This window comes from Bacillus cereus group sp. BceL291 (assembly GCF_051776705.1).
Taxonomy (GTDB): Bacteria; Bacillota; Bacilli; order Bacillales; family Bacillaceae_G; genus Bacillus_A; species Bacillus_A cereus.
In genome coordinates this window covers 1-115,343 of sequence record NZ_JBPWAP010000006.1, presented here as the reverse complement: position 1 = coordinate 115,343, position 115,343 = coordinate 1, and the positions used below count along the sequence as shown (strand labels likewise).

Genomic DNA, 115,343 nt, shown 5'->3' with positions numbered 1-115,343 from the left:
CCATAATAGTGTCGAATGACACGTTTAAATCAACAATTGGAGTCGTTTCATATTCAGTTCTTCTTTGGACATCACTTTGAATTCTTTGTAAAAGATCTGAAACAGTCATTCTCCCATCAGCACTTACACGAAGTGGTGGTGTATTTATAAATAAACCTACCATTTCACTCAGACCGTGCATTGGAATTGAACGCCCGGATACTGTTGTACCGAATATTACGTCCTCTGAATTTTTGTACCTTTGTAATAATAGACCCCAGGCTGTATAAAATAATGTAGCCAATGTTACACCTTGATTACTTGCAAAACTTCGAAATCTATCACTTCGCTCTTTATCTATCTCTTTTACATATGTTTTTGCTTTTTTTAGTTGATTAGAATTTTTATTGGATAAATTTATTTGTTCAGTTAATTCATTTAAATATTGTTCCCAAAAAAGCTTTTGTTTTGATTTATCTTGTTTTTGTTGCCATAGTATATATTCTTTAAATTTCTTTTTATTTATAGATGATGGTACATCTCCCTTTATTAACTCTCGATATACCTTAATAAACTCTTGTAAAATAATACTATTACTCCAACCATCAAACAAAATATGATGATGACGTAAAACCATTTCATATTCGCCTTCGTTCAAGTGGCATAGTTCAATAGAAAAGGGAACTGTTTGTAAATCAAAGCTTTCTATATCATTAGAGACTTTACCATCACTATATATAATGTTCGGAGTATGCTCTTTTAGTATAAGTTGTACAGGTTGTTTAACTTTTTCCCATCGAAAAATTGTACGCAGCATTTCATTTTCCCGCGTTACATAATTCCACGCCTCTTCAAACTTTGGAATATTAATTTTTCCAGTTAAGCAAAGTCGAAGTTCTTCATGATATAACTTTCCTTCGGGTTCTTTCAAATAATGATAAAGAATACCTTCCTGCACTGGTGTAAGGGCGATTACATCTTCAATATCTTCTTTATGAATCTTTACTGCTTTCCTCATTAACAGAACCTCCTACAAGTGTGGTATGGTGGGAATATTTATCGGAACCTAATAAGGCAAGTACTTTTCTATCTATCTTTCCGCTATCCGTTAATGGCATTTCATTTACACGTACAAAACTGTTAGGTATCATATAATCTGGTAAAAATAAGCGTAGATATTTTTTTAACCTCTCTAACTCAATATCATTTTCTGACTCATAGAAAGCTATTAACTTAACTACCATCTCAGATTCTTGTCTTACAATTACCGCACATTGTAAAACTCCTTCACAAGACATTAAACACGATTCTATTTCCCCTAACTCAATACGAAGCCCATTAACTTTAACTTGAAAATCAATTCTTCCATGAAACTCAATATTTCCATCCGATCTTATTAAAGCTAAGTCACCGGTTTTATATATACGGGTATCAAGGGAATATTGTACAAACTTTTCTGCCGTTAATTGCGGCCTATTTACATATCCACGTGCTAATCCTATACCTGAGATACATAATTCTCCTATATGGCCTTCCGGAAGTTTATTACCATATTTATCAACAACAAACATCTCAATATTCTTAATTGGTCGCCCTATTGGAACGCTCCCTTCTGTAATCTCATGTGTCGGACAATCATAAGCAGTCACATCAATGGTTGCTTCAGTAGGTCCGTACAGATTAGTAAGAAGTGTACCATTAGAGAAATTTAGCAGCTTGTTAAAACGGTTTATATGTTGAGACAGTAGTGCCTCACCACTAACAAATACTTGTTTCAACGATTTTATTCGGTTAGTTTCACCTGTCACATCAAGATAGTGTAAAAATGCACTTAACATAGATGGTACAAAATGCATGATTGTCACGTCATTACTTTCAGTTGTCTCAATAATAGCCTGTGGAAACTTCTCCATCCCCGGCGCAAGAATACATACTTTGGCTCCAACTATGGCCCACCAGAACATCTCCCATACGGATACATCAAATGTATAAGGGGTCTTTTGTAATATAGTATCCTTTGAACTAATTGGATAAGCCTCTTGCATCCACTCAATTCGATTTATTAAGGCCGAATGCTCAATCATAACACCCTTAGGTTTCCCGGTTGAACCGGAAGTGTATATTACGTACACAAGATCAGAGGGTTTGTTAATACACTCTAGATTTTGACTCTTTCCTTCATAGGAAATCGAATCTAAAGCCAACATATCAGCTTTCAAACTATCTTGAAAACGATGTAGGATTTGCTTTTGCGTAAGTATTAATTTAGCACCGCTATCTTCTATAATGAATTGTAATCGTGATGATGGATGATTCGGGGAAAGCGGAAGATATGCTCCGCCCGCTTTCAATATCCCGAAAATTCCGACAACCATTTCGATAGATCGCTCTACCATAATACCTACAACTGTATCTGGACCAACTCCACCTTCACGTAAAAGACGAGCTAATTGGTTACTTTTTTCATTTAATTCCTTATAGGTTAATGTTTCTTTTTTAAAGATAACAGCAACCTCATCTGGCGTACGGACTACTTGTTCTTCAAACAGCTTTTGTATACATGTACTCATCCGGGTTGTATCACTCCTTTAGTTACAGGTATTTTTTCAATGGCACGTTTCGCTTTTTTAGCAAATCCCTTACCAAGTAATAGCTGATGAATCTGATTACTCCCCTCAACGATCTCCATTGTTTTAGAATCTCTAAAGCACCTTGATATTGAATAATTATCATTACAACCAAGTGCTCCCATAATCTGTACAGCATTCGTTGAATGCCTTGTACCTGAGCGCGATGCAAAATATTTTGCAATCATAATCTTTTCAGTAGCATCAGCTCGATGTTCATTTTTGGCCTTACAAGCTTCTAAACTAAGGAGTATAGAAGCTTCTAAATCTACTCCCATATCCGTAACCATATGTGAAATCATGCCATGATCAATTAGGGCGTTACCAAATGCGCTTCTATGTAATACATGATTCCCACAGATTTCTAAACAAGTACGTAATACACCAAGAGCAGCAAAGGCAATTGAAATACGCCCAAATTCTAAAGCATACGGTGCAAGGTAAGTAAAAGCAAATCCTGGTCTACCAATGATATTTTCTAAAGGTATTTCTACATTATTGAATTCAATTTCTGCCAAATATGCAGCTTTAAATCCAAGCATGTCTCTTAAATGAGTAACATTTACACCCACACTATCTTTTGGTACTAAACAGGCAATTGGTTGTTCACCATTTAGTTTTCCAAATACCAAAAACACATCAGCAGCTGCACCAAAAGTGATCCACTTCTTCACTCCATTAAGAATTAATTTATCCCCGTGTTGATCGAAGTTCGTTTTAATCATATTTAAATCTGATCCTGCTCCAGGTTCAGTAAGAGCTAATGCAGCTATTTGATTACCAGATGCAAGTAATGGTAACCACTGATTTTTTTGATTTTCTGTTCCCCATTTTAAAATCGTTTCTGTTACCATCGTATGGACATTAAATAATCCCGAAAGAGAGACACTACCTCTTGCTATCGCTTCAGTAAATAACCCATACGTTACATAATCCCATTCTAATCCACCATACTCCGCTGGAAGTGTTCCACCTAAATAACCATTTTTAGCACAAGTCTTTATTATGTCTGATGGAATGCCTTGTTCAATCTCCCAACTATTAGCATGAGGTTCTATATATTCACAAACAAAATCCGAAAAATTCTGATACATTTTATATTGAGATGGCTCTAAGTATTGTTTCATGTCCATTACCGAACCATTTGCTTATTTCTTATAAAATTACTAATAGAATTTACAGACTTATAGTTATCCATATCTAAGTCATCCATAGTTACCTTTATGGCAAATTCTTTTTCAAGAAAAGTCATCAATTGGATTGCAAATAAAGAATTAACTAATCCTTCTTCAAAAATCTCAGTGTCATCATTAAATTCAATACCTACATGATCTTGAATATACATATGAATAATTTGTTCTAAATTTTTATCTTGCATTTTATACACCCCTATTTATAATTTTTAATTTTTAATAAGCGTAAAAACCTTTACCACTCTTCCTACCACATTCACCAGCATCCACCATCTTTTTAAGTAACGGACAGCATCTAAACTTTGGATCTTGATATTCCTCATAAAGTACATTCAAAGAATGTAATACTGTATCTAATCCAATTAAATCTGCTGTTTCTAATGGACCCATTGTATGTCCAAAGCATTTTTTAAATATATCGTCTACCTGTTTAGGCGTTGCTACACCATCCATTACAACCCAAGCTGATTCATTCATGAATAAGTGGGAGATACGGTTAGAAACAAACCCAGTCTGATCATTAACCACAATTGCATCTTTATCTAATTGTTTGAGGAAAGATTGAGCTTTCTCGACCGTTTCATCTGAAGTTAAATACCCTCTAATAACTTCTATAGATGGTTTCATATATACCGGATTCATAAAATGCATTCCTATTATTTTATCTGGACGCTTTGTTACTCCTCCTACTTTTGTTATTGAGATACAAGACGTATTGACTCCGAAAATTGTATCCTTTTTACATATCTCATCTAATCTTCTATAGATCGGCTCTTTAATTTGCCAGTTTTCTGGAACATTTTCTACTATATAATCACATTCAGCCACTTCATCAAGATTAGTAGAGCTACTTATTAACGAAAGTACTTCTTCCTTATGCATTCTAGGAAATGCTTTATTAATTAGAGGAGCAAAGCGAACTGTCTCTAATATTTTCTCTTCCGCTATTTCTAACTGCTCTTCTGTAACATCAATTAATACCGTTTCTAGACCATGCAGCACTAAATCTACTGCCATGCCGATCCCCATTGTTCCAGCACCTACAATACCAATTTTCTTGAACATTTATCCATCATCGCTCCCTTAATATATTTATAATTTATATCTAAAAACTTTTACATTGAAGAACTCTTTGCAGGTAACGTTTTTGTTCTCTCTCTTTAATCTGTTTTTCAGTAAGTGCTGTTTTCATCATTTGGATTGCTTCTTCTACATCACTTTTCTCCACTGAATACCCCGAATTAATTTTTTCTTCCAATTGACTTTGGACCTTTTGAAATGGGAGTACTACCTTTTTCTGATAATCACTTAAATCTGTATTATAATTTTTTGTACTTACAACTACAGTTAAACACCCTGATATAACTTCTTCATAATCAGATTCTTGTAATGTAAAAGAATTTTTTGTATTTAGGATATCTTTCTCCCTTTCATAATTACATGTCGATATAGCAGGGTTAATAGCTTGCAGAAGATACTTCAAGACTTCCTTTGGTCCCATTTCAATAGCTTTCATAGACCCTTGATTCATTAGATAGTGAATCATGTCCAACCATTTCACAGGCTTTATTAATTGTAAGTAAAGGTTTTCTCTTATATTTTCTATACCTTTATACATTGAACTATCATGATTCGCTATGACAGGTACTAATGGCTGTTTCATATCTATATTTTCTAGTACACTCTTATATTTTTTAGCAGCAGGTTGCATCATAGGAGAATGAAATGGTCCACTTAATTTAAGGGGGATTGCAATTCCCCCATGCTCTACTACCATTTCACAAGCTAACTGAACCGCAGAGTTTGTACCAGAAATTGATGTTTTATTTGGAGTGTCATAAGCCGATATATATACTTCCTGTCCCTTGGTTAACAATTCTGAACAAATACCTTCAACAATTTCTGGAGCAAGATTGTTAACCCATGCCATAGTTCCATCTATAGTCAATGCATAGCTACTCAAAATCGTACTACGTTCTTGTACTAATTTTAAGGTATCTGAAAATGCAATTGCTCCAGAAGCACATAGAGCTGTATATTCTCCCAAAGAATATCCAATCATTGCCTCTGGTTTATTGCCTATTTCCTGTTCAAAAACTCGAAAAGCTGCCATGCTAGTTGTTACTAAAGCAGTCTGTGAATTTTGTAATTTTTCAAGCTCAGCTTTGTATGTCTTCTCCATACAAAGGGAAGCCATGTCTATTTTTAGAGTGTCACTTGCTTCTTCAAATATCTCACGTGCTACAGGGAAGTTTTCATAAAGGTACTTACCCATTCCAGAATAATGGGATCCTACGCCAGGAAACATAAATACAATATTCATCTTTTTATCTCCCTTATTTTCATCTTAAGCTATCTTCAACTCTATCTAATAAAGCTCGTCCCTCTTCAGTTTTTCTTAAATTGACTAAATCAACTACATAGCGAATATCTGATACATCATTCCATCCTAGATCTAGTGCAAGATTCATATGCTTTAACGAAAGATCGATTCTATCAATTAATGAATAACCACATGAAAGTAAAAAGTGATGCCATGCATTTAAATCTCCTATAGTACGAGCTTTTTGTACAAACTCACTAGCTTCATTAAAATCTGAATAGTATCTTAGTTGATGGTATGCGGTAAAAACGAAATTATCTAATTCGTTATAAGGAAACACATAAGCTGTATAGGTTTGAAGATTTGTGAATCCAACTTTTCCCGCTAGTTTAATAGATGGAATACGAAAATCCTCTGTCTTCCAATGTGGTGTTCTTCCTTGTTTTAAACAGTCATCCAAGAATGCTCTTGCAGCCAACCAAGCATACCCTTTACCTCGCTGGAATAAATCATAAGTATTAATTCCAATTTCCACATCAGTATCTGTTGCAAAAACCGATAAGCAACTAGTTACAACTTGTTCATGTACCATTACTACATAACCAAATCCATTTCGGATGAAATCCTGAGTTGACTCCCAAAAATCAACAATATCATCCCGTACCATTGCGAACTTTTTATCTGATAACATGTCGATTGTAATACGTTCCACCGTTACCTCATCAGGCATATTAGGTTTAGATAACTTATTATAAGACTCCGGATCAAAAGTAAATGTTACTCGAGTGTAAGGTTTAGGAATAAACATTTGCAATTGTTCCTCGACAACCTGTTTCCATTTTGATTCGGGTAATAATTCAACCTGAAAAAAGTCATCCCCTATCTGCTGAGCCTCAGGTGCAATTACTTCTTTAATAAAAGTTGGTAGCCTTGAAACAAAATTACTTGTAGGATCACCTAATAAATAAAAAATTTCTTGTTCTGCCCATACGAGTGCACATCTAGGGTTATTAGGATTATCCACATAAATATGTCCCTTATTGTAACCATGAGCTATACCATTAAGTATTGGATGGTTCTTATAATCAACGAGAAGTGGTGATATTTGTTTGAATTCATCCTTTTCTTTTACCAATTCATAAATCATATTCTTAAAAGTCCTCCCTTTTGAGAACAAGTGTGAAGTGCATGCTGCGCAATAATTGGCTGAAGTACCTGCGAGGTACCTTCAATAATTTCTAAAACCTTTGCTTCCCTAAATAAACGCTCAACAGGATATTCTCTTGAAAACCCGTTTCCACCAAACACTTGGACAGCGTCTGTGGCTACCTTCATAGCCATCTTTGAGGCAAAATATTTTGCAATGGTTGTTTCAATTACAGCATCAGTATGTCTATCCTGACGCTTTTTCCCAGCCTCTTGGCATAACGAACGAGCTGCTTTTATATTTACACTTGCTTCTGCTAAAATTGTTTGAATTGCTTCATATTCACATATATATTTATTTCCTTGTTTTCTTCTTCTTGAATAAGCTACCATTGCTTCTAGTGCTTCTTGAGCAATAGCTACTCCCGCCCAGGCAATACTATATCTACCATGATCAAGAGCTGTGTTAACTACATAACTCCATCCACCCCCAATTGGTCCTAACAAATTTTCAGCTGGTACCTTTACATCTTGCAAATGAATCTCAGCTATATGCGAGGAATTACTTGCTAACAGTTTACTCATTTTATTTGTAGAAACACCCGTCATTGACCGTTCAACAATAAAAGCGCTAACTTTTCCCTCACTAGACGCAAAAACTAAAAAACAATCCGCAATGTCAGCAAAAGAAATCCATTTTTTGTGCCCATTAAGAATAAAATGATCATTAACTTGTTTATAAGAAGTTCCAACAGCTTTTGCATCAGAACCAACCTCTGGCTCAGTTAGGGCAAATGAAAATAATAGGTTCCCCTTTGCCATCTCAGGCAACCATTTTCTCTTTTGCTCTTCAGTCCCCCACCTTTTAATTGACTCCCCTACTAAAGATACATGAACTGTAAGTAATTCACGAACCGAATTACAAGCTTTACCAATGATTTCAGTAAGACGACCATAATCTAAAGAATCAAGAGAAAGCCCACCATATTCTTTTGGTATCGTTGCACCCAATACACCATAACTTGAGATTTCTTGTATCACATCATAGGGAAGCTCTTCATTACTTTCAAACTCACTTGCTCGAGGCCGAAGCTTCTTTTCCGCAAACTCATCAACTACTCCCAGAATCTCTTCTGCATTACTCATACTGTGAAATTCCCATTCTTCTTTTTGTTAATTAGATCAACCATATTATTAATAGTAGAAAAGTTAATAATATCAAGTTCATCATTATCTACTACTATATCAAACTCCGTTTCTATGAAATTTAACATTTGCATAGCAAAGAGCGAATTTACATAACCTTTTTCAAATATGTTGTCATCATTAGCAACAATAGTTTCCTCTGCATTAAAAATAATAAGATTTTTTTTAATGTATTGACGTATTTTTTCATGATTATCCATGTAATTACTCCTTCTGAGACCTGGGAAATCAATTAACCTATATCCCAATTAAAATCAGTCTCTATTTTTATTTTTTCTTTCTTCTGAGTCGCAGATAAAACAAGTTCTTTTTCCTCACTTGTTAACATTTGAATATCTTTTAGACTAACATTAGGATGAGTTGTTATTTCTTCTAATAGAAGGTTAAATCGCCGTCCAAATTCTACTATTGTTGATTTATCAAATAAAGATGTAGCATATTCAAAAGTGAATTCATATATATCTTTATTTTCTTCAGCAATAAGAGTTAAATCAAACTTACTTGTTAGTGTATCTGTGTTTGTTTCCGTGCTAATTTCTAATCCATCCACAACTGTATGTTTTTCATCAGAATTTTGTAATACAAACATGACATCAAATAAAGCACTTCGGCTTAAGTCTCTAGAAAGATCTAATTTTTCCACTAATTGATCAAATGGATACACCTGATGTTCGAAAGCTTCTAACGTATCGTTTTTCACTTTTTTCAAGTGATTAATAAAAGATTGATCTGGATTTATTTGATAACGTAATGCAATTGTATTTACAAATAGCCCCATAAGAGGTAATAAATCAGCATGCGGCCTACCTGCAACTGGTGATCCTATAATGACATCCTTTTGTTCCCCATGCTTGTACAGAAAAATAGTGAAGGTAGCCATAAGTAACATAAAAGGTGTCGTATCAGTTTCTAGTGCTATTTTTTTTATTTTCCGAGTAATTTCCTTGTTTACTTGGAAATTATATTGTTCACCCTCAAAACTCTTTACAGGTGGCCGACCTCGATCATATGGTAATTCAAGAACTGGTATATCCCCTGAGAATAATTCTTCCCAGTATTTCTCATGGATATCAAATTCTTTAGAAGATAATAATTTTTGTTCCCACACAGCATAATCTTTATATTGCAAACGATTTTCCGGCAATGTTTCCCCAGCATATAGGGCCTTAAAATCATGCATAAAGATACTTAAAGACACGCCATCTGTTATGATGTGATGAAGGTCAATTACAAGTAAATAACTATGATCTTTTAGCTCCTTTAGTCCAGCCCGTATTAACGGAACCTTAGAAAGATTAAATGGTTGCAACCATTCTTTATACTCTCCCTTTATCATTTCTAGCTCAAATGTTACCTGTTCTAATACTCTCTGTACTAATTGATCCCCCTGCCACTCAAACTGTGTTCTGAGTATTTCATGGCGTTTAATAAGCTTTTCAAAGACTAATTCTATCCTTTTCCGGTCCACCGTTCCTTTAAGAATAAAACAACTTGGTACATTGTATGTCATCTGTACCCCATCCATCTCTTGTAATAACATCATTCTTTTTTGAGTCGATGAAACCGGGTATACCTCAGATTCCGGTACTATTTCTATCTCTTGCAACCTATTTTCTTTTGAATTTTTAATAAAATGACTTAAAGTTCTTATTGTTGGATACTCAAAAAGATTTGCTAATGATAATTGCACATTAAATTCTTTCCATATTTTAGCGTTGATTACAGTAGCATGAAGGGAATGACCACCAAGTGCGAAAAAATTATCTTCCACACCAATACAAGGATTACCTATAACTTCTTTCCATATATCAACTAGCTTTCTTTCCATATTATCGAGTGGTTTTACATAATTAGTAGTCTCTTCTATCGATGGAGAAGAATCTATGATTACATTCTTTGTATTACCTTCTATAACAGAAATAAGAAATGTCATTATTTGTTCAGCTAAATTTTGCTCGTATTCTGCAGCATGGTGAATTTTATCTGAAATGTTTACTATTCCTTCTCTAGTTACTGATTTTGTTAAGTGCATTTTTATCAATGATCCACGAATTACTCCCCAATTGGCAGCTGCTGTCTTCATAGATTCAGCGATAGTTTGGAAGTCCGAGTGATAACGCTCACCAAGAAACGAAAGCATTTTTGAAAACTTCACTCGGCCATCTACAACTTGACCTAAATGTGAGAATAACGGAACATCATTAAAGTCTGAATATCCATCTGTCTCTTTATTTAAATCAAACCTACTTATTAGTTTCGTAGCAAAAAGGTGCATTTGTGAAAAAATATGTTTTTCATCTTTAATATGTTTTATCCAATTTGACAAATCGGTTGTAATCGATTGTATGTCTGTGATTTCATCTTCAGTAACTTTTAAAGTACTTACTTTTTGATAACCCTTATGAAAAAGTTCTGTTGAAAGTTGTGCATTTTTAACCATAAAATATGGATCGGTAATAATTAAACAGTCTTCTTCGGGCTCATATCCTACAATAACAAATGAATGAACAATATGATTTTTTAGATAATTTTCATCCCAAGGAAGCCAGTATGCATTCATGGTTACCACCACAGGAAATCCCGAGTATAATTGTTCTAATATAATTTCAAATCCTTCATCGGATGAATCTGTATCAAATATAGTACTTTTTATACCATGATATTTTTCTAAATCACTTACAAAATAACCAGACTCTGTATATAAACCATCCCCTAGATTTCCATTATCGACAGGAGAAAAACCAAAATCCCATAATCTAGCGTACATTAAATAATGTTTACGCTTAAACCAATTAGCTAACGTAGCAATTACATCATCAATACAATTCTGTTCAGAACTTTTACAAGGCTCAACATCATATAAGATTGAAGAAGTATAATTTCCCATTTACTCACCTCTATATTTTTACCAGCAGGAAAAACTATTGTAATTTGGTTATTTCTCTATACTAAGTTGACAGAGATATGTATATCTTCTTTAAAAAGCTATCAATTATTATTAATGCATTTCATATAAATAATCTTATTTCTCGAATCACTTTTTTATTTTAATCATTCTATAATAGGGAGGAGAATTCCCTAACTCATAGTCACCAGAATAAACACTAACATTCCCGAAAGCTAAGAGGGAAAGCTCCTTTAATCCCACAGTATAGCAAGTGTAAATTTAAACTCTTAAAAGTCGTGTTTACAATATGAAGTAATACTAATTATTTTTCTTTTCTGCTATATAAGCAGCTAGTTGTTTAATATTTCGCTTTGTATATGCGACTAAGTCGTCCGTATTAAGATTCTCGTTTTCTAAAGCAAGATCAAGCTCAATAGCTAGTAGAGAATTTCCTCCTAAGTCAAAGAAATCATCCTCTACACCGACAGCTTCAATCTTCAATATACTTTTCCATATTTCAACCAAACGAGATTCTAACTCATTACTAGGAGACATCATACTCTCCTCCTCATTCTTAGGTAAAGATCTAGGTGAAGGTAAGGAATGTCGATCAACCTTTCCACTTGGTGTTAATGGTATGTTTTCAACTTCAACAAAGAAAGTAGGTATCATATAACTCGGAACTAATTTCGCAAGATGCAATTTCAAATCAGAAATGGATACAGGTGATTTTGCTACGAAATAAGCTACAAGTTTTTTCTGCCCATCTTCATCTTGAATGTCTACTATCACTGCTTCTTTAATTGCATGATGTGAAGATAAAGCATCTAAAATTTCCCCTGGCTCAATTCGATATCCTCTAATTTTTAATTGTTCATCATTTCTACCGAGGAATTCTATATTCCCATCAGGTAACCAGCGTGAAAGATCTCCTGTCCTGTACATTTTCTCCCCTTTTACAAATGGGTCTGGTAAAAACTTTTCTTCAGTTAATCTCATTTGATTTACATATCCTCTTGCAAGCCCTTCTCCCGCAATATACAGCTCTCCTACCGCGCCAATAGGCTGAAGTCTCTGTTTTTGATTAAGTATATAAAGCCTTACATTCGGAATAGGCTTTCCAATAGGAATAGTATTATAGTTTTCACTTTCTTGAAGTGAAAATGTACTTGCGATAACCGTCGCCTCAGTAGGACCATACATATTTTCTATTTGAGTCGATAGTCGATGCTTTTTAAATTTATTAACCACCTCATGTGTCAAAGCTTCACCCGCAAGTAATATATACTTTACTTTATTTAAAACCTGGCAATTTTCATTATTAAGTGTATTTACGAATGCCCTAAACATAGACGGTACAAAATTTAATAATTTTACATCATATTTATCTATAGTTCTTAAAATTGCCCTTGGGTTTCGATGTTCCCCATTTTCCATTATTACTAATTTACTACCTACTATGGTCCACCCAAACAACTCTAAAACAGATACATCAAATATATAAGGCGTCTTCAGTAAATACGTATCTGATTCATCCATAGGATATAAATGAGTCATTGAAAATAAGAAATTCACAATACTACAATGTTCAATCATGACTCCTTTTGGTCTACCTGTAGAACCTGAGGTATATAAAATATAAGCTAAGTTTCTTGGTTTTCCAGTAACCTCCAGGTTACTTGTATCACCAACGTACAAATTTTCTTGCTTTAAATCAATAATCTCTCCTACAAATGGAATTTCACCTACGTATTTAGATTCTGTAAGTACAAATTGAGGATTACAATCCCCTAAAATATGTTCCATTCGACGCTTTGGATATTCAGGATCAATTGGTACATATGCAGCTCCAGATTTTAGCGCAGCAAATATAGCTATAATCATTTCTACGGATCTTTCCACAACGATACCAATTTTAGTTTCCTGATCTACACCTTTTTGTCTAAGAATACGAGCAAGCTGATTTGCTCGATTATTGATATACGAATAACTGTACGGTATATCATTTGAAATAACTGCGATTTCTTCTGGTTTATTTTCAACCTGATCCTCAAAAAATTGATGAACTAATTTACCCTGAGTAAAATCTAATTTTGTATTATTAAGTTCATTTAACATCCTTGTGGATTCACTTTTACTTAAAACATTAACGTCTTCAATTTTCGCTTCAGGATTAGCTACCATCCACTCTAGCGTATTTATAAAATGCATCATAAACCGCTCTATAGTTTGCGGATAATATAGTCCTGTCGCGTATTCCAATTCTAATTGTAGACCCTCTTCTTCCGGAAATACTTCTATACTCATATCTACCTTTGAAGCTTGATGCTTAATTTCGTAAGATTTAAATGTAATATCTTTTATTTTTTCTGATGTTCTTCCTATATTCTGCATCACTAACATGACATCAAATACAGGATTCCGGTTAGAATGATAAGCCATGTCTAACTTATTTACTAACTCATCAAATGGGTATTCTTGATATTGAAATGCTTCTAGCGCATTTTCTTTTACTTCATTTAAGAATTGAATTATCGTCTTTTCCGCTTTAGGATGATTTCTCATAGGTAGAGTATTTACAAACATACCTATGAGAGGCTCAAGATCATGATGAATTCTTCCTGCAATTGGAGAACCTACTATAATATCTTCCTGTTGCGTATACACATGCAATACTATATTTAGTGACGAAAGAAGTACCATATATAAAGTAGCTTCTCTTTCATCCGCAAAGGATTTTAATTTATTAGAAAGTTCAGGTGTTAAATGGAATACTAATCTATCACCTTCAAAAGTTTGATTTAGCCCACGTGGCTTATCGGTTGGGAACATAAGAATTGGTAACTCACCTTTAAACTTCTCTACCCAATACTCTTCAATTTCTTTCAGCCCTTCATCATGTAAACGGTTGGTTTGCCAATTGGCATAATCTTTGTATTGTATTTTAATAGGCTCTAAGGTTTTGCCTGAATATAAATCTATAAACTCTTTTTCTAACTTCGCTAAAGATACTCCATCTGCTATTATGTGATGAAGATCAAATAGTAACAGATATTGATTGAATTCTAATTTCATTAAACCGACGCGCATAAGTGGAGCCCTATCTAACTGAAAAGGACAAACAAATTCCTGTATTAGCTCTTCAATTGTTGATCTATCAGATTTATATAAATGTTCAATTCTAATATCTAAACTATCATGAATAAATTGAACTGGTTCACCTTTAATAAATTGGAATGAAGTTCTTAATGATTCATGACGTTCTACTAATTCTTTGACACATTGTTCTGCCTTTATAAAATCAAACTCACCTTCTATTAACATTGCACCTGGTATATTGTAGGCAGTTCCTATTCCAGCAAAGCGGTTTAATATATATAATCTTTTTTGTGAAGAAGAAGCTTGATAAAATTCTCTATCAGGTACGATCTCAATTTGAGAATAATTTTTCTTCCCCTCATATTTCTCTATATACTCCGCTAATAGCATAATTGTAGGCCTTTGAAACATTTCACGTATAGGTACATCTACACCTAAACGTTTATATATGTGTGAAACAACCGAAGTAATTTGTAATGAATTACCTCCTAATTCGAAAAAGTTATCATTCACACCTATTTTCTCTATTCCAAGTACTACTTTCCATATCTCAGAGAGCATTTGTTCAATTTCATTACGTGGTTCAATAAATAAAGCTGTGGATTGCTCCCAAATTGGATCTGGAAGAGCTTTCCGATCTATTTTACCGTTTGATGAGATTGGAAACTGCTCAATCGGGATGATGTATGCAGGAATCATATAAAAAGGTAAATACTCTCTAAGGAATTGGCGTACCTCTTCTACTTTAGCTGAAGAATTCATAACAACATATGCACATAAAACCGGAGCATCTTCTCCCTCTTTTTTACGTGTAATTACAATAGCTTCACCAATTTCAGGATAACGTAATAGTTGCTTTTCTATTTCTCCTAATTCAATTCGTAATCCACGAATTTTGACTTGATCATCCATACGGCCTAAATATTCAAGGTTTCCATCTGGTAACCAGCGAGCCAAGTCTCCAGTACGATATACCTTGTCATCTATAATAGAAGAACCTGTTTTGGTGATTTGTATAGGAACAAATTTGTCCATAGTTAACTTAGGTTGATTTAAATACCCTCTTGCTAGCCCTTCTCCTGAAATACACAACTCCCCAGGAATTCCAACGGGTTGTAATTGTTGATTATCACCCATAATATAAACTTTTTGATTAGCTAGAGGTCTTCCTATTGGTAATTGATTCATAAATTCTAACTCAGCGTGCTGAACATGATAGCATGTAGAATCTACAGTTGTCTCTGTAGGCCCATAAGCATTTGTTAAATCTGGTCGGCAGTTTTCATTAAATAAACCAAGGAATTTCCGTGCTAATTTCGGTGGTAATTCCTCTCCAGCAATAATAAAATGTTTAAATGAATATTCTACCTCTCCATCTATAAAATTAGTTAATAATCGAAGATGCATCGGCGTTCCATCCGCGATATTTATTTGCTTTTCTTGATAAAAATTAATTAGCTTCTGCCCATCAGTTCTTGCTTCCTCAGGTACTATAAATAAACTATTTCCTAATAGAAGCGCACCAAACATGTTTTGTACTGAAGCGTCAAACTCAAAAGGTGATACTAACCCGATTCGCATAGAGGAACTATATTTATCATATATTTCATTTTTTAACCCGAAAATTAAATTTATAACACTACGATTTTCAATCATAATTCCTTTAGGATTACCTGTTGTTCCAGAAGTAAAAATAACATATGCCAAATCATAAGGTGTACTTACTGAAGGGAAACTAACCAATTCTGTTTCAAGTAGTTCATTAAAACTCACCATACTACAATCTTGGATTTCCCTTGTAAAATCTTCACTAATAATTTCTGGTTTTACTATACAAAGTGGAGATTTACATTCTTGTAGCATTGCCTCTATCCGTTTATGTGGCAAATATATGTTAATAGGTAAATAAGCAGCCCCACTTTTTAAAATACCTATCAATGCAATTACTGCATCAATTGATCGATCCATCATAAGGCCAACAATGTGTCCTTTTCCAATTCCTTTTTTATGTAGAGAACTGGCAACCAGATCTACCTTTTCTTTTAATTGAGCGTATGTTATTTCTCTTTTTTCATCAGAAACAGCAATCTTATTTGGATTATGCATGACTTGTTCTTCAAATAACTGTATCACCGTTAAATGATGCGGGTAATCTAACCCAGTTTGATTAAATGTAATTAACTCTCTTACATCATTATCACTAACCCAATCTAACTCCATATGCGGTGTATTCGGTTGTAGTAAAGCTTGCTCTAACAAGTCTATAAAATGATGACCAAATCGCGTAACAGTAGATGTTTTGTATAGATGCTCATTAAAATACATATCAACTTCTATACACCCATTTACTTGACGGAAAGAGAATATAATCTCAGCATTGCTCTCACTTAAATAATTTAAATCTTGAATTTCCTCTAGCAAAATTGCAGTACGGAATGGATAATTACGTCCCTCTGGAAGGTAGTTACTCAAAACTGGTTGTAAACTTTCCAATGGGAAATTTTGATGTTCTAAAGCATTAACCATTACTGTACTAACATGCTGGAGAATTTGTCTAAATGTCATATGTTCCTCAAGACCATGTCTTAAAACTAACAAAGTATTAATAAGGTTAATATCACTGTCTTGTTTTAAAACAGGTGTACCAATGCATATATCTTGCAATCTAGTATATTTATTTAACAGCAAAGTAAGTCCCGCAGCAAGAATCATGTGCAATTGAAGATCTGATCCATTTGCTAACTTTAAAATCTTCTCGGACAATTCCTCTTTTAGTTTTATGCTAATATTTGATAAATTCACCTGTTTGTTTGAGGTCCGGTAATCATAAGGGAAATGGCAGTCAGCCAGTTCCCCTGATAAGTTTTCTAACCAAAATTCTCTTTCCTTTATTCGTTCATTTGCGGCAATTACTTTATCTTTATTCGCTATTCGTTCAACCATAGTTACTCACTCCTGACAATAATCAATTAAAAGTTAAAATCCCCAAAATCTACTGATACCTTAACTGGTTGCAGTTCTTGAATTTCTTGTTTAAATGAAATATCTTTTAATAAAATTTCAGGATGATCTACAATTTGTTCAAAAATCTCAACATAACGCTCACATAACTTTTGAACCGTGTCCCTAGTATATAAAGAGGTTGCATATTCCATAGTCAGTTCAATTGTATCTTCCAATTCAACCACTCTTAGCAATAAATCCATTTGCGCGCGCTTAAAGTCGTGATCATATGTCTTTAATTCTAAACCATCGATAAACATATGATCTTCATCCATATTTTGCATAACAAATGAAACATCGAAAAGTGGGTTCCTATTATACGTTCCTTGAAGTCCTAATTGATTAACCAGGTCCTCATATTGACATTTTTGATGTTCAAACGCTTGTAAAACCTGTTCTTTTACTTCAAATAGGAATTGAGTAAACCTTTGTTCAGCTCTTGGATAGTTCCTTATCCCTAACATGTTTACAAATACTCCTATAATATCTTGTAAATCCGCATGTGGACGACCAGTAATTGGTGAACCAATAACAACATCCTCTTGGCCAGTATATTTACCTAGCAAAATATTATATACAGAGAGCATTAGCGTATATAATGTAGTTTCTTCTTTTGCTAATAAACGCTTAATTTTCTTGGTAACTTTTGAATCAATAGTAAAGGATATTTTACTACCTTTCAGATCTATTATTTCAGGTCTTGTATAATCAGTAGACATATTCAAGACAGGTACACCATCTTTAAATTGCTCTAGCCAATACTGTTCATGTTTGAGAGCAATTTCTTTTTCTTTTTCACTCTGCTGCCATTCTGAGTAATCCTTATACTGTATTTTTAAGTTTGGTAATTTCTCTCCTGAGTAAAGCGCAAATAGATCTCTAACAAAAATATCATAGGAAACTCCATCGGTTACTATATGATGTAAATCAATAATTAAAATATGTTTTTGTTCTTCCAATCTAATTAACCCTACACGGAAATATGGAGCATTATTAAAATTAAATGGGCGAATAAATTCATTAATTATTTGTTCCACTTCAGATTCAAAGCCCTCAATTTGAGTAATATGGAAATCAGCATGATCATGAATAATTTGTACCGGTTTATCATTTTTCATTTCAATAGTAGTTCTAAATATTTCATGACGCTTAATTAATTGAGTGAACGCCTTTTCTAAACGTTCAATGTTTAATTTTCCATTCAAAAGAATAACGGAAGTATCATTATAAGCTGTACTTTCTGGATACAATCGGTGTAATACATAAAATCTCTTCTGAGCTGAAGAAAGCTGATAATGAGATTTAGGTTCAGCTGGAACAATAACATCAAATTCACTCTTATCTGCCCTTGAAATATAATTTGCTAGTTTCTCAATATTTGATAGAGTAAAGAGTTCTTTAATAGGAACTTCAACATTAAACTCTTTATGAATTTTTGAAACAATAGTAATAGCCTTAAGTGAATCTCCACCTAGTTCCAGAAGATCATCATGAACACCAACTTCTGAAACTTTAAATATATTTCTCCAAATTTTTGAAAGCTTTTCTTCTACCTCATTACGAGGTGCTACATATTCAGTCAAGAGTTGTGGTCTAGAATGGTATAACGTAGAATCTAATTCTTCTTCCTTCTCATCATTGAAAGAATTTAATAACACCCATTGATCAATACGCGCTTGCAGTTCTCCTGGAGAATGAATCAGTACTTCCCCTTGTTTCCATGACAGTGCTATATTAAAAGCCTGAACTCCTTCTTCAGGTGTCATAGATAATTCATGTACACTTGCACCTATCTGCATATCTTTTTCTTCATCTTCCCAGTATTTCCAATCACTCCAATTGACACTTATCCAAGGCAGGTTGGAATAACGATTTATATATTGTGCAAAAACATCCATGTATATATTTGAAGCAGCATATGATACATAACCTAATCCACCTAAGACCGCTGAAATTGAAGACATTAGAACACAAAAATCTAAATCTTTATTTCGTAAGCACTCTTCTAAATTGAGAAGACCATAAATTTTTGCAGAAAATTGTTCCTCACAGTCCTCTTTTTCAAGTTCCTGAATTAAATTAAAAGTCTTTCCACCAAGAATACCTGCACCATGAATTACACCATTAATCTTTCCAAATTCTTGTTCTGCCTTATGAATTGCTTCGTATAGTTGTGATTGATCTGTAACATCAGCAGCAAGTACATAAACTTTAGATCCCGTTTCTTCTATCTCTAAAACTTTACGAATTCTGTCCGAATACATCGTATTTTCCTTCAAATGCATATCCCACTCATCACGATTTGGCAGACCTGTACGTGTAAGAAGAACTAAGTTGGCTTGTACAGTTTGAGCCAAGTGTTTCGCAAGAATTGTACCAATACCTCCGAGTCCTCCTGTAATAAGGTAAACTCCATTTTTTCGTAACGGCAGTTTCTCTTTAGCTGGCTGTTCTAGTTGTAAAGGCTCGTAAGTTTGAACAAATCTTTTATTTCCTCGATAAGCAATCATCTTATCATTCGTATTTGAAAGACATTCTTCTACTAATTGATTTATTAACCTGCTCTTCCATTCTTTGTTTAGAGGTAAAACAACATCAACACTTGAACAAGAAAGATAAGAATACTCTTGTGGAACAACTAATGACGTTCCAAGTACAGTTGATTTTTCTGGAATTAATTCTTCATCACCAATCACTTGTTGAACACCATTTGTAATAATTCGAATTGAGATTGAATCAGAGATATTCTTGTCTCCTAGTGCCTGAGTTAAGTAAAAAATTGAATAGAATCCTAAGTTTTGTTTACAATTTACATATTCAATTGAGGCTTGTCTTTCCTCATCCGTAATTCCCCACATATGAACTATTCTTGTAGGTAAACCACATATTTCCTGTACTTCATCCAATAACTTAACGTAATCTGTACGTTCTTCAGGATTTATAATGAAACGATCGTTATTCTCCTTATTAAAAGCAAAGCCAGGTTCTACTGTAACTACTCTCTCCCCTTTATTTAATAAGTCCTTAACTAGTTCATTACCTAATCCTTCTTGATCCACAAAAACAATCCATGTCTCATTCACATCATGATTTGATTCAAACAATGTAGAACTTTTCCATTGCGGTGTATAGAACCATTCAGAAATGTTGTTATTCTTACTAATTTTAGATTGCTTACTATTAAGCTTTTGACCTAAATCATACGGATTACCTTGTAATTTATAAGATATTTTATTGAAAGAATACATTGGTAATGGGATACGTCTTCTCTTCTCATCTTTATAAAATTGTTCCCAATCTATAGAAATACCTGTTACCCACATTCGAGTGATGTGACTAAATAAGAAATACATATCTGATACATCTTGTTGAACAGATCGAACCGTATTAAATATTCTTTCATTACCATTTTCATAGTCTAAAAGGCGACTAGTAAGCCTACTAAGGTCATTTCCAGGACCAATCTCTATGAATAGACTTGTATTGTCGCTATTCAACTCTTGAATTCCATCAGAGAATCGAACAGTTCCACGCATATGTTTTACCCAATAAACTGGGTTTGTTGCTTCTTCAGGTCGTATCCAAGTACCAGTCAAGTTTGATAAATAAGGTATTTTAGGTTCTCTAAGTGTCAATGTACTAACATAGGAAGCATACTCGTCCAGAATTGAATCCAGTTCGTGTGAATGTGCTGCTCCTTCTATTGTTACTCGCATACACATTAAACGCTTTTTCTTTAATTCATTTTCAAAATCTACAATTGCTTCTTCTGTCCCAGAAACTATACAAGCTGGACCATTAACTACCGCTAAAGAAATGGTATGTTGATATTCTTTTTCAAAAGAATTAATTAAATGAATTAATTCCTCTTCTGGAAGCGGAACACTAAGCATTACCCCTGCAGGGAGACTACTCATTAGCTGACCTCTTTTTACAACTAATTTAAATGCATCTTCCAAAGTAAATACTTCTGCTAAACAAGCAGCTACATATTCACCAAAAGAATATCCAATCATTGCTTCAGGTTTAATTCCCCAACCCATTAATAGTTTCGCAACTGCGTATTCAAACGCGAAAAGAATTGGTTGACTAAATTCCATTCTTTTTAATTTTTCCGTGGCCTCATCAATACTGAAAGTAGTTGGGTATAACACTTCTTTCATGTTTACATTCGTAACAGATTGAAGAATTGCAAAGCATTCATCCATAGCTTCACGGAAAATTGCCTCTTGTTCGTATAATTCTAACCCCATGTTTACATATTGCGATCCGTTCCCAGAAAACAGGAAGTTAATTTTAGGATGTTCCTCTTTTACATTTGCATATTGTACTCTTCTTCCTTCTGGCTGGTTTAATTGTTCAATTCCCTCTTGGGTACTGGAACAAACTAAAGCTCTCCTATGCTTGAATTCCTTACGTCCAATTTGCAATGTATAACTAGCGTCTGCCAAATTCACATGAGGATTCTCTTCAAGGTGATTTCCTAAATTCAAAGTCATACGATCCAAAGCATCTTTCGATTTTGCCGAAATCATTAACATCTGGTATGGTCTACTATTTGAGGTTGCTTCAAGCTTTGGTGCCTCCTCCAAAATAATATGTGCATTTGTACCACCAATACCAAATGAACTAACACCTGCACGTAATGGTTTATTATCCTCTTTCCACTCATTTAATTGTTGATTTACATAAAAAGGTGTCTTTTCAAATCCAATTTGCGTGTTTGGTTTTGTGAAATTCACACTTGGCGGAAGAACCTGATCTTTCATCGCAAAGACCGTTTTAATTAGACCAGCAACACCAGACGCTGCATTTAGATGGCCGACATTTGCTTTAACAGATCCAATTGGTACAGATTGTTTTTCATTAGAGTTAAACACTTCACTAAGCGCCTTGATCTCAATGGTATCTCCTAGTTTAGTAGCAGTTCCGTGTGTTTCAATATAGGAAATGGACTCAGGTTCTACATTTGCTTCATGTTGCGCCATTTTAATAACTTCTACTTGACCCTCTACACTAGGTGCAGTGTAACCAATTTTCCGATTCCCATCATTATTAATCGCCGTTCCTTTTATTACTGCATGTATAGTATCCCCATCATTTATAGCTTCCTGTAAAAGCTTCAGAACAACAATCCCAACACCGTCTCCAAAAAGCATTCCATTTGCATTTTCATCAAAAGGACGACAATGACCATCTGAAGAAAATAGCATTCCTTCTTGGTAGGTATAACCTGCTTTTTCAGGTTGAGTTAATGTAATTCCTCCAGCTATAGCAATATCACAATGCCCCTGTAATAATGCTTGGCTTGCATTATGAATAGCCACCAATGATGTTGAACATCCCGTAAAGATATTCATACTTGGTCCTTTAAGGTTAAATTTGTAAGAAATTTGAGTACTAAGCGAGTCTTTGTCGTTAAGTAATGAAATTAAAAATTGCCCAGCTGGTTCATTTGCCTCTGATAGAGTAGATAACACTTGCCAATATAAGTTAGGAGATGCCCCACTATATACACCAATTAGGCCCGGGTAGGTCTCAATATTATATCCAGCATGTTCAAGGGCAGACCACGCACATTCATGGAATACTCGTAGTTGTGGATCCATTAATGATGCATCTTGAGGTGTATAATCAAAGAATGGAGCATCAAAATTATCAGTACCCTCCAAATACCCTTTCGCTTTAACATAATTAGGGCTTTTTACTTCCATAGGATTCACACCAGATTCAATTAACTCTTCATCTGTAAAAAATTGAATAGACTCTGTACCAGACTTTATATTATTCCAAAATTCATTTACATTCTGTGCTCCAGGAAAACGTCCATCTATTCCTATAATTGCAATATCGTTATCTTCTTTCGTTTTTCGATTAAAACGTTTTGTATGTTTAACTTGATTCTTTTGCTTATCTCCACTTAAGTATCTCGCTAAAGAACGAATACTTGGATACTCAAACATAACTCCAATTGAAATCTGTTTTTCTAATCTATTAATTAATCTCTCATGAATTTGAATTATATGAAGTGAAGTTGCACCAAGATCAAAGAAATTTTCATTTACATTTACAGTATCAACACTGTAAAACTCTTTCCAAATTCCTATAATTATTTCCTCTACTTCATCTTGAGTTCTGAACTTATCTCTCATTTTCGTTTGAGTTTCCAATTCAGAAATTCGTTTACGAGAATTCAGATTAATCCATTGATCAAAACGTTTATTTAAATCTCCTGAAGAAATAATTACCTGATTTAAACCACTTAAACCAAGCACACATTGGAATGTTTTTTGTCCTTCCTCAGATGTCATTTCAAGTGCTTCTATACTTTGAGCATTGAATATTTTATTAACCTGTTGAGCTCCCGTATACTGCCAATCTCCCCAGTTAATACTGGTCCATCGATTATTAGATGTATTACTCACTTTGTCTGAAAAACTATCTAAGTAAAGGTTTGCTGCTGAATAGGCTACAAAACCTAATCCACCCAAAATAGGTGAAAGTGATGAAACAAGATAACAAAAATCAAGATCATAATTACTCAATAACTTATCAAGAACTAGTACACCATGTACTTTAGGAAGAAATTGCTCTTCACATTCAATCCTACTTATCTTTTCCATTGGACACTGAGCTGATTTAACACGTAAGACACCTGCTGCATGAATTACCCCATTTATGTGACCAAAATTAGCCTCGGCCTGATGAATCACGTTTCTCATCTGCTCTTCATCAGCAACATCAGCAACAGCTGTCATTACTTTTGCTCCCAATGACTCCAACTTCTGAATATGGTTAATACGTTGACATAATTGTTCATTTTCAATCTGATCGTGAAGAATCTGATCCCATTCTTCACGATCAGGAAGAGCTGTTCTACTAACTAATATTAGTTTAGCCTTTACTGTACGCGCCAAATATTCTGCTAATTTAAGGCCTACTCCTCCCATTCCACCAGTAATTAAATAAACCCCTTCCGATCGAACATTCGGAATTTTTGAAGCTAATTCATTTTCATTTATTACTAGCATTTCACTTACTTTTTCATCAGGTATAGGCTCATAGATTCGAATGTAACGAGTGTTATTTCGAATTGCTATTACAGTGTCAATAATGTCCGTTTGAATTTCAGAATATAAGTTTGATATTAATGCTTCTTCATTATCAGACAACATAAAATCTACACTACGGCATCTAATATTTGGATACTCTTGCGGAAATACTTTTATAGGAGCCAAAAGAGTAGATTTTTCTGCAATAATAGACTCGTCTCCTACTACCTTTTGCATATTATTCGTCATAACATTTATATTGATAGGATAAAGTAAATTAAATTTACTAATTGTCTTTGCAAGTGATATTAATGAATAGAATCCAGTATCTAAGGTCTCGATACCTAAATCCTTATTATCCACATTCCATAGGTGAATAATCTCCTCTGGTAAACACTCTTGTTTTTGTAGCTCATTAAATAACTGATAATAATCTTCTTGTTCAGTAGGGCATATTGTAAATTCATTTAAACTAATCTTTTTATATGAAGGACCCAGACCGACTGTTATAACACGATGTCCATCTCTTTCAAGCTTTTCTTTAAGAGCTAAGCCTATATGCTCATTGTCTAAAAATAACAACCAACTTTTAGTAGATTCTTTAGTTACATCTACAATTTCTTTTTCCATCCAACCTGGAGTATAGAACCACTCAGCTATATTAGAACGTTTCTTTATCGATGTTTCTTCACTATTAGTTATATTTTGCTGTTCAGCTGGATCTATCCAATATCGTTTTTTCTCAAAAGGATAAGTTGGTAAGGCAATACGTAATCTATATTCCTCTTCATACAGTTTACTCCAATTAATTTCTACCCCTAACTCCCACGCTTGTCCCAATACCTCTAACAAGTCGTTTCGTAAAATAATCTGATTATTATTAATTTCAGAATTTAACAACTCTCCAATATGTACAATCACAGAATTAGGATCTACATCCTTAACTTGTGTTAGAAGTTCTACTTTTTCTCCATGCGTCCATTCTGTCTGTAACTCTGTATAGTTCTCAACTAATTGATTCAGGACATCTTCTGGCTTAAGAGATTTATTATAAATATCTGAAACCATTCCAGCTAGGCCTGTACCAATAACGTTAGAAGGACGTACATCACATTCAATTAATACATCAATAATCGATTGCAAGCAGACGAAGAAGGTTAAATCTTCAACCAAGCTATCATCTGTTCCTTTAAAGAATGCTTCTTTCAATGCTTTTCCAGTATACATTTGGGCATCAGTCATATTACGCTCAAATACTTGTAAGAATAATGGTTCCTTTTGGTATAGTTCTTTTACATTCTCAATAATTGATGAGTATTCGCTAGGTAACACAAATATCAAATCTGGATTTTCTTGCGTTTTTACGTGAAAATCTTTAACTGTTTTTAAATTGTCTATGGCGCTATCTATATCCTTACATAAGACCGCTCTTCTATACGGAAATGGTCGACGGCCAGTTTGCAATGTGTATGCTACATCTGCTAATTCAACATCTTTATTAGATTCCAGATATTGAACCATATTTACTGTAGCATTATTTAAAGCTTCTTTTGATCTAGCAGAAAGAACCATTAACTTTTTTTCTCTAGTAGAAGCAGAACTTTTAACTTTAGGCGCTTCTTCTAATACAATATGAACGTTAGTTCCACCATATCCGAAAGCACTCACACCTGCTCGAAGAAGATCATTATCTTCACTTTGCCAATTCACCAAATCAGTATTGATATAGAATGGGCTATCTATAAAATCAATTTTCGAGTTAGGGCGCTTCACATTTAAAGTTGGCGGGAGTTGTTTATGTCTCATAGATAAAACTGTCTTTATAAGTCCCGTTACCCCTGCAGCTGTATCTAAATGACCTACATTACTCTTTACAGAACCAATTGCACAAAAAGATTTCTTGTCCACATCTTGAAACGCTCTCTTTAGAGCCTCTACTTCGATAGAATCCCCTAATGGCGTTGCCGTTCCATGCGTTTCTATATAACTAATTGTAGAAGGATCAACTTCAGCAAAACTATGAGCTGCTTGAATTACTTCAGCCTGTCCCTCAACACTCGGAGCAGTATAGCCTACTTTTCGACCACCATCATTATTTGCTGCTGATCCCTTAATTACACCATAGATTGTATCCCCATCAGCAATCGCATCTTCTAATCTCTTTAGTATTACCATACCTACACCATCACTAAAAACTGCACCCTGGGCTTCTGCATCAAAAGTACGTACTTTGCCATCCGGTGAACTTGTCATTCCTTCATGGTATTTATAACCATTCTTTTTAGGATACGTTATAGATACTCCACCTGCAGCTGCAATAGAGCATTCTCCAGTTAACAATGATCTACATGCAAGATGAATGCTCAAAAGAGATGTAGAGCATGCTGTATATAATGTAAAACTCGGTCCCTTAAGTCCCAGCTTATAGGATGTAAGCGTTGAAATTGCATCTTTATAGGAAAGAGTACCTGCCTCTGAAAACTCAACCACACTATCACTGTTTAATAATGGCGTGTGCTTCATCCAATTAAAATTAGTAGATGCTCCTACATATAACCCTATTAATCCTTCATAATCAAATGGATTATAGCCTGCCATCTCTAATGCTTCCCATGTCGTTTCCTGTAACATACGGATCTGAGGATCCATTATTTTCGCTTCTCTAGGTGTATAAGCAAAAAAGGATTCATCAAAATATTCTACTTCCTCCAAATACCCTTTTGCTTTCACAAAATTAGGATGTTGTAAAACCTCTAAATTAACACCTTCTTTAATTAACTCGTCTTCAGTAAATGTAGAAATTGAATCAACACCATTTTTTAGGTTATCCCAGAATTGGTTTATTTCATTTGCACCTGGAAATTTACCTGCCATTCCAATAATCGCTATTTCCAAACCAGTTTTACTATCATCTTGATGCTTCATTTTCACTTTCCTCCTATTTTGTTTAATTCGGATTTTCTATGCTTTACATACTCTTAGCTACAATACTTAGAGCTAATACTCCTATTTCATAAATTTAAGCAAAAGAAAAAACACATGAAATTACCCATAAAGTAGCTAAAGTGATTTACATACCTGACAGAAAACAAAAAATTTTAATTACGATTTCTATTCCTGGATTTCAATGATATTTTGAGCATTCATTTTTCATTCTAAAAACCTAATACTTTGGTAATAATTCTGTTAATATTACACTTTATGTAGTTAGTAACATATTCACAAGAAGTTTTCTTTAAGAAATTAATTTGTAGAGTAATAATTTTGTAGGGGATTTATGTTATAAAATTAAGCATACTTTTTCCAATATCATATAGAAAAAAACAAAAAAGTGACATACAGTGAATATTGAGAAATAAAATTCATTTATTCCATATCTAACCAAAATAGAACGAATTCTCAATTTTAAACTAGATTTTCTTGCATTTATAATTGCATTCTCTATAAATCATCTATGGTGAGCTTTTAAACTTTAAACATAAATGAAATTATATGTGAAATCTTTTAATTTAGATGAGGATCTATACGTGAATCCATTCCAGAGGAATTACATATGCTACAGATTTAATATTCTTCATAAAGTTATATACATAAACTAAATTCCTTCAAACGTTTTAAAAAAATATTGAGTATGAACATCGTTAGTGGAACGCTTCCTACCGAAGGCAAACTTATTTCTAGGATTGCTGACTTACAATTATGCATTGTACGACTCCTAAGACAGACCAAATAAGTTTCATATGCTACAGTACTGTTTATCCTTCCGTTATGTTTCGCTATGCACATACAATATTTTCATCTTATACCCATAACTATTGTCCTGCAGACGCTTTATATTATCTTCAAACCCACTATTTCACTAAACTGTAAAATTAAAACCACCAAATTTCCGAATAAACTGAAAACTAATGAGAAATTGACAAGAAATCTCAATAAGATCTTTTCAATATATCTTAACTTCAATCTCATGGAATCAGGACTCAATAATGATGATATACAGGGGAGTATTCTATTAAGTAGAATTACAGAAACGATTCTGCTTATGCAGGATAAATTAAAAATTTTCCATTTGATCCTTTAACCTTTGTAAAAATCAGGTATTTAAATGTTATAAACAAAAAACGTAGGAATATTTAATTCCTACGTTTTTCATAAATAAATTTAATTTATTTATACAATTCCTCAAATTCGTCAATCTCAGCTTTACGCTTTAAAAATAGTTCCATATCTTTATTTTCTCTTTCTATTAACCCCAGAGCATGTGAATCATCCAAGGTTAGCTCTTTATATCCCCATATATAATCTATAGTTGTATCTTTAACCTGTTTGTGTTCTGCACAATACCATTCTAAAGGTTGTAACGCATCGGATATTTTAAATAATTCTGCTGGATACCATGATGGCATATTTTCACGTTCTCCTAAGATTAAATATGTTAACTCATCACTTTGTAATTTACATATTCCATAAACAATATACTCTTTTTCAATGGTTAAATTAAATGTTTCCTCTGTTGCCTTTGTTAGATAATCTCCAGTGTTGTACAAACAAGTTACTTTCATAATAAATGCCCCTTATTTATTTTTTATCATTAAATTTAAAATCATCAAATTCACCAGTTTTTGTATTTTTAACATAATGTATTTCCACACCATTTACATTATGGGCCATTTTGACCCATCCGTCTTCCTGAGGCCATCTAGGATCTGTCATAGTTACCCGTATTTCCTAATACTTTCAGGTGATTAAATTTTTACTTAACACTAAACAAACGTAGGAATCAATGATCCTACGTTTGTTTATAAAAAACTATTTATTTAATAATATTTTTTACGTCTCCAATACGAATATCACCATCATGATGATATTCAATAACAAACCCTATATCTGGTGAGTATATCCATGTATCAAAACTAACAGCTGTAACATCATATATTACTTCCAAAACTTGATGCAATTCTGTCTTAATTACTGGTAATGTCGCGTCATCCCAAATAAGATATACCATATGAGAATATGTTCCAAAACAATTCTGTAAATATGCTTTTATTTCATCCTCATTGTATAGCTCAACATATTTTTGAATATTTTCCCAATCAATTCTTCCCCAAAATGTGATAGGAAATGTATTTTCAAATTTTCTTATTATTGTTCTTCCTTGTGTTTCTTCTAAAATCTCAATATTTACTCCTAATGCCTCTATACATTCTTCTAATAATGTTGCCATTTTATCACCTGATTAATTATTTAAATGTTTTAATAATGCTTTAAAAGTTTCTTCATTTCCTTCAAAAGGAATTGCATATTTTATTGCTTGCTCTTTCTTTCCATTTCTAAAATCTTCTACATTGATATGCATTCCTTTATTAGGATCATAGTCTAAACGCCATCTAGCTTTATTATCGGCTGTTTTTCTACCAACAATTTTACCATAACCAGCGCTTTTTTCCATTGTTCCTATAAATGGTTGTGAATCAGCCCCTAAATCTCCCAATAAACTCATTGCTTTATTTCTTGCTTGTTCATATGTTTGAACCTTATCCAGAACAATCTCTCCAGAACGACCACCTTTAGCAGCTGCTTCAAGTGCTTTTCCTTTCTTTTCAAGATCGCCAATCTTCCCTACAACTTTACCAACAACTCGTGTTGTACCACCAGATACGACGGCCAATGTGCCCCATGCATAATCGTCTGGACCGTATTTTTGACCTGTTACTAAGTCTTCACCTTTGATAAGTTGTCCAATTTCTTTTCCTGTACCAATTATTGGTGTAATACCCAATACGAATGATAAATCCCCATCATTCGCACGATTATAAATACGAGATGGATCTCCACCCAAATCATACAATGCACTACTTAAATCAATATTACCAATATTTCTAGCTGCAGCAGATACATCAACTTTATGACTTGCTATTTTATTAGCCGAGTCCATAAAGATATTTGCAAGATCTATTCCCATATTGAAATCTGTGAAGAATCCTGGGACTTTCGCATCCAATGCTTGTAAGTCTTTCGCAATGATTGGAGCGTTTTTTCGTGTTACTTGTACAAGTTCCTCCATCCCAGGTTTTGCCTCATCAATGGAATGTTTCAGATTAATGGAGCTATTTACAACTGGTCCTAAATCTTTAACTACACCAGATAACCCTTTCGATAACTCTTGCATATTCAATGTGATTTGATGAATATCTTTATTAATCTCATTTTGACATTCAATCGCTTTGGCCGCAACCACATCTAATGCCTGATAATAACCAACATAGGCCTCAATAAGTGATTCATAGTACTGGAGTATAAAACTATATGTCTCTACACCAAAATCTAATAATTCTTTTCCATCAGCTCCAAGTAATTTTACAAGTTCTTTCCTTTGGGTAACGGTTAAATTTTTTATGTCACCTTTCATTGCATTTACAAGTTCTTGTAACTTACCATGTGCATCTTTCATCACTTGTACTTTATACTGTACATCTTGCTTTGCGTTGTTTACGTTCCTTGAAATACTCTCCCAGTTCTCTGCATCATCTAACAAACGTTGTTCTTCTTTTTCTAAAATTCCAATTGTGTTATTTATGACTGTTTCGTCACTTTTTAAATAATCTAATACACCTTCAAATATCTTTACTTTTCCATCAAGCAAAGTAAGTGGACTTTTAGCTTCCTGATCAAAGATAATAGCATCATGAATACGTACGTATCCTTTTTCTCCCTGATAATTCACCTCGTACCAAGAGCCAATTTTTCCAGTAACTTCTATCACTTCGCCATTATTCACACGTTTTGCACGCAATACTTTTCTTAAATCTGGTTCTGGATATACTTTTTTAACAAGGGATTCTAAAGTAATCCAACCTTTAACCATTTCTCCGTCTTGATTAAAGGAGAATTTCTTGTCTTTATAGGTAAAATCTCCTGTTTGTAATGCACCTGAAGGCTGTAGTAAGTACCAACTAAACTCTTGCTTCATCCAACCATTTTTTGATTCATGAGAAGCATCAAAATAATAAGGTTTCCCCTCAACATTTGTAAATCCTGACTGTACAGAACCTAACGGACTAAAGTAATAGATTTTCCCGTCAATATGTTGGACTCCTGTTTGCATCACACCATCGGTTCCCAGATAATAATCTGATCCATTTGTATGTAACCATCCCGTTTGCATAAAACCATCAGTACCAAAATAATAACGTTTCCCATCAATTGCTTGGAAACCAGTTATTCTTTGTCCATCTTTTTTATAATATGTCCATTTCCCTTCTTCTTGTACCCATCCTTGTTTATTATCTAAATAGAGTGCTTCTTTTAATTGATCAATCCATTTTAATCCATTCGCAAGAAGAGCTAAATCACTATCTAGTTGTTTATCAAATTTCTTTTGAATATTGGGTGGAAAGTATTTTTCAGGATCTTTATGATACTCCGTTATCATAAAATGAGACAAATTCGTTGCTTCCTTTGTTACATCCCATGAACGAACTGGTGATTCACCAATTACAACAGATTCAAATATCCGAACATAACCGACTTCTCCTTGATATTTAACCTGATACCATAACCCCTGCTTTGAAATGACCTCTAAGACATCTCCATCCTTTACAGGTTTAGATTTAAATAGAAATTTTGTTTCTGGCTTTGGATAGATTCTTTTAACAGCAGAACGAAGAGTAATCCATCCTTTTTCCATATCCCCATACTTATTAATTTCAAATGGTTTTCCTTGATAGGTAAATGTTCCTGTCACATACTTACCATCTTTTAAATAGCTCCATGAAGTTGCAGAAAAACTCCATCCAGTCTTTAATTTACCAGGCTCACTATAATATAAATCCTCTTTTCCTACCTGTTTTCTCCCTTGGAATAGCCTCCCATCTTTAAAAAAGGAATACTCTATTCCATCTAAAGTAATGTTATCTATTTGCTTACTTCCATCTTTTTGATAATAGTACCAATTCTCATTTTCCTTCACCCAGCCTACTTTATTTAAAACTTCGGCTGCTGCTGTAAATGTTGGTGCATAGGTAGAGAATAATAAAAATAATGATACTATAAGTCCTATGACTTTCTTCATACTCGCATCTCCTTATCAATTCATTAAAAACTTTTTAATTATATATTAGATTTTAAAGTTATTAAAAATATTCAATATAAATATGCATAATTGCATATTTATATTCTCGATAGTGCGATCCCAATCATATTGGGAAAGAATCTTTTCCGTACCCCTAAGTTATCTTTACCCCCAAAAAGAACCTGTTTTCCATGGAAAACAGGTTCTTTTTCATTATTACTTCTTCGCTATACAATCTTTTATTTTTTGTACTCAAATAATTAAGATTTTTAAATAAAAAGTTTCGAAGTGAAACCCTTCTTCCCTTTTGCTCAAAATAGATAGAGTATACTACATCAGTATTGGTTCTTTAATTAATGGTAAATACTCTATATTCATAGCATAATTTAATAACAAATTGATATACTCTTGATTTGGCTCTACACAGTGTATATTCTTCAAATATCCTTGCGTGTATAAACAAGAAGGTATAGCTACTGATAGCTCTTCTACAGATTCTAATAAAGGCATTATGAGCTCTAAAGCTTTCTGTTCATCAGTAGTTAGATTCGTATTAAAAAATTTCTCTATATACTTCTCTTGTTTCATTAACAGGATATCGTATCCAAAAGCTTGTAAACTATTAATAAATTGGTCCCATTTAAGCTGATTTGGATTACAAATATGCATGGTTTTATTTACTGTATTGGCCTTATAAGATAATTCAGTAATAGCTAAACTTCCATAGTCTACAGGCGTTAAATCTACATACGTATTGACGTCAGGAGCTATGCTAGATAGACATATTCCTTTTAATAATCTATAAAATGCGTTTTCATTAATATTGTATTGAAATTTACCTGTTTTAGAGTTACCCACTAAATTCCCCACACGGTATATCGTGGCACGAACTCCTTTTTCCATTGCCTCTCTGACCAATTTCTCGCCTTGAAACTTACTTTCTAGATACAGATTATCTAAATTTTGTCCTCTATCAAAATTAGACTCAAAGAATTCAAATTCTTTTGGATCGCTTTCAGCCTGACCTACTACACTTAAAGTCGATATATAATGAAAACGTGCATTTGTGTTCTTAGCTAATTCCAATAAGTATTTTGTAGACTGAACATTTACCTTTTGAAAATGCTCACGTTCTCCATAGTGTCTAACTTCTCCACCACAATGTATGATTGACTCTACTCTATTCTTTAAATGGTCCAATTGCTTTGAATCTAGACCTAGATTCATCAAAGATAAATCCCCTTCAATTAATTCTACTCTCTCCTTTAACTTTTGGAGGATTTCTTTACCGAAATAAAACTCCATTCTTTCTTTTAACTTTGCACCAATTACTTGATCCTCACTTTTTCTTACTAAACAGTAAATAGTCGTAGATGGTAACTGTAATAACCTTTCTAAAATATGTGCTCCTAAATATCCTGTTGCCCCTGTAAGGAAAACTGCCTTTGGATAATTCACCATATCTAACTCACATTCTTCTAATTTAGTTGTTTCATAAACAGGAGTCGTTTTCGTTTCATTTTCCATACATGCTACATTCATATTTTTCTCTTTCTTGAACGACATATCTTCCATCTCTTCAATATGAGAGGCTAATTTTTCTATGGTTCTATACTTAAAGAAATCTTGAATTTTCAAGTTAGGGTATAACGGTTTTAATTTGACTAATGCAGGCATAACTTTTAAAGAATGTCCACCCAAATTAAAGAAATCATCTTTTAACCCTATAGATTTTACGTTTAGAACTTCAGACCATACCTTTGCAATGTTTTTTTGCACTTTAGTTTGAGGTTTAAGTTTACACTCATCGTTTTGCTCATGATCAAACTCTATTTTTGGCAGTTTTTCAAAATCAATTTTCCCGTTCGCTGTTATTGGTATTTCTAACACATGAGAGTAATATTTAGGGACCATATATTCTGGCAATACATTTGATAAATGTATTGCCAACTTATTTTTCTCTATCCCTATACCGTCCACTGTTTTATAGTATGCTTGCAGTAACATTCCATCTTTCGTTTGTGTTACTACAGCCTGACTTATCCCCTCAAGTTGTAACATTGCATCTTCTATTTCTCCTAATTCAATTCTGTGCCCTCTAATTTTAACCTGCTTATCTTTTCTTCCCATAAATTCTATATTTCCATTTGGTAACCATCTTGCTAAATCGCCGGTTCGGTATAATCTTTTACTATTATCTTCTGAAAATGGATTAGAAATAAATGCCTGTTTTGTTTTCTCTTCCTGCTTCCAATACCCTTGGGCCAATCCTAAACTTTCAATATATAATTCACCCATGCCCCCTACCGGACAATGTTGCATATATGAATTCAATATATGAACCCTTGTATTAGAAATTGGAATACCAATCGGTATGCTTCCTAAAAGATTATTTTCTTCTTCTAAAACTGGTATGAAATAATACATTGCTGAAACGGTTGCTTCAGTAGGGCCATACTCATTTACCAGCTGTACTTTGTTTTTAAAGGTACTTTGCCAACTTCTAATAGCATTTGTTGATGCAGCTTCCCCTCCCATTATTATAAATCTTAAAGAACGTATCTTTTCGCTATCCAGTTTAGTTAATGAAGTCGATAATTCATTGAAAAATACTGTTGGTAAGTCAGAAATAGTTGCTTGAGTTTCTTGAATGGCTTGAGCATATGCGACAGTTGAATAGCGCTGTTCATCACTTAATACATATAGTTCCGCCCCATTTAACAAGGTAGAAAAAATTTCTGATACTGAAGAATCAAAACTATGGGAATAAAACTGTGTTACTTTATCATTTGGAGAGATCTGAAATACTTCATTTCTCCATTCAACTAAATTTAACACTCCTTTATGCGTTAATAATGTACCTTTTGGTTTTCCTGTTGAGCCTGACGTATAAATTACATATGCCAAGTCATCTGGTTTATTTAAAATTTTCACATCATCATTTATAGTCGTACGATATATATCCTCTATTATTGAAACCTTATAATCACTTACATTCAAATGACTTTTGAATTTGTAACTCGTTATAATTCTACATGCCTCACTGTCACGAACTATATAATTTATTCTATCCTCAGGGTATTTTACATCGATTGGTATATAGGCAGCACCGGCTTTTAATATTCCAAGCATAGAAACGATACTATTCATACTTCTATCTAAAAATATGGCTACCTTATCACCTCTTTTTATACCTTTTTCGAGTAAATGTTGAGCTACTTGATTAGAGCTCATATTTAATTGTCTATATGTTAAAGATTCCGTTGCAGTCGCTATAGCAATCCGATTGGATTGTCTATCTACTTGCATATAGAATTGCTCCTGTATATTTTGAAAATAAGGATATAGTCTTTCTGTATGATTTACCTTTTTATATAAAGATTCTTCTTCCTGTGATAGGAATGAAAGATTTTCATATGCTACTGTTCGTTGATGAATGAATGCGTCCAGTATAGTAAGTAAATTTTGAGTAAACCTATTAATTGACTCTTCCTTGAAGAGATTAATATCATACTCAAATGAAACCCCTACATAATCAAATCCTTCCTCAACAGCTAAAGAAATGTCAAACTTACTAATATCTTGTTTATTAGGTAACAATTGAAGCTTGTACGCATCATGTTGCTGTAGAATATCTTTCTGATAACTAAACATAGTAGAAAAGATCGGGTTATTTCCAAAGCTTCTATCAGGATTTATTTGTTCAATTACTTTATCAAATGGGTACGATTGGTTTTGGAAAGAATTCAAACATTTTTCTCTCACTACTTGTAATAGCTGTGTTAAATTTTTCACATCATTTAATTGTGTTCTAATTGCTAGGGTATTTACAAAGAATCCTTGTATTTGTTCAAATTCTTGATGATTCCTTCCAACAACCGGTGTACCTACAATAATATCTTTTTGATCCGTTAGATAATGTAACAATTGAATATACGCTGCTAAAAATAGCATATACATAGAAACATTCTCTTGTTCACATACTTGTTTCAAAGACTCTTTCATTTCATTATCTAACTTCATTTCAAATACTGTACCCTTATTTGTACTTTGACGATTCCTACTAAAATCTAAAGGAAGATTTAGTATAGGAAGAGGTGCTGCAAGTTCGGCCATCCAATAAGATTTTTCCGTATCCCACCGACCTAAATTTAACTGCTCCTGTTCCCACTCAGCATAATCTACATATCGATTAGAGATAGTTGGCAACTCAGGATTTCTACGTTTTGCAAAGGCACTATATACCTTCATTAATTCATCTAATAAATTCCTTACACTCCACTCATCTGTAATAATGTGATGTAAATTGATATATAAATAAGAATTTTTCTTATTCAGATTAAAAATTCTAATCCTAAAAAGAGGGCCATTTTCTAAATCAAATGGTGTATGATCCGTTTGATTTATTGTTGTACGTATATATTCTTGTTGTTCTTTTTTAGACATGTGTTCAATCTCATCGTGAATCAAATCAATCGCTATTGAGTTTAAGATGACTTGTCTAGGCTCCCCATTTCTTTCAATAAACACTGTTCGTAGCATTTCGTGTCGTTCAACTAAAAACCTTATGGTATCTTGTAAAATATCCTTTTTTAAACTCGGCTCAATATATATGTGTAGTGGTGTATCATATACTCTATTAATGGCGTTATACTTATTTAAAAACCAGATTCTTTTTTGAGCACTTGATAATTGATAACTTTCCTTATCTGCAACTTTAAATACTTGCGTCTCCTGTTCTTCCCTATCATGATTTACTGCCATTAATTTATCGATGTAAGCAGACAGACTAGCAATCGTTGTATGCTCAAAAATATCTCTAATTTCAATTTTTAGATGAAACTCTTTTTGAATTTGATTTAACACTTGCACAGCAATCAATGAATGTCCCCCAAGTTTAAAAAAGTCATCATCTCTGCCGATTCTATATTTCCCTAAATTTAAAATCTCTGCCCATGTTTTTGCCAATCTTTTTTCTGTTTCACTTATTGGTGGGACATATTGCTTCTGCATGTTTTCAAGTAAAGACGGGATTTGTAATTCTAATTTTTTTCTATCTAGTTTCCCGCTTGGTGATACAGGAAAACTTTCAAGGTGAAATACATAATTTGGCATCATAAAATCTGGTAAACTTTCACTTAAGAATGTTTTTAATGCCTCTTGTTTTAGTTCTGTATTGTCTTTTGATAAATAAAAGCTAACGATTTTGTCGTTTTGATAAGTGAATACTACAGCATCTCTCACTTCTGGATGTTTAAATAATGTTCCTTCAATTTCATCCAGCTCAATTCGATACCCACGTATTTTTACTTGATTATCTTTCCTTCCGATAAATTCTAAATTTCCATTCGGTAAAAGACGTACTAAATCTCCAGTACGATACATCTTTTTATCATGATTATAGGATTTATTGAAAGAAATAAACGCCTCTTTTGTTTTTTCCTTTTGATTTAAATATCCGTTGGCAACTCCATCACCGCCAATAAATAACTCACCTACTACACCTGACGGACATAACGTATTAAACGGACTAACGACGAAAACTTCACTATTAGCAATTGGTTTACCTATTGGGATATTAGAGATTTCTTTTTGTATCTCACCATTTACTTCATACATCGTTGCACATACAGTAGTTTCAGTAGGACCATATGCATTAAGAACTGGAATCTTTAACCCTAATTTACTTTGCCATTTACGAACTGATTCAGCAGGTAAAGTTTCCCCTCCTATAAATACACGTTTTACAGAATTTAATTTAAGTAACATTTCTTTTGGCATATCAGCTATTAATTTAAAAAACGCAGTTGGTAAAACCACATTTGTAATACCATTCTTTTGAATTACATTTATAAATTCCTCTGCTGAACGTTTTTCGATTTCAGAAATTAAATGCATTCTCCCTCCACATAGCAAAATCGGAAATATTTCCATAATGGAGGCATCAAAAATGATCGTTGCAAATTGTAAAAACACATCCTCTTTTCCTAAATGAAATGTATTGATTACTGAATACGATAAATTAACTACGCCTTTATGTGGTACAACGACTCCTTTTGGTAAACCCGTTGAACCTGACGTGTAAATAATATAAGCTGCATCTTCTATGGTATGTGTAGGTGCAATATTTTCTATAGAATTAGCATAATGAAAATCTTCTAGATAAATTGTATGAATCCCAAAACTTTCAACCAATCCCCTGTATTCTTTCTTCGTAATAATCATTTGACTTTCGCTATCTTTTAAGATGTATTCTATTCTTTTTTCAGGAAACTTTGGATCAATTGGTACATAAACTCCACCTGATTTTAGGATCCCTACAACCCATACAATGGTATCAATCTCTCTCGCCATAATAATACTTACACGTTGTCCCTTTTTTATATCATTTTCACGTAAATAATTCGCAATTTGATTGGACCTTTGCTGTAATTCATAATAGGTAATGAATTTATCCCCCATTGAAATCGCTATTTGATTTGGCGATTTTAATGCTTGTAAATCTATTAATTGATCTAATGTTTTTGAATTAGGATATGTAAGAGCATTTGAGTTCATTTCTTTGTATAAACGATGATCTTTCTCTAAAAGCAAATCCAATGAATGAATAGGTTCATTCACATTCTTCATTAGTTTTTGCAACATATATATATATCTTTCAACTAAATCACTAATACTCTCTGGTTTATATAATGCTGAGTTATAGTCAACCTCAATTTTATTCTCTGTTTCCCCTTCATATCTCATTATTCTCCAGGTCATATTAAAAGGATTTACTCTTTTACAATCTGTTAAAACTGTTGACTCAATATCCGGAATTTTTAATTCCGGTATCTTCATCGTATTAAATGCTGTGGAATATACCATATTATGATTTGTATTTGTATTTAGATTTAAATCTTTTACTATATGTGAATAAGGATTATGTTTATACGTAATAGCTAGATGAATAGATTTATTAACTTTATTAAGTATCCCCTTAAATGTTTCTCCCTTTTCTATTGTTATACGTATAGGTACTGTATTAACAAAGTAGCCAAAAGTATCTCGTTCTTCTGTATGTGGTCTAGTATTAATTGGAATACCAACAATTATCTCTTCAGCATTTGTCATTTGATGAAGTAATGTACAATAAGTACTTAACATTACTCGATAAATACTTATATTATTTTTTTTAGCAAAACATTGTATTTGATAAAATAGATCCGAATTAATATTCTTGCTTATATTTTGATCTGTATATCTCTTTTCATTTATTTTATTAAAATCAATAGGAAACTCTGTAGGAGTTAATTCACCTTGTAAATAATCTTTCCAATACGATGATCCTTCTTTATATATTGCACTATCAATAAAACCCTCCTCATACTCTACGAGGTTCTTATAAGGAAATTCAAATTCTACATTTGTCTTCCCTTGAAGTAATTCACCATACGTATTGGATAATTGTCGGATGAAAACTCCTAAACTCCATCCATCGTAAATAATGTGATGAAACATTAAATGTAAAACAAATGTATCTTCACTGAATTTAATAATGTGGAATTTAAACAAAGGCCCCTCTTCTAAACTAAATTTCTCATTCACTATAGATTCTAAGAAATTTTTAAAAATAGATTTTTGTTCTGTGTTTTTAAAAGCAGTTAAGTCCTTAATTGGTATATCAAATTCTACATTCCTTTGAATTAATTGCTTTATCTTTTCATCCCTCTTCTTAAATATTGTACGTAGCGCCGGATGTGATTGCACTATTGTGGTAAGCGCTTTCTTCAAAGCCTCTATTTGAAGATTTCCTTTTAACTTTATTATAATCGGTTCATTGTTCATTCCTTTTTCTATTTCCATTTGATGTGCTATCCATAATGCTTCTTGACCTACTGTTGCATCCAATTCTTCTACAATTTCATATTTCTCTTGTATTTCTTTCATATGAATTTCTCCTTTTATAAATATTTAAAAACGGATAATATTTACAGTTACAACTATATGTACATATTCTGCAATTTGTAAATCTATATTTTTCGACTAAATTCAACATTTATTTCGCTTATTGCATAGTTATTAAAATTATGAATAAAACTCATATTTATACCGTAACAGTTCATACTTTTATTCAATTTAAGCATAAAAAACCATTTCACTAATAATTCTAATTTCTTTTTATACAGTAATCTTACATATTTTATTAAAGGAAATAGTCTTATTTATACTCCGAAAATAAATTCAAGAATATTCCAACTGGTCACTATATATACTTCTAATAACATAAACTGTAAAGGAGGAGTCCGTACATAATGGAATATAGATTATTAGGTAACACCGGGTTAATAGTTTCAGAGATAGGATTCGGTTCGTGGGCGATTGGTGGAGATGAATGGGGAGCAGTAAAAGATAATGAATCACTTGATGCAATTGAGAAAGCAATTGACCTAGGGGTCAATTTTATTGACACTGCTGATGTTTATGGATTAGGTCATAGTGAAACACTCGTTGCAAAAGCTATAAATAATCGCAGGCAGGATATCATTCTTTCTACAAAAGGTGGATTAATTGGTCATCATTATGACCCAAATCAACCAGCTGTTTATGGAGATCCTCAAAAGATCATTGATGCGTTTGAGGCTAGTTTACTGCGGCTTAAAACGGATTATATAGATGTGTACTTTTGTCATATTTGGTGGGATAAACATGAAGAAACAGAAGCCTTTCTACAAGCTTTCCAAACCTTAAAGAAATCTGGCAAAGTGAGAGCCGTTGGTGTTTCTACTAATGATTTAGATTATATAAAACATTTTAATCAAGATAATGATTTAGATGTCGTACAATTCGATTATAGTATTTTGAATAAAGAACCTGAAAAAGACATCCTTCCTTATATTGAAAAACATAATTTAGGTGCTGTGATAAGAGGTCCACTTAAGATGGGGATTTTAACTGGAAAATTTAATCATGAAACTCAATTTCCAGACGATGATTTAAGAAAAGATTGGCCAAAAGAAAAGTGGTTTAAAGATAGCTTAAACAAAGTAGAGAAATTACGTTCACTTGTACGATCAAATCGAAGTTTAGCGCAAGTTGCTTTACGTTATGTTTTAAGTCACCCTGCCGTTTCAGTTGCTATTCCTGGTGCAAAAAATTCTACTCAGGTTGAAGAAAACTCTTCCCACTTAACTCGTCCATTATTATTAGATAATGAAATTGAATTCATTAAAAAGCTTTGATCAGCTCGTTATTCTCCCATAAAAATCAAACTGATGTAGCTACCAAATCCATACCATTACTTCTTCTCCACTAAAACATATCTTTAACACTTCCACCTTATTTTTTCCCTTTTCTCAGCAATATCTACAGTTTATAAGGTAGTTGAACCCTTTTATTCAACTACCTTATAATACGTTCTACATTATATTAAAATATCTACTACACTAGTTGAATACATGCTAGGGCAACACGCTAACCAAATAAACAATTAATTCAGAAATATTTTTAGAAACTTCATTATCTCACAATTACTTTTTTTAAAATAAATCAAAAAATTTTTCTTTACTTTAAATTCCATAATTCATATAATCTTCTATGGAATTACATTTTTTTCTAAATAGCTCCTCATTTTTAAGTATTCAAAAGGGCAATTACAAATTATTATACCCTTATGTTTAACCAAGTAAAATAAAAATCCAGTTTTTCACAAGGAGAAGTGACTGCATGCAAGATATTTTAAAACTATTTCCGAGCGTTGACGGAAATGAAGAAAAACAACAACTTTTATTAGAATCTATGCAGAAAATAATTAAAAATCTTGACCAATTAAAAAATGATGAGCGAGCTACTTTAGGTAAATGTGAGGAAAAATCAGAAGGATACTACAATGGCTTAATTCACCAAAGTCATATTCCACTAGCTGGAATCACTATGTCTGAGGTTATAGAAGAGCTAAACCAATTTATGAATGGACATCCGTATCCAAATAAATATTACTTGTCTAACGCTGTACCACTACCAAGTATACCTTCACTATTAGGGGTAATGACAATGGCACTTTTAAATGGTAATGGTGTTTGGGATGTATATGGTCCAGGGGCAGCAGAAGCAGAAGTAAAAGTGGTATCCATGCTTTCAAAACTGATAGGTTATAATCCACATAATAGCGGTGGATATACCACATGGGGTGGACAAGGTTGTGTATTTTCGAGCTTACGCTTAGCAATTTCTAAACAATTCCCATCAGCAAAAGAACATGGCGCTCCACAAAATGTATATTGCTTTGCTTCTGAAAATGCACATTATAGTTTATTAAAGTCAGCTGAAGCAACTGGTATTGGGTCAAATCACTTGATAAAAGTGAAAACTGATCCTTATACAAGTTCTATGGATATAGAAGATTTAGAGGCTAAAATGATACAAGTTATTAACAATGGCGGTATCCCCCTTTATATTCTAGCTACCATGGGATCAACAGACACATTTACTATTGATGATATAAGAAAAATTAAAGAGAGCGCTGAAGCAATACAGAAAAAATATAAATTAAAACCGATTTATATCCATGCTGATTCTGCAATGGGCGGATTCTATAGTTTCTTTAATAATTATAGTTTTGAAGAAAATTCACTCTCATTTGAACCTAATGTGAAAAATGCCTTACAATACGTACAAGATAAAATGCAATATATGTCCCTTGCAGATAGTGTATGTTTTGATTTTCATAAATTAGGACAAACACCTTATGCTTCAAGTATTTTAATCGTAAAAAATCATACTGATTTACAACTGATGGACATTGAACAAGATGACACACCTTATCTTGGTAATAGGTCATATGGAAGTTATCATACAGGCTATACCTTAGAATGTTCACGATCTGGTAGTGCTATTCCAATGTATATCAATCTATTAGCCTTCGGAATTGAAGGATATCAAAAAATATTAGCAAATTATATTCGTGTAAATCTATTATTTAGAGAGAAGTTACGCAAGGCCCTACCCCAAGTCGCAATCACAAATGATTTTACATATGGACCAATTACAACTTTCCGCTTCTATCTGAATGGAGATGGCCAAGAAAATTGGGAAAAAGAACGAATAGGCCTTGCAACAAAGGAAGAAATTGAGGATACAAACCGATTAAATATAGAACTATTTAATTACCTAGGAAAAAATCGCGATCAAGTATTTTTTGGTGATACAACTCGTTCTTGTGTAGTAGATGTAATAAACAGTTATGATAGAAATCCGATTTCTACATTGAAATTCTTTTCAATCTCTCCATATACAACTGTTGAATGTATAGATGAGATCGTAGAATTTCTTTATAAATATATTTCGATTGCTACTAAACAGATTCATTCATATGTTTCATAACCATATTTGTTAGCGCTTTAATAGTTAAACTTAACTAGATGAAATAAAATTTTTAATCCTTTTAATTACTATTCACTATATCAGGAAAGAGGAAAAACATATGAATATAGAGCTACTTGATACACACCACGTGAAAGATGCAGCACATTTACTTGCACATTCTTTTGTGAATAATGAACCTCTTGTAAGCAGTTTACAAATTCCTTTTGCTCCTTTTCACAAAATGTGCGAAGAAATGATGAAACAAGCTGTATCTCAAGCTATGTCATTTGTAGCAATAGAAAATTTTCAAATTATTGGAGTTCTTTTAACAAAAAAATTAACCCAGCCACTAATAGATACAGAGAAAGCGATTGAACTATGCCCACAAATGGAACCTATTTTTCAACTTTTAGATACATTAGAGACAGAATCTATTGAGTTTTCTCATTTAGATAAAGAAAAACTGGTCTATCTAGATATGGGCGCTTGTCATCCAGATTGGATGGGAAGTGGTATAGTCACTACCCTTCTTTCACATGCCATTCAAGAAATAAGTAAAAGAGATTATGATTTTATTGCTGCTTGTACAAATAAAATTTCTCAAAAAATCCTAAAAAAACTGTGTACGACCTATGAAATGAATGAAATAGTGTATAGTAATTTTCTTTATAAGGAAGCATACCCATTTGCTAATACAACAACTTCCTTAGCAGCCCAATTACTATATATACCTCAATCCCAATTTGTCATCGAGGCCATATAAGTTTGTGAAGAAGACTAGCTGTACTTGAGTGCAGCTAGTCTTCTATATAGAGTGCATTAGTAATAGATATTCAAATTAACTTAGGTGACACCTTTTAAGCTTTAACTTATTCGAATTAATAGCACTTTCTCAGCATGTCTTATTTCTCAACTTAACCTAGCGGTATCCACCTTCTATTTACTTCAACATGTTATACCATTATTGGATTAACTTTTATCCAAATTAAAACAACCACTATATGTACAAGCATTAGAAAATAGGAAGCATAATATAGAATATTGCTACCTATTTGTATGTTGTATCAACAAGTAGATGCCTTTCAAATAGATTCATTTCATAAAAAGGCATAGGTTTTTTCTTAATATGGTACGTAAGTAACTTTATATACCAAAAGAAATAACACATAATTTTTAATAAAGGAAGTGAAGTCCATGTTACCTTGCCAAGGTACGTGCAATCAATATGTAAATTTTGAGGTTTCAATTAAAGCTCCTGAAGGATATATAATTAATGATACCAATTACACTGGTGCCGTCACCTGGAATACAAACCGCTTAAAATGTGCATTTGAACCATGTACGCTACAAACACCGAACCCTTGTCTTCTTCAAACTGATTTACCAGATGGTTCCTATCCAGTACACAGTGTTCGCATCTATGGTGTACTTTCTATGCTTGTTAGTATTTCCCCTGTTCAAAATCAATATGGACAAGGAGCTGCAGCTTTTTCTAAATGGCACAAATTCTCCATCAATCAGATTGTTTATTATACAACGGATTCTAATTGCTGCTTTGATTTTAGTGGCTTTAAACTTAAGAGTTTAACAATTACACCACAAGATGATAATACGTTTATCTTAAGTGGTACCCTTTCCCTTTTACCAGTGCCACCAAATCCTCCTATTTATGCTTTTACAGCAAATAAAGATGATAATACTCTTTCAGTAATTAATACAGCAACACAGACTGTTCAGCAAATAATTGACCTCCCTTATCAGCCAATTAAGGTTGCTGTTAACCCCAATAAAACATATACGTTAGTTTCGCACTTTTATGATAACCGTGTTTCTATAATTACAAATGAAACCCTTGCCATTACCTCTACTCTCTCAATAAATAAACCGATTGATATTGCATTTTCTCCAGATGGTCAGTTTGCATATATACTAAATATTTCAACTGGATCAATGGATATTACTACAATTAACATTCTAACTCAAACGATCTCTAATACGATCTCAATCGGAGTAAGTGGGTTTTCAAGTATAGCCATTGATCCAAATGGACAATACGCTTACATCGTAAATGCTAACGCTTGGAGTATTATAAAAGTTGATTTAAATACAGGAGATATCGTAGAAGAGCGTCCTACTTCAAATGATTATCCAAACATTATTGAAATCAGTTTATTTGATGGATTCGCTTATGTTACAGAAGAAATGGTGGCGTCTGGGACCACTCTTACAGTGATTGACTTATCTACTTTCCAAAAGATTGGAGATATTCTTACTGGGGCCTATTACAACTCGTTTCTTTCTCTCTCACCTAATCAACCTGTAGCATTGTTAGGAGACAAAACAAACAATGAAATCAATATTATTGATACAGCACAAAGACTATCTACAGGAACAATTTCTATCAATGGACCAGCAGACGCTGCCTTTACACCTAATGGAGAGTTCATCTATATTGCTCAGCCAGAACAAAACACAGTTACGATCCTTAACTCCGTTGATTATACGGTAAATACAGTAGTAACGGTTGGAGCATCGCCTGGGAGTATTGCAATATAAAGTTTAATGCTTATTAACATTTAAGGGATACTCAGGTTTCAGTACCCTACTTAATTTAACTTTATACACTCAATATTTCATCAATACAAATAACTTAGTCCTTTCTCTATATTCAAGGACTAAGTTTTTACTTTTTAAGTAACCATTTATATACGGCTACTCTCTTGAACACTTTAAAACATATTATCTAATAACTCCTGAATATTTTCTATCATTCTTTCCATAACAACTCTCTTTCATTTTGTTTATCTACAAATGCATACCTTATTCCTTATGTCTATCTAATCTTCTTAAAGGAATCCAATTTAAAATTCATTATACAAGTAAACAACCGTTCCATATGTAGAGAATTTAAGAAAAAGAAGTGAAATTACTGGATTCCCCTTTCTTCTCATATTTTTTAGAAGTTCTTTTAAGTCTAATTCTATTGTATTCCTGCTACATAACATTCCACTAATTAATATCATATTATATGGCTATATTAAAAATTTACCAAATCATTAAAGGAATCTCCTTTCCCCTATCGAATTATTGTAGAGGAAAGGAGAGGAATACATGGAAATTCTAGGATTAGATCCTCGCGCATTAGCGACTTTAGGTGCACTTGAATACACCAATCGTCGCAATAAATTAATCGAAGACTCGGAGAATAACATATACGAGTGTAAAGAAATAAAAGAAATACTTCAATCACTCCCTAAAGAGAAGCAGCTTGAGGTTCTTGAGAATCAAGCTCACTTTGAAGCTGTGGCAAAGATGATTGAACAAAACAATTTAATTCTTTTAGAACAGATGAAAGCTCTACAGCTAATTCAGAAATAACAAACTTATGATTGATTAACTCTACATATGCTTCCATAAATAATGTATCTTTATTTATACCATCAGCCTCTGTTTTTACAGGGGCTTTTGTTATGCGCTGATTCATATTTTGAATTTGAATGGTTTCTTTCACATGTACGAATAGATCTTCTAGTAAACCTGGTGTAGACTCTAATTCTTGCTTTTCAATTTCCTCTGTTACAGCACTGATAAATTCCCAAAGTACTTTTGCGCCTAATAATTCCGCTAATCGTTTTTCACGCATTTCAAATGTTTTCATGTTCATGCAAATACACCCCTATTATTTATATATAATGATAAAATATTATTTTTTTATGTAAAATTTCCTAAAACACTTTACAAACTTACATTTCTAAAAAATAACTATATAATTTTAAAAATCTAATATTATTCAACACACTTCGTGTTGTTCTGAATCAAAAAAAATTGTTTGGACTGTAACACCATAAAAATTCGCTAATTTTATTTTTATATTATCCCGTGGAATTCTCTGACCATTTTCATACATTTGCAATGTACTAACACTGATTCCCACAGCCCTTGCCACTTCTTCTCTAGATTTTTCATTTCTTAAATTAATTAGATTTTTGGCCACTCTTTCATAATTCATGTCTTCTCCCCCTAAAACCACATTTCGTGTTGTTACTTAAAATATAAACTGCACACTTTGTGTTGTCAATAGATTCTAATTATCAACATTTAAAAATTTTAATTATTTAACACATATTGTGTTAATATATTATCAGGTGATAGAATGAAAATGTTTGGAAATATAATTCGTGATTTAAGAAAACAAAGAGGAATTACGCAAAAAGAACTTGCTCACTCGCTTCAGCTAAGTGAAAGTACAATTGGTATGTACGAACGGAATGAACGTCAACCTGATTACAATACCTTGATACGTATAGCAGATTACTTTGATGTATCTACTGATTTTCTTCTAGGGCGAGATTTTAATGTTACAGAGGACGGAAACAAAATAGAATTAGATCAATGGCTAAAAGATATAAAGTTTGCACCATCCCAAAAGCGTGAAGAATTAAAACGTTTTTGGAAATTCTTAATGCAAGAAGAAGAGTAATCAAATAAACCTTCCCCCTGAAAGGATGGGGGAAGGTTTATTTGATTACTCTCATACTTTATAACACCAATGATCACAAAATTGGTCACATTACCTACAAAATATATTCAATTTTGTTGACTGCATCCTCATGCATCGTTCGCAGCACACACCAGTAAGTATTTAATGTGATTTTGATGTTTCTATAACTTTTAATCTCTCAGAAATAATTTTCACATTCACATCCTTAGCTAGTAGGTTTATTGCATGGATATGACGTAAATCATGAAAGTGAACCTTAGGAACACCCGCTTTATGAATATCCAAAACTTTTCCACCTAGTAAAATGTGGTAATACAGTGGAATTTTCTATGCATTTATAAAAAAGAAGTCCTCCTTTAAAACTTTAGTTTTCAAAATCACCCATCTTTCTTATCCTCTCCATAAATGTATGTGTACCCTGAGAGTAGCGGGTTTTCTTCTTTATTATGTATCTCTGGATTTAAATATCGGATTATATAACTCGGAAAAACACGTTGCTCCATCTAATTCACATTAATTCATTATCTTAAATGAATAACTTCTCCTGATATAAATTCCAAATTTAAGTACCTTTATTATATATAGGTGTAATATCACACCTTTCTAAAAATCAAACTTCACGTGCGGCATAACTTTCACCTATTCCTTTACGATAAAACATCATATTAAGGACTTATTCATACCATTATGTGTTACATTGTTAATTTTTTAATCTATTTATATAAATTTCCCTTTCGATTGAATTAAAACCCTCAGCTCTTCAACAGTAACCAGTGGCTTACGATGAATCATACTATGACAATTAGGGCAAAGCATTGCTAAATCTTCAATTTTAGTCGTTTCATCGTTTTTCATTTCAGATATCGGTTTTCTATGATGTGCCTCTATGAAATTCCTTCCTCTATCACCATAAACTTGTTCAAAGTTCATACCGCACGCCTCACAATAAAGCCTCCCGTGTACTTGGATAAAGCGTTCCTTAGCTTGTTTAACTAATTTATTATTACGTTCTCTATATCTGTGTAATCTAAACTTTTCTTTCCCTTCAGGAAAATCATCTTCTTCATCCACATGTGTATCAAGAGTTATTGTTATAGCTTCTTCACTCAATCGTATTAGAACATCCTTAATAGGATTAAAATCTTCCATTTCTTTTTGTAACAGAAACAGAGCATCAGAAATATTTATTCCTTCAAAGATTCCTTTATGGTCATTCTTTATCCCAATATGATGTAGAATACCCATAGCTTGATAACCTTTGCTCTCCTTCGAATCTAAACCAAGGATATTTTCATCAATCCAGCGGTGATTTTTCGCATTGAATAAGTACTCATATACAACAGAATCTCTTATTTCCTCTCCATAAGAACTATACTCTCGATTTCTTTTAACTGGTTCTAATTTTGTAGTTGAAGTAACTTGAACAGAACCTATTCCTTCATATTCTTCCAAACTTGTAGAAAAAGAAACCTTATAGTATTTCTTATCTATCTTTTTAAAAATCATATACGGTACGTTATCATCAACTTTATTATTCTTTCTAAATTCTTCATATATATTAGGATACTTCATTTGAACATACTCGGTTAATTTACTAGGCCATAATAATTTTGTCCTAGCTTTTTCTCCCGACCCCTTTCTAATCCTAGCAAGATAGTCTTTTTTCATAAACTCTAGAGTTATTTGAAAAGTGCTATTTTCCTTCATTACATCTATCTCAAAAAAAGTCCTTATATCAATAGGAATACCTGTTTCATTATTAATAAAAGAGGATTTATCCATTTTTTTCATAGCAATATTATTTGATTTTAAAGCCCATGAATGTTTACTTATTTCTTTTTCTTTTAAGGCTAAATTAACCATACTATTTAGATTCATCATCATTCTCCTGTTCTTGATTATATTTAGAATCAAATAAGTCTTTAAGGTTTAAATAGAAGAGCGAGACTTGTCTCAATTCATATACTATCATAATATTATCAATAAGCTACAACCACAATGATACCAAGGGTTTGAGCCATTTTTATAATATTTTTCTTATACTTCCAAATTCCAATCTAATAAGTATGATATAACGATAAGCAATCAAATAACAGGTACATTTTATTTGATTAAAATCAGGTTACAAAAAACGTTACATTTAAATTGCATATCAAGTGCTAATGAAATATTGATTTTATTAAAAACACTCTTAACTTAGCCCCTTTAGCAAACAATTCTAGAGACTCCATTCTTCTCCTTATAATGAGTAGAGAGTTGAATCTGTACTATCCCGTAAGTCATGTCCTGCTTCATAGAAACAAAAGTAAAGATAAAAAAAGACCTCCCTAAGTAATCTGTACCCTTTGTAAAGGACATTTTGAAAAAAGTTAGGCAACATCAAGAAGATGATTTCTGTATCCAACAGGAGTCATCTTTTTTAAATTCCATTGATATCTACAGTGATTATAGTACGTCATATATTTCTTAATCTCTTGTTTCAACTCAGTAAAAGACTCGCAAGGTTTTATATGTGCTTCATCTTTCAGATGACCAAAAAATGATTCTTGTGGAGCGTTATCCCAACAGTTCCCTCTTCTTGACATAGATTGTCCGAGCTTTAGCTTTTTGACTAATTTTTGGTAGGTAGGGCTTGTGTAGTGGGCTCCTTGATCTGAATGAATATATGCGCCTTCAGTTAATGGAATCCTCTTATTCCGTTGTAGTTTATGCAGAGTTGTTGTTACGAGGTCTAATGTCATCTGTTCTGAAACATGGTAAGCTAAAATTTCATTGGTTGATCCATCTAAAATTGTAGATAAATAAGCTCTTTTATTCTTACCGTAAATTAAATAAGTGATATCTGTAAGAAGCGTTTTTCCTGGAATATTTTGTTTAAATTCTCGATTTAATTGATTCGGCACTACTCGATGTTCTTTTGAAGCTTTCAGCATTCTTTTATAAGGATTTGCTTTCCGAATCGGACAGACAATCTCATATTTTTTCATGATTCTACGGATACGCTTTAAATTGTAGACAACTTGAAAATGACCCACCAATGTCATTTTTATTTGACGAGCCCCTTTCTTTCGATTTCTAAATCGAAGTGGTTTTAATATGATTTCTTTCACGATTTCATCTTGATTGTTCTTTTGTTTCCGTTGTTCTTGAGATGAAATGGAAAAATAATTATAGTATCCCGAACGGGATACACCAGCTACTTTACACAAATAACTCACCATATTTCTTAAGTTATATTTTATGATAACAGAACGAATCAGGATATATTTCTGACTAGGTTATAACGTTATTTCCTTCTCATCCTCCCTTCCATAAGTTTGATCTTTTTTAACAATTCATTTTCTGCCTTTAGTAAGTTCCGTTCGGCTTCTAAACGAGCATACTTCTCTTCTAACGTAAGCTCTCTCTCAAGATTTCTTCCCGCGTTTTCGGTGCGTGTATCTCCCAAACCAAATACACCATTTTTCTGTAAGCAGCACGCCATCTACTTCCTGATGACATAATTCGTTTCATTCCAATTATATCTATATCAAAACCACATTCTTCAAAAATATTTCGAGGTAGTTTTCCTTTCTCATTTTCCTCAATAAAAATACGCTTAAATTCATCTGTATAAGTGATACCTTTCTGACTTACAGATTTTATGTAGGGGTTATTTGATAGAATTTGAATGTCTCTTTCCGTAAATAGCTTTTTTGTCATTTTGAACTTTCTCCGATCCCAATTTTCTCTCATTATACAAGAAATACCCTATAGAATAGACTTTTTTTCAGTGTCTATTCTATAGGGTACGTTTTATTATTATACTGTTTTTTTTATAAATTTTTTTGAAAGTATTTTCATCTCCTATCACACCATAAAAAATAAAACCCTTTTATGATACGATGAATGATTTTCCTTTAACTATATATGAAATTGGTTATTCTTTTATTAGTCTACTTAAATCTTTATTAAAGAATAGTATGTTACAAATCTCTGTATTTCACATATCCAGAAGAATATGCAATCTACATGTGTTGATACTTGAGCATAGTAACTAAGAATTTATAAATAGATATAAGATGTGTTTGTATCCAATTTTATATTTCATACAAATCTTAAAGATATCTTCTATCTTTAATTCTCTCCCATTCATCCTCTAATATTCGACTACTTTCCAGCATAAAATAATCGTGACGGTAATTCTCAAATGACTTTGCAATCGTCTGCTTTTTGTATTCTAAACTACAAAATAGAAAATGAACATGTGTTACTAACAATACAATTATAAATAATATAATCATAAATTATCCTTTAAATCTTACTTACTTTTTTGCTGTTCAACTAATAACGTACTTAAATTATTAAAAACTATTTCTCTTATATTTACATTGTAGAAGTAACTTTCAAAATTTCTATATACAAATTCCAAATCATATTCTTCTCTTTTGTTCCCTTTGCTACACTTCCCAAAAGGACCATCTGTTTCGATTAACAGTCTATCCATAGGTATTCTTTCAATAATTTTTTTACCTTTTACGGAGGTTAACATCGAGTAATTGACAGAGAAATAGTAACCACTATCTATGATTTCATCAATTAAAGTTAATTTTCCTGTATACCAATGAAATACAGCAAAACGCACATTATTTTCTCTCAATATATCTAAAGTATCTTCCTCTGCTTTCCTTGAATGAATAGAAATTATTTTATTCGTTTCCCCAGCTCTATCACATATATATTTAAATATTTTCTTTTGTTCTTCTTTAGTTGAAATAAATTCATTAGAGTAATCCAAACCAACTTCTCCAATATACTTTGTACTTCCTAAATAGTTATTAAAAATATTTTTATTAAATTTATGAGTTTTTATTAACTGAGGATTATACCCTAAAGCTACTTTCACATATTTCGAATTACGAAATTCATTTATGCATTTAACATATATTTCAGGTAAATTAGTTACAAACAGTGCATATATCCGCTTGTTATTAAAATAATCATATAGTTTTTGATATTCTTTATAGTAATCAATGTGGATGTGAAAATCTATCAATTTTGACATCCTATTTTTTCCTCTATCCCTATATATCCTAACAAATTACTTCCGTTCTCTTTATCAATCTTTTCAATCATACTTAGTAATTCTTTCATAGACTCACGATATACCCTTTCATATTCTACTAATTCTTCCATTGTTAAATTTCCTGGCCTTAACAGAAGGTTCCTAATAAACTTGCTATCCTCTTGATGTTTAAGGTATCTTTTAATACTAAATAGTACTGCTTTTAAATCGCTCGCTTTTCCTTGAGGCTTATTATAAGCATCAATAAAAGCCCTATTTAACATATGCTTTTCATTATAAACAGTCTCATCATCACCAGCCTTAATCATGGATGCCCGTCTTATTAAGCATGGATAACAATAACCACAATTGCATGGTGGTTTAATTTTATCGTACCTACATAAACAAGGATGGGAGCACGATAATGTTTTATGAGCATATCCTTTAAACACTTCGTTTTCCTTGTGTTCCTCAACAATTTCTCCTTTAGTCTTATTCCAATAGAAGTTCTCAATACTATGATTTAAACCTATCTTTCTCAATATACTGTTTAAAGATTTTAAAAACCTCGGATGCGTTGTACGAGTACTACAGCTTCCATTTCTACTATCTGTAAGCGGTACATTAATACCTATGAATCCATTTTCAGGGATGTAAATTGGGGTTTCTTCTCCAATAATTGAAGCAACGACAACCGCCCCCGCTAAAAATAAAAATGAACGACTTCTACTTGTACTCTCTCCCTTAATCTTCATCTTATTCCCGCTTATATCTACTGGGGCTAATGGGCTTGCATTAAATAATAATAGTTCTTTATTCACTGCAGGATATGCAAAATTCAATGCACTAAAGAGTTCATTTTGCCTATTGGTTAGTAAATTATACTCTCTAAAACCGATAAAACATGTTTGTTTATTTTTTTCTAATAAATTTAGAGCTCCACAAAAAGAATCTAATCCTCCCGAGAACAAGCTGACTGAATTAAAATTCTTTTTATTCATCATTCTATATTTCGTATTTTTCTTATCCGCCCTAAATTTCAATTCTGTTTTTCTAAAATTAAACTTCCATCTGTCCCCACTTAAAAAACTAAGCACTGCCTCTAACTCTTGCTTGACTATATTCCATTTTTCAAGTTCTAAAACAGGAATATCCAACACGACTTCACGTGTCCAATTATCTTTAAATAAATTACGTGATATTCTTTTATCCACGGCAAACACACTCATAGCAATAATCAGTAAGTCCTCACTAATATCGTTAGTAGACTCTTCTCCAAACCTTCTCCATAAATTCTCGACATCTACTTTAATATTAGATTCTTTGTTCTTATTAAACAAATTAAATACTATATACTCCCTATCACCTGATTTCTCATCTACCTTTTTATTTATCCATACTTTAAACAAGAGACTCACTCCAAACAGTTAATATTTGTAAAGCTCCGTCACACTTCTGGTCTATAATTTTACTTCCTTGTTCTCCAGCCCAATCTATGTGTTGTAACTCTCCTAATGTATAATCATTTTCAATCGCTGTTCTAATATAAGTTTCAATAGTATCTTGCACACCATCAAATCGATTTAAATTATCAAACATAGAAATTATCTTTTCAGAGAAAGTCGTGAAAAAGCTATTTTGTACAAATTTAATAATAAATTCCCTTATGAACTCCTCTTTATTAATTGAAAGAAAAATTTCATCATATTCTTCTACTGTTTGAACATCAACCAGTAGCTCTGCCATTAATTCATTTATACTTTGCTGAGCAATTCCTTCTAACAGAGTATTTTTTGATTCTGCAAAATACTCTGTTAGCCCTACATAAATTTCATCAGGTTTTTTATCTATTAAATGCTTAAGTCCTATATTCTCTAAAGCTGTAGTAAATCCATAATTTTTGACTAAGTCAATAAAATTAATTGCTTTAGCACCAGTTCCACCTATATTAATACTATTACTACTATTTTTCATTCCTTGTAGGGCTTTAGAATATTTAGAAACTGCTTTTCCTACAGAAGATGGAGTGAAATTATTTCTCCCCATGTACGAAACTGCTCGCTTGGCATCTGACCATAAATACCCCGTTGGTGGAGCATACCCCTTAGAAGTTCCCATCTTTTATTTTCCTCCTTTAATACCAGCAGCAACATCCCATAATGGTTTTTTACTACCTTTTGATAGATAATGAGTTTGAATTTTTTCAAAATCATCTACAGTTAATTTATTTTTAAATAGTATAGTTTCCTTAGGCGTTATATCATTTGCTTTAATTTTTACAAATTCAGTAAATAATAACTGCTGATACACGGGATAAATTTTATAAATTTCAATTAATACTTCTAAATAAAGTTTTTTATCTTGATTATATTTTGATATGATGCCTTTGATAATTTCCTTCTGTGTAACTTCATCATGTTCATCTAATTTTTTGATTTTTTCTTTTCTCAATACAATAGATATTTGATTGTTACATATTTCGTTAATTATCTTTCTCTCTTTTTGACTCAAATTATTTCCTGATATCCCTTTACTTCTCACTGAATCACGCGCAAGATAAAAATACACACTTAAATCTTCATTTGACAAATTGGAGGGTTCAACTCCAATCCATCTTTTAATAGTTTCTGTATACCATCTACCATTTTTATTTTCACTGACTCCTTCAGGCTTCTCTACATCGCCAGGCTGAATTGCAGTTAGGGCCCTCTCCTCTATTTCTTTTAAAGGTTCTGCATAACCATTATGTTCAATTTGCCATTTATAGAGCTCTCTGAATAAATCTTTGTCCACATATTCAAGCACCATTAATTTGGCTAATATAGCCAAATTAAGTTTTATTCCTTGTAATTCAGCCAGACGTTTTCTCATATAAAAAGTATTTAAAAAACGCTTAGTTTGGCGCGGGTTTCCTTTTAGAGTAGCTGCTATAATATCGCCTATACTATCAAATACATATAACTGTTGCTCGAAGTCTTCACCGCTTCCTCTCCTTTTTATAATATCCTCAACATCTACTTCAAACCCTTGAACAATTCCCTTTATATCTTTGGCACTTATAATTTCTCCTTTAACAAAAATTCCAGCTTCTTTTAATTGTTGGAGCAATCGATTTAGCATTTCTTCTTTCAGATACATCTCACAAACAAGTAATAACATATAGTTTTTCACATCTATTTCTGACAGTTCAGATACCCTGATAGGCAATTGAATAATCTTTTCAATATAATCATTAGAAACATCTATATCTATTTCTTCTAATTGTGGATATTTTCTTTTTATAGAATATGTAATTACATCTTCATCCATGGCAATAATAAAAGTTGTCTTTTCCACAGATAAAAATAATTTTATAGCTTCTAATGTCTCAACAATCCTATCTGGATTACATCTATCTAAATCATCAATGATAATTATTAAATTATCTATACCAGATTCTTTTATCAAATTTCCGAATTCATCTCTAAACTTTCTAATATTCTCAATTACATTTTCTTCATCATCTTGCTTTATATACTCCTCCTTTAAGTTATTATAGGTCTCTATATGTTTTCCGATCTTTTCCTCATTATCAAAATCCTTCATACTTATCCCACTCATGAGCATAGGTAGGGGATTTCCGGCTAACAAACTTAAACCTAATGGAATTCCTTTCTTAGCAACTGTACTTCCAACCCTTATCCAATCTACTCGTTTCAACAAATCTTTTATTTTCCCGCCAGTTGTTTGGGATATTTCTTTATTTTCTTGCATACTTCTTAATATTGATTCCATTAAGGCTGTTTTAGCATCATCATATCCTTCAAACATCCATGCGTTTACAGATACAACCGCTATCTTTTGAGAATTCCCCTTCTCATCTAATACCTTTTTTTCTATTAAATGCAGTAAGGTAGATTTACCACTGCCCCAATTACCAAATAAACCGATTGTTAATGGATTCATCCTTTCACTAATAGCAACCTCATATACTAATTCAGCATACGGTTCATAAGCTAACATATCTATTCTCGAAGCACCATCAGCCCACATATTTCTCTACTCCTTTTAGTTTTTCAACTTATATTTTCTTTTTATCCTTTCTTACACTTAACCTTTTGAAAAATATTCCTATTTTAATATTCCAGTACCTTCTATTAAATGTCAATATTCTTTCTTTTTTAATTAAGATACAAAAAATATTAGTCATGGACTAACACCTTTTTACTTCTTGTACTTTATATAAAAATCAAGCATGGCCTGAGAAATTAAATCATTCATTTTTAAATGATTAAACCTTTCCTCACACAATTCAGCGAATCTATTATAAATCTTCTCATTTACTTTAACGGATTTCACAACCATAGGTATATCTTTTGCATATACTTCCTCATCAAGAATTAAAACACTTTCTGAAATGTATAAAACTGTTTTCAATTTATCCATGTGCTCCCTTGAAAATTGTAATTCTTCTTCAAACTTAATAGAATTCACTTCTTCCTTCGCTTCTTCTGTATCAATGAATTTAAAATATTGATTTCTCCTCTTTACATAAATGTAGTTCCTTTGTTGCATTGTCTTAGTAAAAGTCGAATAGTTAACATTTAAACGCATAATTGAGATCAAGAACACTTGCTGCCGATTGGTGCGGAGGGTGAGTTTCGGAGGGTGGACGTGCGTCACGAGCGTGCGGCTGATAATATGTAACGTAATGTATAACGGTGAGAGTACGCTTATTTGTTAAGTTATGTTAGGTTTATGGAATTAGTTTCGCATTTGTGAATCCGTCGAGTAGAAAGATTTAAATATCGGAATCTTTTCCATTTCGATGTAGAAATTCACATCATTACTTACGTTAGAGAGATTATGTAATTATCGTACGCATATGCTTTTTACGAATATTTCTCACAATTGTTTCTATCTTTTCCTCTTTATAAAGGAGTACATAATTAACACGATACATTCCCGTAATATGGTAAAATTAAAAAGCAGAATTAGCTATAGAATAAAACGTAATTAAAAGAGAGGATCATAATTAAATGCAGAAAAAATTACAAGTATTTATATCATCAACTTTTACTGACTTAGTAGAAGAAAGACAAGTTGCAGTACAAGCTGTATTAAATGCCGGGCATATTCCAGCGGGAATGGAATTATTTAAGGCAGCAGACACGTCACAAAAAGAAACTATTAAAAAATGGATAGAGGAGTCCGATGTATACATGCTTATTTTAGGCGGTAGGTATGGATCAATCGACCCTGAAACAGGAAAGAGCTACACACATTGGGAGTATGATTACGCTGGTGAACTAGGTAAACCACGTTTTGCAGTTGTAATTACCGAGGAAGCTCTAGAGGCAAAAATAAAAGAGCACGGTATAGCTGTTACAGAAAGAACAAATTATGGACAATACGAAGAGTTTAAACAAGTGGTACTAAGCAAAATCTCAAAGTTTTATTCAGATGTTAGAGATATTAAACTCACTGTATTAGAATCTCTAAAAGAATTTGAAAAAGATAATACGCTTTCTGGTTGGGTTTCTGGCCAAAATATAGATGACCTTGACGCACTAAGAAAAGATAACTATACATTAATGAGGGACAATGCTGAATTAACAAAAAAACTCGAAAAACTTCAGCAAGAAACAGAAAACAAAAAGGATATTGATGGAAGCTCCTTTGAAGAAGTACGGAATTTTTTAAGAAAAGAAAAATTATTAATTGGAGAAGATGATTTACAAGGGCAATATGTATATGAAGAACTCACTATATATAGATTATTCATGAGTTTTAAAGAGTTATTTACTACTGGCATTACTAATAGACGAGGAATCAGAAAAGTTGAACATTTTCTGTTTTTTAAAGTTTCCCCTATTCTAATGTCATTTGGATTGGTAGAAAGAGTTAAAGTTGCCGGTGTATCATATCATAGAATCCAGACAAGCAAAGCAGGGCTAAAATTTTTTAAATTAGTATTATTAGAGCGACAAAATAAAGAAGAATAGTATCATATAAGTTGTAGACCGTTTATACGGTCTTTTTTTATAAAAAAATTGTATTATATCAACAATAATAGAGATATATGCTAACTAATTGTTACCTTTGCCGACTCCTTCGCCTATGTTAAACACCTCTATCTTCGAATTTACCCTCGTCCAATTTATCCGCCAACTCACGCTGCATCGTCGGCAGCACGTGACTGTACGTATTTAACGTCGTCTGTATATCCGTATGCCCCAACCATTCTGATATCAGCTTTACATTAACGTTTTGTTGTATAAGTAGCGTTGCATGGGTATGACGTAGGTCGTGGAACCGTATCATAGGTAACCCGAGTTTTTCGATTAGGTTATAGAATTCCATGCGACCATTTCTAGGTATTAAAGGATTTCCTTTACGTGCACATATTACTAGATAGTTATTTTATAATCTCTGCCGTAGTATTTACGACCTTTCGTTATTGTTTCACGATGTCGCTCCAGCGTAGTCCCATTATTTCGCCTTGACGCATACCCGTCAGTAATCCGATGACACAGGCAATATAAAAACGAGTAGGACGATAAACATTCTTACCCTCATTTATAAAATGGTTCACTTCCTCTAACGTCCATACATTTATTTCTGGTGTTTTTCTTATCTTAGGCAATGTAATTCCTATAGTAGGATTTTCTTTAATAAGCTTTAAAACCTGCACCTTTTTTAACGAAGCACTTACTATTCGGAATATAAGGTGCACTGTATGAGCTGAATACTTTGTGTTAATAGCTAAATCATTAACAAATGCCTGCATATGTATTGGTTGAATTTGTTGCAATCTGAAATGTCCAATCCGAGGTTTAATAACGTTTTCTAAGTATGTCTTATGAATTTCAAACGTAGACTTTTGCAAATGAAATGAAAGATCCTTCATAAAGCTTATACCTATTAAAATTTAATTTATTTTAAATATACTAATTTTACATTGTTATTGCTACCTTAAATCACCTTTTCATTAAATACACTTATTCAAGTTTTTAGTTTAGAGGATAAATAGAGAGTTATACCATTTATAAATTTAATATTTCATTATATTTGTACTGAAAACAAACATTCAACTCCTAACTTATATTTAAGTAAAGTAATTTATTAAAACCTCTATTTAAAACATTAAAACCTACTATTTTTAGCGAGTTATTTTTCCTATGTTCCGATATGCAACTTATAAATTTCAATTATTACATCATCATTATTTATCAGGCTATTTGACTTCTCGTTATATCTTGGATTGTTAAGACCTTGCATTATCATTCTGCGGAACATATATTTATTATACTTCTATACAAATGTTAGTAGGATATTTTCCTCAATAATTAATAGAGTACCTTTAGATAATTAAATTAATTATTTATAAATTTCTTTTTAACTCTCCAGATCTAAAATATTGGCATTTTCGCCTTCATTATTAGTACTAATATATTTACTCAGTTTGAAAATTGAATTAATTATCTAAATCAAAATTGATACGGTTAACCTTGTAATACTTAACTAAAAATTATTAAATACATTGCTAATTATGTAAAAGTATAATTATAAAAAATAATACACCTCTCCCTTATTTTATACAGAACTAAGGAAATAAATTGGTAACATATTCATGCCTATTGGGTGTAATAGATTGCAAAATTTTAACAAAGACGTGTCATTTTAATCGTAATAAGATAATATATAATAGTAATAATTTAAATCTATGAGGTGTTGAAATGAAAATTATTTTTGTTTGGATAGAAACATATAAAAAATTAAACAACTTTCAAACTTCATTCAGCGGGAAATATAAAATTAAATATCACAAGAATAAATTAGTAATATCAAAAAATAAATTATTTGTAGAAAATTTTTTTAAAATTAATGGAAGTGATATTGATATAAATTTATCCGCTGTTGTTGGAGAAAATGGTACTGGTAAATCCACCATTTTAGATATGATTGTAGAATATATTGAACAAGGAATGTTTTTTAGTGATTATATTTTCATTTTTGAAAGTCAAGGAAAAATTATTATCGATAGTAATTTTGAGATAAATCATATTGAAATAACTGATGAAAATCTTGAATATAGAATAATAAATAATGATTCTTTAGATACGCTATTTGAAAAACAAGTAACTATATTTTTTTCTAATGTATTTGATGTAAGATATTTTGATTATGACGAAGAGTTTCGCAGAAGTTATGGAAATAATAGATTTTCAGATTTCCCAAGATTTAGAAATATTTCAACCAATTCATTACTAAAGAGTTATAGGAAACCTGAGGATTTATTATATCAAGATTTTAGTAGTCAGATATTTTTTGTAAATGAATATAAATCCATTTTAGAAATGGAGAAATTAGTGAAAATACCACCAAAAATATATTTAAGAACTCATTCTTTAGAATCTGAGATTGAAAACTTAGCATTTGAATTAGAACATTTCATTAAAGAATTTGAGAATGAAAATGTTTCAGGTGTACATTTTAACATTAGTATAAAAGGAGATTTTAAAGAAGAACTTATTACATTACTTATTCAAAGCTTTTGCCTTAAAATTGGATACCTTTTAAAAAAACACAGGTTAGATCCGGATATTTTAATTGATACACATCATAACGCTAAAACAGAAAATAACTTTTTTAAAATGATTCATAAGAATCTGGTTAAAGAAGTAAAAATATATGAATCTAATAAAAATATATTAAAAGTTATCAAAACAGAACTAAATAATATCTACAATGACTATCAAAGTATGTTAAATTATTTAATTGAATTAAATATTAGATCTGATGAAATGGGTGATTACCTCGATTCAAATTCAACGGAAAGTAATACATTCATAAATTTTTATAAAAATAGATTTTATTCTACAAACATTTTAAGTTTTTATTGGTCAGAAATGAGTAGTGGGCAATTAAGTTTATTAAATTTATTTGGGAGATTTTACAATTCTCTATATGAAATCCAACAAGACTTAATAGATGAAGAATTTCTCCCCCAAAAAGAAAATGTATCATTAAAAGAGTTTGAATATCTATTACTAATTGATGAATGTGACTTATATTTCCATCCGCAGTGGCAAAAAGATTGGTTATATTATTTTTTAAAACTTATTGAAATATTATTTAAAGGGAATGTTCAAGTCATTTTAACTACTCATTCACCATTCGTATTATCTGATTTTCCAAATACCAATGTTACATTTTTATCCAACTTTTCAAAACCCCTAACACTCAGTAACGAAATTGAGGGAAGTCCTAGAACTTTTGGTGCTAATATAAATGAATTATTAACTAATTCATTTTTTATTAACGATGGTTTAATGGGGAAATTCGCCAAAAATAAAATTAATAGTTTCATTAAAGATTTAATGAATACTACTCCAGATGATGTTTTAAAAAATAAATCTAATTTAAAAACCTTTATTGATTTAATTGGTGATCCCTTTATTAAAAATAAATTATTACAAATTTATAATGAAAAATTACAGTTAGCATCTGATGATGAAATAGAAAAAAGAATAAAATATTTAGAAAAAGAATTGGATATTTTAAAGCAAAGAAGTGATTTGAATTGATTCAATTAAAAATAAGCGATGAAATATTAGCTAAACATGAAGAATTTGTATTTGGAGCAAATAGTAAAAATGAAAATAGAATTTACCAAAAGGTGTTCAAAGCGTATCAAAATGAGTATGATAGATATGCTAAAAATGTTTATAAATTTATATTAAATAATTTTAAAGACATAATTTTAGGTGATATCCAAACACTAACGCAATTAAAAAAGGTTTACAGTTATTTAATAAACTCTATCCCTAATCCTAATACTCGACAGAAACTCGTTGCAGATTTTGAAATTTTTCACAAAGAATATAAATATTTTTACCAATCAGTAGGATGGAATGCTTATTTATATCAAAAAGCATTGGATATAAATATCTGTCCCTATTGTGCTACACAATTTATATTTATCTATCAATCTGACAATGGACAAACTCGTGGTACATTAGACCACTTTATTGATAAAGCTAAATACCCTATATTTTCTATTTCTATTTATAATTTAATACCGAGTTGCAAGGTATGTAATTCAGATTTTAAAGGTAGCAAGGAAGCAAATATAAAAAACAATTATACACCCTTTGAAGAAAATATTATTGAATATATTACATTTAAGAGAGAGGTAATTCATAGCCAAGAAGAAGAGATATCTCCAATAACTGTTATAGACCTTAAAAAAGAACATAAAAATGAGATAGATTATGTTTCAATGTTTTTAGGTATGAATGAAGATTTTAATATTAAAGTAGATTATTCTACTGCACCTAAAGATATAGCAAGAAAAATTAAAGGCAACATAGAGTTATTTAATATTGAAGAAATCTACAATGCTTATCACAAAAATTATATACAGGATTCGATTAGAAAATCCTATATATATAATCACACATATAGGATACAACTATTAAAATCATTTAATAATTTTTTTCAGAGTGAAGAAGAACTTAAAATTGCAATAATGCCATCAGTTGAAGATGACAGAAAGAGTGTTTTGGGAAAATTAACTAGGGATATTGTATTTAAAGAAACAAAAGGTTTTACTTTATAAATTATGTTAATAGATTAAAAGCTAGTAGATATCCATAATAAATTATTAAATATACACTACCATTTATTGAAGAAAAACGTTATAAATAGAATTAAGAACAGGGATTTAATACCAAACAACAGTAAATCTCATACAGCAATATACATGAATATGGCATTAGTATTTTACTTTATTTAATCCTTGTATAATAGGATTTTAATGCATTTAGAAATCCGTTGTACCACCTCGATAAGGGAAAATTTCGAATTCAAACCTCTCTAAAACAATAAATTACAATCATTACTATGATAAATTCAATCAAATTAATGATTTTTGACAATGAAAAAACGTATAAACGATCTTCTCTTATTAAGTAAATATGAATCAAAGAGGAAATGAACAAAATTTGTATTTAGCAAATTATCCCCTTCGTTCAAACATATTTTAGAATAAAACAAATGTACTAAAACAACTTTATCTTAGCTCATTCCCCTCCCCTCTCCTATAAAAGTGAAAGAAAAATGAAAAGTAGTAGTTTCAATTGAAACTGCTACTTTTCATGCTCATAAAAACTCTATATCCACTTCACATTTACACTGGATTCATCCATAATTATTTCATATACTACAGCTAATTTTTCTTAATATTAAGTATTTACATTTCCCCTTCCTTACTTCATAATTTTAATCGAGAAAGGGAGGAAAAAAATGGTTCAAATAAAAGTAATGCCTGAAGAATTGGAACGAGTTGCAAAACGGGCAAACGATACAAATCAGGCAGTAGAATCTATACATAATAACTTATGCAATCAAATTGATTACCTGTGTTTTCAATGGACAGGTGCCTCAAATCAAAATTCCGTTCAAATGTTTAACAATGCGAAACCCTCCGCATTCACAGCTATTAATGCACTTGTGCATGTCGAAGAAGAATTAAAGAGAATTGCTGAGAAATCCCGCGTTGCAGATAGTGAAGATGTAACATCCCACAAAACAACTAAGTCTAGTAAAGCACCTGAAAAATCTTTCTTAGAAAAAGTATTGGGATGGTATAGTAGATGATGCGGGAGATGCTGTTGGAGATACAATCGACGGTAAAAAGCATTAGGTGACTGGGAAACTTGGAAAGGCATGGGCTACACTGTCACCCATTTAGATGAAGCTTTACCTGCTATGTGGAATGCATTATCCGACTCTTTTAATAAAGATGTGATAAATGGTGATGCAGAGACCCGTGCAAGCTGGGGATCTTATGCTTGAATCCAAATTGGATTAGGGATAAAGGGAGCAGTAAGGCTGCAAAGCTTGCACAAGGGGCTAAATTCTCTCATGGTATCTCGAAAGCTGAACAATTATTTAATAAAGGCGATAATTTGGCTTTCACAGGCGGTAATGGTGGTAGATCTGCATTTGATAGTGCTATGTTTAGAGCAGCTGAAGAAAAACTTTCAACCTACTCGTTTGCTAAATAAAAATACCACTGTAAAACCTGGTGATAGCAGTTCACTTGCCCCAGAAGGAGGACTGAGGCTCATGAAGCTTGGAGTGAGCATTTACTAGAAAGACATGTAGGAAAACGGACGAAGAGCTATTGCAAAGAATGGAAACCAATACTAGGCTAACAGGTGCATCCACCTTTACAGATAGAGCGACAGCTGAAAATATAGTCAGCAATATTTTATATAACCCTACAAACCAAGTGCTTATTCAAAACGGATTAAATTATATACACTCATGTATGAATACGTGTTATATCTTAAAAACTCCTTCAATTCTGTGACTTGTTACTACAGAGCATAAACCTCTAAATAGAACAATAACATAAGAAAAACAGCACTGTTTAATATAAGAACAGCACTGTTTACTTAGACATTGACTTTTATTTAAATTAGGTAATTATTCAGACACTGCACGTTTTTCATTTAGTATGTTGTCTTTATCTATATAGATACGGGTATTCATTTGAATATCATCTTGTATAAAGTCCTTCCCTTTATCTCGTGTAAAGGACAAACGATGAATGACTGGGAATCTTCTTGTCAATTCAAACGTCGATGTCAGTTCAGGAGGAGATACCACAATCCATTGTATTTTTAGCAACTCACATAAAGCAAAAATTGGTGTAATGACATGTTCCGATACCATTTTACTGAAAGGATTGTCCGATATTAAAACAGACCAGCCTTTTTTATTACTCTTCATCAACATTGCCATGATAATCATCTGGGTCATCAATTTTTGACCACCACTGCCGGAAGCCTCAGCATAATCACCGTGCATAATGGTTTCCCATTCAGAATAATAAGAGTCTCTTGGCTTCTCGTATAGCAAGTGATTTTTGCCACCAGGATTGTAAATAAACAGCGTGGGATACTGATTTCCTAAGACCTTTAGCACCAATATACTGACTTCAATTCGTTTTTCGATGTCAAAGATAGGAATATCATTGATGTCTTCATAGTCATTCTGAAGCTCGTCTAAAACTTTAATAAAGAAATCCGTTAGGATACTATTGTACTGTTCCAAACTTTCATTAAACTTGTAATGATTTGAATATTTAACTAGTGGAAAAGAGTGATCTTGATAGTTTTTTATTTTCATTTTATGAACCATTTGTTTCATTTTCTTCACGATAAGATTTACTCGATAGGTTGCTCTATCTGTCCACTGTTTTAATACAGCGAGACCTTCATTCTTATTCTCGCGAATTTTTTGTAGTTCCACCTCAAATGATTCAAGTATGCTGTTGACCCCTTCGTGCCGTAGCAGATAATCTTGTGAATTGATGTCATCGAAATAGGCATCTACTCTCGAGACAATCTCCCTATCCATATCCTTTGTTTGGGCGATGGCTCTGCGATATTCATCATACTTCGCTTTAAACTCCACTCCAGATTTCTGCAATTGTTTGTTCATATAAGTGAATTCCTTGGTCCAAGAAGAAGTTTTCTGCTGGTAGTTCTCCTTGATTCCCTGTAGCCATTCGATGTCATTAAAATCTTTGATGTTGGTCTTTTCTAAATCCATGTCCTCTAGTTGTGTAATATTGATATTTAATGTATTCATTGCTCCCTGATTGATTTTTCGAGCATCTTCGGTTTTCCTTTTCAAGGCAAGGACTTGCTGACGATTTCTTTTGATTTCTTTATCTTTTTCATCCAAATCTATCTCAGACCAATTTTCCGGCTCCTTAGTCGGATTGATTTTCATGACATTTGTTTTTTCACTTTGTAAAAACTCATCAGCTAGTTCTTTAGTACCCTGTTTTTTAGTAAATCCCATCTTTAAGTTGTCTGCTCTTTCTTTAAACTCGGTAGCATTCTTTTCATGAATTCGAATGGACTGTGCTATCACGTTTTTTGATTCCTTTGGTACGGTTAAAGTCCTCCAGTTTTTATCAAGTTCATCAAGTTTTGTCTGAATATCAAGAATCTTTTCATCCAAGTGGCGAATATCATTGGAAATAGCTTGTAGGTCAAAATTCTTTTTCTCAATTTCATTATTTAAACTGTTGTACTTAAAGATTTCATTTCTCAGCAAGTCAATTTCCTCTGTTCGATAGGTAGGGATTTGTACATCTTTTTTCTCGACTGAGAAATCGCTGTTTTTATTCAGTGGATTTTCTATCCAAGGAAAAATATGCACCAGGAGTTTAAATTGTTCTTCTGCTTCCCCTTTCCACTCTTTATAATCCTCACGGTAACTTGCAGCTTTAAAATCGTTATTCCGAATCACACGCCCCATCGACTCATATTGCTCTTTGAAACTTTTAATTTGGTTGTAAATTCCGGTCTTTTCTTTTATCAGTAGCTTATTTCCCTTCATTTCCTCTATCCAAGAAGTGACGACTTTGATGTCGTCCTTTACCAAACTTAGGTCATTTTTTATTTTTTCTAATTGAGCCGCATTTTCTTTTGTCTCCATATCTATTTCCGGCAACCGATCACTAATCGTTTGTAACAAACTGGTGTGTACTTGCAGGTCCTCAGCTAGTCCATTACGATCTAAAAGAAGAAGGTGAGAGTCCGGTTCACTTAGTGATAGTTTGCATTTTCCAATCAATGTCTTCAAACGTGCTACATACTCTTTTTGATGGTCGACCAAATAAGCGTAATCATCCACTTTTTTATCTAACTCGATTTTCTTCTCTCTGAAGGAATACAAATCAAGAGCCTGATGTAGCCACCCATCAATGGCGACAAATGATCCCTGTTGGAACGGATAGAGACGTTCATGTTCCTGCTTCATGTCAGCTCCATGGTTTCTCATATCCCCACGAACAAAGATGGGAACAGGAGATTGATAATATTGTTTTTCGAGGAACGAGAAATCAATATCCTCTAAATCCTCTGAATGAACCACTACACCATACGGGAATAAAGGGTATTTTTCGATTTCTATTTTCGTCAATGCTTCACCAAGGTTATCCAACATTTGATATAAAATCTCCATGGCCAATTCACAGGTGATACCTTGGGAAGAAATCTGTTCTTTTACCAAAACGATATCTTTATTCGGTATCCAATAATCCGAATCTTTTAGTAAATCATATTGGGATTCCAATGACCATCGTTCCTTTGATTTGGAGTCAATGGTATTTTCCGTTAACGTACATAATTTCTCTAATATTTTTATGGAAGTACCCATAACTTCTTTTGAGTATGTTTCTACCCGTTCATTGGTGATATCCGATATCTCTTCAATTAAAGCGTTCTCCTTCTGGCTTTTTAATTGAATGTCCCGGTTTAAGTCCTTAGTTTTTTTATTCAGGGAAGAAACCATTGCGGAACTTTTACCTTTCTTAAGCAGAAGTCCGTTTTTCTCTGTCTGCAAATTATTTTGTTCTGTAATTAAGACGTCATAATTCTCTTGAAGTGATTGTTTTTTTAAATTCAAATTATCAAGAAGAGAATGGGGGTCATCGGCAACCATTTCGCCGATGAGACCTTGAAGCTCCTCTTTTTTCTTTTCATGTACTTCCAAGAGTGTATTGATTTGAATGATTTTTGTTTCCAACCCTTTAATGGAATCTTCGATATTTTCAAGCAACAGCTTGTCTTTTTTAATTTCTTCATCGCATAGTTTCATATAATCAAGATGTTGTTGCTTAATAGAAGACCACGCCCCTTGAATAAGATCCCAATTATTTTTTAATTTCCCTTTAAATTTTTTCATTTCATTTTCTAAGTCATCTATTTCAAGCAGATTTTTCAACTCGTTATATTGTTGGCGTTTGTTATCTCGATTTTTGTTTAATTTGGCGTGTTCGAATAAACGTAATTTAACGGTATATTCATTAAAGAGACCTTCTTCCTTGGTTAGAAGACCCATTACTTCTTCATACTTGACTGATAGTGAATTAATCTCTTGTTCTAAACCGGATACTTTTTGGAACGCATTTGCATAGCCAAGATTTGCCGATTCCCACTTTAGTTCTTGCAGCTGGTTGTCGATACCCTCAAGTTTTTTTGCAATCGCCTTGTCGGTTTCGACTTTGATTTGAACTTGACCTTTCATAAACTCCTTGATGATATACCCGTTTTTACGATGTTCTAGCAGGTTTTTTTCTAACTCAGCGCATTTTTTTAAATAGACAGCCACCGGTGTTAGTTCGTCCATCATAATTTTGTACGTAAGTTCCCGTTCCAACAGTTTTGGCATTTCTTGATTGGCTATCGCTACATCCTTGAAAGTTTCAGCTAAGCTTTTGGATTCTACATAGCTTTTCTTATAGTCCGGCTCAATTTGTTTATCAAGTGTCGGGATGATGAGATTAGACATGAGACTATGGTTATCATTTGCTCTAGCAAAAAAAGCAGAGACATCCCCTTCATCTTTATTGATACTCTTCAATACACGCCATTCATTCGGGTCAATCCCGTAGTTTTTGAGAGTGGAAAAATACTCTCGTTTTTGATTTCGATTAAAGATTTTCACATGGTCATCATGTTTTTTTAAGTAATTCTTTAAATCATCAATCGATAAGGCGATTTGAGTATCCTCATTCCATACCGGAATAGAGGCGATATCAAAGGGAGTCTGTTCGTTCTGCTCCACAATATATAAGAGATATTCCGGTTCAATAGGTGAAGCATCTCTTTTGTTGCTAATCTTTGGTTTGGCGGATACCGCGATTCCTGTCATAATCTTCGTATGGGGTTCCCAACCGACTAGCCATTCGATGAGTACGTGAAAGGAATAAGGAACAAATTTACGCTTGTCATTAAAAAAGAAGCTGTCCACCATCTTCTCTTCTTTTCCCCAACGAATGAGAGGGTCTAGCAATTGAAAGATGGCTTGTAGCAAAACGCCTTTCCCGCCCATATTAACTAGTGTAATCAACGTATTTACCGGTTCCCCATCACGGTGAAAAGGGAGCAACGTATCTTTATATTGTTTTTGCATCTTGGCGTATTTCAGACCCGCGATTCGTATTTGCTTTATCAAGGAATCCATCTATTCATCTTTCCTCTCATCATCTTTAATTTGATTTATCAAGTTTTTAATTTCATGAAACTTCACATTGTTATTAAATTGCAAGTCCAAACGCTCATTGAAAATACGAGTTGGTACCGCTTCGGCGTTTTTCTTGAAGATTTTGATAAAAACTAATCCGTCATCTTCTAATATTTTCATAGCTGTATGGATCAATCCAAATTTCGTTTTACGATTCATGGTCACACGCTGGCGTAAAGGATAATCAATGTCAAGGTCTTTCCACATATGATATATTTCGTCAATGGCAATAGAGAATTTTTTTGAAAACTCACCATTGCTTTTTACCTGCATATCATAGAACTGTTTGAAAACTTTGTCAGCCTGTTCGATAAGTTTATAGTACGAAACACCGTTTTGAAGCCATTCTATTTGACTAGTGGAAATTTCGATACTAGCTTCGGAGAAAAAGACGAAGTGTAGTAAACCAATTAAATGTAAAATCCTCTTATTTTCTATCACATAGTATTTTTCTTTCATTTGTGAAAACGCAGAGGAATATAACGAACCGTCTTTGGTAACCAAGTGGAGATACTCTTTGCCCAGTAGTATCTCAGTTCCTTCTACTTTGCAGCGATTTTTAAGAATAAGTCGTGCTGATTCATTTTGTTTATATTTAAAAACCAATGCATCTTCATCCTTCAGGGCACGTTTTTCCAACAAAGCACTGTAAATCTCATTGGCGACTTCCACACTTTCCATGTTAAGCATGATTTTTGACACCCTCCTTTAAGTGCAGCTGGTAATCGGTTATGATTAATCCCCTACGGTCATCCAATGTAAATGAAACATGTTCACCTTCTACGAATTCCGTTACAATGTACTGGTTTAATAATTCTTCAAAGGTTTCATCCTCATGTATGAGCTCTTTTAAAAGGCGAACTCGCTGATCACTAGAATTTAGAAGGTCCTGCTTGGTAACGAAAAGCGAGTTATTCACAAATTGATTCCATAGCTCAATGGCATACTTATTGTTTAACCAAACGCTCTTGGTTTCAACACTATCAAAAACGGAATGAAGATGAATGGTCCCTTTTTTTAACAATTCATAAAAAACAGGTTTCCATAGCTCCACCAACGGTTTCCAATCAGTAGGAGGAATAATGAATCCATCGTCGTCATCCGAAGAACCATCATCGTCATCGCCATCTATATTGATGGCAGGCATCGTCACATCTTGGTCAATCGACCAATCTAAAGGGTAAATCAATGGTTTCTTAGGTGAAAATAACATGGAGAGTAGTTTAAACATGTCATCTGGGTCTGCAAAACCTTTTTGAAGGATTAAATCCTCCCAGATGGATTCTTTAAAGGAAATACGAGGTTTTTTCCAAAGCAGATGGAAATGATTTTTTCGAATTGTGATTTCCGTTTTAATATTTTCAATGACCAGTTGCGCAAGGTTATCATGAAGTTCTCTTGTTTCATTGATTTTCTCAAGAAGTGCTGTGACCTCTACTTCTAAATCAGGCACATCATTAATTTTAATTAACAACCGTTCCATTTCCATATACCGCTCTTTTTCTTCAGCAAATTGAGTTTCGACATTCCTCTTATGGTCCTGACCGGTGAGACGAGTGTAACTATTGATAATTTTAGGGTTCCGTTTAATCTCAATAGAAAATATGCTTTCTTTTTTGATTAATTTTCGAACCCTTATAATTAACCTCTGTAATCTATCCAGTGCATCCCGATAATTCCCGCTCTTTATTAATTGCAATGCCACCCAGGATTGAATATCAATATCTAATTCATCTAGAATTTCATGACTCATAAAGATAATTTCATATGATTCTTCTGTTAATTTATAGACATAGATTTGTTCTTCCAAGTTGCTACTTTCAAGTTCATCCTCTAAAAATCGAAAGGAATGTTCTTCCCATTGTTGTTTTTTTTCGTTGAAATAAGGGGCTTTAAAAGCATTCAAGTAGCGTGGGTCCCCACTCCAGATAAGCCCTTCAACAATGCGCTCACTTCTTCCCTTACTCGCTTGAAAATTATATTTGGTCAGGACTTGTTTGGTTAGATGCTCTAATTCGGGTATTGTCCTTCTCTCATCTGTTCGTACTTCACGTTTAAAAATCTCTAATAAAATGTCGAGACAAATGTGCCGTATATACGGTGACAATTCACCGACTTCCATCCCTGTCCCTAAACTCCATATGGGATTTAATCGTTTTCCACGACTTTCAATATTATTGTAATCTACCTCCACAATTTAACCTCCAACTTTTATATAGTGTCAAAATTTATCACTTCTTGCGGTATTCGCAAGCCCTCTGTAAAAAGAGGTTCAATTTGATGATAAAGATGTGGAAAATGAGTTTTGAAATATTGTTCAGCCCCGCTCGCCAAGACTTGACTGGTTTGTTGTGGGTAATATTGTTGTTTCATCATCATAAAGTCATAGATATCTTCAGCTAATTGTATGTGATAATCAGGAAATCGGTGGACTAAAGTGTAATAAATGCTTAGGCCAGAAGGGTCAATATCTCCAGCGTAGCTAATGGTAGAATTCTTTTCTCGCAACAGCCTCTCGATGTATGGAAAGGTAGAAACAATCCCATTGCCTTGACCAAAAATCAATAAACCCGGTCGTTTTTCAAAAATCCATTCGTTCTTAGCTAATTGTTTTTTTAAAGTGCGATACGTCGCTTTACCCTCAATAATCAACACATGAATGTTGGACATCTTATCGAAATCGGCAGATATCCAATATTCAAATTCATTTTGTTTCTCCTCTATTTTCAAATCATGAAGGGTTAGGTCAATACGTTTTAAAAATAACTTCCCCTTATTTGAGCTCAAAAATTTTTCGTCACCAAAAAGCATCAGTGACCGCTCTTCTCTATTTATCCAATTATACTCATCTTTCGTTTTCATAAAATGATATAGGGCTAATAGTTTAGATAAGTTATCTTCCGTTTGAAGAAAAGATAGTGAGCGGTATTTCCTCACATTCAGTTCATCCAATAGCATTAAAATCATGCTATCGTTCCATCTCTGTTTTTGTTTCCTACCAAATAACCAGTATTGTTCGTGTAGTACCGGGGCAAGATTGTTTAATCTGGATGATTTAACCCGTTGGACCAATCCCTCTTCCTCTATTTGTAGGAGGGATTCATAGAAACGGCGGTACCCTCCTGCCTCTTGATATTCCTTCTCATTATAATAAGAATTCTTTACGGATAGTTCCAAAGCCTTTACGGAATGCTTTGTCTTTTTCGTCTTTTTCTTTGTTATATCGACAATAACTTTCAGCATTTTTGAATACATGACATCACCTGTTAGTAAGATGACGATATTTTCCCCTTTTTCGGGTTACACCAAGCGAGGTAAATATTACCAATTTAATGTAAACGTATAAGATTAAGCCTGTTTTCGCAAGTTATTTATTTTCCAAATAACTGAAAATTAAATAATTAAATAATCAAAGTAATTTAAAGTAAAATATGCAAGAAATTCTTTATTCCCTGAGTAAGAAGTATGGAAGTAATAATGTTTTTTACGGATCTCCAGAACAAACAATTCTGATTGTTAATCGATACGTGAAAATCTATAATCAATTAAATTTACTAATCAACCATTAAATATAATGACTTCTTAATTTTCGTAACTTCATATAGGGTGATTGTTAAAATATAGTTTTCTTTTTTAAGATGTACTAGGCAATGGAATGAAGACGAAAAAATATCCAGACATTAATTCCCTTATCGTTTTTTTGAAGCAGTAAAAAATAATGGATTTCTGTTCTACACTGCAGATTTAAAAAAATTACCTATAGATGAATATTTTCATATTTACCATCCTTACTAATATTGAAGTAGTTTGTTTCAATTTTTTACCGCAAATACCCCATTTACCACAATGCTTATATCGGCTATCCACTTGATACCCAGGACTAGATAAAAAGACACTAAATCACGCGAATAAGAATTGAGATTGAACGTTCCGCGAAATAGAACAAAAAGAACGGTATAGTTTTAAATATCATATTCGAATATCATAAAAATAAAGGGGGAGGTTCACCTATGGGATTATTCGATAAATTTTTCAGGAACAAAAAGAAAAATGAACAAGAAGAAAATAAAAACTCTTTCGGAGAAATGAGAAAGATGATTGAAAAAACAAAGAAAGATGAACTGAAAGAAAGTGAAAACAAAAGTATTGGAAGAGGTATTTCTATCAACCTCACACCAAACTACGAAGACGGAAATATTACAATTTCTTCTCCTGTTGGCGTATCTACTGGACGTACCACGAATGATTTTTATGTATATGAATGGTTCATAAAAAAAACTGGCGAAATTTTTTACGTGGGCAAAGGACGAGGAAATCGTTATAAAGAATATCATGCAAGAGCTTATGAAGCTGAAAAAATTCGCGAACAATACGAAACTGACTCTTGTTTCATTGCAACTGGATTAACAGAGGACGAAGCTATTGAGCTTGAAAGTAAAGACATGGCTAGAGTGTTAAACGAAACAAACAATAGATTAACAAACCGGATAACCCCTTTGTTTGTTAATCGTGATAATGGTTATTCTCGCAGTCCTAACACACCCGAATTAAAATTTGAAACTGCTCCTGTGTTGTTTGCAAATGAAATTGATGAGCATTACTTCGGACAAAAGTCTAGAACGTTTGACAAAGTAGAAGAGAAAAATTTGAAAGCTGTTGTATTCATCACACGCAATATGCGAGATGAAATCAGCATAATCTACGGCGAAAACCTAGAGAAGTATCTAGATGAAGTGAATGCTCTACTAACAGAAAACGGTAAAAAAATACTAAAGAGCAAATATGCTAAGTCCGTTAGTGCATGGATATATTTAGGCGACGATGAAGTCCAAAACTATGAGATAGACCAACAACAAGCCTTAGAGAAATTAGGTAGAAACGTACCTACCTATCATCTGATTGATGTTTGGAAGTTTCTAAAAGAACAATACGGCGAAGTTGTAGCAAAAGAGAGTGAACCTTCTTCTATTAACCCTGTTCACTCACGAGTACCTTTATCTGAAATAAAAAATCTACACAACTGGGACCGAGGTTTCGACGAGGGTATGCCATACTGGGAAAAAGGAGATAAAGAACGTAAGGCGGGCAACTTAGAAAAGGCTATTGAGTTGTTCGATAAAGCAAGATACAACGGCTACAATGCACCTGCGCTATACACGTCATATACTATGACGTTTCGGAAATTGAAAGATTATGATAACGAAATTGCTATCATAGACGAGTGTATTGAGCGTTTACGCACCGAAAAAATAAACGTGAACCAAAATATCATTATCGCCATGAGAGACCGTCGATCAAAAGCATTTGAATTGAAACAAAAGCAAAAGTAAAAATACAAAAAAGAGACCACCTTTCAAAGTTAAGTAGTTCAAATAACGTGGGGAAAACTTTACTTTGATTGTAAAATAGAAGATTTATTCTAATTCGATAAAACTAGAGAGAAATAAATCGGTTTAAAAACGGTAAAGAACACTCTTTACCGTTTTTTATCATTAATCGCTAGAAACTCCCCGCTTTAACGTTAGGAAGTAGCAAGAGACATGCTTACTAAAACTTGAACACTCGTTTGAACCATGTATCTTTTTCTTTACTCGTTATGACCATTGTCGCTATTTTACCTAACATATCTGTTAATCCGCTTTCAAATTCTATTGTTTCATCATCTGCATCTGTATAAGCATGAACAAACTCATGAATTAAAGTTCCAGCATATGCTTCAACACTTTTCAATTGGCTTCTTTTTATAATAATCGTACGGTCCGATTTATCCCATAATCCTAGCGCATCTGATCCAGTAAAGCCATCAGGTCTCATGGTTTCAGAAATCTTGATTGCCTTTACAGGTTTTATATTTTTCGGAAACCATCCTTGAATCACATGTTTTAACTCATAAATTTCCTTTTCTTTTTTACTTAATTCTTTTTCATCTACAAATTTAAATTCAAAACTATCATTCCAATGCACTGAATAGTAATCCAAATTCACGATTTCATTTCCAGAAATGTCTTTTGTTTTAGATAATTTGAGTGCAAGCGTTTCTGGTATGGTAACAATTCTATGCCCTTCATCTTTCGCGTAATTGATATATTTACTGCCCCCGATTAAGTCATCCGAGGTTAAAAACAATATTTTTTCTTTCGAGTTTAAAATCTTACATGCGTGCAGTTGCACATCTATCCATTGTAGCTCATCATGAGAGTTACCTTTTTGAATTTTTTCAAGATCACTAACCAATTTTTCTGCAAATACAGATCCAGTACATGCCAGTAAGATCGATTTCATTCGATCCGAATACGCACTTCTTCCTACATTTGTTCTTTCTCTGTTTAACGATTTTAAAAGTTTTTTAGTTGGTGAGGTAATATTGTAGGAAAAGAGCAAATTTTCTTCCTCAGCTACGCAAAGCCCATTCACATAAATGCGAGATTCCTTGTTATCCACTTTTTCAAGTAAAGCGCCATATTTTGTTTCTTCAATCACTTGTTCTCCTGAATATAATAAGAAAAAGTCTTTTGCTTTTTCAATATCTGAATCTTGCAGCCCTTCTAAAATAAATTCGGTCCCAACCATATTGCGATCTGAAGGTTCTTGAACGATTGCATGCAATGTCGTAATATCTGCAAATCCTTCTTTCGATAACTTTTTAATTGTAATATCATTATGCTTAGATTTTATTAATACATGTATGTTTCTTCTATCAAAAGTTGCCAAAGCGTCTTTCAATCCGACTCCAAATTTTCCAATTACTTTTTCGACATGTATCAATTTTTCTTTATTTTCATTTTGCGTTAAGTGATTATGTTTCAGTCCTCTTCCGTAATCTTTAATATGCCATTTTCCATTATCATCTTTCCATATGATCGGCTCTTTTGTTTCACTTAAAATAGATTCATCCAATGCATTCGCGATGATTTCCCTTAATGCATGTGCTACAGTCCAATGTTCCAAAACTTTTTCAATGTTTAAATCGAATTTCTTCATATTTGTACACCTTTTCCTCTTTGACATGATTCTTTCTTATAAATTGTTTCTTTATTTTATATTTCATATTTTATAATAATATGGTTTGTTATACAAAGTTAAGACTATAGCACTCAAATTATGAAAACCAGAATGAAAAAGGCGTAGATTCCAGAACTGGGAAACCTGTAGAACCAACACTCTTAGTAATAGAAAAGATATCAAATGCCCTGAATATAAGTACTAAATCTTTATTAAAAGAAATAGGATTCATTACAAAAGATAATATCAAGGGAACCAATACAGAATTAGAAAAGTGATTTGAAGCTATTATAAACGCCCCTCCACAAAAACGTAAGGAATTAAAAAGATTTTGGGAGTTTATAGTACAAAAAGAAGATTAGTATACCAAAAATACCTACAACTGACAGAGGATAAGTCTTGAGTTAAATCCTCTCCGGAGACATATATTTTAGTTAAGCTCAAACTCAATTATATCAATGGTTTGAGCTTTTTTATTTCTTTTGTAAAATCAGTAAAAAATGTGGACAATTAAATCCATAACAAGTTGGCTTGTCTATTTAGGTTAAAAGGTGTAAATAGAATAATTAAATGAAACTGCGAATCCCTATTTCTACTGTAGCAGACTTACCTTGTTCCAGTTATAGATACTAATCTTCCCTCTCACCAATAAAATCAAACATATTTAAAATTAAGAAAGGATATACATTCATCAAGAGATGAAAAGAACAATAATAGTTTATCTAGTGAATCACAACACAAATAAACTTCCATTAATATACAATATGGTATTTGTTGGATTATTGCGACTTAATTGTTAAAAATCTTAATGTTGAAATATAGGACGTGGATAGTGTAGGGATAATTTATAAGGGGGGATATATATAATGTTTAACAAAAAAAGTAGTAACAACCGTAACAATGTTAAAATTAGGAGGTGGATTTACTTTTTGAGTAACACCAGCCTTTGCAGATTCTAGTAAGTCATCTGTAATCTCTACTCCTATTCATTCTATTCAAAAACAAGAACATGATCCTTTTACTGGATATGTTATTTCAGTAGATAACAATTATTTAGTAGTTGCTGCTACTTCTACAAAGGATGAAGCACTTGCTTATCAAAATAATTGGTGGGGGTTATTTTCCCAGAATAAAGTTTTAAGGGTTCCGGCTTCAAATGGAAAAGACTACAAATTAGGTGAAAAATTAAACGTATATGCAGCTTCATGGACTAAATCTCTTCCACCAATTGCTGGTATGCCTACAATTGAAAAAGTAACCCAGTAAAGAAGGTTCCCTCATTAAAAGAAAAAATATACTGTAGAAATAACAAAACTCAAAGGCATAAAAGCTTTTGAGTTTGATTAACCATATTTATATTGCACAAACCGCTATTAAACTCACCCTAAAAAAGTGAGCATATTATTAATTCTTTTATAAACTTTCGTAGTACTCCACTAATTCTTTACAATATTTCTTTGATGCCGGAATATCACCATGTTGACCAATTTTCTTTTTAAATTGCATTGCCCGTTGGCTAGGATGTACCTGGTGGTTTAGGCCCAAATACATATTATGATAAAATAGTAATGATTGATAGTCTCCTATATGTTCTCTATATAAATGATTATCAATTTCTTTAGCAGTTCTCCATGTTACTGTTTGTAGTTTTATAAAATTTCTGCGAGATAACTTCTTAATTGGCAATGTTGTGACCTCACCATTTTTTCTTGATTCATCAATATCCCTTCCAAATGCATGTGCAACTTCATTTCTAATATTACGAATTTTTTCTAATTCACCTATGTTATCTCTTAAATATTGCGGTACTGTTCCAAAAAGTCTTTCATAAGTATTCAACCTACTCTCCCACGTTCCTTTAGTACAGCCAACAACTAGCTTATCAAAATTAGAGGGTTTTTCATTTCCGAATTTTATAATTTCAATACCATCAATTCGTCTCGGTGTTCCAAATAATACACCAATATCTGATTCCAATGCTAAGGGCACAATTGTAGCAATATATGTTTCAAGATTCGATGAAATAGCTACCAGAGCATTCAGATTTGTCCAATTTTCAAGACCATTAAAAGATGTAGACCAATCCTTTATATCAGTAAATCTTTTCTTTTCCCAGCCATGCTCGAAATTAAAATGTTTTTCTGGTTGATCCTCCCACTCCGCATTATTAATCCCTAACATTTTATATGTATAATTATAAGAATTATAAAATGTAGTATACATCTTATAAAACTCATCATTATGTTTTTTGAATACTCTCCACGCCCATGAAGTTTCACTTCTAGGCTGCCAACGATAAAATTCCATTCTTCTCCCCCTCTTTTAATTATTTTTTATAATACACCTGACAAGTATTAAATGTTCCTTGTCCTTCTATCCTGAGTTTTAGGATTTTCTTCCTTTGAAGACTAGGATAATATGATATATTTTCAATTCAATATTATACATTAAACTCTAAAAAGTCTTTTAATTCAATACTTACTCCACAAAATACTTGATATTAAAAGTAAACCTTAGCAAAATATTAACATTTTATTAATCCAATTATCAATATTTATAAATTACACTTACTAGTCATTTAAATTTTTTAATTTATAATGTTCCTTATGCATTGCTGGTAATCCTTATTTTATTATTTTAAGATAGTAATTCCTCCGCAATCTGAACTGATTGCTAAATAAGAAAATCAGGAAATAAATACGCTTGGATTTAACTGTTTAGAAATTTAAAATTTTCATTATAAATTAGCGAACTTTATTCTAAATTTACACCTTAATTATATTTAATTTCTATGGATATACCCTAACAAATAATTTTATTAAATCACAAAAATGCTATAATCAAAATATAAAAAATAAGATAGGTAGGTGTTCATCATAATTTCAGCTATTTTTTTAAGACACTACAAGATATATCAAGGATTATACTTTATTCCAATTTGTAACGATTATAAAAATCAATACTCAATTTTTGTTGGGAATAATGCCGTTGGGAAAAGTTCAATCATGGAAGGGTTAAATACCTTTTTTAATGGTAAGACATGGAATAAAAATAAAACTGGAAAAAGAGATGAAGCGTTTGTTGCGCCTTTATTTTTAATTGAAAAAGAAAAGCTTAACAGTATTGTCGATAACCAAAAAGCTAAAGAATTTATTGAATTTTTAAGTGAGTATTTTTGGGAAGCAAATGAAACTATAAATCCTAACCTCAAATCAAAGGAATTTAAAACTTTCTTTCAGTATAGAGACGAATTAAAATACAGGTATAGTAAAGACGAATACTATTTATTTCTTATTGGAATTACCTATGACGATAAAAGTAAACCTTATTTTTCAACATTTGAACAGGATATAATGAAGAATATTCCAGATGCACTTAAGAACTATAACTTCCATGAACTATTAGATATTATACGGAGTCTATATTCATATATATATATTCCTGTCGAATCAACAACAAGTGATATATTAAAAATTGAAAATAAAGAAATGCAAGAACTGATGAGTACAGATATACTAGAGCAAATTGATTCAATACTGAATGAAAAGAAATTTGAACAAGTTAGAAAATCTATTAGTGTAATAGATTTTCTGAATCACTCTCTTAATGAATATATGGATTCTATCAATGACATTATAGGAGAAATCGATAATACTTATGCATTTAAAGTTGAAAGTGGTTTTAAAAAAAATTTAACGTCTATAGATGTTAGAAAAAAAATATTAGAAGCTTATTTTTCAATCAGGACGTTAAAAAAGGACAGGAAAGAAATTTATGAATTAAGTTCTGGTGAACAAAGAATAGCTCTAATAGATGTAGCAACCGCATTTTTAATTGGAAATAAAAGTAAGAATAATAAAAGTATTATCTTAGCAATTGACGAACCTGAAAATTCATTACATATATCAAGGGCATTCAGTCAATTTGAGAGACTCCAAAAACTCTCAAATGAGAATCAATTATTATTAACTACTCATTGGTATGGTTCCCTTCCAATAACAAATACGGGTAATGTTCAATATATAGAAAAGAACGAAGATAAAAGAGTTAAAATTAATTCTTATGATTTAAATAATTTCTTCGAAAAGAGAGGGGCATTACCAGAAGATATTCAAATAAAAAGTTACTTTGAACTTACTTCTTCAATTTTAAGTTCAATGCGGGCTAATGGAACAAATTGGATTATATGTGAAGGTAGTGATGATAAACTATATCTAGAACACTATCTAAAAGGGGTTAAAAATTTAAAGATATTTGCTGTAGGTGGTTGCGGAAATGTCGTAAAATTATACCGTTATTTATATACTCCATTTGCGGAAAAAGATGAAAATAAAGCATTGAACAGCAAGATATTATGTTTAATAGATACAGATGATATATTAAAGACTATTAACATCCCTTGCGAAGTGAATAATAAATTAAGAGTTGCAAGGATGCAATTTGATAGAAACCAAAATATTGAACTTCAGAGATTAACACCAAGTGGTTTGTTCACACCTACTGAAATTGAAGATTGTCTTGACCCAGAAATTCTTTATTTAGCCATAACAGAAGCTATAAACCGATATGGCAGCTTAGAACAAAGAGATTCTATAGGAAATTTTGCATTTAATTTAAAAATGAAGGCATCTATTGTTAAGGGAGAAAATTCAATATTTAAACCTATAAACCTGAGGGGTTACGAGGAGAAACAGCTCATTTACGACTTTATTGATGATAGTAGAAATAAATATCTACTAGCTCAAATTTATTTAGAAGAAGCTAAAAAAAGAGCGGCCGAAGCAGAAACTCCTCAACTATTCCAACTAATAGCAAAATATTTTCACAAGTGAAAATACACTAATTAAAGATAATAATTTTTATATTCATACGGATGCATTTTTTAATAAGAGTTGCTGGATTTATCACTACCAATAAAAATTTAACCACACTCTAAATAAATCATTCAAACTTTAATTAATTTATTAAAGTTGTTTTAAAAAGCACCCATTATATTTGAACTGTACCCTGTAAAATGGACAGTTTAATAAAAAAACCTAAAAAATCAAGCACTTAAAAGATGGTTCCGATATTCGATCGGAACCATCTTTTTTAAGGTCCACTGATAACGATTATAATTATACTCCTCCATATAAGCCTTTATGTTGCGCTCAAGGGATTCAAAGGTTTGACATTCTTTGTAATCTAATTCATCTTTCATATGGCCAAAAAAGGATTCCACTGGTGCATTGTCTAAACAATTGCCCCTACGCGACATAGATTGTCTGATCCCCATTTCTCTTACACGTTTCTGAAATTCAGGGTGTGTATAATGAATTCCTTGTTCTGAATGTAGAAGCGCTTCAGGATGAATGACTTCTCCTATTCTCTCCTTCAAGTTATCTAATGTTTGATAGACGATATCCATTTATAAAGAAGAGGAGACATGATAGACTAAAATCTCTCGTGTTATGCTGTCTTTTACACATGATAAATATGCCTTCTTTCCTTTTCCATAAAATAAATAGGGCAAAAATTAAGTTTCTTATAATTAGAGACATAGAATCACTAATAAAGTGTTTTAATATTTATTGAGTACTCCCTATGTAAAAAATTAAAGAAAAATTTTATCATAGGTATTATACAATACTTGAATTCTATACTTTTTAACACCTTCAACATTTCCTTACAAATAAAACCAAGAATTAAAAATTCTTTAATATACCTCTTAATAGATCTTTCTGTTTAATTAAATATTTACTATTTCAATTCCCCCAAAAAGAGGGCATCTAATTGAGGTAATTTAAAATAGTTAAGTTTAATATTAAGGTGAAAGGATGTTTTTTTATAATCAAAATTAAATTTAAAGTAGTATTAACATGTCTATTTTAAAGTAAACAGATATCAGATTTTTACAAACAATGTATTCTGAATAATTATTGTATTCTTTTGCTACCAATAATCTCAAATAAACTATTTCAATTCAGCTAAATAATTGATTGGCTCAAGATTAAAATTTGTACTAATACTACCTTGATAAATTTTTAGTTGTGGTCTATCTGTTTTCAACCCAAATACTCGATAAATATAAAATGTCTCAGTTTTTCCTTCTGAAAATTGCACTTCGCTACTCGAGATAGGAAATGGAATATTCGCTTCATTAATTGTACCTTTTACTTCAATATACTTCTCTTTCCCATCAGTCTCATAAGATAGAATATCATATCCAAGACCATCACCTTCAATTTGGGATATGCGATGTACTTTTTCCGCCAAATATGGAAATCCCATATTGATAAGGCTTTCTTTTTCGTATTTTAATACTAATTCTTCAGCAGCGTCACCTATTCTCCCTTTAACATCTGCTTCAGCGACATAATCTCGCTTAACACCATATCGATTTCGAATAGATGATCCTCTCTTTATTATTTTATTAGCTGATATATCAGAATCTGTACTTAGCTCAAGTTTTTTCCCTTCTACCACTAAATCATTATCAGTAATTTTTATGGAAGTAATTGAACTTTCATATTGGTCATTTAAAGAAACATAAAGTAAAGCCTGCATTCCTTTTACACTCAAAATAGGTATTTGCTTATCATAATGATAAATATGTTCGATATTATTTTTAAGTGAAATAGGCCTTAACCCTTTAATGTGAAAATACGAATAGATTATCATTGGATTTTTAGCTGTGATATGAGTAACCCCTGCTAAATGTCGATAATACTCAGGGATTAATTTTACAAATTCAGGTTGAGTAGCGCCAGCATAATCTCTATCATATATCCCCACAAGTTCAGCTTCGTATAATAATTTAGCTTTACGGCTATAGAAGATTACTCTGGTGGTCATATTGTTAGCTAATTGTTGTTCAATGTCTTGCTTGTGCTTCAATGAGATACCTGCTTGATCTCGGCTTGTAAATTGCCCCCAAATTAGTTCCCCATTATTGTTTAAACCAGTAATTTCATGTTGTCTGATTGTACTAACAACCTTAGGAAATCCTTCATTAACGTCATTGAATTTAATGAATAAATGTTTAACAGGTTTTTGACCATCGTTTTGTTTCATTATTTTTCCTACTCATCCACTTTTTGTATACCCTCTTCTATATCACTCACTATACTCTTTTTAAATTACCAACGCAACCCTTTTATTAAAAAAACGAAATCTCTTTATAAAAAATAAATAAAAATTAGCTAATAAAACCCAATGAATTAAACGTTTTCAATAAAATCTGTTATGTTAAAAATAACATTTCCCATAAACTAAAAAACAAAAATCCTTTACCACAATTATATTTAAAACATCGTAGAATCTCCTTCTTAAACTAAAATAAATGCAAACAGAATATCAAACGAATCTAAAGGAATTTTGATATCTTTAATTCAGTTGAATTTATAATATAGATAAAAATATTCAAAAGATTAGGATTAGTATAGAGGACTCGTTCATTTTAAATATGAAGACTTATCTAGGTGTCAAAGATAAATTACATTCGCTCTTACAACTGAGTATTTTGTGAAAAAATATAGATTTGATTATGATTATTTTTAAAAATAATACTCCTTAGAAACATAAGGTAACTTTATTAACGATAAGAATATTTGGAGAACCAAAGGATAGTCTACATGAAAACCATTACAAACCGTTTCATTCGTAATAAAACGGTTATGAGAATATATAAATCCCTTCTTCTTTATATAAATCTGCGCTTATAATAACCATTAGATCTTTTAATTTTTCATATATGGTTTTCCGTATCTCACGCTTCCATATATTCAAAATCTTTAAATCACTTTATTCAATACGAATCTGCAATTCATCTAAAATAAAATAGCTGCAGGATGGATTTTCCTCTTAATGTAAACTTTAAAAACCAGTTTATTTGGAACGATAACACTATCAAATACGAACTTTTCACATCCTCCCCAGAATATAAATTCATTATTTTTATTAATACAAGATATAAATCGTCATTTTTAACTATATAGTTGAGAAGGAATACTTATAAAAAGGAGGAGGATCATGATGAAATATCAAACAATATTTCCCTCATTAAAAAACTCGCTTTTTATCTTTATACTTTCTTTCAGTATGTTAATACTTTCACTTCCTGCCCCAACCTTTGCACAATTCGATAACAATGCAAATTCTGGACCAAATTACTATGTATCTCCAACAGGAAACGACCTCAATCCCGGCACATTAGATCAACCTTTTGCTACTATTCAAAAAGCTGCTAATGTCGCAAAAGAAGGTAGCACCATCTACATAAGAGGCGGGATTTATAACCAAAAAGTTCGTGTCACTCATTCTGGAGTCTCGGGGGCACCTATTACTTTTCAAAATTACCAAGATGAAAAAGTCATTCTAGATGGTTCTAAAGTCAAGTTAGAAGATGATGTGTTATTTACAATAGAAGACAAAAACTCTATTCAAGTAAGAGGATTAGAATTTCGCAATTTAAAATCAACGAAAGTTAGCGAAACCCCTATTGGTATTTATATTACTGGGACAGGAAGTAATATCGAGATTAGAAATAATTATATCCAACACATTGAAGCAAATGTAAAGGATGGGAATGCACACGGCATTGCTGTATACGGTACTTCAACTAGTGCACAAAATAATCTAAATCATATTGTCATCGATAATAACGAAGTAACAAATTTGAAATTAGGGCTTAGTGAAGCAATTGCTGTGAATGGGAATGTAGATTCCTTTGAAGTTACCAATAACAAAGTGCATGATAACAACAACATCGGAATTGTTCTGATTGGACATGAAGGCGTATCTTCAGTAGCTGCTTTAGATCAAGCACGGAATGGAATTGTTCGTAATAACATTGTCCATCACAATTCATCCATCAATAATACTAGTTATAATGAATATTCAGCTGATGGTATTTACGTGGATGGCGGAAAGGAAATTATCATTGAGCAAAATCAAAGCTATGAAAATGATCTCGGTATTGAAGTAGCTAGCGAACATGCAGGAAAAAGCGCAAGCCAAATTACTGTTAGAGACAATACAATATCCAATAATATCATGAGTGGCATTGCAATTGGTGGATATGATAGTCAGCAAGGATATGCAGAAAATAACACAATTACGAACAATGTAATTTATAAAAATGATACAAAAGATTAAGAGAGTGGCCAAATCGAATTAAATTACGATACTCGGAACAATGTAATTACCAATAACCAAATCTATGCAAGTAATAGCCGTATTTTTATTAGCAATAGTTTTAATAAAAACACTGGGAACAAACTGGATTACAATCATTACTATGGTGAATTCGATCAAAGTAATGGCTTATGGCAATGGAAAAGAAAAACGTATAAAGGATTTTCATCTTATCAAGCAAGTATGAGTCAAGCAGGAAATGAACAACATAGTGTATTTAGTAAATTATCCCCTTCGCTCAAACAAATTTTAAAATAAAACACCTCTACTAAAACAGCTTTATCTTAATTCACTTCATCTCTCCTTTCCTATAAAAATGAAAAGTTGTAGTTTCTATTGAAACTACAACTTTTCCACACTTATAAAGACTCTGTATTTATTCTGTCAGTACATAGGCGTACCTATAATTATATTAGTAAGCTGGGATTAATCTCTTTTAATACAAAGGATTTATCTTCCTCCTTTCTTACTTCATCATTTTAATCGGGAAAGGGCAGTTATACTTCTCATGTTGCGTTCGTCTTTTTAATTACATACTCCACCCAATTCAAAATAAAAAGAGGGATGATTTTCCCTCTTAAATTAATTATTTTACTTGAATTTCTTCCTTAGAATTCTCTTAGGCAAATATACCTTTTTATTTCTTGATTTTTTTATATGCCTCATTCTTAATTTATTATTTTGTTTTATTTCATTGTTGTATTCCTTTATAACCTCACTTCCACTCCCCCTCCCACATGCTATAAATAAGGTTGATAGGATAAAGAGAATGCTATTAATATCTTTTACTAATTCCTCTTGCTTTCTAAACAGTTGCGTACCTGTTTCGATTTGACTCCATTTCTTCGCTAAGATAAAACGTGTATCCTCAATAACTGTATGATTAGCAAAGCTATAATCAGCAGCGGATTTATGAAAACTCCACAAAAGATCTAACTTTTCATTAATAATGTATATATCGGTATCATTTCCCATGTCGTTTGTCATATTAAAAACTATTGACCATCCTAAAGAAACAGCAAACAAAATATACCCCAATCTTTCTATTTTTATAGCAAACTTTTTATTTTTTTCTATAAGAACAGTTAAAAATTTTAGAAAAGTGATTACTACAATTATTACTACAATAAGCATAAAGATAATTACTAACACTTTAAAGTACTTCCTTCCATTTAATATCCTTATTAAACATACCTTCTCAATAATGAGCCCACAAGTAAAAATTATATATTTAAGTTTAAAATAAACATTACACTTGAAGAACTAAAGCATGTTTCAAAACATTTAATCTTACAAAGCATAACCTAGAATCCTACTTAATAATTCTTATCATCAAATTCATTACATGTTTTGCCAAGGGGTAGTCAAATCTAATCCAACTTCTATCTCAACTAAAGTAAATCAAGTTATTGGCTTAATAGAAGTACAGATGCCCACATTCCATAGTGAGATTGAAACAAAAGCAGTAAAGAAAACATTAACTATTCCTCATTTGGTTGATAAGATAGGAAAAGCTAATAATGTAAATTACTCTCAAGTTCTACAAGATGCATTAAAGAAGCATTTAGGTATTACTGAAAACAAAAATATATAAAAGAGATGAATTATCTTCATCTCTTTTTGTATCTCCATAAAAAAATCAAAAATTATTTCTAGAAAATGATTATTGGCTTCTCATTCCTCATCAAAAGCCTTCTTAATAACTTCAAAAGTAGCTATTAATGATCCACCTAACAAAATTATTCCCAAAAGAAAATAAATGATAAAAATTGCATAATACATATACAAATTAGAATTTATCGGCAAATAAGGGAACAAAAAAGTTACGAGTAAAAAAATTAATGTAACGAGCATCAGTGTCAAATAGTTCAAATAAACGTTTTTATTTTCTGCTCTAGATTCATAATTTTGAAAAGACATACAAGCAATTGAAATTGCAATCAAACCTATAATTGTGCTTATTCCTAATTTTGCTGTTTCCTGAAGCATCTCAATTAACATTTTCATATTTCCTATGGTATTACATATTACAGTAATCACTGTAATAATTGCTAACACTACGACTAATCGAGTAATAGCTCAAATTTCTTTACGGATTTTTCTCATATATGATAGCCTCCTTCTATACAAGAATAAAAGAAAACTACATAAAAAAATCAATAAAATTAAATATTAAGTTATACAGTAAAAATCCTTAAGAACGTGTCTAGTCCTCATCATATGATCTATACTTCTCACGTAATATTTCTAATTCTTTCTTCTTCTCTTCAATATCTGCACAAAGAAATAAGCTCACTCGTTCTATTTTCTTAAATGGCACAAGTTTACCATCTTTAATCATTGTACTGATTCTCACTTTACTAATTCCTAAAACAGCCATTACCTCTGAGGTCGTTAATACCTCATCATATAAAAAAGAAAGGAATTTCTCTTTATCCTCAAACTTGTACACTTTATTCATCTTTCTTCTTTAAAAACCCCATAAAGTCTTAATAACTTATTTATAATATAAAGAACTAAAAGAATAATTAACAAGATATCCAAAATCGTTTTAAAAATACTCGCTTTGACTGTATCTCTAAAATATTGTAATGAAAATAATTAAGAAATTCGATGAATTACTTGTTTTCTTCATATAGTTAGCGCTATAGGTATCATTCCAAATATCAGTGCAAACTTTGCCAATTTGTTTCCCACCTTCGTTCTTTCTATATTTATTTGACCAAATCTATTTACTTAGGTAAAAGGCATCACAACATTTCTCCACCTATATTTATAAATTCGGACAACTCTTTAAAGAATAATAAAATACAAAATAAAAAAGTATCCCTTATAGATACTTTTACTATCAGATAAATATTTTTCAACTTATCTTTCTAGTTTAGATACAAAATCAAAGCCTTTTGTTTTCTTAAATTTCATCTTATGTTCAAAATTAACCATTGAATCAGAGCAATCAATAGAATCCAACTGCAGAGAATTTAACGTAGCTTTATCAATCTTTACAGATAATATGGTACCTTTTTCCTGATATCCTGTCGCCGTATTAAGTTGCTCGTTTAAAGCATGGACATAAACATATTCTACTGGTAATAAAGCAAACATATCTCTAGCAATACGTAATACGCAACTACATACATAATCTTGTTCAATATCAAAGTACTTCCCTTTTGGCATAACCTTTGTAGATACCTTACCAGTCTTTGTTAATGCTTTCATATCTTTAGGTACAACATGTTCTGTGTGTACATCAAACTCTATCTCTATAAAATTTGATTCTTCCACAAAAAATTCAAAACCACTGCCGAACTCCGTTAAATCATCTAAAGGAGCAAACTCTTCAATTACTTCTAAATATGTATCAATATCCTTATTAACAATTTTTTGCGCAACATGAACCATGCGTTCCCAGCTCTTATAATCTTCTAAATCCTCTTTCTTAGCTTCTTCGATCTTATTTAAAAGCTCTTGTTTTTTCTTTTCATCCTGCTTTAAAATTTTTGAAAAGAAGGATGGTTTGTAGTTATCTAGTTCATTATTAGCTATTTTTTCTTTTGGTCCTACAGTTCCTTGCTTAAAAGGAGCTTGTCTTTTCTGTATCTCTTCCCAATTCACTATCTCATCACATTCTTTATGAATGGAATGAATCATTTGTAATCGGTTTTCAAACATCTCTACTTCTAAACGGTGTCTTTCAAGTTCCTGCATTTTTTCTATTTCTCTTTGCTGACGGGCTAATTCATTTCTACGTTGATATGCAGATGTTTTATATTTTCTTCCTGAAGATAATGAATTTGTATATGAAATTCCAGTACCAGGAATTCCAGCTGTCACTTGTGAGCGTCCACTAGAATGAACACTATATCTTAACCCTTTTGTTCCTGCACTTACACCAATTCCACGCTTCCCTACATTCACACGCACTCCTGGAGCAATTTTAAAACTCTTCCGAAATCCGAATCCCATTTTTAATATCCTCCTACTGATTTTGTTATTTTAATTATATAACTTAATGAAAATAATGGATATTTTTATTTAATCTTATAAATAAAAAGCACCTATAATATATAGGAACTTTTTATTGATTTAATCTATAAATTCTTTTTAACAGAACATTTCTTCTCATTTTCAAGTTCGTCAATACACATATCGATTACCTCTTGTATTATTCTAACCCTAGTTTTATCAGTATGACTCATAAGATATGCAATCATAATACCAATGATAAAGAATACTAAAGCAGTACCTGATCCATAATAGAATACTTGAGAAAGTCCACTATCCATTTTTGGAAGAAGGTATTTTGTAACGTCAACAATTTTTCCTGTTACTACCATACTAGCAAATGCGGATGATAGTATTGCGAATATAAATGTTTGAAATACTAGCACTGTACTATCTTTTTCCACTACATTTAAATATGCTCTAAATCTTTTTAATTTATTTATATCTCTATGAAAATATCGTTGTATTCGTTTTTTAATAATACCAATATTATCAATAATATCTTTTGACACAATAGAATTACCTATTATTAATTGCAATTCAGCTTCAATATCTTGTATCCCCCCTGTCCATGCAAATAACTCCATTTCTTTTGTTTTCTTTTTTAAAATTTTTTTACGTATCCATTTGATTGTCTTTACTAGAAAATTAGCTATTATTATGTCCAATAAAAGACTAATAATGCAGTATAAAATTAGTCTAATATAATTAGTCCCATTTCCTATAAATCCTCTTAGATGGTCTATAAAAACAGAGAATACTATTAGTATTACAAACAAAACAAATGTGACTAAACATAGTTTTTTCATCATCCAAACCCGCTTCCTATATATTTAAAAATGTTATATTTCTATATAACGTATCATAAATTTACAAGTTTAATCAATCTTTCTTTCCGCTAAAAAATTGTTTAAAATAGAACAAATTCGTCTCTATATAAAGCGAAGATCCTTTTCTACTATGCTATTCAAGTACTTCCGTTACTTCAGTTGCATACCAACAGTTATACTTTTTCTTTTTTGAGCTGATCGATTGCTATAAAATAGTTGGATTCTTATCGATTGTAATAATACAAAGCTTTGAAACACAATACTTTAGGAAAAATACAACTGAACTCTTTTCTTATTCCAAACTAGTTATATCATTTCGTATAATAGAAATATACATATATCCTACTACACTTCAGGGGGGCCTTTATCTTGAACTATGGCTGGGCTGGAACTATTGAACAATTTAAGCAATTAGATGTACAGTTTTTTATTAAACAATTGTTAGATCATGTTTATAAAACCAATACAAATGATCCAAAAATAGATTCTCAAAAGAGAGCATGGATTGATAGTTATAATAAACTACAAGATTTATTTAATCGATTTTCTAATTTAGATGCATCACTTATATTTGAATATGAGATTTTACGCGGAGGCGGTCGTCGTCCTGATGTACTTTTATTAATTAATGGTTATTTAATAGTTCTCGAATGTAAAAGTTATAATAGCGTTTCACCTTCTGAATATATCCAAACATCTCTTTATATGCGTGATCTTGAACATTATCACTCAGCTATTCAACAATCTAACATACAAGTCATTGGTGTTTTACTGCTTACAAACTACAAAGGCGAACGCTGGGTTTTCCAAAAAGAGTATCAAGTAACCCTTTCAACAGTTGATGGATTGGAAAGTATTATTAAACGAATATTAAATAAAACAGAAGCACCAACTTTAATGCTAGAGGAAGTAATCAATGGTGTCTATGAACCCTCACCTTCTATGCTAGAAGCTGCTCGATCCATTTTAAATAATGAACCGCTCCCTGATATTAAAGCTGTATCAAGCAGTAACTTTCCAGCAGTACAACAAACTGTACGCTCAATCATTAAAGAAGCCCAACATACAAATACCCATCATCTCATTTTAGTATCTGGCGAGCCAGGAGCAGGTAAAACATATTTAGGTCTGACCATTGCACACGAGATGAAAAATGCAGTTTATTTATCTGGTAACGGCCCATTAGTAGACGTATTACAAGATACGTTGAAAAATAGAACCTTCGTACAAGGTCTATATGGCTATAAAATGGATTTTCTCGAAAAGAGAATGATTCCAAAAGAACAAATAATCATTTTTGATGAGGCCCAACGAGCATGGGATACAAAAAAGTCGATCAATCACTCACTCGAAGAAATCGAGAAGTTCAAAACTTAAGTGAACCGGATATTATAATGAATGTTACAACAAACAATAAACCGTGGAGTGTAACAATTGGCTTAATCGGAGACGGACAGGAGATCTATTCTGGAGAAGAAGGCGGTCTCGCCCTGTGGAATCATGCGATTGCTGGAAAAAACGTGACTGTTCACTCTAAACATCCTAATTCTTTATTTACTAATGCAGCACATTATAGAACTCATTCTCAGCTACATTTAAACTCATCTTTCCGTGCTCATGCAGCTTTAAAATACTATGAAACTATTAATACTTTATTAGATGCTAATTTTGAACAAACAAAACAGCTTATTCATAAGCTACCAAAAGAACATTATCAACTTTTTATTACGCGTGATTTAGCCAAAGCCAAACACACTTTACATCAGCTTTATCAGGATGATACAAAAACAGTTGGCGTTGTCTGTGCTGGTGGCGCTGATCATCAAAAAGAAGTCCCTGTTCTACCAAGAGATGAACGATATGAACGCCCTAGTAAAATCGCTCAATACTTTAACTATCCCGAATCCCAGTACTATTGTAGGACGCTTAACTATAGCTCAACTGAATTCCAAACACAGGGACTTGAACTAGATATGACGCTTGTTCATTGGGATGATGATCTATATCTACAGAATGGGACTTGGAAGGGGCAGCACTATCAATGGGGTGTTGAAGATCCGTTCCAAATTAAGCTCAATGCGTATAGAGTTATTTTAACAAGAGGTCGGGATGGAACAATTATTTACATACCACCAAAACCGATTCTAGATGAGGCTTGGAACTTATTAAAAAACCATTTGCACATTCCTGAATTGAAGTGTTAGAGCTTAGGAATATAAGAAGTGTAAAAAACGTTATTCTTTCTAAAAAGATACTAGAAAGAATAACGTTTTTATGATTTTTTTAATTCAACATGAATTATAACTTTTTGCAGAAAAATTACAGTGATATTTGACAATTTCATACATAGACAATTATGCAATGGGATTATCTGTTCCTTTAAAAAACTTGCACCAGAATAGGAATGTATAAAAAAATGCATAGATCCCTAGAACAAAAAAGGAGGAACCCGTACTCTCATAAGGATTCCTCCTTTTCCTTGCTACCGATAATAGAACGTTATGTTAACTCCAAGTGAATATAATATTCATCAATATATTAAAATTATATTAATCATTATCTTTAAAAATAAAAAAGAATCTTTCAACTAAAAGATTCTTTTTTTTATTGAATATTAGTTTATTAACCGTAATAAACAGTTCCATGCTTAATTTGAACAAGTTGCCCTGATTCACTAACAAATTTAAATGTATAAAATTCTCCTCTCGGTAAATGTCTCCATGGAATCAAAGCCCATCCAGTTCCTTCACCAACCACACCTTTACCCATATAAGACCCACCTGAGGTATATGCATAAATAGATACTGATTTAGGTCTATTTACTCTTTCAAATTCTATATCTTGTGGATTTAAAAAAGCTTGTCCTCCGCGTATCCATACATAATTCGAAAAATTTGCTGCACCAAAATCCATATATGCATTAGTCGCAATGCTATTACTATATAAATTCGAATCTAAACCAGCATAAGGAAAAATCGGATTATCATTTGCATCAAAATATTGAATTTGTTGTACTTCTTGAACTGCGTTACTTCTCAATTCTGTTGGCATTTCTTCTGCATATACAGAGATAGATGAAAACGAAAATAAAGAAATTATTGATACTGCGACAACACTTAATACCTTTTTAAACATATTTATATCCCCCTTGTTTTTGTTTATACAAGAATATAATACCATTATTAAATGTTTAATAACATAATTTTCTTATATTTCAGTATTTTTCCTTTTATATATTATATAAACAAGTAGTAATATCATATAAATAAAACTTATTATCATAATAATTACCCAACCAGGATAAAATTTAGCTGCATATATAAAAAAATCTACTTGATAAATATCTTTATAATTCGAGACAGGCCCTTTAAAATAATTTGTAAACTTAGCTGTGTACTTCCATTCATCAGGAAAATCTATTAAATTACTACCTTGATACCAACTAATCAATGTTGAAAAAATAAACAATAAAAATGAAGCACCTAATTGAAACATTTGATTGATTGTCAAATTATTCCCCTCCTTAATTATAAATATTTATGTATTACCTATCCTTAGTTGTCAATTCAAAATACAGGTACAATAGAAACCAGAAGTATGATCGTTAATACCTAAATAATATACTTCCACTTAAAAAATTTGATTTATGAAGTTCTTCTTCAATGAACTTTACATCTCCTTTAACTAAATTATCCAAAGAAACACTAAAAAGAAAACTAAATATAAAAATACACATAAACTTTTTCCATTTAAAAATAAATTAACTAGAAACATCATTTTCCCCACTAATTCCTCTTAAGATATTATTTAAGTGAAGTAATAAAAGATTTGAAGAAAAAAGAACATTTTGTTAGTGCTACCCCATCGCTATCAAGCTAAGCTCATACAACATCAATTATAGTAGAGGCTGTTTCTTTTTGCTAAAGTCTATGCATAGGGATTTTAAAGGTTTGCATACAAAATAAACCCTAAAGGGTTTCCTTTTTTGAATTAAGCCGCTTGATTATCAGACATAGTACAATTATAAACGACACCTAATATATCAAAGACTGTTTCTTCTCGTATAGCTTGATCACGTACTCGTTTTTGTTGTTGTTCATCTGTAAGTCGATGAACGATTACACGGGTTGGTACTTATCAATCATACCTACATAGCATCGGATATTTCATATGTTTGTCCTAGGTGGAGAGGGCTCATTAATACCTCCATATCTAGCTGTATATACTCTGTACCTTTCTTTATTGTTCCATCCTGAAAATAATCTGGTTTGCAATTTTTTGATAAATACGTGTATTAGATTTAATACGAGAGATATAGTAAGCCTTTTTATCTTGTATATGTTGAAGATCTTTTAAATGAAAATACCCTAAATCACGGATACATAAATCATTTGGTTCCACAGATGGAGCACACAGAGAACCATAGGTTCGATCATGCTGTTTACCGGGACCTGTATGAATATGTAGGAACTTTCCATTTAATAAATCATATCTTTCCCCCCACTGTATGGCTGCAATAAATATCTTTCCAAAAAAAAAGACACCCTAAGGTGCCTTCCTCCGACTTGATAACCACTTTAATTTTAATAATATGTATTGGACTTTCATCCAAAAATAATTCTAACATATCTTCAGAAAAATGAAAGCGGATTCTTTAACTTACTTAATTACTTTGTCCATAACCTCTTTATATTTGTTAAATTGGGCATCTTCCATATCACCGTTCATTTGTATAAGAAAGTTACCTTTTGCGTAAGTATGAGAAAATAGCATTTGATTACCATTGCCTAAATCATCATAGTATTTCTTAGCTTTTTCAAGATCTTCTTTGTTTTTAAACTCAAATATTCGACCGCCACTATCTTCACCTAATGCTGGAACAAGAATGCGCTTTGCTTCTTTTCTAGTATTTCCAAATTCTTTTTCTGGTAGGTCACTAGGATTTTCAGCTTCTAATCCTGCGGCTTTAAATTCTTCAATTACCTTACCAACTGTGACATTACTTATCATTGATTTAACGCTGTCACAAGCAGCTAAACCGAATAATAATAGGGCACCAATAAGTAATACTGCTAATCTTTTAAACATAGTTGTTCATTCCTCCTAATGTAAATAAATCCGTATATATAATAACAAATTATTAATTTATATATTGTTATATATTGTCGAATGGAAATAAATAAAGGTGTACCCATGTTCTAAAATTAACAAGACTTATAATAAGCATTATAATCCAAAGGATACAACCTATAATATCAATGCTAAGAAATAACTTCCCCTTTATTGTTTTCATTTATAACTATTCCCTTCCAGATGCCACCTTATATTTATAATTACTAATATAATAATATATATTTTGACCTTTAACTATTTTTTATATTTAATTATTTTTGTTGGTTCTGGTGCAAGAAATACTGTTATTGTGTGCACCCGGGTAGCAAGATAGCAATTACCGATGAAATTAAAAGTACACCTGAACAGATTGAAGAATCCACTACAAAAAAGCTAACGAAGCAAAAATAAACAACATATAGATTTAAATTATATTTCTCAACAACCAAAATTATTTAATGTGGTAAAATAATAATCGGGTTGGCACCCAATACCATATTACGATGGTTCCAGTCGCAGGAAGGCACCTTTGGGTGTCTTTTCTTTTGCTTGAAACACATTCTGGCAAAATACCTGTATCTTTGTTAATTTACGACTCACATAAACCAACAAACTTCGTATATATAATTTGTTACCCTAAATGGGTTGACAATACGAACAGTTATAGGAGGATTTTGTGAATGGTAAAAACAGCATGTGTAAGTATTATTACTGGCATTCTTTTAATATGTTCAACAGGATGTGCCACTCAAACTGATTCTATTACAACTAAAACTCAATCAATAGATGATGGCACATATACAACAAAAGAGATCAAAGACGCATTTCCTGTAGGAACCCCCATAACTACTTACATTCAAAAAGAAGAAAAACTGAACGTAAAACATCTCACCAGTATTGCACTTACAGATGGTGGCGTTGGTAGAGTTCTGGAAGCAACAGATGGTTTTGTTGTCGTATGTGGGAATGAAAAAGGAATTTTTGATGTGTTAATATTTAAAACCATGGAAGATGTAAAGAAATATGAACAGAGTTTAAAGCGATAATTAATATCCTTCTTATGCCTTTACACAGACATTGTCCTCTTGTGCTCTTGCTATGGCTCTATGTACAGTATAATTGCATCATAAGTAATCACACGTTATAATAGTCACCTAATTACATATAAAGAGGTGCAGAAAATGAATAAAACAGAATTAACAAAAGTAGTTGCAGAAAAAGCTGAACTTACACAAAAAGATGCTGCAGCAGCAACACAAGCGTTATTAGATACAATCACAAATGCGTTAGCAAATGGAGATAAAGTACAGATTCTTGGCTTTGGTACATTTGAAGTACGTGAAAGATCTGCACGTACGGGACGTAACCCACAAACAGGTGAAGAAATGCAAATCGCGGCTTCAAAGGCACCTGCTTTTAAAGCAGGAAAAGAATTTAAAGAGGCAGTGAAATAATTACACATAGTCAAAAGGCTTTCCACACCCCAGCTTTGCCCCCTATCCTTCGCATATCCTGTTTTGGCTAGCTAATCTGGTTTGTTAAGGGGGGAAAAGAGAAGGAGAGCAAAAAAAGAATCCTTTAAAAATCAGGATTCTTTTTTTTTGAAGTATCGCCTATTGTAAAGTATTTTTATAAGAATGTGTAGTAGAAGGTTATAGCAAATCCGATTAAAAAGAGTAATGATACGAGGAGATAAACTCTTTTTTTGTTATCTTTTGCTATTATTTTATCTAGTGTAATAAAAATACCAACAATACCTGCGATTAATGCGAATTTAGAGAATTCAGATGGATATGTGAAGGCAACTACTGCGAAACAAGCAATAATCAATGTTAGTCTATAAAACAGTATTCCTTTAGACATTTCCATTTGAGGAATCACACCCTTCTTTTTATATTTGACTAGCAGCGCAACCAATTGCGTAACCAGCTAGACATCCAAGACAACCACCACATGCATATGGACTAGCAAATAAACATCCTCCACATGCACCTTCGCAAGCCCATTGAGGCATAGTTTTCCAGTTGTTTTTAATACAACGTTGAACATCTTCCCAGTAACCTGCTTTTGCATTGTTTTCTTTTAAGATTGATTCACTTTTTCCATCAGTGAATAATTTCATCTGATTAAGTTTTCCATCTTTTGAATTTAGGTCTAAAGTCCCTACATTTTCACCATCTAATGTTTTTACTGTTAAAAGAATCGTATCACCATTATTTGGTGTTTTCAACTCTAAAAATGTAGGGTCTGCAAACTTACTTTCAGATTCGTTAAATCCTACAGTTAGATATTGTTTTGTATCATTAGATTTAGGGTTTTCTTTTGAAGGAATTATGATAGCCGATGTTTTATTCTCTTTATAATCGACTTTAACAGCTTCTTTCCATTCAAAATCTGCTGTGGAATAAATACTTAATTTGTTTTGTTTAAGATCAGTTAATTGTTTTTTTACTTTGTCCAAAATTTGTTCGTCAGCAAATTTATTTGTTTCGTTTTTCGAAAGATTTTCTGGTTTTTTACAAGGTACACAATCGATCTTTTTTTCTTTGGTATTATTATTAATATTGTTACTAGTATTATCTTGTGCAAAAACTTTTTCTAAATTTAGTGAGTATGGTTGAAAAACTCCAAAAGCTAATATAACTACGACAAAAACTAATCCTAAAAATTTTTTCAAACTAATACAGCTCCCTTATAAGTATAATTTCTCCTCACCTCCATAATAGAACAAAAAATGAAAATTTTTAATATTTTTCTAATAATTGGAATATAATGTTAGCTTAGAGAACTTTGATATATTCCGTTTTTCATTTATTTAAAAATCAGATTATAAAAAAACACCTTCAAGAATGAAGGTGTTTTTTCTTATAAGTCAGCGTGTGTTTGTAATAAATAATCTGGTCTTGCTGGTGCACCTCCACCGTCTCCTATATTTACAGCTTGATTTTTAAAAGAGTCGTTTAACCCTAACGATAGGATACTAATTAAAGATATTCCAAGTATAGTTAGATAGATTTTTTTCATTATTTTAACGCTCCTTTTTCTAATTCATTTTTTTGAGCTGTATTGCTCATATAAAAATATTGACTTGCTTTGTTATGGTTATTTTCTTCATAAAACTTTAGAGCTAAGATATCAGCATATTCTTTTACGCATTCCCATAGTTTTTCTTGTTTGAAATAAGTAATACCTTCTGAAATAAATATTTCTAAAGTTAATGTAGGGACATTGTTGTTGAGGGCTCTTAAAATTTTAAAACGATGTTGGAATTCTTGATTGTTAAAATCGTTACTAAGTTTTAATCCTTTTTGAATTAGTTGATCGCTGTAATTATGGTCATTTATCTTATAGTATTCATATGCTTCTACGAAAAATGCTTTGAAATGGTTTGGATTGTTCTTTGTTACTTCAGATACATGACGAATCGCGAGTTTAGATAAATTTTGTTTTGAATATAACCAAGCTAAATTATGTCTTACCATAAGGATAGAATTTTTATGGTTATTTTTTTGGAATGTGTCTAGTGCCTTATTAAATGACTCCTCAGCTAATTCGAAATGTTTTAAATCAATACAACACAGACCTATAAAATTGTCACATAGTGCTACATTTATTTCATAACCTTCATGTTTTAAAAATTCTTCTTTAGCTAATTTTATATAATCAAGAGCTATTACTTGTTTATAGATTTGATAATAAAAATACCCCATTCGATAATTAAATTCAGCATGTTCTATTGGATCAGGAATGTGTATTAATAGTTCTTTAGCTTTTTCATAGTGTTCACTTGCTTCAGTGTAATTGGATGTTAAAGTAGAATGGAATGCTTTAAAGAAGTGATAATAATAAGCTAGGAAGTCATCTGCTGGAGTTGTGAAATTATCCATTTCATCAAAACTGCTTTCGTTAATACTTATCCAATCTGTTAATGCTTTGTATCTAAAATCTAATAAAGAATAATATAAGAGTACGTTTTGATTTTCCTTGACATTGTTAATTTCATTTTCTATATACTCTTTTAATTGTTTTGCTTTAACTAATTGTTGTTTTAACATGGATTGATACCAGTCGTTTAATAATTTTGTTATTTGTTCATTTTCTAGTTGAACATTCATAGAATCTTCCCCTTTTCCAAAATTATCTATATCTAATGTAAAACCATGGTATCATGGTTTTACATTAGATTAACCTTTAAATAAGTTGATATATATAATTTTGAATATTCTGTTCATTTTACCTTTAATTTTATTGCGGCCTTTATTTAGTATGGTTTTAACAAAAAAATACTAATAAATCCAGGGCACATTTATGGACATAATGAAGGATATTACATACGTTTATCATACACCTATGCTTCAATTTTATATTTATTAAATTAAATATATTAATTAATAGAAATTACCCATACACTTTAATGTTAGGTCATTGCCATCAAGTTAAGAAATTCATTATCCTAAAAATGAAAAAAATGATTTGTCATAAATTGGTGTAGAGAGATAAAAATTTTCTTTTTGTGGGTATGTTAAAATTTTAGCTTGATGGACATATGTCACGCCCCCTATTACTGATTGTTGTTAGAACTGCTGCTCCCACAAGAAGAATATCTGAAAAAATTATTTTAAAACAAAACCTCTTTATAAAAGAACACAAGCTCGTATATTGTAAGAACAAACGTTCTTTTATTTAGGAAGGAATAGCAGTGTATGACTATTCTATCTTACCGAATAGAATCATCTTATGTGTTGATTTACGTAGCTTTTACGCTTCTATAAGTTGCATCAAAATGGGGTTAGATCCTATGTATACACAATTGGCAGTAGTCGGTGATGTAAATAGAAACGGTTCTTTCGTATTAGCTGCCACTCCCCCATTACAAGCATTGGGTGTAAAGAAGATGGCCAGATTATACGAGATTCCTTGCAGAAAAGACATTCTTGTTGTAAATCCGATTATGGGAACATACATTAAATGCTCTAATTACATAACAAAGTTAGCTTTGCAGTACGTTCCTATTGAAGATTTTCACCAATATTCCATCGACGAGTTCTTCATGGATATTACGGATAGCATTCATTTATTTACTAACGATCCCTATGAATTTGCGTTGAAATTTAAACGTGAAATATATGAAAAAACACAGATCGAATGCACAATAGGAATTGACCCTAACCCTTTAATGAGCAAAGTAGCTTTAGATATAGATGTAAAATAAAATAAATTTACGTAAACATGTTTAAATCATTATAAAGGAGCATAAAAGAATGCAAGAGGTTCAAATAAGAAAGAATGCAGTAGGAGCAATTATTCATAATGATATTAAAAACTATCCCTATTTAAATATACCTATGGTTATTAAAGAGAAAGATGGACAGATTTATGAAGTTATAAACACTGGTTTTCACACTAATAATGCAGTAAGAATGATAACAACGGAAGATTTTGCTACAACCAGAGTAAATACACCGATTGTAACTGTAAAAAACAGTGATGGTAATATTAAAGTATACCGCTTGCCTTTAGAATTGGAATCTTGGGTAATTTCTTGTATGCAGGCTGCTTCTGCAGGAAAAATTTCATTTCCATGTAAAGTTTCCTTTGGGATTATAGATACAAAATATTATGTTGAATTCATTTAAAATTAGAATACATTTAACATTTGATGTAAATAAAGACGGAACACTAACATTTTGCAAATTCTGTACGTCAAGACTAAATCTCTTAATCAAACCATATTTTATTATACGTACCAAAACTAATTACCAACAACAAAATAGCCTAAAAAATATTAAACATCCTTTATTAACGATATTATTAATGTCAAATAAAAAAAGAAGAGAGAAAACATTCTCTCTTCACCAATAATATTTTACAGAGTAAGTAGGGTAAAAAACTATATAGAGATGAACCACGAAAATACTTTACCTAGTGAATTATATCATAAATCACTCTAAAAAATACATATCACTTACAATTTTGTTTTATTTATTACAAAATTGTTAAATATTTGAATACAGAAAGGCTTTATATCTAAATGAATAGAATGGTGTTGGTGTGGTAATAAAATTTAAGGAGGCTTTCTATTATGTTTTCAAAAAAACAAAAATTATTAACAGTAGTTACAACATTAACATTAGGGTGCGGATTTACTTTTGGCTTAACACCTGCTTCTGCGGATACTGCCAATAACACTTCTCCAATTAAGGAGGAACAGGTACGAATACAAATACCTTTCACGGGCTATGTTATTTCAGCAGACGATAATTACTTAATTGTTGCTGATACTTTTACGAAAGAAGAAGCACTTTATTATCAGCATAATTGGTGGGAGCTAGTTTCCCAAAATAAAATTTTAAGAGTACCTGTATCCAATGGTGAAAACTACAAATTAGGTGAAAAATTAAACGTATACGCTGCTGCTTGGACTTACTCTTTACCACCAATCGCTATAATGCCAACAATTGAAAAAGTAGTTGATTAAATACTGCTTATCTAATAAAAGAAACATTGCCCTAATTAGAGCAATGTTTCTTTTCCTCATTTGACATTAGAAATTGAAATGGATGAGAACAAATTTGGAATGCTATTCTCAAAAGCTAATGAAAAAGAAGGGATTAATTCATTTATTCTTTCTTGCATTGGTTTCTTATCTACTTCTCCAAGTTCGTTCAAAAGTTCATTCTCTTCTAAAGACTCATCTCCATTGATTAACATCCTTAACATATCTGAGTTAATGATATCATGAGGCGAATGAACTAGCCCATTCATCATTATATATTTTTGGAGCATGGATGAATTCCCCTCATTCGCTTGCTTTACAGCTTGTTTAAGGTATAAATCAAAATATTTCTGTGCAAATTTCACACCTTTTAGTGGAACAGCTCCTACATGTTCAACACCTTTCCAACGTAAATCCGCAATTGAACTCAGCCACCATGCCGGTTCAATAGCTTGTTGCATACGTTGCAGCACCTTGCGTTCGAATCCAGGTTTATGAGTAGAATGTTCTTTTAAACAAGTATCTAACATTTCAGCTTCAATGGCGGCTACGGTCATTCCTTGCCCATAAATGGGATCAAAGTTACAAAAAGCATCACCTAACACTAATAATCCAGATGGCCAATTTTCCATTTGTTCAAAATGTTGACGAGTTGACTCACGTGCTCTAAATCCTCTTGGGACACTAATTGGTTCTAACTCTTTAATTAACTCCCTCATCATAGGGGTAACTAATGAATCCAGCTCTTTTTCATATTCTTTTGAATTGGTTGGTGGATAATGCGTACCTCCAGCAACAAATAGTAGCGCTTGAGCTATGTTATCTTCAATATATAATAACCCTACAGCACCAACGTTTTTAGCAGGATCTCCTTCAGAAATTGCACTCAATTTCTCTTTGATATGTGAAGGTACTTTATAATATCTCGTGCTATATCCAAAATTCACCTTTAAACGTTCTGGTTCTGGAACATCATATCCCATAGATGTAAGCCATTTATTGAGTTTAGATTGACGACCACATGTGTCAACTACCAAATCGGTTAACACAGTTCGCTTTGTTTTTAATTCGTCTCGTTCTTGAATATGAATTCCAATAACACGCTTGTGATCAGACGAAGTTAAAAGACCTGTGACTTCTTGCTTTGAATAAAAATGTACATTAGGAATTTCTTGCACACGTTGGCGGATTGTCCATTCTAACACTGCTCGACTGCTTGCTGCACCTTTTCGTTCTATAACTAGTTCCAGTGCCCCATACGGAGAAAATCGAATCATTTTATCATTCTTGACATTATGGGCCCCTAGATTTAATAAATCATCAACATATCCAGGAAAGAAACGGTTCATAATTATTTCTCCGCGTGGTAATACACGATGTGGATGAAAGTCTTGGGGTGTACCTGGACGTTCAGATGGTTTTTGAGGTAACTCATCTTTTTCAACAACTATTACTGTCTCAAAATAACTGGAAAGCACACGTGCAGTAAGCAAGCCTGCAATACCAGCACCAATCACAAGTGCCTTTTCTCCTTTTTGCTGTTGATATAGTAATTGACTATCCATCAATAATCTCTCCTCTTTCTAAAAAGTATGTTTGTTCAGCATGAATCTATTAAAACTTTTCCAGAAATCAGAATAAACAAGTGATGATTCTTCATTATTTCAGTAAGGAGCCCGTTGATATAATAGTTCATATAGGGAAACAAAAACAGATACATTTCAAAACACTACATTCCCCCCACAAGTGAGAAATAATTAACGTGACTATTAGAATTGTAGTATCTGATTGCACTGGCCTTGAATAGTTTGTTTTTTGGTTATCAATGTGTCAGTAAACCCAGCACATTTATCTTTATAATTTTAAACTCAGTTCTCTTAAAATATATATGTTTATATTTTTTAGATATACGATTTTAAATCTTTCTGAAAACCCAATAGACAAATGCCCCGGTATCATTATATTAAAGAGTTCACCCTAAATTAGTAATCTGTTGAAAAACTACTTTAGTCAACAGGTGCTTTAATTAAATACCTTTATTATCTCTGCAAAGGTATTACAGTTTTAAATACGCTTTTCAATCCTTTGAATCCAGTAAAACAATTCATTTAAATAATAAGATTTCACTACATGATAGGATACCTAAAGCGATGTTGGTATTTCGTTTCATTATGCCCCTATTGGGATCTGCCTCCATCATTCATATTATTAAAATTACGTTAGTCCAAGTCAGAAAAAATACCCTTAAATGAGTATATTTTTAACAAAATTCAAGTTCATATAACCTGTATAAATGTCCACCGCTTATAATAGTTTTTTTAATACTGCTTATTCCCCCTTTCAAATTTTTATAATTTGCACCTTAAATGTATCACTTTTATTACCCTTTTAAATATTTAGGGTTTTTAGAAATATTTATTTGATTTTTAGTAATATTAGGATTCTATTTTATCAAATAAAAACTAGAGGGTTTGAGAGAAGTATGTAATAATGCATAATAAATCAATCAGATATTATGATATACTTTCAAAGAGCTGATACAAAATTTCTTTAGATTGGAAAACTAAAGTCTTATCTACCTATTTGTGGGGACGCCTTATGGCGTCTTTTCTTTTTTATTATAAAAACCCCCAAGCATTCATATGCTTAAGGGTTTATCAATTGAAAGGTAGAGCTGTTTGGAATTCTTTACATTAAGAACAAAGTGGGATTACTCCTAAACCAATTAATAAAGCTGCAGCAAATGCTGGAATTGGCGCAGGAATCTCGATACCTTCTACAACTAAAAAGTATTGACCATTTACTAATTTAAAACAAACTAATTGCATGGCTAATCCTCCCTTCTATTAGGATTAATACATTATATTATATAATTATTTATATAATTAGATAGTTTGTTTTTTAGAAAATGGGTAATCAATATTCCGGGGAAGCACATTAAATGATCTCTCCCTTATTTTCAAAAGGACCTGCTCAATTCATACGTAAAAACATAAAGTAAAGTGAACCCATTAAAACACATGGAATGACCCCTAGTCTTTTTCTCTTATCTAAAGGAGGAACTATTATTATGGGATATGGTGGTAGTTGCGGCGAAGGCTGCGGTTTTGCTGGAGGCTTTGCTTTACTCGTTGTACTCTTTATACTTTTAATCATTATTGGATGCAGTTGCTTCTGCTAAAAAACTATTAGAAAAGGCACCTTAGAGTGCCTTTTCTTTATTTCTCAATATAAGAGCTATAAAAATATGCTATGGTTTCAATAGCAATTCCCTTGTGTGCAATGAGATAGTAATACCCAACAAAAAACCCACCTATTTCCGTAGGTGGGCCTTATCTTTATTACACAATCCAAATTATACTCTGATTTTTTCATAAACTTTATGCAATTATACATATCTGTAAAAATTACACTAAATAAATATTACATATAGTAAAATAATAAATGTAGATACATTCTATAAAGCAGATTCTTTTGAAAGGCGTAACATATCAATCATTATAGAAGGTGTGGCGTCACTCTAATACTGATCTCAAATCTCTTGTACTTTGTGAACTAACAATCTGGTGTATATAGACGCTTCTGTTTTATAGAATGTGTTTACACGTATAACAAAGGGATAATACGGATAAGTTTATACTAAATGAACGTGGTTTAAGTCGGAGGAAGACACCTTAGGGTGTCTTTTTTTTGTGCATAATAAAAGCCTCACCATCCCCTGGAAACGGTAAGTCCTTTAAAACAAATAACAATTGCAACTATAGTAATTTTACATTACATTAAAAATTAGAGAAAACTCTTATACTAATACAGTGCTAAATAGTAGGTGAAAAAATGGAATTTAACGATTTGGGTATTACCATTAAAGAACTTAGAATAAAAAAAAACATATCACAATCCGAATTGTGTCATGGAATATGTTCACAAAGTCAAATTAGCAAGATTGAAAAAGGTGTGATTTATCCATCTAGCATTTTGTTATATCAATTATCAGAAAGACTTGGCATTGATCCGAATCATATATTTGCACTAACTCAAAACAAAATATTAAAATATACAGAAAATGTAAAATATGTAATAAAAGATTGCTTAAAACAAAAACAATATAAAGAACTTTATGAAATAGTAAAAAAAGAGAAAAATTTAAATAATTTTCAAACAAAAGAAGAGAAACAATTTCTAATATGGCATGAAGCAATCGCTATATTTGAGGTAAATAGATCAACAAAAACTGCTTTAACTCTTTTAAATCATGCATTAAAACTAACTTTAACCAATTCTGATTTTTTATCAGAAAGAGAAATACATATTATGCAGACAATGGCTATATTTCATGGAGAAAACAAAGAATATGAAAAAAGTATTACGATATTAAAAAGATGTTTAACCAATTTTAATAAGCTAGATCTTCCTAGAGATAAAGAAATTAAATTAAAAATCATTTTCAATTTAGCAAAATGTTTAGACTTCACATATCAACATGAAGAGGCAATAAAATACATTGATAGGGGCATCAAATTAGCAATTAATCTAAATACTTTATACCTATTAGGTGAACTATTCTATTTAAAAGGTCAGTGTTTATTAAAGATTAAACAACACAATGTAGAAGATGTTGTTTATAACTGGAAAAAAGCATTATTTATATTTGAACTAACAGAAAAAGAATATTATATAAAAATGGTACAAGATGAACTTATTGAAATACAAAATAAAAAACACTCATAATTTCTTAAAAACTACTTAAAAAACCCACAGGAAAAATTTCCGTAGGTTTTACATTTATAAACATATTATTATTTTTTATAAAACCGCATCTCCAATTATTAGATAACTATCTAATCCATTGGAAATGCGGTTTACTTAGGTCATTAATGTTTCAGCTATTCTCTTTATTTGAAAATTACATCTACCATACTAATTTAATATTATATTCCTGAAGCCAACTATTAACTTGAAGTAAATAATCTATTATACCTCTTGCATCATTACCTGAAATTACTTCGTCTTTTCCTTCTGCAATAGCACGAACTCTTTCTACATTAATTAATGGCAAAATAGGTGATTCAGGATTGTTCAACACATGTACCATCCAATCACTAATACCTTGTAGATAAGAGGCATCCTTAGTGCTTGGATATGCACTTTTTTTGCGATAACGCACATCTTCTGGAAGTACATTTTCAAAAGCTCTACGTAAAATACCTTTTTCAATATTGTCTATGCTTTTCATTTCGAATGGGACATTCCATAAGTATTCTACAAGCCGGTAATCGCAAAATGGAACTCGTACTTCAAAGCCATTCATCATACTTGTGCGATCTTTTCGTTCTAGCATAAATGGCAAGAAACGTGTAATAAACATGTAAGACATTTGACGTTGCTTCATTTGCAGATCACTTTCACCTTCTAAAAAGGGAATTTCAGCAACCGCATCTTCAAATTTTTGTTTTTGATATTTTTCAGGGCTAATCTTCGCTTTAAAATTCTCTGATAAAATCTCTGTACTATACCATAAATTAACACTCCAAGGGAATATCTCTGCATCTAGAAACTTCTCTTGATGGAACCATGGATATCCTGAGAATACTTCATCTGCGGATTCGCCTGAAAGTGCAACTGTTGCATCTTTTTTCATTTCCTTAAATAACAAATAAAGAGACGTTTCTAGTTCTCCAACTCCAGGTAGATCACGCGCTCGCATTGGAGTTAATAAATACTCTATTAAACTATCTGATCCTAACTCTATAGAATGATGCTTTGTTCCTACATATTCAGCTACACGTTTCACCCAAGGTTCATCACGATCAAAACGAAGGAAGTCTTGCTCAAAGTCTTTTTCATCATTGATGAAATTCAGAGAATATGTATGAAGACGTTCCCCTTTATTCCCAAATTCGTTTCCTGCTAAACCTGTTAAACCACTGGAATCTAAACCTCCGGAAAGCATAGATACCACTGGTTTATCAGCAATTAACTGACGTTTAACTGTATCTTGTAAAATGGAGCGGATTGTCTCGACTGTTGTATCAATATCATCTACATGTTCTTTACTTTCAAGTTTCCAATACTGTGTCGTAGTCGAGCCATTAGAGGTAAACGTCATATAATGGCCCGCACGCACTTCATGTATATCCTTGAAAATAGCATGACCAGGAGTACGTGTTGGTCCAAGGCAGAATATTTCAGAAAGTCCTTCTTCATCTACCTCAGCATCTACAAGTGGATGTGAAAGTAAAACTTTTAACTCTGAACCAAAGAGAATTGCGCTTCCCCTTTGAGCGAAAAATAAAGGCTTCACGCCTAGATGGTCACGACCAAGCATCAATTTCCCAAATCTTTCATCCCAAATACCAAAAGCAAAAATCCCATTTAAGTGTTGAACACAATCTTCTTGCCATTCTAAGTAAGCATGTAGTAATACCTCTGTATCCGACTTGGTCTGAAATTCATGACCTTTCTCCTCAAGTTCTTTACGTAATTCCTGATAATTATAAATCTCTCCATTGAACGTAAGGCCAATTGTATCATTTCCATCTTTATAGAGCATAGGTTGAAGGCCACCTTCAGGATCAATGACGATGAGACGCCGATGACCTAATGCCGCTCGTTTTGAAAACCAATGTCCCTCTGCATCAGGCCCTCGGTGAATGATAGCATCTGTCATTTTTTTTAACGTTTCTTGTTCATGAGACAGGTCTTTAGACCAGTCTATCCACCCTGCAATTCCACACATAGTGTCTACCTTCTCTCAAATAGTATAGAAACCGACTAAAATCAAATATCAGTCGGTTTTTCGTAAAAAAATCCGACTAAAAACATCTTTTAGTCATGTTTATATAATAAAATGAATTGAATAAAAAATCAAATAATTCAATTGAGAAAGAAGTCACTGTCCCCTTTCATTTGAATTCTCATCGTCCGATTATAAAAATTATTACCTCAAACTTCCACCTTTATCCCTAGGTTATAAAGGTGCATTCTATTATAGTTATATACTAGAAATAAAAATGGTGTATGTTATTCTATAAGAAGCAAATAAAGGACTTTCTATTAGGAGTTACAAAATTACAAATAAACTGATACAAAATGTAAAGACAAAAAACTTCGCTAAATATTTCAAGGATAGGGTGTAGACAATGATCAAATTAGAAAAAGAAAATAAAAAGATGAAAATCATTCAATCTGCCACAATACTGTTCTCTACGCGTGGTGTCCGTAACACAACGGTTGATGAAATTGCAAAGACAGCTAAAGTTGGTAAAGGTACTATTTATTATTACTATACAGATAAAACTGAAATATTATGTGACTGCTATATGCGTCATATTCAGCTCAAACGCTCACAATTATTTAATTTATATAAAGAAGAAAAAGATGTTTTACTTCGAATACAAAAAATTCTTCATTATATCAGCCTAGAATATCATCAAGATCCGTTTGTTTCTACACTCTTTCAAGAATATAAAGAGTACCATTCACCTGAAATTACAACTTGTTTTAAACAATCTGAAGAAGAAGCAATTAACATGATAAGTAATTTGCTCGAAAAAGGTTATCAGCAAGGAGCTTTGCATAAGGTACCATTACCACTTACAGCTTTTATGTTAGTACGAATGATTTTTAACTACGAACAGGATTATATAAAAGATGATAAAAGTGATACAGAATTTCTGCAGTTGCTAAAGCATATGCTGCTTAAAAACTAGTTTTAACAGCAAAAAAATAATTGTGGTACAAATATATGAAGAAGAACGTGAATAATGGATGGTTTCATAAGCTCTTTTCAGACTGGACAAACCTGCAAAATATCTAACGCTTATGTAGGAATGACTGATAAAATCCCAACCCGTGTAATTGTTCATCGACTAATAAAAGAATAACAGCGATTACAAGATCAAACTGTAAGGGAAAAAAGAATGAAATAAAGTATTCTGCTCGTAGCTAATACTTAGCGATATTAACAAGAAGTACCAATCATTTACTTGTGCTGATGGGAGAAGTAAATGATTGGTATTCTTTACGTTAGCCAATATACTTTTAATTTAAAACATGATAAGCATTCTTCCTCATTCATCGTTGCAAAAAAATAAAACGAGAAAGATTAGAATGCGAATTCAGGTGATGTTTTTATCATGTACCATGTACTAATATTCGAGTTCATTTCAATGTGCTTAAGCTTTTTATTTTTTACCCTATTAGATATGGGTTCACATTACTAATCTAATTAAATTAGATTATTTAGGCACCCTCTTCCGAATCCCATACTTCAATAAATTCAAAACCTTTTAATTCACTTTGTTCAATAAGAGCCTTCAACTCGTCTGAAATAAAGACAACCGTCGGATGAATTTTTCCATTTATGTAAACTTTAAAAATCATTTCATTTTGAACTATATTAAAATCAAATGCGAACTTTTCACAACCTACTATAAGGCCTGTAATCAGTTTTTTAAAGATTGCTTTATCACCATCAATCGCATCTAATACATTCAACACGTGGACCAAGTAATATACCTCACTAGTTGAATTGCGTAAGAGTGGTAAAAATTCAACATTATCACCTATTAAAGGTTCAAGTACTTGCTTGGCTTTTTCACTAATCATTGGAGCACCAGTTCCTCCCCAAAATTTAGGGAAATCACTATGAATATCTCCTTCAATACACTCTATATATATATTTCCCCATGAATTTGCTAAATGAGTTACTGAATTTATTTTTCCATCAATATATTTTTTGTGATCTTCTTCAAAATTTAATAACTGGAAAGACTCATAGTTATTAAACTTACTTTTTAATTCCCAAATCTTCATACTTTCCCTCCTACAGGATCTGTTACTTACTCAATTTTTATTACTTTGGTTGATTTAGTTTTATACTGCCATCTAATAATCCTTCTCTGATTGTTTGGAGCGCTGCAACAGCATCAGCTTGAGTACCACCAAACTCTTTAATCTCTGTCAACGTATTATATACTAATTCTATATACTCAGGTCCATGATTACCTATATGCATTGCCTCCGTAGTTACATATTTACTATCTATTGCTCGATATCCAGGTAAAAATACTCCGTTAGCAGCAGAGTTAGGATCTATTTCAAACTCTTTCATTAATTTTTGTATTTCCACAGCCCTACCATCGTTCCACGGTACAATATGATGTGCGGCATTATGGTATGGAGGCGGATCAATTCCAGCATCTTTTAGTTCTTCACGTAACACTTGAGATGCCGTATAAGAATTAGGATATTCCTTTTCTACAGTTACCCTATCAAGTACTTTATCTGCATATTCCTGAATTACATCTTGTACATCCTTAACTCTACTTTTTCTACCAGTCGTAGAAAACATAAATGTTTCACGAGCTTTTTGTAAGACTTCAAATGTTTTTATTTGATTGCTTCCAAATCCACTTGCACCTGCAAATGCCAACCGATCCGTCAGTGGCAATTTATTTGCGAAAGAAGACACTCCTGTAGAGAATTTTGCACCTTTTGCTAATGTAGTGACTTTACTTATCCCCTTATCACCAATAAGTCCAAGTCCAATTTGTGTAAAAGCATAACTTCCCCACTTAGCACGACTTTCAGCGTCTCCATTTATTACATCACTAATAAACGAATCTGATAATGTGTTCCACATAGCAGGTAAGGTTTCATTTAAATGAGTAAAAGCGTACCCCATGTTCTCCCATGTTTCCCATTTACCAAGTGCCACAACACCATCTATTGTATCTTCAACTGCTTGACCCGTCCCTGCTAAAATACCATCTATAATTTTTTCAGAAGTAGATTTTTCAGGAGGTTTCTTGCACACCGCTCCCTCTTCTATTGATCCTTCCTTTAAAAGATTATCAACTTGACGTTTTCTTTCATCAGCAATTTCTTGGATCGAAACGGTCCAATCCATATTTAATCCTTGTGTACTAAACGTACCACTTACAGGACTAAATCCTTTTCCACTTTGGACTTCAGCAAGGCCGGCAGTAATACTAGCCACAAGTTGAAGAGCTGTGTTGTAGTTATTACTAGACGTATAGTTAAATTCATATAGATGCTCTAATTTTTCTTGCAGTTTTTTTCTCATCTCGACTAAAACAATAACCATGGCATCTATTCCAGGCAATACTGTAGTAATACTAATCGCTTCTATACTTGCGACCATTCGATTAATTTCTTGAATTTGCTCTCTTATTTCTTGTTCAATGACATCTGTGGAAGCAACTTGTGATTGAAAATCGCTTGGAAATGCATCATTTTGACGGATTAATTCTTCACATAAATAAATGATACCTTGTGCTAAAGGACGAAAAGTTTGGACAAAAAATATTTTTGCACTACTATATGTTTGCCCTTGTAAAACTGTATCAGTTGCAAAGGTATCAATTGATTGGATTGCTTGCTCCATAGCTTGGATAGTAGTGACACATACAGCATTCATGCTTTGGGTCTGATTTTGTACTTCCCCTAAATACATATTTAAACTCATGCTTTGTCCTCCCTTTTTAATCGCTGTTGCCGATAGGTAAGGTCGGTTTCTAAATCAATAAGATTGCGCCTTTCTTTAAGTAATGTTTCTTTTTGATTTTCCAATTCCAATGTTAATTTCCGCTCAATATGTTGCGACTCTTGAAGCTTATTCATAAAAAAATGAGAAACATCTTTATCACCATGCCATGTTTCTAAAATCCTATTAAATAAACGATTATTTCGATTTCTCAATTCGTGAAAGTCCATTTCTGCTTGTCCCTGGATTTGAATCTCCGTTTGATTTCGATCCTGTTTTTCAAATACTATCCGTAATTCATGATTAAGTTCATTTATTTGCTTTTCTACATCTTGACTCATCTTATTCTCCCTACCCTTCTCCCTTTACCGTAGGTTGCCACATTAGCGAAATGTCTTTTGTAGTTCGTTATCCATTCTTTCAAAATCCTTAGCTACTAAATGAATATTATCAATTGCTTGTTGAAAGGCCCCACAAAATTGTCTAGTCAAATCTAGCATTTGTTGATTCGCTTCTTGCGCCTGAGCATTAACAGATAGTGTAGTACGGCTCGCCTTTGCTATAGAACGATTTGTCGCACCTTGAATTGTATCCGATGCATTTTTCATTTGTGTAGCAATTTGTGTAGCCGTTTGAAAATTACTTTGAAAGTTTCCCATCATTTAAACCCCTTCTAGTTCCAAAATCATCAAGAAAATTATACCATGTAAGAATATTTCAATGTATCAAATATTTCTAGTAAGGAATTGATAGCTCTTAATGATAAGAATGAAGCTTTTCATATCGAATTTCAATTAAGGATCGCTTCAACAGATGTAGTTGAACTAGAACTATTAGAACAAATTGAAGAGATTGACCGAATAAGAACAAATACTGAAGTTACGAAGCAAGTTATGCCACTAGCAGATATGGGTGCAATGGGGAACAAATATTTTTATGGAGTTTGGTTTAGGATGAATTGAAAATAAAGGAGCAGGCCAAATTGGAAAAGTAACTTCCCTTGGAGACTCTGTAAAATTAACAAGATTCTCAGAGCATATCCCCCTATTTCAAGTCCATTATCATTGAAAGACCGATTTGCTTTTGCTGGTATAAGTCCACTTAAAAATGAAAGACCTCCAATTAAAGATTTGTTTGTTACTGTATGTAGAGTGAACAGTAAGGGAGTAAACAATACTACAACTAAAAGGTTTGAAGTTACGAAAGTAGAGGAAAAAAACTCCCATGAATCTAGAGGTGCAAGTTTAAAGGAAATTAAATATACCAAAATCTCAACATCCAATCAGTCAAAAAATGGTGCCATTGACAGATAGTAATGGAAAATGAATACTAAATGATAAAAAACAGCTTGTCCAAAACAATAAAGAATTTATTCATTTAATATTAAAAGAGCACCCCTTTTGAACTGCACCCCAATTGTTAGACACAGTCTAACAATTGGAGGTGCAGTTTTTCTATGGCTAAATTTACAGCTGATGAAAAAATACAAATCGTTCTACGTTATTTGAACGGAAATGAAAGTTATCGAGAAATGGGTAGATCGCTCGGTATAAGTGACACAATCATTTTGAATTGGGTAAACCAATATAAACAGAATGGTCTGGAAGCTTTTCTAAAACGATGTACAAATTACACACAACAAT

At 32.1% G+C, this 115,343-nt stretch carries 74 protein-coding genes and 11 pseudogenes (1 of these 85 running past the window's edge); 28 read left to right on the top strand and 57 right to left on the bottom strand.

Annotated elements, in window-relative coordinates; translation table 11 throughout:
• The 17 genes from ACS2CR_RS07125 to ACS2CR_RS07045 all read right to left on the bottom strand — a co-directional run.
• Positions 1-997: the 5' portion of a non-ribosomal peptide synthetase/type I polyketide synthase gene (locus ACS2CR_RS07125; protein ID WP_153602539.1), read on the bottom strand. Its footprint begins 6,692 nt before the window's first position; the window shows 997 of its 7,689 coding nt (coding positions 1-997); it begins with the start codon at positions 995-997; its stop codon lies off the left edge, out of view.
• A complete protein-coding gene (gene zmaJ / locus ACS2CR_RS07120) occupies positions 972-2,549 on the bottom strand; it encodes a zwittermicin A synthase ZmaJ (protein ID WP_098578151.1) in 1,578 nt (525 codons plus the stop codon). Before zmaJ ends, ACS2CR_RS07125 begins: the two co-directional genes overlap by 26 nt.
• Positions 2,546-3,739 (bottom strand): acyl-CoA dehydrogenase family protein, encoded by a 1,194-nt coding sequence (locus ACS2CR_RS07115; protein WP_153602540.1) that lies wholly within the window; start codon positions 3,737-3,739, stop codon positions 2,546-2,548. Before ACS2CR_RS07115 ends, zmaJ begins: the two co-directional genes overlap by 4 nt.
• Positions 3,739-3,984 carry an acyl carrier protein gene (locus ACS2CR_RS07110; protein WP_001152971.1) on the bottom strand — a complete coding sequence of 82 codons (246 nt, stop codon included), beginning with the start codon at positions 3,982-3,984 and terminating at the stop codon, positions 3,739-3,741. The genes ACS2CR_RS07115 and ACS2CR_RS07110 overlap by 1 nt, the downstream gene beginning before the upstream one ends.
• Before the next feature lie 31 nt (positions 3,985-4,015).
• Positions 4,016-4,864 carry a 3-hydroxyacyl-CoA dehydrogenase family protein gene (locus tag ACS2CR_RS07105; protein ID WP_000473347.1) on the bottom strand — a complete coding sequence of 283 codons (849 nt, stop codon included), beginning with the start codon at positions 4,862-4,864 and terminating at the stop codon, positions 4,016-4,018.
• 40 nt (positions 4,865-4,904) lie between these two features.
• Positions 4,905-6,122, bottom strand: coding sequence for an ACP S-malonyltransferase (locus ACS2CR_RS07100; protein WP_153602541.1), 1,218 nt, complete (start codon positions 6,120-6,122; stop codon positions 4,905-4,907).
• Between the two features lie 19 nt (positions 6,123-6,141).
• Positions 6,142-7,269, bottom strand: coding sequence for a GNAT family N-acetyltransferase (locus ACS2CR_RS07095; RefSeq protein WP_153602542.1), 1,128 nt, complete (start codon positions 7,267-7,269; stop codon positions 6,142-6,144).
• Positions 7,266-8,414, bottom strand: coding sequence for an acyl-CoA dehydrogenase family protein (locus ACS2CR_RS07090; RefSeq protein WP_000063355.1), 1,149 nt, complete (start codon positions 8,412-8,414; stop codon positions 7,266-7,268). Before ACS2CR_RS07090 ends, ACS2CR_RS07095 begins: the two co-directional genes overlap by 4 nt.
• Positions 8,411-8,674, bottom strand: a complete 264-nt coding sequence (locus ACS2CR_RS07085) for an acyl carrier protein (protein ID WP_000368639.1) — start codon at positions 8,672-8,674, stop codon at positions 8,411-8,413. Before ACS2CR_RS07085 ends, ACS2CR_RS07090 begins: the two co-directional genes overlap by 4 nt.
• 32 nt (positions 8,675-8,706) lie before the next feature.
• Positions 8,707-11,361 (bottom strand): condensation domain-containing protein, encoded by a 2,655-nt coding sequence (locus tag ACS2CR_RS07080; RefSeq protein WP_153602543.1) that lies wholly within the window; start codon positions 11,359-11,361, stop codon positions 8,707-8,709.
• A 318-nt stretch (positions 11,362-11,679) separates the two neighbouring features.
• Positions 11,680-17,403 carry a non-ribosomal peptide synthetase gene (locus ACS2CR_RS07075; protein ID WP_153602544.1) on the bottom strand — a complete coding sequence of 1,908 codons (5,724 nt, stop codon included), beginning with the start codon at positions 17,401-17,403 and terminating at the stop codon, positions 11,680-11,682.
• A 26-nt stretch (positions 17,404-17,429) separates the two neighbouring features.
• The gene (locus ACS2CR_RS07070; protein WP_153602545.1) at positions 17,430-27,440 is read right to left on the bottom strand and encodes a type I polyketide synthase; all 10,011 of its coding nucleotides are present in this window, start codon (positions 27,438-27,440) and stop codon (positions 17,430-17,432) included.
• A gap of 1,241 nt (positions 27,441-28,681) precedes the next feature.
• Positions 28,682-29,077: a hypothetical protein gene (locus ACS2CR_RS07065; RefSeq protein ID WP_153602546.1), complete on the bottom strand. Its 396-nt coding sequence runs from the start codon at positions 29,075-29,077 to the stop codon at positions 28,682-28,684.
• Positions 29,078-29,093: 16 nt separating this feature from the next.
• Positions 29,094-29,228, bottom strand: a complete 135-nt coding sequence (locus tag ACS2CR_RS07060; RefSeq protein ID WP_086790713.1) for a MafB — start codon at positions 29,226-29,228, stop codon at positions 29,094-29,096.
• Between the two features lie 100 nt (positions 29,229-29,328).
• On the bottom strand, positions 29,329-29,742 hold the full coding sequence (locus tag ACS2CR_RS07055) for a CDI toxin immunity protein (RefSeq protein ID WP_097820544.1): 414 nt from the start codon (positions 29,740-29,742) through the stop codon (positions 29,329-29,331).
• Positions 29,743-29,754: 12 nt separating this feature from the next.
• A complete protein-coding gene (locus tag ACS2CR_RS07050) occupies positions 29,755-32,589 on the bottom strand; it encodes a pre-toxin TG domain-containing protein (RefSeq protein WP_153602547.1) in 2,835 nt (944 codons plus the stop codon).
• 330 nt (positions 32,590-32,919) lie between these two features.
• A complete protein-coding gene (locus ACS2CR_RS07045) occupies positions 32,920-40,518 on the bottom strand; it encodes a non-ribosomal peptide synthetase (RefSeq protein ID WP_153602548.1) in 7,599 nt (2,532 codons plus the stop codon).
• 365 nt (positions 40,519-40,883) lie between these two features.
• Here ACS2CR_RS07045 and ACS2CR_RS07040 point away from each other — a divergent pair, with 365 nt between their 5' ends.
• The 4 genes from ACS2CR_RS07040 (at position 40,884) to ACS2CR_RS07025 (ending at position 46,488) form a co-directional block, all read left to right on the top strand.
• A complete protein-coding gene (locus ACS2CR_RS07040; protein ID WP_086398239.1) occupies positions 40,884-41,810 on the top strand; it encodes an aldo/keto reductase in 927 nt (308 codons plus the stop codon).
• A gap of 484 nt (positions 41,811-42,294) precedes the next feature.
• Positions 42,295-43,950, top strand: coding sequence for a pyridoxal phosphate-dependent decarboxylase family protein (locus ACS2CR_RS07035; RefSeq protein WP_153602549.1), 1,656 nt, complete (start codon positions 42,295-42,297; stop codon positions 43,948-43,950).
• A 100-nt stretch (positions 43,951-44,050) separates the two neighbouring features.
• Positions 44,051-44,695, top strand: coding sequence for a hypothetical protein (locus ACS2CR_RS07030; RefSeq protein WP_001019433.1), 645 nt, complete (start codon positions 44,051-44,053; stop codon positions 44,693-44,695).
• A gap of 431 nt (positions 44,696-45,126) precedes the next feature.
• The gene (locus ACS2CR_RS07025) at positions 45,127-46,488 is read left to right on the top strand and encodes a YncE family protein (protein WP_098442151.1); all 1,362 of its coding nucleotides are present in this window, start codon (positions 45,127-45,129) and stop codon (positions 46,486-46,488) included.
• 697 nt (positions 46,489-47,185) lie between these two features.
• Here the strand turns inward: ACS2CR_RS07025 and ACS2CR_RS07020 are convergent.
• Together ACS2CR_RS07020 and ACS2CR_RS07015 are read right to left on the bottom strand one after the other, a co-directional pair.
• On the bottom strand, positions 47,186-47,596 hold the full coding sequence (locus ACS2CR_RS07020; RefSeq protein WP_153602679.1) for a hypothetical protein: 411 nt from the start codon (positions 47,594-47,596) through the stop codon (positions 47,186-47,188).
• A gap of 126 nt (positions 47,597-47,722) precedes the next feature.
• The gene (locus ACS2CR_RS07015) at positions 47,723-47,941 is read right to left on the bottom strand and encodes a helix-turn-helix transcriptional regulator (RefSeq protein ID WP_001105582.1); all 219 of its coding nucleotides are present in this window, start codon (positions 47,939-47,941) and stop codon (positions 47,723-47,725) included.
• A gap of 144 nt (positions 47,942-48,085) precedes the next feature.
• Between ACS2CR_RS07015 and ACS2CR_RS07010 the strand changes: the two genes are divergently transcribed.
• Positions 48,086-48,412 carry a helix-turn-helix domain-containing protein gene (locus ACS2CR_RS07010; RefSeq protein WP_153602680.1) on the top strand — a complete coding sequence of 109 codons (327 nt, stop codon included), beginning with the start codon at positions 48,086-48,088 and terminating at the stop codon, positions 48,410-48,412.
• 162 nt (positions 48,413-48,574) lie between these two features.
• Here the strand turns inward: ACS2CR_RS07010 and ACS2CR_RS07005 are convergent, their stop codons facing one another.
• The 9 genes and pseudogenes from ACS2CR_RS07005 to ACS2CR_RS06965 all read right to left on the bottom strand — a co-directional run bounded on the left by ACS2CR_RS07005 (position 48,575) and on the right by ACS2CR_RS06965 (position 58,082).
• On the bottom strand, positions 48,575-48,718 hold the full coding sequence (locus ACS2CR_RS07005) for a hypothetical protein (RefSeq protein WP_309567755.1): 144 nt from the start codon (positions 48,716-48,718) through the stop codon (positions 48,575-48,577).
• A 432-nt stretch (positions 48,719-49,150) separates the two neighbouring features.
• Positions 49,151-50,311, bottom strand: a complete 1,161-nt coding sequence (locus tag ACS2CR_RS07000) for an HNH endonuclease (RefSeq protein WP_153602681.1) — start codon at positions 50,309-50,311, stop codon at positions 49,151-49,153.
• 491 nt (positions 50,312-50,802) lie between these two features.
• Positions 50,803-52,135: pseudogene (locus ACS2CR_RS06995) on the bottom strand (IS3 family transposase).
• A gap of 395 nt (positions 52,136-52,530) precedes the next feature.
• Positions 52,531-52,716 carry a hypothetical protein gene (locus tag ACS2CR_RS06990; RefSeq protein ID WP_153602682.1) on the bottom strand — a complete coding sequence of 62 codons (186 nt, stop codon included), beginning with the start codon at positions 52,714-52,716 and terminating at the stop codon, positions 52,531-52,533.
• Positions 52,717-52,733: 17 nt separating this feature from the next.
• Complete coding sequence (locus ACS2CR_RS06985; protein ID WP_153602683.1) at positions 52,734-53,477, bottom strand: TatD family hydrolase; 744 nt, start codon at positions 53,475-53,477, stop codon at positions 52,734-52,736.
• Complete coding sequence (qatC, locus tag ACS2CR_RS06980; protein WP_153602684.1) at positions 53,465-54,886, bottom strand: Qat anti-phage system QueC-like protein QatC; 1,422 nt, start codon at positions 54,884-54,886, stop codon at positions 53,465-53,467. The genes ACS2CR_RS06985 and qatC overlap by 13 nt, the downstream gene beginning before the upstream one ends.
• Entirely contained in the window at positions 54,879-55,595 is a 717-nt protein-coding gene (locus ACS2CR_RS06975; protein WP_153602685.1) for a hypothetical protein, read from the bottom strand. The genes qatC and ACS2CR_RS06975 overlap by 8 nt, the downstream gene beginning before the upstream one ends.
• 3 nt (positions 55,596-55,598) lie before the next feature.
• A complete protein-coding gene (locus tag ACS2CR_RS06970; protein ID WP_153602686.1) occupies positions 55,599-57,509 on the bottom strand; it encodes a KAP family P-loop NTPase fold protein in 1,911 nt (636 codons plus the stop codon).
• Between the two features lie 171 nt (positions 57,510-57,680).
• Positions 57,681-58,082: a hypothetical protein gene (locus tag ACS2CR_RS06965; RefSeq protein WP_153602687.1), complete on the bottom strand. Its 402-nt coding sequence runs from the start codon at positions 58,080-58,082 to the stop codon at positions 57,681-57,683.
• A 413-nt stretch (positions 58,083-58,495) separates the two neighbouring features.
• Here ACS2CR_RS06965 and ACS2CR_RS06960 point away from each other — a divergent pair, with 413 nt between their 5' ends.
• Positions 58,496-59,461 (top strand): DUF4062 domain-containing protein, encoded by a 966-nt coding sequence (locus tag ACS2CR_RS06960; protein ID WP_153602688.1) that lies wholly within the window; start codon positions 58,496-58,498, stop codon positions 59,459-59,461.
• Positions 59,462-59,579: 118 nt separating this feature from the next.
• On the opposite strand, the pseudogene ACS2CR_RS06955 reads toward ACS2CR_RS06960, so the two are convergent.
• A pseudogene (locus ACS2CR_RS06955) lies at positions 59,580-60,369 on the bottom strand (tyrosine-type recombinase/integrase); the annotation flags it as partial.
• Positions 60,370-61,195: 826 nt separating this feature from the next.
• On the opposite strand from ACS2CR_RS06955, the gene ACS2CR_RS06950 reads away from it, so the two are divergent.
• The 3 genes and pseudogenes from ACS2CR_RS06950 to ACS2CR_RS06940 form a co-directional block, all read left to right on the top strand.
• Complete coding sequence (locus ACS2CR_RS06950; RefSeq protein WP_153602689.1) at positions 61,196-63,046, top strand: AAA family ATPase; 1,851 nt, start codon at positions 61,196-61,198, stop codon at positions 63,044-63,046.
• A complete protein-coding gene (locus ACS2CR_RS06945; protein ID WP_136983232.1) occupies positions 63,043-64,080 on the top strand; it encodes a hypothetical protein in 1,038 nt (345 codons plus the stop codon). The genes ACS2CR_RS06950 and ACS2CR_RS06945 overlap by 4 nt, the downstream gene beginning before the upstream one ends.
• Before the next feature lie 686 nt (positions 64,081-64,766).
• Positions 64,767-65,781 (top strand): annotated as a pseudogene (locus tag ACS2CR_RS06940) (WXG100 family type VII secretion target); the annotation flags it as partial.
• A gap of 173 nt (positions 65,782-65,954) precedes the next feature.
• On the opposite strand, the gene ACS2CR_RS06935 reads toward ACS2CR_RS06940, so the two are convergent.
• Genes ACS2CR_RS06935 through ACS2CR_RS06920 form a run of 4 tightly spaced genes read right to left on the bottom strand, consistent with a single transcriptional unit; the run spans position 65,955 to position 73,829 of the window.
• The gene (locus tag ACS2CR_RS06935) at positions 65,955-70,514 is read right to left on the bottom strand and encodes a hypothetical protein (protein WP_153602690.1); all 4,560 of its coding nucleotides are present in this window, start codon (positions 70,512-70,514) and stop codon (positions 65,955-65,957) included.
• The gene (locus ACS2CR_RS06930; RefSeq protein WP_153602691.1) at positions 70,515-71,264 is read right to left on the bottom strand and encodes a DUF6063 family protein; all 750 of its coding nucleotides are present in this window, start codon (positions 71,262-71,264) and stop codon (positions 70,515-70,517) included. It lies immediately after the preceding gene.
• A complete protein-coding gene (locus tag ACS2CR_RS06925) occupies positions 71,257-72,768 on the bottom strand; it encodes a hypothetical protein (protein WP_086790507.1) in 1,512 nt (503 codons plus the stop codon). The genes ACS2CR_RS06930 and ACS2CR_RS06925 overlap by 8 nt, the downstream gene beginning before the upstream one ends.
• Before the next feature lie 17 nt (positions 72,769-72,785).
• Positions 72,786-73,829 carry a Wadjet anti-phage system protein JetD domain-containing protein gene (locus ACS2CR_RS06920; RefSeq protein WP_153602692.1) on the bottom strand — a complete coding sequence of 348 codons (1,044 nt, stop codon included), beginning with the start codon at positions 73,827-73,829 and terminating at the stop codon, positions 72,786-72,788.
• 755 nt (positions 73,830-74,584) lie between these two features.
• Here ACS2CR_RS06920 and ACS2CR_RS06915 point away from each other — a divergent pair.
• On the top strand, positions 74,585-75,904 hold the full coding sequence (locus ACS2CR_RS06915; RefSeq protein WP_153602693.1) for a GIY-YIG nuclease family protein: 1,320 nt from the start codon (positions 74,585-74,587) through the stop codon (positions 75,902-75,904).
• A gap of 217 nt (positions 75,905-76,121) precedes the next feature.
• On the opposite strand, the gene ACS2CR_RS06910 is transcribed toward ACS2CR_RS06915, so the two are convergent.
• A complete protein-coding gene (locus ACS2CR_RS06910; RefSeq protein ID WP_309567758.1) occupies positions 76,122-77,555 on the bottom strand; it encodes an ATP-binding protein in 1,434 nt (477 codons plus the stop codon).
• A gap of 119 nt (positions 77,556-77,674) precedes the next feature.
• Here ACS2CR_RS06910 and ACS2CR_RS06905 point away from each other — a divergent pair.
• Positions 77,675-77,938: pseudogene (locus ACS2CR_RS06905) on the top strand (helix-turn-helix domain-containing protein); the annotation flags it as partial.
• 538 nt (positions 77,939-78,476) lie between these two features.
• Positions 78,477-78,842, top strand: a pseudogene (locus tag ACS2CR_RS06900) (DUF3221 domain-containing protein).
• A gap of 147 nt (positions 78,843-78,989) precedes the next feature.
• On the opposite strand, the gene ACS2CR_RS06895 reads toward ACS2CR_RS06900, so the two are convergent.
• Entirely contained in the window at positions 78,990-79,883 is an 894-nt protein-coding gene (locus ACS2CR_RS06895) for a hypothetical protein (RefSeq protein WP_098518186.1), read from the bottom strand.
• A 560-nt stretch (positions 79,884-80,443) separates the two neighbouring features.
• On the opposite strand from ACS2CR_RS06895, the gene ACS2CR_RS06890 reads away from it, so the two are divergent.
• Complete coding sequence (locus ACS2CR_RS06890) at positions 80,444-82,408, top strand: AAA family ATPase (protein ID WP_153602695.1); 1,965 nt, start codon at positions 80,444-80,446, stop codon at positions 82,406-82,408.
• Positions 82,409-82,620: 212 nt separating this feature from the next.
• Here ACS2CR_RS06890 and ACS2CR_RS06885 read toward each other — a convergent pair whose 3' ends face one another.
• On the bottom strand, positions 82,621-82,983 hold the full coding sequence (locus ACS2CR_RS06885; RefSeq protein WP_153602696.1) for an IS3 family transposase: 363 nt from the start codon (positions 82,981-82,983) through the stop codon (positions 82,621-82,623).
• Between the two features lie 545 nt (positions 82,984-83,528).
• The gene (locus ACS2CR_RS06880) at positions 83,529-84,629 is read right to left on the bottom strand and encodes a DUF3883 domain-containing protein (protein WP_153602697.1); all 1,101 of its coding nucleotides are present in this window, start codon (positions 84,627-84,629) and stop codon (positions 83,529-83,531) included.
• Between the two features lie 960 nt (positions 84,630-85,589).
• Between ACS2CR_RS06880 and ACS2CR_RS06875 the strand changes: the two are divergent.
• Positions 85,590-87,008, top strand: a pseudogene (locus ACS2CR_RS06875) (right-handed parallel beta-helix repeat-containing protein).
• Positions 87,009-87,341: 333 nt separating this feature from the next.
• On the opposite strand, the gene ACS2CR_RS06870 reads toward ACS2CR_RS06875, so the two are convergent.
• The gene (locus ACS2CR_RS06870; RefSeq protein ID WP_086790501.1) at positions 87,342-87,902 is read right to left on the bottom strand and encodes a hypothetical protein; all 561 of its coding nucleotides are present in this window, start codon (positions 87,900-87,902) and stop codon (positions 87,342-87,344) included.
• A 217-nt stretch (positions 87,903-88,119) separates the two neighbouring features.
• Between ACS2CR_RS06870 and ACS2CR_RS06865 the strand changes: the two are divergent.
• Positions 88,120-88,344: pseudogene (locus ACS2CR_RS06865) on the top strand (type II toxin-antitoxin system HicB family antitoxin); the annotation flags it as partial.
• An 80-nt stretch (positions 88,345-88,424) separates the two neighbouring features.
• Here the strand turns inward: ACS2CR_RS06865 and ACS2CR_RS06860 are convergent.
• The 4 genes from ACS2CR_RS06860 to ACS2CR_RS06845 all read right to left on the bottom strand — a co-directional run bounded on the left by ACS2CR_RS06860 (position 88,425) and on the right by ACS2CR_RS06845 (position 91,567).
• On the bottom strand, positions 88,425-88,751 hold the full coding sequence (locus tag ACS2CR_RS06860) for a hypothetical protein (protein WP_254905287.1): 327 nt from the start codon (positions 88,749-88,751) through the stop codon (positions 88,425-88,427).
• 205 nt (positions 88,752-88,956) lie between these two features.
• On the bottom strand, positions 88,957-89,202 hold the full coding sequence (locus ACS2CR_RS06855; RefSeq protein ID WP_086790512.1) for a helix-turn-helix domain-containing protein: 246 nt from the start codon (positions 89,200-89,202) through the stop codon (positions 88,957-88,959).
• Positions 89,203-89,618: 416 nt separating this feature from the next.
• A complete protein-coding gene (locus ACS2CR_RS06850) occupies positions 89,619-90,716 on the bottom strand; it encodes a DUF4236 domain-containing protein (protein WP_086790500.1) in 1,098 nt (365 codons plus the stop codon).
• 125 nt (positions 90,717-90,841) lie between these two features.
• Positions 90,842-91,567: a hypothetical protein gene (locus tag ACS2CR_RS06845; RefSeq protein WP_086790499.1), complete on the bottom strand. Its 726-nt coding sequence runs from the start codon at positions 91,565-91,567 to the stop codon at positions 90,842-90,844.
• Positions 91,568-91,954: 387 nt separating this feature from the next.
• On the opposite strand from ACS2CR_RS06845, the pseudogene ACS2CR_RS06840 reads away from it, so the two are divergent.
• Positions 91,955-93,789 (top strand): annotated as a pseudogene (locus tag ACS2CR_RS06840) (DNA/RNA helicase domain-containing protein).
• Between the two features lie 418 nt (positions 93,790-94,207).
• On the opposite strand, the gene ACS2CR_RS06835 reads toward ACS2CR_RS06840, so the two are convergent.
• From ACS2CR_RS06835 to ACS2CR_RS06820, 4 genes are all read right to left on the bottom strand, one after another.
• Positions 94,208-94,720 (bottom strand): hypothetical protein, encoded by a 513-nt coding sequence (locus ACS2CR_RS06835; RefSeq protein WP_086406783.1) that lies wholly within the window; start codon positions 94,718-94,720, stop codon positions 94,208-94,210.
• A 72-nt stretch (positions 94,721-94,792) separates the two neighbouring features.
• Positions 94,793-95,080 (bottom strand): YjdJ family protein, encoded by a 288-nt coding sequence (locus ACS2CR_RS06830; protein WP_153602798.1) that lies wholly within the window; start codon positions 95,078-95,080, stop codon positions 94,793-94,795.
• A gap of 744 nt (positions 95,081-95,824) precedes the next feature.
• Positions 95,825-96,094: a transposase gene (locus ACS2CR_RS06825; protein WP_438906060.1), complete on the bottom strand. Its 270-nt coding sequence runs from the start codon at positions 96,092-96,094 to the stop codon at positions 95,825-95,827.
• 150 nt (positions 96,095-96,244) lie between these two features.
• On the bottom strand, positions 96,245-96,673 hold the full coding sequence (locus tag ACS2CR_RS06820; RefSeq protein WP_136804506.1) for a stress protein: 429 nt from the start codon (positions 96,671-96,673) through the stop codon (positions 96,245-96,247).
• Positions 96,674-97,377: 704 nt separating this feature from the next.
• Here ACS2CR_RS06820 and ACS2CR_RS06815 point away from each other — a divergent pair.
• Both ACS2CR_RS06815 and ACS2CR_RS06810 read left to right on the top strand, forming a co-directional pair.
• Entirely contained in the window at positions 97,378-97,743 is a 366-nt protein-coding gene (locus ACS2CR_RS06815) for a hypothetical protein (RefSeq protein ID WP_086406785.1), read from the top strand.
• Positions 97,744-97,878: 135 nt separating this feature from the next.
• Entirely contained in the window at positions 97,879-98,151 is a 273-nt protein-coding gene (locus tag ACS2CR_RS06810) for an HU family DNA-binding protein (protein ID WP_079246479.1), read from the top strand.
• Between the two features lie 175 nt (positions 98,152-98,326).
• On the opposite strand, the gene ACS2CR_RS06805 is transcribed toward ACS2CR_RS06810, so the two are convergent.
• From ACS2CR_RS06805 to ACS2CR_RS06790, 4 genes are all read right to left on the bottom strand, one after another.
• Positions 98,327-98,566, bottom strand: coding sequence for a hypothetical protein (locus tag ACS2CR_RS06805; RefSeq protein WP_002001785.1), 240 nt, complete (start codon positions 98,564-98,566; stop codon positions 98,327-98,329).
• Between the two features lie 22 nt (positions 98,567-98,588).
• A complete protein-coding gene (locus ACS2CR_RS06800; protein WP_098330110.1) occupies positions 98,589-99,374 on the bottom strand; it encodes a hypothetical protein in 786 nt (261 codons plus the stop codon).
• Between the two features lie 188 nt (positions 99,375-99,562).
• Entirely contained in the window at positions 99,563-99,721 is a 159-nt protein-coding gene (locus ACS2CR_RS06795) for a Phr family secreted Rap phosphatase inhibitor (protein WP_000725639.1), read from the bottom strand.
• Entirely contained in the window at positions 99,721-100,812 is a 1,092-nt protein-coding gene (locus ACS2CR_RS06790; RefSeq protein WP_001102657.1) for a RapH N-terminal domain-containing protein, read from the bottom strand. The genes ACS2CR_RS06795 and ACS2CR_RS06790 overlap by 1 nt, the downstream gene beginning before the upstream one ends.
• Positions 100,813-101,396: 584 nt before the next feature.
• Here ACS2CR_RS06790 and ACS2CR_RS06785 point away from each other — a divergent pair.
• The 3 genes and pseudogenes from ACS2CR_RS06785 to ACS2CR_RS06775 form a co-directional block, all read left to right on the top strand.
• A pseudogene (locus ACS2CR_RS06785) lies at positions 101,397-101,906 on the top strand (damage repair protein); the annotation flags it as partial.
• Positions 101,907-101,958: 52 nt separating this feature from the next.
• Entirely contained in the window at positions 101,959-102,333 is a 375-nt protein-coding gene (locus ACS2CR_RS06780) for a hypothetical protein (protein WP_086406788.1), read from the top strand.
• A gap of 446 nt (positions 102,334-102,779) precedes the next feature.
• A complete protein-coding gene (locus ACS2CR_RS06775) occupies positions 102,780-103,175 on the top strand; it encodes a DUF3221 domain-containing protein (RefSeq protein WP_000491767.1) in 396 nt (131 codons plus the stop codon).
• A gap of 56 nt (positions 103,176-103,231) precedes the next feature.
• Here the strand turns inward: ACS2CR_RS06775 and ACS2CR_RS06770 are convergent, their stop codons facing one another.
• Together ACS2CR_RS06770 and ACS2CR_RS06765 are read right to left on the bottom strand one after the other, a co-directional pair.
• Entirely contained in the window at positions 103,232-104,758 is a 1,527-nt protein-coding gene (locus tag ACS2CR_RS06770; protein WP_153602796.1) for an FAD-dependent oxidoreductase, read from the bottom strand.
• A gap of 1,128 nt (positions 104,759-105,886) precedes the next feature.
• Complete coding sequence (locus tag ACS2CR_RS06765) at positions 105,887-106,021, bottom strand: hypothetical protein (RefSeq protein WP_001177694.1); 135 nt, start codon at positions 106,019-106,021, stop codon at positions 105,887-105,889.
• A gap of 242 nt (positions 106,022-106,263) precedes the next feature.
• On the opposite strand from ACS2CR_RS06765, the gene ACS2CR_RS06760 reads away from it, so the two are divergent.
• Complete coding sequence (locus tag ACS2CR_RS06760) at positions 106,264-106,374, top strand: YjcZ family sporulation protein (protein WP_000540371.1); 111 nt, start codon at positions 106,264-106,266, stop codon at positions 106,372-106,374.
• Between the two features lie 653 nt (positions 106,375-107,027).
• Positions 107,028-107,921, top strand: a complete 894-nt coding sequence (locus tag ACS2CR_RS06755; RefSeq protein WP_153602797.1) for a helix-turn-helix domain-containing protein — start codon at positions 107,028-107,030, stop codon at positions 107,919-107,921.
• Between the two features lie 181 nt (positions 107,922-108,102).
• On the opposite strand, the gene asnB is transcribed toward ACS2CR_RS06755, so the two are convergent.
• Positions 108,103-109,929 carry an asparagine synthase (glutamine-hydrolyzing) gene (asnB, locus tag ACS2CR_RS06750; protein WP_325839222.1) on the bottom strand — a complete coding sequence of 609 codons (1,827 nt, stop codon included), beginning with the start codon at positions 109,927-109,929 and terminating at the stop codon, positions 108,103-108,105.
• Between the two features lie 403 nt (positions 109,930-110,332).
• Here asnB and ACS2CR_RS06745 point away from each other — a divergent pair, with 403 nt between their 5' ends.
• On the top strand, positions 110,333-110,902 hold the full coding sequence (locus ACS2CR_RS06745) for a TetR/AcrR family transcriptional regulator (RefSeq protein ID WP_000593069.1): 570 nt from the start codon (positions 110,333-110,335) through the stop codon (positions 110,900-110,902).
• Positions 110,903-110,956: 54 nt separating this feature from the next.
• Positions 110,957-111,306 (top strand): annotated as a pseudogene (locus ACS2CR_RS06740) (IS4 family transposase); the annotation flags it as partial.
• Positions 111,307-111,434: 128 nt separating this feature from the next.
• Here the strand turns inward: ACS2CR_RS06740 and ACS2CR_RS06735 are convergent.
• The 4 genes from ACS2CR_RS06735 to ACS2CR_RS06720 are packed head-to-tail and all read right to left on the bottom strand — an operon-like array spanning position 111,435 to position 114,362.
• Positions 111,435-112,007 carry an imm11 family protein gene (locus ACS2CR_RS06735; RefSeq protein ID WP_016078296.1) on the bottom strand — a complete coding sequence of 191 codons (573 nt, stop codon included), beginning with the start codon at positions 112,005-112,007 and terminating at the stop codon, positions 111,435-111,437.
• A 40-nt stretch (positions 112,008-112,047) separates the two neighbouring features.
• Entirely contained in the window at positions 112,048-113,682 is a 1,635-nt protein-coding gene (locus ACS2CR_RS06730; protein ID WP_153603150.1) for an AHH domain-containing protein, read from the bottom strand.
• Positions 113,679-114,041, bottom strand: coding sequence for a DUF3958 family protein (locus ACS2CR_RS06725; protein ID WP_074790096.1), 363 nt, complete (start codon positions 114,039-114,041; stop codon positions 113,679-113,681). Before ACS2CR_RS06725 ends, ACS2CR_RS06730 begins: the two co-directional genes overlap by 4 nt.
• 42 nt (positions 114,042-114,083) lie before the next feature.
• The gene (locus ACS2CR_RS06720; protein ID WP_074790097.1) at positions 114,084-114,362 is read right to left on the bottom strand and encodes a TIGR04197 family type VII secretion effector; all 279 of its coding nucleotides are present in this window, start codon (positions 114,360-114,362) and stop codon (positions 114,084-114,086) included.
• An 84-nt stretch (positions 114,363-114,446) separates the two neighbouring features.
• Between ACS2CR_RS06720 and ACS2CR_RS06715 the strand changes: the two genes are divergently transcribed.
• From ACS2CR_RS06715 to ACS2CR_RS06705, 3 genes and pseudogenes are all read left to right on the top strand, one after another.
• Positions 114,447-114,662 carry a hypothetical protein gene (locus ACS2CR_RS06715; protein ID WP_153603151.1) on the top strand — a complete coding sequence of 72 codons (216 nt, stop codon included), beginning with the start codon at positions 114,447-114,449 and terminating at the stop codon, positions 114,660-114,662.
• Positions 114,616-114,812 (top strand): annotated as a pseudogene (locus ACS2CR_RS06710) (hypothetical protein); the annotation flags it as partial. The gene ACS2CR_RS06715 and the pseudogene ACS2CR_RS06710, both read left to right, overlap by 47 nt.
• 344 nt (positions 114,813-115,156) lie before the next feature.
• The coding region (locus tag ACS2CR_RS06705; RefSeq protein WP_325098796.1) for a transposase at positions 115,157-115,343 on the top strand (187 nt) is incomplete at its 3' end.

Bases quoted from the DNA above. Each gene is read 5' to 3' on its own strand.
- ACS2CR_RS07025 (WP_098442151.1), top strand. From the start codon at position 45,127: ATGTTACCTTGCCAAGGTACGTGCAATCAATATGTAAATTTTGAGGTT.
- ACS2CR_RS06930 (WP_153602691.1), bottom strand. From the start codon at position 71,264: ATGCTTAACATGGAAAGTGTGGAAGTCGCCAATGAGATTTACAGTGCT.
- ACS2CR_RS06990 (WP_153602682.1), bottom strand. From the start codon at position 52,716: ATGATTATATTATTTATAATTGTATTGTTAGTAACACATGTTCATTTT.
- ACS2CR_RS06895 (WP_098518186.1), bottom strand. From the start codon at position 79,883: ATGGAATTTTATCGTTGGCAGCCTAGAAGTGAAACTTCATGGGCGTGG.
- ACS2CR_RS06790 (WP_001102657.1), bottom strand. From the start codon at position 100,812: ATGAATGTTCAACTAGAAAATGAACAAATAACAAAATTATTAAACGAC.
- ACS2CR_RS07105 (WP_000473347.1), bottom strand. From the start codon at position 4,864: ATGTTCAAGAAAATTGGTATTGTAGGTGCTGGAACAATGGGGATCGGC.
- ACS2CR_RS07000 (WP_153602681.1), bottom strand. From the start codon at position 50,311: ATGAATCTAAATAGTATGGTTAATTTAGCCTTAAAAGAAAAAGAAATA.
- ACS2CR_RS06760 (WP_000540371.1), top strand. From the start codon at position 106,264: ATGGGATATGGTGGTAGTTGCGGCGAAGGCTGCGGTTTTGCTGGAGGC.
- ACS2CR_RS06975 (WP_153602685.1), bottom strand. From the start codon at position 55,595: ATGGGAACTTCTAAGGGGTATGCTCCACCAACGGGGTATTTATGGTCA.
- ACS2CR_RS06735 (WP_016078296.1), bottom strand. From the start codon at position 112,007: ATGAAGATTTGGGAATTAAAAAGTAAGTTTAATAACTATGAGTCTTTC.
- ACS2CR_RS06805 (WP_002001785.1), bottom strand. From the start codon at position 98,566: ATGGAAATGTCTAAAGGAATACTGTTTTATAGACTAACATTGATTATT.
- ACS2CR_RS07070 (WP_153602545.1), bottom strand. From the start codon at position 27,440: ATGAAGCATCAAGATGATAGTAAAACTGGTTTGGAAATAGCGATTATT.
- ACS2CR_RS07030 (WP_001019433.1), top strand. From the start codon at position 44,051: ATGAATATAGAGCTACTTGATACACACCACGTGAAAGATGCAGCACAT.
- ACS2CR_RS06845 (WP_086790499.1), bottom strand. From the start codon at position 91,567: ATGATGAAAAAACTATGTTTAGTCACATTTGTTTTGTTTGTAATACTA.
- ACS2CR_RS06720 (WP_074790097.1), bottom strand. From the start codon at position 114,362: ATGATGGGAAACTTTCAAAGTAATTTTCAAACGGCTACACAAATTGCT.
- ACS2CR_RS06860 (WP_254905287.1), bottom strand. From the start codon at position 88,751: ATGTTAATTGAGATGCTTCAGGAAACAGCAAAATTAGGAATAAGCACA.
- ACS2CR_RS07100 (WP_153602541.1), bottom strand. From the start codon at position 6,122: ATGAATATTGTATTTATGTTTCCTGGCGTAGGATCCCATTATTCTGGA.
- ACS2CR_RS06830 (WP_153602798.1), bottom strand. From the start codon at position 95,080: ATGTTTCAATTAGGTGCTTCATTTTTATTGTTTATTTTTTCAACATTG.
- ACS2CR_RS07075 (WP_153602544.1), bottom strand. From the start codon at position 17,403: ATGGTTGAACGAATAGCGAATAAAGATAAAGTAATTGCCGCAAATGAA.
- ACS2CR_RS06970 (WP_153602686.1), bottom strand. From the start codon at position 57,509: ATGTGGGCTGATGGTGCTTCGAGAATAGATATGTTAGCTTATGAACCG.
- ACS2CR_RS06770 (WP_153602796.1), bottom strand. From the start codon at position 104,758: ATGGATAGTCAATTACTATATCAACAGCAAAAAGGAGAAAAGGCACTT.
- ACS2CR_RS06795 (WP_000725639.1), bottom strand. From the start codon at position 99,721: ATGAAAAAAATCTATCTAACTATACTTGGAATATCTTTAATTAGTATC.
- ACS2CR_RS06950 (WP_153602689.1), top strand. From the start codon at position 61,196: ATGAAAATTATTTTTGTTTGGATAGAAACATATAAAAAATTAAACAAC.
- ACS2CR_RS07010 (WP_153602680.1), top strand. From the start codon at position 48,086: ATGAAAATGTTTGGAAATATAATTCGTGATTTAAGAAAACAAAGAGGA.
- ACS2CR_RS07115 (WP_153602540.1), bottom strand. From the start codon at position 3,739: ATGGACATGAAACAATACTTAGAGCCATCTCAATATAAAATGTATCAG.
- ACS2CR_RS07110 (WP_001152971.1), bottom strand. From the start codon at position 3,984: ATGCAAGATAAAAATTTAGAACAAATTATTCATATGTATATTCAAGAT.
- ACS2CR_RS07060 (WP_086790713.1), bottom strand. From the start codon at position 29,228: ATGACAGATCCTAGATGGCCTCAGGAAGACGGATGGGTCAAAATGGCC.
- ACS2CR_RS06780 (WP_086406788.1), top strand. From the start codon at position 101,959: ATGCAAGAGGTTCAAATAAGAAAGAATGCAGTAGGAGCAATTATTCAT.
- ACS2CR_RS07050 (WP_153602547.1), bottom strand. From the start codon at position 32,589: ATGAAGAAAGTCATAGGACTTATAGTATCATTATTTTTATTATTCTCT.
- ACS2CR_RS07055 (WP_097820544.1), bottom strand. From the start codon at position 29,742: ATGGCAACATTATTAGAAGAATGTATAGAGGCATTAGGAGTAAATATT.
- ACS2CR_RS07095 (WP_153602542.1), bottom strand. From the start codon at position 7,269: ATGATTTATGAATTGGTAAAAGAAAAGGATGAATTCAAACAAATATCA.
- ACS2CR_RS07040 (WP_086398239.1), top strand. From the start codon at position 40,884: ATGGAATATAGATTATTAGGTAACACCGGGTTAATAGTTTCAGAGATA.
- ACS2CR_RS07015 (WP_001105582.1), bottom strand. From the start codon at position 47,941: ATGAATTATGAAAGAGTGGCCAAAAATCTAATTAATTTAAGAAATGAA.
- ACS2CR_RS07090 (WP_000063355.1), bottom strand. From the start codon at position 8,414: ATGAGTAATGCAGAAGAGATTCTGGGAGTAGTTGATGAGTTTGCGGAA.
- ACS2CR_RS07065 (WP_153602546.1), bottom strand. From the start codon at position 29,077: ATGAAAGTAACTTGTTTGTACAACACTGGAGATTATCTAACAAAGGCA.
- ACS2CR_RS07020 (WP_153602679.1), bottom strand. From the start codon at position 47,596: ATGAACATGAAAACATTTGAAATGCGTGAAAAACGATTAGCGGAATTA.
- ACS2CR_RS06810 (WP_079246479.1), top strand. From the start codon at position 97,879: ATGAATAAAACAGAATTAACAAAAGTAGTTGCAGAAAAAGCTGAACTT.
- zmaJ (WP_098578151.1), bottom strand. From the start codon at position 2,549: ATGAGTACATGTATACAAAAGCTGTTTGAAGAACAAGTAGTCCGTACG.
- ACS2CR_RS06880 (WP_153602697.1), bottom strand. From the start codon at position 84,629: ATGAAACAAAACGATGGTCAAAAACCTGTTAAACATTTATTCATTAAA.
- asnB (WP_325839222.1), bottom strand. From the start codon at position 109,929: ATGTGTGGAATTGCAGGGTGGATAGACTGGTCTAAAGACCTGTCTCAT.
- ACS2CR_RS06915 (WP_153602693.1), top strand. From the start codon at position 74,585: ATGGGATTATTCGATAAATTTTTCAGGAACAAAAAGAAAAATGAACAA.
- ACS2CR_RS06730 (WP_153603150.1), bottom strand. From the start codon at position 113,682: ATGAGTTTAAATATGTATTTAGGGGAAGTACAAAATCAGACCCAAAGC.
- ACS2CR_RS07045 (WP_153602548.1), bottom strand. From the start codon at position 40,518: ATGAAAGAAATACAAGAGAAATATGAAATTGTAGAAGAATTGGATGCA.
- ACS2CR_RS06765 (WP_001177694.1), bottom strand. From the start codon at position 106,021: ATGCAATTAGTTTGTTTTAAATTAGTAAATGGTCAATACTTTTTAGTT.
- ACS2CR_RS06725 (WP_074790096.1), bottom strand. From the start codon at position 114,041: ATGAGTCAAGATGTAGAAAAGCAAATAAATGAACTTAATCATGAATTA.
- ACS2CR_RS07080 (WP_153602543.1), bottom strand. From the start codon at position 11,361: ATGGGAAATTATACTTCTTCAATCTTATATGATGTTGAGCCTTGTAAA.
- ACS2CR_RS06755 (WP_153602797.1), top strand. From the start codon at position 107,028: ATGGAATTTAACGATTTGGGTATTACCATTAAAGAACTTAGAATAAAA.
- ACS2CR_RS06820 (WP_136804506.1), bottom strand. From the start codon at position 96,673: ATGTTTAAAAGATTAGCAGTATTACTTATTGGTGCCCTATTATTATTC.
- ACS2CR_RS06775 (WP_000491767.1), top strand. From the start codon at position 102,780: ATGTTTTCAAAAAAACAAAAATTATTAACAGTAGTTACAACATTAACA.
- ACS2CR_RS06850 (WP_086790500.1), bottom strand. From the start codon at position 90,716: ATGGGATTCGGATTTCGGAAGAGTTTTAAAATTGCTCCAGGAGTGCGT.
- ACS2CR_RS07035 (WP_153602549.1), top strand. From the start codon at position 42,295: ATGCAAGATATTTTAAAACTATTTCCGAGCGTTGACGGAAATGAAGAA.
- ACS2CR_RS06985 (WP_153602683.1), bottom strand. From the start codon at position 53,477: ATGTCAAAATTGATAGATTTTCACATCCACATTGATTACTATAAAGAA.
- ACS2CR_RS06885 (WP_153602696.1), bottom strand. From the start codon at position 82,983: ATGGATATCGTCTATCAAACATTAGATAACTTGAAGGAGAGAATAGGA.
- ACS2CR_RS06935 (WP_153602690.1), bottom strand. From the start codon at position 70,514: ATGGATTCCTTGATAAAGCAAATACGAATCGCGGGTCTGAAATACGCC.
- ACS2CR_RS06920 (WP_153602692.1), bottom strand. From the start codon at position 73,829: ATGTATTCAAAAATGCTGAAAGTTATTGTCGATATAACAAAGAAAAAG.
- ACS2CR_RS06910 (WP_309567758.1), bottom strand. From the start codon at position 77,555: ATGAAGAAATTCGATTTAAACATTGAAAAAGTTTTGGAACATTGGACT.
- ACS2CR_RS06835 (WP_086406783.1), bottom strand. From the start codon at position 94,720: ATGTTTAAAAAGGTATTAAGTGTTGTCGCAGTATCAATAATTTCTTTA.
- ACS2CR_RS06960 (WP_153602688.1), top strand. From the start codon at position 58,496: ATGCAGAAAAAATTACAAGTATTTATATCATCAACTTTTACTGACTTA.
- ACS2CR_RS07085 (WP_000368639.1), bottom strand. From the start codon at position 8,674: ATGGATAATCATGAAAAAATACGTCAATACATTAAAAAAAATCTTATT.
- ACS2CR_RS06745 (WP_000593069.1), top strand. From the start codon at position 110,333: ATGATCAAATTAGAAAAAGAAAATAAAAAGATGAAAATCATTCAATCT.
- ACS2CR_RS06815 (WP_086406785.1), top strand. From the start codon at position 97,378: ATGGTAAAAACAGCATGTGTAAGTATTATTACTGGCATTCTTTTAATA.